The sequence below is a fragment of the Pseudomonas sp. GW821-FHT03A09 genome, from assembly GCF_059421065.1.
On sequence record NZ_JBWKUX010000017.1, the window covers coordinates 1 to 111,923 of the forward strand.

Genomic DNA, 111,923 nt, shown 5'->3' on the forward strand with positions numbered 1-111,923 from the left:
CGCGGGTTGCTCATGGCACCTCCTAATGGGCCTCAGTTTAAGGCATGGAGGTGTCTACAAAACTAGGGGCGATTCAGGATGCTTTGAATGCCGTCACCGGTGCGTACTTTTCGAGTGCATATGCAACGAACGCTTTGGCGATTTGCATGATGTCAGAATTCAGATGGAGCGCAGCCCAGTCGATTGTCATTGCGAGTCCACCGTCGTACCACGTCCATGCCGGTAGACGGGTATCGACGTACTTTGGCTGATCATTGGTGCGAGTTCGAATCGCAACCTGAGCCGGCCCCTTGAACACGTAGACTGGCAAAGAGGAGGAGGGTGACGCGTGTTCTTGATCAACTGATATGGTCACGGCGAACCTCCTTAACAGTCAAGTCGGCTCCAGGCTGCCGACGCTCGCTGGACGTTGTGGAGATTGGCCGACTCGGCTAAATAACGACTTGCATAACGACGTGGCATCGTCGAAGTCTCAGACCAACCGCAGACTCGTCGGAGTTCGTCCGTGGCGCGCTCGAGGTCATGCCCACGCTTTTCGACCAGGTAAGCCAAAAACCGATCTGCAAAGGTATGGCGAAAGTCATGCGCAGAAAGTGTAGGCAACAACCCCTGATGAGCCAGTTCAATGGTCAGAAACAGCCGATCTAGCACGTTCGACAACGCGCGGATCGACAGCGGGCGGCCTCGATCCGAGATGAACAAATAGCGGTACAGCAATTTCATAGGTTTTCCGTCACGCTTTGGGCGTCGCTCGCTCTGAATATAGCGCTCGTAGACCTCATACAACTGTGCCGAGATGCCTACGGTCCGGCCGTGTGTTTTCAGTGCAGGCTCTTCAGCGCGCGGATCTCCTGGGTCATGTTCGCGGTCATTGATGCTGAGATAAGCATGCTGTGAACCCTGATTGATATCGGTGGTGTAGAGTTTCAGAAGCTCTCCGCGACGGATACCGGTCTCCAGCAGCAATTCAATCATTAGCCAATTGCGCAACTGCAGCCGTTCCGGAAACGGATTCTCCGCGGAGCCCGGGCGAATCAATGCGCGAATGATCTGGAGTTGGGTATCTGTCAGGCTGCGGTAACGAGAGCGGTCAGGACGGGCATTGATGATATGGCTCTCAAAGCGCCGCTCAATGACGTCGGCGACATCTGCAAATACAACTTCGATGTTAGCCAGGGTGGTTGAGTTCTGACGTGCGCGCGGAATGTAACGGGTGACACACCAGGACAGGTATTGCTTCAGCAACCGCAGGTACTGGTCACGGGTGCGCGGATCAATCTGTGGAAAAGGTGCCGTTGTAGCTTTGCCGATTCGGGCGACAAGATTATCGGCTTGACGGCCGCTTTGGAGCCAGATTGCGTAACCGTCTAATAAAGACAGAATTGCCTCAAAGTGGCAGGACAAGATGGCCTCATCGATATCCAGATCTCGGCTTTTGGCATAGGCATAGAAAGCTTGGATCGCGCGCAGGTGCGACGCAGCCGTGTTGTAAGCGCGGTGCCTGAGTTTAAGTTGGACGTAGATGAACGGAATGAGTACGGGTAACGGCGCTGCGTAACCAGCTTGCACGAGCAACGGCACACGCTGACCTGAAGAGAAACGGCACTGAATCAGTTTCATCGGCAGCACCACATTGAATGACTCGCCATGAACACGAAGACATGGCCCGTTGAGAGAATGGACGTCAGAAACGGGTTTGTCGAATCAGTACCTTATGAGCCTCATGAACATTTCTAACATGGCATCTAGTTTAACATAATATACATTATGCGAACAGTCCTATAAGGACGTGAGGGGCTCACGTGATCAGATTTGAAGCCTGGCACCGCCTCACTACAATGTCATCAACCACGAGGCATTCGACCATGACCACCAAAACCAACAGCCGTATTAAAACTGAAGCCCGAGCCAAGCTTGCACGTCTGCAAAAGTCGCCCAGGTACAAGAGCTTTTTCACCGCTGCTGCAATCGATGCTTTTGCAAAGGTTGAGGAATCGGCCTTCGCCGGAAAGTCTCGCAAAGATGATGTACACGAAATTCCGGTCCCTTAGCGGCTCAGGGAAACTGCTTGTGTCATTTGATACCTGGAAAAATATGAACACACAAAGCCCTGAAATAAACGCTGGGTCGTCACCAGCGAAGACGCCGCCGATGGAACTGGCGACCTGATCATACCTTTGCCTGACGATCTTCTGGCTGCTATCGGTTTGACCACCGGTGACAAGCTATACATGCCAAAACAACCTGACGGCACAATAACCCTGACGTAAGTGCGTGCCATCCTATAGCCATCAATTCTCGTGATAACCTTGGAGCCGTTGGGTTCAACGAAGAACCCTAAACGCCCAACCCAAGGAGCTATCAATGTCGGAAAAATTTATTACCACCTGGTTCTACAGCGCCCTAAAAACTAAAAAGGTTTCCAGCGGCATTTTGGGAATGTCGACCAAAGAGGTCTATGACCCAAGAACCGTAGATGTCGAAGAAATGGCGAAACAGCTCGCAACCGTCTACAACGAATACGATGCCGAAGGTTATGACGTAGTAAACATCCTTCCGATTTCTCTGGGCACATCGGAAAGCTCTATTGCATCGAACGGCACCTACGTAGGTGATGTAGGATTCTCGATCAACCGCGGCGCTATAGTCGTAGGAAAACGAAGAGACTGAGGCTTAATTTGAAAGTGGAATTTGCCTGCTGCCCTGCCCTACGAAAGCAATAAACCATATAACTAAACTAAATGACTATTTAGTTTAGTTATAATTAATCGCTTCAGCAGACTGGATCAATGCGAAGATACATAGATCGAAGGCTGCGCTGGAGCAGGTAGCGAATAAGTTGCCTTCATCCACTCGACTTCTGCATGCGGCGTGCGGCCGAAATAGCGTTTGAACTCTCGGCTGAACTGCGAGGCGCTCTCATAGCCCACGTTAAAAGCCGCAGATGAAGCAGACATGTCGTCACGGAGCATCAATAATCTTGCCTGATGCAGTCGGGTCGATTTTAGATACTGCATAGGCGAGGCGTTGGTGACTGTGCGAAAGTGCAGATGAAAATTGGGCACGCTCATACTCGCCTCTTGAGCTAGGCACTCGACATCCAGCCGCTCCTGGTAACAGCTGTGTATCTTGCGAATGGCTCGAGTAACCTTTCCGAAATGGCCTTGCCTGCTAAGCGCAGCACGCATGCTCCCCCCCTGCTCGCCCACGATGATGCGATAGTAAATCTCGCGCACTAACGACGGGCCGAGTATCTGCGCCTCAACCGGATGGCTCATCGCTTCGAGGAAGCGTAGCGTAGACTCGCGCAACATCTCATCCATCGGCGAGGAATACATCCCTTTGGGAGGCTCATTGGTCGGACCAGATTTTTCGTCTATTTCCAGAATCAGTTCGCCAGCGAGCTTGAAATCCAATCGCATGTATACCGCCAGCATCGGCTCCTCTTCGCTGGCGTCAGTTTCCATGGTGAACGGCACGGGCACGGACACAACCAGGTAGTGCTGATTGTCGTAAATGTAAACCTCCTCCCCCAGATAGCCGCGCTTGCGACCCTGGCACAAGATGACGATGCCAGGTTCATAGAGCACTGGTGTGCGGGTCAGCGGCCGATTGGAGCGCAAGAAGCGTATGTCTTCCAGCTCGCTCAGGTTATAACCCTCCAGCGGCGCCAACTGCTCCATCAGTTGGACCATGCGCCGTGTTCGCGTTACACAATGATTCATATGCCCCTCTTACGCTTTCACGAAACTTAACCATCCGTAGAACGGGTCAGTGCTTCCCAGTGATTGATGTCGCGCAGGGACTGTTCCAGTTTTTCACGCACATAACCCAGCGCATCACTGCCAAGCAGCAGGTGGGCTGGCGGGTTGTCGCTGGCGATCAACTGCAACATGGCTTTCGCGGCTTTTTGCGGATTCCCCAGTTGTTGGCCGCTTTTCTCTTCGCGCGCCTGACGCACCGGATCAAAGCTGGCATCGTAGTCGGCGATGCTGCGCGGCGTACGCTGCATGGAGCGGCCGGCCCAATCGGTGCGAAACGAGCCAGGGGCCACGGCCGTGACAAAAATGTTGAACGGCCTGAGCTCCTTGCTCAGCGTGTCGGAGATACCCTCGAGCGCGAATTTGCTGCCACAGTAGTAGGCGATACCCGGCATCGTGATGGTGCCGCCCATGGAAGTGATGTTGATGATGTGTCCGCTACGCCGTTGGCGGAAGTACGGCACGAAGGCCTTGGTCACTGCAACAGCACCAAAGACGTTGACGTCGAACTGACGACGCATTTCTTCCAGCGGCGACTCTTCGAAAACGCCCTCATGGCCGTATCCAGCATTATTCACCAGGACATCTACCGGGCCATAGCGAGTCTCCATCGCTGCGACGACGCTGTCTATCCGCTCAAAGTCGGTGACATCCAGAATCACCCCATGGGCGCGCTCCGCTGATAACGCTTCGAACGCTTGCAGGGCAGCCTCATTGCGCACGGTGCCAATGACACGGTAGCCGGCAGCCAACGCTTGCGTCGCAAGCGCCTTGCCAAAGCCGCTGCTAATGCCGGTGATGAACAGGGTTTTGTGAGTACTCATGGAGATTCCTCTCGGTTGATGAGTACCGATGGTAGTCAAGCAAACGCTGGCGACCTATGCCGGATAATCTAGGAGGTTTGCCTATTTCTATCAGTCTTGCTCTGCTTGCCCTCAACGCGACGTCATGCCCAATGGCGGGAGGAGCGTCCAGCGTTCACCATCCTTCAGCGTGACCACGAGGTACGTCATTGGCGGTGCAACGATGGGGCTCGAAAGACCGTTATACGAGCCGAGGATCACCCGGCCATCTTCGTATGGACTAGCCAAGCGGGGAACCTGAGTCAGGCAACTTCAGTTCCAAAGTTGAGAAATGACTGATATCAACAACTGACGATACAACGCCAACGATGCACAAGAAATTCACAGGGATCGTTTTTCTGTTGCTTGGCGGCTGCTCACTGCATCCGCACACTAAGGACGATTTGCTCAACACCGGCGTGACCAGCCCCGAGTATTGCCTGGCGCAAGAACGCTCTGTGGTCGAAAAGCGCGTTCAAGGTTATTTGAATCACTGCTTTCATCCGCAAATCACCGACCCCACAACGGGCGGGACACTCGTCAACACCATCAGTTTGAAAGTTGATAGCAATGCGCAACGAAGCGATATGGTGCTGTGGGCGCCGACGATCTATGGCAACCAGTACTACATGAATGTGGTCCTCTCGCAGAAGAACCCCGCCTGCAAAACCACCATGACCGCAGTGGCCTCTGGCTGGAATTTTGAGCGTAATTTCCCGAAAATACTGGAAAGTGCCAACGGTGGCGATCCGTGGTACCCTCTATAAACGGATGAGCACCCTGCTCTTATACCTAAGCCATAGCTTAGGTATAAGGGATATGAAAGCCTTCAATAACCACTCGCCGCCGTCATTGCTCCACCGACAATCGCAATCCCCGAACTGCTGCCCAAGCGAGTGGCTCCAGCTTCAATCATCTTCACTGCCGTCGGGTAATCGCGTACACCACCGGACGCCTTGACGCCAACCCCGGTTCCCACGGTCTTGCGCATCAATGCTACGTCTTCAAGCGTGGCGCCGCTTCGGCTGAACCCAGTGGACGTCTTGACGAACGCCACACCCAGCTCCCGGCAGATTTCACACGCTTGGACCTTCTGCTCATCGGTGAGCAGGCAGGTTTCCAGGATGACTTTCAACGGCACGGCACCACAGGCCTGGTGGACCCGCGCAATATCATCGCGCACAGCTTCCAGCAGCCCTTCCTTCAACCAGCCGATGTTGAGCACCATGTCGATCTCCCCTGCCCCGGCCGCAATCGCCCGTTGCGCTTCGAATGCCTTGGTATCACTCAGGCCGGCGCCCAGGGGAAAGCCTACGACGGCACAAATCACCACGCTGTCGTCGGTCAGGCACGTAGCGGCGTAAGGCACTTGCCCCGAGTTCAGGCACACCGAGTAAAAGCCATGTTCCCGGGCCTCCTCGCACAAGGTGCGAATCTGTTCACGGGAGGCGTCTGGAGCCAGCAGGGTATGATCGATGTACTTCGCCAATGCTGCGGGTTGAAGTGTGTTCATTTAACGGGCCCTTGCCTGTATGTTGCCAATGATCGAGTGTCGCGTGTCACGGCGCTCACGTTAATTCGTTACTACAATCACATTTAGTGTTATTTATTTAACAACAACATTCAAGCCCTGGAATACCCGTGGACAGTAGAAAAGCCGAGCGACTCAAGCTTATCCAACAAGCCCTGCAGGACCAGAACGCCATTCACCTGAGGGAAATGGCCGCGCTGCTGGAAGTCTCCGAGATGACCTTGCGCCGCGATCTCAACCACTTCACCGATCACTTGCGCCTGCTGGGTGGCTATATCACCCGGATTGGCAGTGAGGCCGGTGAGTACCGAGTCGCCGACCAGGACACGCGTCATGTCGAAGAAAAGCGCCGCATTGGCAAGCTCGCCGCCCGCTTGATTCAAACGGGTGACACCGTATTTTTCGACTGCGGCACCACCACGCCTTTTGTCATTGACTTCATCCCTGATGAGCTGGAGTTCACCGCGGTGTGCAGTTCGCTGAACGTACTGCTCAAGCTGCAGAACAAGCCCAACTGCCACATCGTGTTGTGCGGCGGCACCTTCCACCGCAAGAACCAGGTATTTGAGAGCAGCGCCGAAAGCAGCATTCTCGACCACGTGCGCCTGACCTGGGCCTTCGTGACGGCTGCGGGTGTCAGCCAGCAGTTCGGTGTGACGTGCTTCAACTTCAATGAAGTCGAGGTCAAGCAAAAGGTCCTGCGCCAGGCCCAGCAACGAGTGTTGCTCGCCGACTTCAGCAAGTTCGACACGGTGCGCACCGCGCATTTCGCCACCCTGGAAGACTTCCAATACGTGATCAGCGACAAGAAAATCCCCCGTACTTATAAGGACGTCATCAAGGCTCATGGCACGCAATTGCTGGTTTAACCCAGCAACGTCTGGCGTTCCTGTGCATTCAAGTAGCCGGTGGTCACGCTGAACGAAGCGCTGGCCCCGGCGCCCAGCTGGCGCACATGGCCTTTGGCTTTTTCGGCGTGATAACCCTCGGGCTCGCAGGTTGACGGCAGCACGAATGCCGCCACTTGCTGGTCTGGTGTATGCAGTATCCAGCGAGCGGCGTGTTCAAACTGTTCGGGACGGTAACGGGTGTAAAACGCGGCGCCGCTGGGGTGATCCAGCAGAAAATGCGCCTGCCCGTTGGCATCTGTGCCCACGTCGTCGAAGAAAAACACAATTTCGGGGTCGTACAGTGCCGGCGCTGCAAGGCTGGCCAACTGTTCCGGATGGTCGGCCAATTGCGCCATGTAGGCGCTCCAGTCCGGTGTCGGTTTGACGTGGTCCGGTACGCTGGTACGCAGGCGCATTCGCTGCATGCCGAGAGGTTCGACAAACCGCGCGCCGTCCACATAGGCATAGTTCATGTGGGCCATGTACATCAGGTCCATAGGCTTGCCGGCCAGGTTCGTCACCTGCATGTCGATATCGAACAGGGCCGAGTCAACGCGCAGTGTCACGCTGGGACACGCTTGGTAGCGATCGCCAAAGCCCTTGGCATATTGATACGTGCCACCTAGGCGTACAAAACCTTCGCCTATTTCCAGCCACGCCGTGTCCATGGGCGCACAGGGCATCTCGCCGTGCAAGGCATGGGTGTCCTCCGGCGCCGGGCAGCCGTTGCGCAGCAGGCCGCTGTGAAACATAAAGCAACCATAGGTGTCGATAACGCTCAGGCTGGGGCGGGGTTGCTCGAACAGGTTGCGCATGGTCAGGTCGCAGCCGTCGAAAACGGCCGACCAGATCATCTGGCCCTGATAAGGCAGCACCACCAGCCGTCCTCGACTGTTTTCCAAACTCAGGGCCAGCACGCCGGATGAATAGGTCCAGGCACTGACGGTGAAATCCTTCGATTGCACAATGACCTTTTCCTGCCCGTCGAACAGTGCCCGGTATAACGGGATACGCGTGCTCATGAGGCCACCGCCGCCGCACCTGCCGGCAATGGATCTGACTGGCGCAGGCATTTGAGCGCATACATAACGATCACGATGAAGCACAGCAAAGGCACGCTGTAGGCCAGTTGCATGTTGCCGCCGCTGGCATCCGACAACAGGCCCTGGAAGATCGGAATCACGCCGCCACCGACAATACTCATCACCAGCAATGAACCGCCGACGCCGGTGTCTTCACCCAGGCCATCGATGGTCAGGCCGTAGATGGTTGGCCAGCAAGGTCCGAGAAAAATACTCACGCCGACCGCTGCGTACACCGCTGAAATGTTCGGCACAAGGATGGTGTAGGCCAGCAGCACAATGCACAGCACACCGTAGATCGCCAAGACCTTGGCCGGGTGCAGGCGTCGCATCAACAGGTTGGCGATCAGCTTGCCGACAAAGTAAGCGGCAAAGGTAGTCAGCAGGAACCAGGACGCGCTGCGCTCATTCATGCCGCCCATTTGCATGGCCAGGCGAATGGTAAAGCTCCACACACCCACTTGCGCGCCGACATAGAGAAACTGCGCGAATACGCCAAAGGTAAAGCGCGGGTTACGCCACAATCGACCCAGACTTTGACGTAGGCTGCCGCGCTTGCTGTCGGCGGGCTGATTGCCCTTGCAGGCGGGGAACCGGGTGATGGCGATCAGGATAAACATCAGCACCAGCACCGCGATCATCCACTTGTAGGGCAGCAGCGTGGACTGGATCATTTGCAACTGCTGCACCGCCGCTTCGGAGGCGCTCATCTGTGTCAGTTGTTCAGTGGTCGCGTCGGTGTCCTTGAACATCACGAAGCTGCCCACGTACACCCCGGCCATGGCGCCGAAGGGGTGGAAAGTCTGCGAGATGTTCAAGCGCCGCGTTCCGGTTTCCCGTGGGCCCATCAGTGTCGAATAGGTGTTGCACGCGGTTTCCAGGAACGACAGGCCGGCAGCAATCACAAACAGCGCCAGCAGGAACATGCCGTACTTGGCCGTGGACGCCGCTGGAAAAAACAGCAGGCAGCCGAACATGTACAGCAACAGCCCGATCAGTATCGTGCTCTTGTAGCTCAAGCGACGCACCACCATGGCCGCTGGAATCGCCACGAAAAAGTAGCCCAGGTAAAACGCCGACTGCACAAAGGCAGTCTGGAAATCACTGAGCAAAAACGCTTTCTTGAAGTGAGCGATCAACACATCGTTCATGCTCGCCGCCGCAGCCCACAGCGCAAAGATGCTACACAGCAGGATAAAAGCGAACCAGGGCGTGCGGTTCAGGTAAAAGCCATCGGGTGTCTGTTGCAGCGCAGGTTTGTTCATTATTGTTCTCCGGGCTGGGTTGAGGGTGTTACCGCTGCTGCTGGAAATGGGCGAACGCTTCGCTGTCGGGATAGGAGGATTGGGTGCCCAGTGCCATCACTGAGCACGCCGAATACGCCACCGCCTGCTCCATGGCCTGGCGAATATCACCGTTGCAGTTCCAGTGTTGAATGAAGCAACCGATAAAGGCGTCACCGGCACCGGTGGTGTCACGGGCAACCACCCGCTGGCCTGGCACCAGGAACTCACCCTCCTCCCCGACGTACAACGCACCGTGCTCGCCAAGGGTGACGATCACGTGGCGAATGCCGCTGGCGACCAGGGTTCGTGCTGCCGGGCGGGCAGCGTTCGGCGAGTCCACGACATGGCCGGTAATCAGGGTCAGTTCAGATTCGTTGGGGATCAGGAAATCCAGTTTCGCCAAGTGTTCGGCACTCAGGCCGGCCAACGCGGGTGCGGGGTTGAGCAACACTGCAATCCGATGCCGATGGGCGAACTCGATGGCGTGGTACACCGTGTCCAGGCTGATCTCCAGTTGCAGCACGATCAACGTGCACTCACGCAAGTCTTGCGCCGCCGCGTCGATGTCAGCCGGCGTCAAATGCGCATTGGCGCCTTTGACGATCAAGATGCTGTTGTGGGAGTCGGCCTGTACAAAAATCGGTGCAACGCCACTGGAAACCCCCGGCACCCGCTGAACGTAGCGGGTGTTGATGCCAAAGCGCTGGAAGTTGGCCAATGTGTTGTCGGCAAACATGTCATCGCCGACTTTGCTTAACATCAATACATCGGCACCCAGCTTGGCTGCCGCCACCGCCTGATTGGCCCCCTTGCCGCCGCAACCCAAGGCAAAGCCCGGGGCTTCCAGGGTTTCGCCCTGGGCTGGCATGCGGTCGATGTAGGTAATCAAATCCACCATATTGCTGCCGATGACTGCGATCTTGCTCATTGCTATTCCACCTTATTGCGGCACGGCCAGGCAGGTCGTGGCGCTCTTGTTTTGTTATTTAAATAACATTAGGTGTGAATATTCAATCTTTTTTTGTGGTGATGGATCAATGAATCCTACGAACCCTTTCCATGCCGTTGATTGCGGATTCACGCAGATCCCTTAAGCTGGGCGGCCTTGCACCGCCCGGAACTGAACATGTCCCGAAGTATTGCCCACCTCGCCTTGCTGCTGGGGTTGATCACCGCGATCGGCCCGTTCGCCATCGACAGCTATCTGCCGGCCCTGCCCACCCTAGGGGCCAGCCTGCACGCTTCACCGACGGCAGTACAAATGAGCCTCACGGTGTTCTTTATCATCATCGGGGTGTGCCAGTTGTTTTACGGGCCGATCAGCGATGTATTCGGGCGAAAACCTCCCATTTATGCAGGCTTGGTGATTTTCGCCGTGGCCAGCGTCGGTTGCGCCCTGGCCCCTACGATTGAAGTGCTCATTGGCTTCCGCGCCCTGCAAGCCTTTGGTGCGTGTGCCGGCATGGTGATCCCGCGGGCGATTGTCCGTGATCTGTATACCGGTCATGAAGCCGCACGCTTGATGGCGTTGCTGATGCTGGTCATGAGTGTTTCGCCGATCCTGGCGCCATTGGCCGGTAGCGTGGTGATCTCGATCTGGAGCTGGCGCGAGGTGTTTGTCGTGCTGGCGGTGGTGTCGACGTTGTGCCTGGTGATGACTATCGTGCAGTTGCCCGAAACCCATCCGGCCGAACGCCGCTTGGGCAAAACCCTGGGCAATGCCATCGGTAGTTATGGGGCGTTACTGCGTGACCCGGTATTCATTGGTTTGTCGCTGGTCAGTGGTTTTGGCTTGGCCACTTTCTTTGTGTTCATTGGCAGTGCGCCGTTCGTGTACATCGAGTATTTCGGCCTGACACCGACACAATTCAGCCTGTGCTTTGCCCTCAATGCCGCATCGTTTTTTACGATGAGCCAACTCACGGCGCGCCTGAGCGCGCGTTTTGGGCTGGCACCGTTGATTCGCTGGTCTGTGATCGCAGTCGCCAGCGTGCTGGGTTTACTGGCGGTAACGACAGCGTGGGGCAATCACTTGGCCTTGATGATGAGCCTGCTATTCATCGGCTTTGGTTTTCTTGGCCTGCTGTTGCCGGCCGCCGGGGTCTTGTCCCTTGAGGATCACGGCGCGGTGGCGGGCTCTGCGTCAGCCCTGCTGGGCGCGATCCAGATGATCACTGGCGCGGTGTGCATGGCCTTGGTTGGCGTGTTTGCCGATCACACCCCGACGCCCATGTTGATTGGCATCGCACTGTGTGCGGTGGCTGCCATGCTCGTCACCTTGTGGACCTTACGCCGCCTGCCGCCGCATTTGGCAAGCGCGTAGACCTGACATCGTTTTCACTGATATCCGCTATTGGCCGGAATCCGTTCAGGTCCGCCGGCCAGGCTTTATAGAATGGCAACCACAGTCAAACCACCACCGATGGGGTGCTGGAGGTCGTCATGCGTTATGTGCTTATTGCCGTGCTGAGCCTGTTCAGCACCCTCGCCGCCGCCCAGAGTGACCCAGGCCCGGGCGTCACTACGCCGGTCAATCAGGCCGACGATTACTCCGAAGACCTGGATATCGCGAAGGCTGTACGCAACACCAATGCAGCGACAACTACATGCGGACCAGTCAAGGGGCATGTGATTTACGTCGATAGCCAGGGAGTACGTCACGAACTGGACTACATCCGAGTCGGCGACGCCTGCCCACACAGTTGATTTCACCTACAGATCGAAGCGATCCACAGCGCGTCGCCGCTCATTGTCGTCACGCATGTCATAACTGGCCGTGGTCTGGATATTGGTGTGGTGCGCCAATTTTTGTGCAATCGACAGGTCATGCTCTTCAATCACCCGTGTGATGAAGGAGCGCCTGAAGTCATGGGGCATGATCTTCACCCCCACCTGCTCTCCGCGCTGACGGGCGATGTAATAAATCGCATGCTTGGTGATGCGCTCGCGGGTGATGTGACTGCCCCGACGGATCCGGTTAAACAGGAAGGTATCGTCCTCCTCCCCGTCCTTGAGCTGCTCGCGGCGAAATGCCAGCCACGCCTGCAACTTGGAGAAGGCCCATTCTGGAGCGTACTTGATCAGCTCTTTATTGCCCTTGCCGATCACACGCAAACTGCGCTCGTCGAAGTTGATCTGCGCCAGGTCCAGGTTGACCGATTCCGACTTGCGCATGCCCGAGCCATACAACATGCCGATGACCGCCGCATCCCGCAGGCCCTGTGGGCGTGGGTCGGCGGCACACACTTCCATCAATTCGCGGATCAGCGTACGGCGCAGGTTGCGCCCCTGCCCCAAGCGCGTGCCGGATGCGGCCTTGACCGAGCGCATCTTGAGCAGGTGGTCCTGGCTGATCAGGCTCATGCGCCAGGCTTCGTTCATCACCCCACGTACCGCGTTCACATACAAGGATGAGGTGTTTGGCGCATAGCCGTCTTCACGCAAGGCTGCCACCAGGGCGATGACGTGTTCAGGTTGCAGCAGGTGCCAATCGATCTCTTCGAGGTTGATGTCCTCGAAACCGAGGCGGTCGGCCGCATCTTGCAGCACGTAACGCATGGTCAGTTGGCTGGAGGGGGCCAGGCGTGTGAGGTAAAGGGTCAGCGGGTTGCGGATAGACTCAATCAAAACAGTTCAGCCTTTGAATTAAATACCTCGGACAAGCCATTGTTTAATCGAGATATTTAGTGAATTGGCGAAGGCCGAGTCTAACGCAGGATCGGCCCTGGCACAAAATCACAGGCTATTGATCGTCCTCAACCGGGTCTTGGGGCTGGGTCTGGGACTGGCTCCAATCGGCGTCCTGTTTTTGCATCAGGGCAAACCAATGCTGGCGCATGAATGCCAGGTAGCTGTCCGGTGCCTTGGCGAAATCCTTCTCATCGCTATAACAGCCCGGCAGCGGCAGTTCGGTGCCCTGTTCCTTGTACTGGCTCACCAGTGCCTGTTGTGCGGCGACGCTGCAGTCGGCAGGCAGCGGCATGCCACGCAAGGCACCGGCGTCTTCGTCCCACCAACTGGCGCCTACGCGATCCACGCCGCGCAGTCGGTATTTCTGGGATTTACCCGCGTGCATGATCAACTTGAACTCGCGAGGGCTGACATCGCTGGTGCAGGTGCGCGAATAGCCCACCGTAGCCTGGGTAATGCCATCGCCGGCAAGGTCAGTGACCTTGGTGGCTGCCATGTCAAAGCGCAGCCCGGCGTCGAACTCACAATGCTGTACATCGTCGTACAGCATCCAGACCCGCTTGGGATGGTCACCGTCGAGCAAATATTGGGCGGCATAGACAAAGGCCGACTGGGTGCCGTCATCGTCTCGTTCGCTGACCTGTTCAGCGAGCACCAGCAGATTCTTGCCTTGGCGGTCGTCCCAGGTATAGGCCGCGACCTGTTTGCCGCGCACTTCGACGCCATCCGGGACTTGGTTGACGGTGGTCAACGCCACGCCATCGTCGGCTCGCACAGTGGTGATACAGCCCACGGTCAACAACAACCCCATCAACGATCCCATCAACGCGGGCCGCAACTGGCCGCGAAAAAGCTGCACGCTATTCATCCGAGTACCCTGGCAAGAGATGGCTTACTTTACCGGCACTTGAAGGCCAATGCAGAGAAGATTGTTGAATGTGTGATGAAAATCGCCAGGCGTTCGCCCTGCAAAGGTATCCCTTGGCACGTCAGTCACTTAGCTGAACCCTGGCTGTCTATTTGTCAAAAAAACGAGTTTTTCATATGCCTTTCATATTCGTTCAACATTTTTCCGCTTAACCTTGGCCGCAGGACTTGAGAACGAACCGCGTTTTTCCCGACTAACCTGTTGATTAGGCTTTACCTTTCATATATTTCGTCTTTACTCTGCAAGCCCATGGAAGAAACCAGTGCCCGTCCTCAGGAAAGTCAAATGAATGCCGCAACCCCACGCTACGTTTAATCTGCCCGCTGTCCATCAGCCCGGATTACTGCTGTTTTCACGCTCCAATTGCTCTAGCCCCGAGGTCTTGAATCTTTGAAACCCTACCCTATTGATCTCGTGTCGATCGTTATCCCGGTCTACAACGAAGAAGACAGCTTGCCTGAATTGCTGCGTCGTACGACGGCGGCTTGCAAGCAACTGGCCTACAAATACGAAATCATCCTGGTGGATGACGGTAGCCGTGACAGTTCGGCCCAACTGCTGGAAGACGCTGCCGCTGAAGAAGGCAGCAACGTGGTCGCGGTGATCCTCAACCGTAACTACGGCCAGCATGCGGCGATCATGGCCGGCTTCGAGCAGTGCCGTGGCGATGTGGTGATTACCCTGGACGCCGACCTGCAGAACCCGCCGGAAGAAATCCCGCGCCTGGTGGAGCAAGCCGCCCTGGGCTACGACGTGGTTGCCACCGTGCGCAACAACCGTCAGGACTCGGCGTTCCGCCGCTGGCCTTCGCGCTTGATCAACCTGGCCGTACAACGCTCCACCGGCGTCGCCATGTCGGACTACGGCTGCATGCTGCGTGCTTACCGTCGCACCATCGTCGATGCGATGCTGGCCTGCCGCGAGCGCAGCACCTTCATTCCGATCCTGGCCAACGGTTTTGCCCGTCACACCACGGAAATCCTGGTGCATCACGCTGAGCGTGAACACGGCGTGTCCAAGTACAGCCCGATGCGCCTGATCAGCCTGATGTTCGACCTGCTGACCTGCATGACTACCACCCCGCTGCGCCTGCTCTCCATTGTGGGTTTCAGCCTGGCGGCACTGGGCATGCTGTTTGCGATAGCGTTGGTCTTCCTGCGGCTGGTCTTCGGTGCTGAATGGGCCGGTTCAGGCATGTTCGTGCTGTTTGCCGTGCTGTTCGTGTTCACCGGTGGTCAATTCATCGGCATGGGCCTCTTGGGTGAATACCTGGGACGCATGTACAGTGACGTGCGTGCCCGTCCACGCTTCTTTATTGAAAAAGTGCTGCGTAACCAACCCGCAGCACCTGCGCCGGTCGTCGTGGTCGACGGCCTGGCAACGTCTCACTCTTCCACTTCTCCTTCCGATCAGGTTTCGTCATGAATTCAAAAGCTGTTGTCTTCGCTTACCACGATATTGGCTGTGCAGGCATTGAAGCCCTGCTGACCGCCGGCTACGACATTGCTGCCGTGTTCACCCATGCCGACGACCCCAAGGAAAACAACTTCTACGGTTCCGTCGCCCAACTCTGCGCGCGCAATGGCATCCCGGTACATGCTCCGGAAGACGCCAACCACCCACTGTGGATCGAGCGCATTGCCAAGCTGAACCCGGACTTCATCTTTTCCTTCTACTACCGCAACCTGCTGAGCGAAGCCCTGCTGGCCACCGCCAAAAAAGGTGCGTTCAACCTGCACGGCTCCCTGCTGCCTAAGTACCGTGGCCGCGCCCCGGCGAACTGGGTGCTGGTCAACGGCGAAACCGAAACCGGCGTGACCCTGCACCGTATGGTCAAGCGTGCCGATGCAGGCGCGATCCTGGCCCAGCAGAAAGTCATTATCGACCGCACGGATACTGGCCTGACCCTGCACGCCAAGCTGCGTGAAGCCGCTACCAACCTGCTGCGTGATGCGCTGCCACAACTGGCTCAAGGCAAGCTGGCTGAAACCGCCCAGGACGAAAGCCAGGCCACCTACTTCGGCCGCCGTACCGCCGCCGATGGCAAGCTGGACTGGAAAAAACCAGCTGAAGAGCTGTTCAACCTGGTTCGCGCCGTCACTCAACCTTACCCGGGTGCTTTCTGCGCCGTGGGCGAGCACAAACTGATCGTTTGGCAAGCCGAAGTGGTCAAGGGCAACGAAGGCCTGGCACCTGGCCGCGTGATCAGCGTCAACCCGCTGCGCATCGCCTGCGGTGAAGACTCCCTGGTAGTCAAGTTCGGTCAGCGCAACGCCGACGGCCTGTTCCTGGCCGGCCCTGCCCTGGCGGATGTACTGGGCCTGGTGGACGGTTCCGTTCTGCGCGGCGCCGAGTCCGGCCGCAAGCCACGTCGTACCCGCGTACTGATCCTGGGTGTGAACGGTTTCATCGGTAACCACCTGTCCGAGCGCCTGCTGCGTGACGACCGCTACGAAATCTACGGCCTGGATATCGGCTCCGACGCCATCGAGCGCCTGCGCAGCCATCCGAACTTCCACTACGTGGAAGGCGACATCAGCATCCACACCGAGTGGATCGAGTACCACATCAAGAAGTGCGACGTGGTCCTGCCGCTGGTGGCCATCGCCACGCCAATCGAATACACCCGTAACCCGCTGCGCGTATTCGAGCTGGACTTCGAAGAGAACCTGAAACTGGTTCGCTACTGCGTCAAGTACAACAAGCGCGTGATCTTCCCGTCGACCTCCGAAGTCTATGGCATGTGCCAGGACCAGTATTTCGACGAAGACACCTCCAACCTGGTGGTTGGCCCGGTCAACAAGCAGCGTTGGATCTACTCGGTCTCCAAGCAACTGTTGGACCGTGTGATCTGGGCCTACGGCGACAAAGGCCTGAAGTTCACCCTGTTCCGTCCATTCAACTGGATGGGCCCGCGCCTGGACCGTCTGGATTCGGCGCGTATCGGCAGCTCCCGCGCGATCACCCAGTTGATCCTGAACCTGGTGGAAGGCACCCCGATCCGTCTGTTCGACGGTGGCGAGCAGAAGCGTTGCTTCACTGACATCGCTGACGGCATCGAGGCCCTGGCCCGCATCATTGATAACGAAAACGGTGTGTGCGACGGCCAGATCGTCAACATCGGCAACCCGGAAAACGAAGCCAGCATCCGTCAGTTGGGCGAAGAGCTGCTGCGTCAGTTCGAGGCTCACCCGCTGCGCAGCAACTTCCCTCCGTTCGCTGGTTTCCGCGACGTAGAAAGCAAGGCGTTCTACGGCACTGGTTACCAGGACGTGGCACACCGTAAGCCAAGCATCGAAAACGCCAAGCGCCTGCTGAACTGGGAGCCGACCGTAGAGATGAGCGAAACCATCGGCAACACCCTGGACTTCTTCCTGAAAGAAGCCATGCTCGAAATCGCGGACAAGAAGTAATGCAGGCAGGTCTTCGCATTGACGTCGACACCTACCGTGGCACCCGTGAAGGTGTGCCGCGGTTGCTCGAATCCCTGGATGAAGCCGGGGTGAAAGCGACGTTCTTCTTCAGCGTTGGGCCGGACAACATGGGGCGCCACTTGTGGCGCCTCATCCGCCCGCAATTCCTGTGGAAGATGCTGCGTTCCAATGCTGTCGGCCTGTATGGCCTGGATATTTTGCTGGCCGGCACCGCCTGGCCAGGCAAACCGATTGGCCGTGACCTGGGGCATCTGATGCGCCAGGCCAAGGCCGCCGGCCATGAAGTCGGCCTGCACGCGTGGGATCACCACGGCTGGCAGGCCAACACCGGGCGCTGGAGCGAGGCACAGTTGATCGAACAGATCCGCCGTGGCGTCGACACCTTGAGCGATATCCTGGGTGAGCGCATCGACTGTTCAGCGGCTGCCGGATGGCGCGCCGATGAACGCGTCGTGCAAGCCAAGCAAGGCTTCAACTTTCGCTATAACAGCGATTGCCGGGGCACCAGCCTGTTTCGACCAACCTTGGCCGATGGCAGCGCGGGCACTCCACAAATTCCGGTGGACCTGCCGACCTTCGACGAAGTCGTCGGGCCGGTAGTGGCTGCCAAAGATTTCAACAGTTTCATTCTTGACCGGTTTGCCGAGTCGAAACTGAATGTCTACACGATCCACGCAGAAGTAGAAGGGATTCTGATGGCTGATGATTTCCGCCAGTTGCTCGCCCAAGCCGGGCAGCGTGGCATCGACTTCAAACCCCTGGGCGACCTGTTGCCCGCGGATGTGACCACCCTGCCCCAGCAACAGTTGGTGCGCGGTGCGTTGAGCGGCCGAGAAGGCTGGCTCGGAGTGCAACAGGCATGATCCGGCGCTGGGCACTGTCCCTGCTCCTGTTGGCGTTTGGCCTGTTCTACCTGTTACCCCTGGCCACCCACGGCTTGTGGATTCCCGATGAAACCCGCTATGCACAGATCAGCCAGGAAATGTTGCTGACCGGTAAGTGGGCTTCGCCGCATTTCATGGGCATTCGCTACTTCGAAAAACCCGCGGCGGGCTACTGGATGATCGCGCTGGGCCAGGCGCTCTTCGGGCAGAACCTGTTCGGCGTGCGTTTTGCTTCGGCCTTGAGTACCGGGTTGAGCATCCTGCTGGTGTATCTGGTCTCTCGTCGGTTGTGGAACGACCCGCAAAAAAGCCTGGTCAGCACCGTGCTGTACATGAGCTTTGTCAGCGTGGCCCTGCTCGGCGGTTATGCCAACCTTGACCCGCAGTTCACCTTCTGGGTGAACCTGACGGGTGTCGCGCTCTGGTTCTGCTTCGATAGCACCACTCGCCGTGGCCGTTTGTGGTCCTGGGCCTTGCTGGGCTTTGCCTGTGGCATGGGGTTCATGACCAAGGGCTTCCTGGCGTGGTTGCTGCCGGTGCTGATCGCCCTGCCCTACGCCCTCTGGCAGAAACGCCTGGGTGAGTTGCTGGGTTACGGTGTTGTGGCCGTGGTCGTGGCGATTGCCGTCAGCGTGCCGTGGGCATTGGCCGTGCACCTGCAAGAGCCGGACTACTGGAACTTCTTTTTCTGGCATGAACATATCCAGCGTTTTGCCGGTGAAGACGCACAGCACGCTGAACCTTTCTGGTATTACCTGCCATTGATGGTTGCATTCTCGTTGCCATGGATCGCCCTGCTGCCGTCCACCGCCAAGCAAGCCTGGGACGAAAAGCGCCTGCCGAAAACCGCATTTCTGCTGCTGTGGTTGCTGATGCCCCTGGCATTTTTCAGCCTGGCCAAGGGCAAGCTGCCGTCCTACATCATGCCGTGCCTGTTGCCCTTGGCCCTGCTGATGGGGTCGACCCTGAGCGACAAGCTCTCCCAAGGCAAGGCCCGTGCATTGCGCATCAACGGTGGGTTGAACCTGGTGATCGGCGTCGTGGCCTTGCTGGCGATCAGTTGGTTCCAACTGAAAAAGCCGATCTACGAGCCTGGGCAGGAAACCCTCAGCCTGGTGCTGGTGTTTACCTTCCTGTTCGGCTGGATCGTGGTCAACCTGCTGCAAGCTGCACGGCCCTTGACGCTGTGGGCCGCGCCCGTTGTCGGCAGCTGGCTGCTGGTGGCGCTGGTCCCGGCCGCGCTGCCGCATTCGGTGGTTTACAACAAGACGCCGGACCAGTTCATCATCGATCACTTGCAAGAACTGCAACCGACCAGCGCATTGCTGAGCAATGATCTGGGCGCGGCATCGGCCCTGTCCTGGCGCCTGGCACGCCCTGAAGTCACCCTCTACAACACCGTGGGTGAAGTGAAATACGGCATTGCCTACCCGGATACTGCCTATCGCAAGGTCGACCCGACCCAGGTCCAGCAATGGATGAGCGATGCGCGCAAGCAAGGCGCCGTGGGTGTGGTGATGCGGGTCAAGGGCGAAGACGAAGTCGCCGAAGTCGAGTTGCTGCCCAAAGACGGCAAGCGCTACGAACAAGGCAATATCGTGATCATGATCTTCCCTCAGGCCGCGCAATGATCACTCTGCTTTTGTTGCTGAGCGCCTGTCTGCTTACCTGCATGGGCCAGGTCTCGCAAAAATTTGCCGTCGAAAGCTGGCGCGACCAGCCAGACGGTTGGACACTGAAACTGCGCTCGCCCTGGTTGTGGTCGGCACTGTTTTGCCTTGGCCTGGGTTTGCTGGTGTGGTTGCTGGTTCTGCAACGCCTGGAAGTCGGCATTGCCTATCCCATGCTCAGCCTGAACTTCGTACTGGTCACGTTGATGGCTCACTTTGTGTTTCATGAACATATCGATGGCCGCCACTGGCTAGGTGTCGCGCTGGTGATCGCCGGTGTTGTGTTGCTGGGGCGCCAGGTATGAGTCAAACCCGTGGTTTCGCCCTGGCCCTGGGCAGTGTCGGTCTGGTCAGCGCTGCCCAACTGGGCATGCGCTGGAGTATGACGCGCCTGCCGCTGCCCACAGAATGGCTGGCCGCCTTCAACAGCAATGCTATCGACCTTGGCGCCTTGGGCGTGGTGATCCTGGCGATCATCGCCTATGCGCTATCGATGCTCTGCTGGCTCGGGGCCCTCAAAGACCTGCCCCTGGGCCGCGCCTATTCGCTGCTCAGCATCAGCTATGCGCTGGTTTATCTGCTGGCCGCCAGCCTGCCGGTGTTCAACGAACATTTTTCGCTTTCAAAAACCCTGGGGGTGGCCTTGGTCATCCTCGGTGTACTGGTTATTAACTCTCGTCGTGCTAGCACCCTAAGTCCCAGGAATACCCCATGAAAATCAGTGTGTTTGGTAGTGGTTACGTCGGTCTGGTGCAGGCCACCGTATTGGCCGAAGTCGGTCACGATGTCATCTGCATGGACGTTGACAAGAGCAAGGTCGAATCGCTTCAGAAAGGCCACGTGACCATCTTCGAGCCAGGCCTGGCTGCCATGGTCAAAGAGAACCTGGAAAGCGGACGCCTGCACTTCACTTATGATGAAAAGCTCGCCGTTGAACACGGTGAAGTGCTGTTCATCGCGGTCGGTACGCCTTCGGACGAAGACGGCTCCGCGGACCTGAAATACGTACTGTCGGTGGGTGATGCGGTGTCCCGTCACCGCATGGAACCGGTCATCCTGGTGGAAAAATCCACCGTGCCTGTCGGCACCGGCGATACCCTGCGCGCGCACATCGAGAAGAACCTGCACGTTGCCGGCCGCCACTTGGAGTTCGATATCGTCTCCAACCCGGAATTCCTCAAGGAAGGCACGGCCGTTGCCGATTGCCGCCGCCCGGACCGCATCATCATCGGCTGTGAGCGCGAAGAAGTGCGTGAAGTGATGCGCGACCTGTACGCGCCGTTCAACCGCAACCACGACCGCATCATCTTCATGGACCTGCGCAGTGCCGAGCTGACCAAGTACGCAGCCAACTGCATGCTGGCTACCAAGATCAGCTTCATCAACCAGATCGCTGAGCTGGCCGAACACCTGGGGGCCGACATCGAAGCGGTACGCCTGGGCATTGGTGCCGACTCGCGCATTGGCTACCACTTCATCTACCCGGGCTGCGGCTACGGCGGTTCGTGCTTCCCCAAAGACATGCGCGCCCTGATTCACAGCGCCAAGGAAGCCAACTGCTCCAGCGACCTGCTCGAAGCCGTGGAAGCCATCAACCAACGCCAGAAGAGCAAGCTGTTCGAGCGTATCAACGCTTACTTCAAAGGCGAATTGAAGGGCAAGACCTTCGCGTTGTGGGGCCTGGCGTTCAAGCCCAACACTGACGACATGCGCGATGCGCCAAGCCGCGTACTGATGGAAGCCCTATGGGCCGCCGGCGCCAATGTACGTGCGTTCGACCCGGAAGCCATGCAGGAAACCCAGCGTATTTATGGCGACGAGCCACGCCTGGCCCTGTTGGGCACCCCGGAGTCGGCCTTGAGCGGCGCCGATGCGCTGATCGTCTGCACCGAGTGGCAGCAGTTCAAGGCGCCGGACTTCGATCTGATCCAGCAGCGCCTGAAAAATCCGGTGATTTTCGACGGTCGCAACCTGTACGACGGCGAGCGTCTGGCCCGTAAAGGCTTCAAGTATTTCCCAATGGGTCGCGGTGACTCCTGCGAGTTGCCCATTCCCCAGCAAAACTGGGTGCCACAGGTCAAGGAAGACTGATACGTGAACAAAGCTCAACCGCCCCTGCTGAATGCAACGATTCGTTACCAGTCACTGGGGCTTGGGCTCTTGGCACTGGTGCTGTTCATCGCCGGCAACTGGCACCAGGCGATCATCGGGTTTGACTCGCGTTTTGTGGTGTTTGCCCAGGAAATGCTGCGCCATGGGCCGAGCTTTTTCCCCACGACCTACGGCCAACCCTATGCCGATTACCTGGCGACCTCGACCCTGCTGACCTGGCTGCTGTCCTTGCCGCTGGGCCAGGTCACCAGCCTGACGGCGTGGCTGCCGACGGCTATCGCCTCGGCATTCATCGTGATCCTGGTGTACCGCCTGACCGCGCCCTACTCCCCGCGCTGGGGCGTGCTGAGCATCGCCATGTTGCTGCTCAGCAGCACGTTCATCAGTGAGACCCGTGCGGTCTCCCTGGACCAGATGCTCGCCGCTGTCGCATTGGCGGTGTTTTACCTGGGTTATGCCCACGATCATTTCGGTGCGGCCAAGCGTCTGCATTGGCTATTCCTGCTGGTGATTCTGGGATTTGCCATTCGCGGACCTATCGGCCTGGTGATCCCTACCGGCGTGCTGTGCAGCTATTACCTGATCAATCGCCAATGGCGGCAGATGTTCAGCTTTGGCTTGTTGGCGCTGGCACTGCTGGCCGCGTGTGTGGGCCTGCTGTTGCTGCTGGCCAAGCTCAGTGGCGGTGAAGTGTTCATGCAGGACGTCATCCGCATGCAGTTCCTCGGTCGCATGGATGGCACTGAAGGCTCCAGCGGTGTGCTGTATTACTTCACCAGCTCCATGGGCAACTATGCCTTGGCGTACCCGGTTGCACTCCTGGTGCTGTTGGTTGTAGTGATTGGCGGCCGACGTGCACCAGACCCGGCGTTGAAGCTGGTGCTCTATTGCGCGGCGGCTGGCTTGTTGGTGATGCTCGGTTTGTCGGTACCCCAGGCGAAAAAAGCACGCTATATCCTGCCGATGCTACCGATGGCAGCGATTATTGCAGCGTACCCCTTCCAAGTAACTCAAGGACGGCTGTTCGCCTGGTTGCGCGGCTTGATGCTGGGTATCTGGACGCTGTTGCCGGGATTGTTGGCAATCGGCCTGGTGGTTGCGCGCAAGCGTTACCCGGCACAGCTCGATAGCCTGGGCCTGATCTTCGTGCTGCTGGGCGTGCTTCAGGTCCTGGCGCTGCTGGCGTTGTTCAAGGCGCGGTTGCGTCCTTTCGGTCCGGCATTGGCGGCGGTGCTTGCGATTTGGTCCACCTATATCGTGGTCGTGGAACCGCTGGAGCGTTCGTTGTACGACACGCGTACGTTCACCCTCGCGGTCAAAACGCAGATCCTGCAGGAACCGGCGCCGGTGGTACTACACGCCTTGGGTAAGGACGCGAAAGCCATCAAGTTCATGGTCAACTTCGATTGTGACAAGGTGCCGCTGTTCACCCAACTGCCTGCCGAGCTGGCAGTGATCCAGGCACCGGCCTGGTTGGTCATGAGCCAGTCTGACTTTGAAGGGCTCACCGATCCACGCCTGCGTTCGATCACGCCGACACTCACTGGGGAGTTCGATAAGAACCCTTATGTGCTACTGCATCTGGTGAAAACCGCACTTCCTTGATTGAATTTTCTGTCGCCTCGTAAGAAAGAACGCTCACTCCTCAACGAGTGGGCGTTTTTCATTAGGCCCCCCAAGAAAACACCTACATACCTTTGCGTAACGGCCGCTGAACTTCCCCTTCCGGAGCCCGGAGCCCAAATGTAGACTCGCTTGCCAAGTGCGTTAACTATCTACCACCCCGCCTCCAGGCACGGGTTAAAGCACCCTGCATGACAACAAGGACGCTGTAGGCCAAGCACTGGCTTATTTGATTGAGAGGGCGATGCCGTGCGTGAGGATCTATTGCTTATACCGCTACCGGGGCTGGACCGGCTGATGGAGCTGCGCGACGCCCTGGTGGCGTTGAAAGGGCCGCTGGCCAACGAGCCTGCGCTACAGGAAGATCTGCAGAAACGCTGGTTCAACGAAGAAACCTATAGCCGTGTACTGGGTAAAACCAATACACCGATGACGCCCAAGGCCCCCGCTATCAGGTTCGACGAAGTGATTTGAATGCAGTATTTCTGCATTTAATCTTCATTAATATGCATTTGCGCCAATGGAGCAAGCTCGGCACACTGCGCAGGTTCCTCCCCCAAATGTTGGAACTTTCAAAAGGCTCTTCCGGGAAACCAGGCAGGCCTTTTTTTTCGCCCGCTGTTTACGGACCTCTTTTAATGCTCGCTCGCTGGTTACCCGCTGCAATCAATACCCGCCCTGCTGAATGGAGTCGTGCCGCTATTGGCATGGCCTTGGGCACGATGCTCAGTGTCTGGGTATGCGCCCAAGTATTTGGCATGGAAGTCGCCTTGCATCTGCTGGGCCCGCTGGGGGCTTCCGCGGTGCTGCTGTTTGCCGTGTCTTCCGGGGCGCTGGCACAGCCGTGGTCGATCATCGGCAGTTACTTGTGTGCCGGTGTCGTCGCGCTGCTAGTGGCCCGGGTACTGGGCCGCACCTTGGGCAGTGCTTGCCTCGCGGCAGGCATGACCGTTGTGCTGATTTGCTGGCTACGCTGCTTGCACCCGCCCGCCGGAGGGCTGGCAATGACGCTGGTATTGGCAGACCCGGCATCCATCGCCCTCGGCTGGCATGAACTGGCGCCGGTCATGCTCGGCGCAGGCGCGCTGTTGGCGTGTGCACTGGCCTACAACAATGCTACCCGCACGCGATACCCCAAGGGGCTCATCGAGTCTCCGGCGCTCATACCGAACACCCCATCACAGGCCGTAGACCCGATGATCACAGCCGAGGATCTGAAACTTGCCCTGGCCGAAATGGAGCAGTTCTATGACGTGGAACCCACCGAGCTTGAGCATCTGATTCATACGGCGCAGAGCCATGCGCGACGTCGCAGTATCGGTGAAGTCCTCGCCAATCGCGCCGCGTGACAGCCCCTGCATAAATGCAAAAACGACCTGCAGGATTCTGGGTTGTACTGGGCAAATTTGCACTGGTACGATCGCGAGATGGTTCGTCCGCGAACATCTTGATAAAGAACAATAAAAGCAGGGAGTTAGAGATGACTGCTCAGGTTTCATCCGAAGCAAGCAGCGCCGGTAGTCTTCAGGAAGAGGTATTGGCCGAGGTCCGCAACCACATCGGCCACCTCACCCTCAATCGCCCCGAAGGCTTGAACGCTATCACCCTGGACATGGTGCGGCGCCTGACCTCGCAATTACAGACCTGGGCCGATGACCCGCAGGTTCACGCCGTGGTACTACGCGGTGCCGGCGAGAAAGCCTTTTGCGCCGGGGGCGATATCCGTTCCTTGTATGACAGCTTCAAGAACGGCGACACCTTGCACCAAGACTTCTTCGTTGAGGAATACGCCCTCGACCTGGCTATCCACCACTACCGCAAACCCGTACTCGCCCTGATGGATGGCTTTGTCCTGGGCGGCGGGATGGGGCTGGTGCAAGGCGCGGATCTGCGCGTGGTCACCGAGCGCAGCCGCCTGGCAATGCCTGAGGTGGCCATCGGTTACTTCCCGGATGTAGGCGGTAGCTACTTCCTGCCACGCATTCCCGGCGAACTGGGGATTTACCTTGGCGTCACCGGGGTGCAGATTCGTGCGGCCGATGCACTGTATTGCGGCTTGGCCGACTGGTACCTCGACAGCGCCAAGCTTGCGGAGCTGGATCAGAAACTCGACCACCTGCAATGGCGCGACTCCCCACTCAAGGACCTGCAAGGCGTACTCGCCAGGCTCGCGGTGCAGCAATTGCCTGAGCCACCGCTGGCAGCCTTGCGCCCCGCCATCGACCATTTCTTCGCCTTGCCGGACGTGCCCAGCATCGTCGAGCAACTACGCGTCGTGACCGTTGCCGACAGCCATGAATGGGCGCTGACCACCGCCAACCTGATGCAAACCCGCTCGCCGCTGGCCATGGCTGTCACCCTGCAAATGCTGCGTCGTGGCCGACACCTGCCGCTGGAGCAGTGCTTTGCGCTGGAGCTGCACCTGGATCGACAATGGTTCGAACGTGGCGACCTGATCGAAGGGGTGCGCGCCCTGATCATCGACAAAGACAAGAGTCCTCGTTGGAACCCGCCGACACTCCAGGGCCTGGACGCCGGCCATGTCGATCGCTTTTTCCATCACTTCGTGCCGGTTGCGAGATAAGCCATGCAAGATCTTGAATACACAGAAGAACAAGTGATGATCCGCGACATGGCGCGCGATTTTGCCCGTGGTGAAATCGCCCCCTATGCCCAGGCTTGGGAGAAAGCCGGCTGGATCGACGACGCGCTGGTAGCGAAGATGGGCGAACTGGGCCTGCTCGGCATGGTGGTCCCGGAAGAATGGGGCGGCACCTATGTCGACTACGTCGCCTATGCCCTCGCAGTCGAGGAAATTTCCGCCGGCGATGGGGCTACAGGCGCACTGATGAGTATCCATAATTCAGTGGGTTGCGGGCCAATCCTCAACTTCGGCACACAAGAGCAGAAACAGACCTGGCTGCCTGCCCTTGCCAGCGGCCAAGCCATTGGTTGCTTCTGCCTGACCGAACCCCAAGCCGGTTCCGAAGCCCATAACCTGCGCACCCGTGCAGAACTGCGCGATGGTCAGTGGGTGATTACCGGCGCCAAGCAGTTTGTCAGCAATGGCAAGCGCGCTCGGTTGGCCATTGTGTTCGCGGTCACCGACCCGGAGTTGGGCAAGAAAGGTATTTCCGCGTTCCTGGTACCTACCGACACCCCGGGCTTCGTGGTCGACCGCACCGAACACAAGATGGGCATTCGTGCCTCGGACACCTGTGCCGTGACCCTCAACCAGTGCGCCGTGCCCGAGGCCAACCTGCTGGGTGAGCGTGGCAAGGGCCTGGCCATTGCCTTGTCCAACCTCGAAGGGGGTCGCATTGGGATTGCAGCCCAGGCCCTGGGTATCGCCCGTGCGGCGTTTGAAGCGGCGTTGGCCTATGCCCGGGATCGTGTGCAGTTCAACAAGGCGATCATCGAGCATCAGAGCGTGGCCAACCTGCTGGCAGACATGCAGACCCAACTCAATGCCGCACGCTTGCTGATACTACACGCCGCACGCCTGCGCAGTGCTGGCAAGCCGTGTCTCTCGGAAGCGTCACAAGCCAAGCTGTTTGCCTCGGAAATGGCCGAAAAGGTCTGTTCCTCGGCGATGCAGATACATGGTGGGTATGGCTATCTGGAGGATTACCCGGTGGAGCGTTACTACCGGGATGCGCGGATCACGCAGATTTACGAAGGCACCAGCGAGATTCAGCGGATGGTGATTGCGCGGGAACTGAAGAACTATCAACTCTAACTGACACCCTGATAACTAAATGTGGGAGGGGGCTTGCTCCCGATCGCAGTGTGTCAGTCTCAATATCTTTGACTGATCCACCGCTATCGGGAGCAAGCCCCCTCCCACATTTGATACTCAGTGTTCGTAAGGGCGGGTTACTTGTCCTTGAACTCCGGCGCGCGCTTGCCCACGAATGCGGCCATGCCTTCCTTCTGATCCTGCGTCGCGAACGCCGCATGGAACACCCGGCGCTCAAAGCGCACGCCTTCGGACAGGCTCACCTCAAACGCACGGTTCACACTTTCCTTGACCATCATGCTGATCGGCACCGATTTGCCGGCGATCAGCGTGGCTACTTTGAGCGCTTCTTCCAGCAGCTCATCGGCCGGTACGATACGCGCCACGATCCCGCAACGCTCTGCTTCCACAGCGTCGATAAAGCGCCCGGTCAGGCACATTTCCATGGCCTTGGCCTTGCCTACTGCACGGGTCAGGCGCTGGGTGCCGCCCATGCCCGGTAGTACGCCGAGGTTGATTTCCGGTTGGCCGAATTTGGCGCCGTCACCCGCGAGGATAAAGTCGCACATCAACGCCAGTTCGCAGCCACCGCCGAGAGCAAAGCCGTTGACCGCCGCAATGATCGGCTTGCGGCGGTTGGCCACACGGTCGCTGTCGCTGAACAGGTCGTCCAGGTAGATCTGCGGGTAGGTCAGTTCGGCCATTTCCTTGATGTCGGCGCCGGCGGCGAAGGCTTTTTTCGAGCCAGTCAACACGATGCAGCCGATTTTCGGGTCGGCTTCCAGGCCGTCCAGCGCCTGGTTCAGTTCGCTGACCAGTTGCGCATTCAAGGCATTCAGGGCTTGGGGGCGGTTGAGGGTAATCAGCCCAACGCGGTCCTGGACTTCAAGCAAGATGGTTTCGTAACTCATGTATCGGCTCCTTAAAGATTGCGTGAGATGACCATGCGCTGGATATCGCTGGTGCCTTCGTAGATTTGGCAGACCCGCACATCGCGGTAGATCCGTTCCAAGGGGAAGTCGCTCAGGTAACCGTAACCGCCCAAGGTTTGCAAGGCAGCCGAGCAGACTTTCTCGGCCATTTCCGAGGCAAACAGCTTGGCCATGGAAGCTTCCACCAGCGCCTGTTTGCCGCTGTCACGCAAGGCGGCGGCGTAGTGCACCATCTGCCGGGCCACCGCGATTTGCGTGGCCATGTCGGCCAGGCGGAACGCCACGGCCTGGTGTTCAATCAGTGCCTTGCCGAAGCTTTCGCGCTCGCGCGCATAGTCGCGGGCCGCTTCAAACGCCGCACGGGCCATGCCCACTGATTGCGAGGCGATGCCGACGCGGCCACCTTCGAGGTTGGCCAGGGCGATCTTGTAGCCCTCACCCTCCTCGCCCAAGCGATTGCCCACCGGCACCTTCACGTCTTCGAACAGGATCTGGCAGGTGTCGGAGGCATGCTGCCCGAGTTTGTCCTCGACCCGTGCCACCGTGTAGCCCGGCGAGTCGGTCGGTACGATGAATGCGCTGATCCCGCGCTTGCCGGCGGACGGGTCGGTGACCGCAAACACAATCACGATACCGGCGTTCTGCCCAGAAGTGATGAACTGTTTGCAGCCGTTCAACACATAGTGATCGCCCTTAAGGCGTGCGCGGGTTTTCAGGCTGCTGGCGTCGGAACCGGCCTGAGGCTCGGTCAATGCGAAGGCGCCCAGCATGGCGCCACTGGCGAGGGGCTTGAGGAATTGCTCTTTCTGCTGGTCGTTGCCGAACTTGAGGATTGGCACGCAACCCACCGAGTTATGCACGCTCATGATGGTCGAGCACGCACCATCACCCGCGGCAATTTCTTCCAGGGCCATGGCGTAAGCCAGGTAGCCGGTGTCGCAACCGCCCCACTGTTCCGGCACCAGCATGCCAAAAAAGCCCAGCCCGGCCATTTCGCCGATGGCTTCCTTGGGAAAGCGGTGCTCGCGGTCCCACTCAGCGGCGAAGGGTTTCAAGCGCTCCTGGGCGAATTGCCGAGCCGCGTCGCTGATTTGCTGTTGTTCTTCATTGGGCAGCATAAGACGTCCTTAATCCAGGCATTCGACGGCCATGGCTGTGGCTTCACCGCCGCCGATACAGATGGCGGCAACACCACGTTTGAGACCGTTCTGGCGCAGGGCCGAGAGCAAGGTCACTAGAATCCGTGCGCCGGATGCGCCGATCGGGTGGCCCAGGGCGCAGGCACCGCCGTGGATATTGACTTTGCCGTGGGGGATTTCCAGCTTGTTCATGGTGACCAGGCTGACCACCGCAAAGGCTTCATTGATCTCGAACAGGTCGACATCAGCCAGGTTCCAACCGGTCTTGCTCATCAGCTTGCGAATAGCCCCTACCGGCGCCACGGGAAACAGTCCCGGCTCATCGGCAAACGCCGCATGCCCGCGAATCACCGCCAGCGGCTTGAGGCCGCGCTTCTGTGCTTCGGACTGACGCATCAGCAACAACGCCGCTGCCCCGTCGGAAATCGAGCTGGAGTTGGCCGCCGTGACCGTGCCGCCGTCGCGAAAGGCCGGTTTCAGGCTGGCGATCTTGTCCAGTTTGGCTTTTGGCGGTTGCTCATCGTGCAGGATGGTTTTCTGTTCTTTGCCCACGGTGACCTGTACCGGGACGATCTCGGCGGCGAAGCGGCCACGGGTGATCGCTTCCTGGGCGCGGGTCAGGGAAGCGATGGCGAAGGCATCCTGGGCTTCCCGGGTAAACCCGTTGTGCTCGGCACAGTCTTCGGCAAAGGTGCCCATCAAGCGGCCCTTGTCGTAGGCATCTTCCAGGCCGTCGAGGAACATGTGGTCAAGTACCTTGCCGTGGCCCATGCGGTAGCCACTACGGGCGCGGTCCAGCAGGTAAGGCGCGTTGGACATGCTTTCCATGCCACCGGCAATCACTACCTCGACGCTGCCGGCCACCAGTGCGTCGTGGGCCAGGATGGTCGCTTCCATGCCCGAACCGCACATTTTGTTAAGAGTGGTGCAACGGGTGGCTTTGTCCAGGCCGGCCCCCAGTGCCGCCTGACGCGCAGGTGCCTGGCCCAAACCCGCCGGCAGTACACAACCAAACAGCACTTCATCCACGGCATCGGTGGCAATACCGGCGCGCTCGACGGCAGCGCGGATCGCGGCGGCGCCCAGTTGTGGAGCGGTCAGCCCTTTGAGGTCGCCCTGGAAGCCCCCCATGGGGGTGCGCACGGCGCTGACAATTACGATCGGATCAGTCATGGCAATACTCCTTACTTGGCAGCCATGCGCAGGGCGCCGTCGAGACGGATCACCTCGCCATTGAGCATGCTGTTTTCAATGATGTGTCGCACCAGGGCCGCATATTCGGCCGGTTTGCCCAGGCGCGGCGGGAATGGCACACCTGCGGCCAGGGAATCACGCACTTCCGGAGTCATGCCAGCCATCATCGGCGTTTCGAAAATACCCGGAGCAATGGTCATGACCCGAATGCCAAAGCGTGCCAGCTCGCGTGCGGCGGGCAAGGTCAGGCTGGCGATGGCACCTTTTGAGGCAGAATACGCGGCTTGGCCGATCTGCCCGTCAAAGGCGGCCACGGAAGCTGTGTTGATGATCACACCGCGCTCACCGTCGGCATTCGCCTCGGTTTCAGCGATGGCCGCAGCGGCCAGGCGCAACAAGTTGAAACTGCCGATCAGGTTGACGTTGATCACTTGGGCAAAACTGGCCAGCCCGTGGGGGCCGTTCTTGCCGAGGATCTTCTCGCCGCGCACCACGCCCGCGCAGTTCACCAGCCCATGCAACCCGCCAAACGCAGCGACCGTGGCTTGCACGGCAGCTTCGGCTGCGGCTTCCTGGCTGATATCCGCCACCGCGCAACGGGCGTTGGCCCCCAGCTGTTGGGCCTTGGCGGCGACGGCGTCGGCGTTCAGGTCCACCAGCATCACCTTCGCACCGGCCGCGACCAGCATTTCAGCGGTGGCCGCCCCAAGCCCCGAGGCACCGCCGCTGACCAGGAATACCTTGTTTTCAATCTGCATCATTGCTTCCTTAAAAGTGGCTCAAGCGACCTTGGAAATAGTTACTCCAGAGCTGCACAGCAGCAATGGTCAAACCCATCAACCTGACTGACTGGTTTGGCCAATGATTGATCCCGTTGATCAGCCAGTCAGCCCAAGTGATTGGACGCCTGCGTGGTCGGCTTCTAATCTGGGGGCCTGCGCCACCGAAGAAGTCTCCTTGCGATGATCGTGCGTCCCAAACCCAACCTGCTAGGTATCCTGTTTTCCCTCAAAGGCTCGATTGCGCGACGCATTGCCCTGCGCAGCCTCATGGTGACCCTGCTGGCGTCGGTGATCGTGCTGGTGGAAACCCTGCACCCCGCCTACTTCTCCAAGGTCAATGCCACGCCCTTCACATTGCTGGGCCTGTCACTGTCGATCTTCATGAGTTTTCGCAACAACGCTTGCTACGACCGTTGGTGGGAAGGCCGCAAACAGCTGGGGCAAATGATCATCGATGTACGCTCGCTGATTCGCGAAACCCAGGTGCTGGGTCACAGCCCTGAACGCGCCAGCTTGTTGCGCGGTTTGTGTGGATTTGCCTATGGGTTGATCGCGCGTTTGCGCCATGAAGATGAAGCCCGGGCGATACAGCCATGGATGGCGGTGGACGCCAACCACCCCAACCCGCCTGACAGCGTGCTGCAAACCCTCGGTGCGCGCTTTTCCGAGCTGGCAGAGCGTGGGGTGATCAGCGACTGGCGCTACACCCAACTGGAGACACGCCTGGTGGGCTTGAGCCAGGTCCAGGCCTCCTGCGAGCGGATCAAGCACACGCCACTGCCCTTCCCCTATACGTTGCTGTTGCACCGCACGATCTATCTGTTCTGCATTTTGCTGCCGTTCGCCATGGCCGAACCGTTGGGTTGGCTCACGCCGGTGTTCACCGCCATTGTCAGCTACACGTTCTTTGGTCTCGACGCTATCGGTGACGACCTCGAGGATCCGTTCGGCTTCGACGAGAACGATCTGCCGTGCAACGCGATCGTGCGCACCCTGGAGCGCGAGATCCTTGCCGCGCTGGGCGAAACCGACTTACCACCGGCCCTGGAGCCGATGGACTATGTGCTGAGCTGATGCGGGTTTGACACTCGCCGTGGTCTGACCGAAGCTGATGGCTTTGTAATAGCTGCTTAAGCTTTCGGACGCCTGCATGTCAAAGTCACGCCGTTACGCCATCGTCGGTCTGTGCGCCCTGTTATTGATTGTGTTGATCACCTGGTTGTTCTTGCGCCCTTCCCCAGCGGTAGTGCCGCCGGCCATCGCCCATGGCTATGCCAAGGCGCTGCGGCAGGCGCATAACGGCGAGCCGGGCGCGGCGCGAGTGTTGTATCAACAATTGGGCCGGCCGGACCTATCGCCCGAACGCCGTGCGGCCCTGCACGCTGAGCTGCCCAACTACCCCAGCCCCCAAGCGCTGAAACTCGCCGACAAGGACTTGGCTAGTGAGTCGCCATTGGTGCGAGAGGCGGCGATTCATAGCATCGTCGGTCTGGTGCCCACTGGGCAGCGTACGTTGCTACTGGGCCCGATACTCGAAGATCCCGAGCAAAGCGTGCGCTTTGCTGCCGCGAATGCTTTGCTCGGTCTGTCACCGGACACCCTGGGCCTTTACTTCGGCCCGCTGCAGCAAGTGCTCGACGAATTCGTGAAATATCTCAAGGCCCAGCCCGAGACGGCTGAAGGCTGGATTCAGCTAGCACGCCTGTACATCCACAGCGCGTTGTTGCCCGACGCGCAAAATGCCTTGGAACAGGCCATGCGACTGCAACCGGACAACTTGGAAGCGGTGGTGGCGCAAATCGAGCTGCTGGACAAACAAGGCAAGACCGAAGAGTCCCGCCAATTGCTGGCGCGGCAGTTGGCCGAGCATCCGGAGTCAGCGTACCTGCAACATGCCCTGGGCATGTGGCTGTTGCACCACGGTGAGCGCCCGTATGCCCTGCTCGGCTTGTCCAAGGCGGTAGAGCTGGAGCCGGACAATCAGGATTACCGCTACGACCTGGCCACCACCCTGCATGCCCAAGAGGAATTGGAAGCCGCCCAACGCCAGTTGGAAGACATCATTCAACGCCACCCGGCCAACCGTAAGGCGCGGGTGTTGCTGGTCAATTACTGGAAAGAAAGCGGCCAATTGCAAAACGTCCAGGTGTTGCTTGCACAACTTGAACAGCAGAATCCGGACGATCCTGCATTACAGCAAGGTCTCTAGACCAAGCCGTTCACCTTTGATCTGCTGACAGTGAAAGCGTGGGAGATGATCGGCAATCAAGTGCGAGATATCCCGAAACAGCTGGACGCAGAGCGATTGGAATCGTCAGCGGGCTTATGAATACAAAGGGTCAAGTATTCATAACATCCCGATGAGTAACCCTATGACGGCGATACCGCTTATCCAGCCTTCTTCTTCCCGCAGCCTGATGACTCCTCAGCTACAACCACGCACCAACGCACAACAGGCTCCTGAAGAACGGAGTGCCGGGCCCGAAATAGTCACTGGAAGCCCTCGTAGCCAAGGCGACCTGGAGCTTTCAAAACAGTACGGGCTGGCCTTGGCCAAAACACTGAACGGCTATGAAGGAAACATCAGTGTCTCACCCATCGCGGCCCATTCGGTATTCGGTGAGTGGTGGGCGCAACTCAGGCGCGCCTTCCAAGCCCCGGATATCACTCAATGGATGAATGATCACGGTGTTGACCCTGATTCGGTAGAAATCAATCCCGGCTCGGGCAAGATCATGTTCTGCCTTAAACACGCACTCGACCCGCGCAGGATAAAACGGACGGTGGGCCAGGATGATGCTCAGTGGGCCGCCGCCAGCCGTCATTTGATGGCGGCCGGGCGGATCATTGCAGCGGGCTCGTTTTTCTCGACGTTCAAGCCGGCTCAGGCAAAAACCAGGGACATTGCGCCCTTGAGGCTGATCAGCCATTTTTACAGGGTTCACAATAGTGGTCGCCAACCGACCACCCAGGAACTCACAGCAGCGTTCGCTGCGGGAAAAGGCTTCGAAACCATCAATGATCCGGCGTTCACCTCTTTACGCGAGCAGCGCAACGAAGAAGCGTTGCTTGACCAAAAGGCCATGCTGGGCGACGTGCATAGCCGCCATGCGGTTGTTGAAACGCTCAATACGCTGATCAACGGGCTGAAATCGGGCACTACCGATATCCCGACGTACCTGGCGGATTATCATGTATCGGTTCATCGTGACAGTCATTCCGAGTACGCCGGCACGACCCCCAGCCTCAAACAACTCTTCGACAGCAATGGCTGGGATATCCCCGCCGATCAGGCTGAGTTGGAGAACCTTGTAAAGGCTTTGGCAACCCCACGTCCCGCTAGCCTTGAGCACGGTAACTACGGTGGCGCGCTGGCGTGGTCCATGCCGGTTGAAAACACCACGCAAATTCAACTGATGGCCGACCTGCGCAACGGCGCTTTTGATGGCATCGACACCCGCGCGTTTTCGAATGTGCTCGAGTATCTGTTGCACAATCAGTTCATTGAACCTTCCGCGCTGAAAAATCCGCGTGAGTTGTTCAACACACTGATCAACACACCAAAGGGCCAGGCACTGGGCAAAGCGATTCAGGCTCGGTTTGATGCCAGGTCCGTAAAAGGCAGCGTGAATGATTGGCTGCTGGCGGTCATGAGTGTCGACCCGCAACACACGCAGCTGGGCCAAAAACGCCAGGTGGCGGGTTTTCTCCTCACGGATGCCAGAAATGGAGGCCAAACAGCCGCGGATATTGTTTTGAGTCTGACTGATCATCTGCTCGACACCCGCAGGTCATCCTCTTTCGAAAAAGCCCAACTCCAAGCACACCTGCTGTTGTCATCCCAGGCGCCGGAGTTGTTGGTCCAGGCCATTCCTGATGCGGTGAAGTTCGGCACCCACAGTTGGGTCAGCTTTGCCACGGCCGTCGCACGGGTCGAGGCAGATGCGCCAGGCGCTACGGCACGCATGACCTATGCCCAAGTCATGCTCGCGGCGGATATTGCACCCATCACCGCTGAACAGCGCGAGGTCGAATACCGGGCCCAGCAAGTCGCGCTCAAAGACTGGGCAGTAGTCAACGGGATGGGCTATCCACTGATCGAGGCGGCGATGCTGGATGTGCGCAACGCATTTGATCAAACCATCCAAGAGTTGCGTGCAGCTTCCGCCGCTCAATCCATGGAAATGCCAATTGTCGAGGTAAAGGGACTGCAGGAGCTGAAGAATGCCTTTCCGGACATGGACCCCGCTCTCTTTAAGAAAAAATGCATTCAGTTAAAGCACCAGCACCTGGATTTCCCCGGGCCTTACTCGATCCTTGATCTGTACATGCACAACGGCGCACGCGGGACGCCGGGTTTTTATGACGGGATCACAAGGGACACCGCCGACAGCGCAAACCAGTGGGTGTCGACTTCAACCGATGTCGACTTCGACAAAATCAAATCCAAGCTGATAGAGCTGCCACACCTGGGGGAGTATTTCCGGGTTGCTTTTCCCCTCTACACAGAAGCGTACAACAAGAGCATCGCCACCCAAGTCAAACAACTGGTTTCAACGCAGAGCCTGGAGCATCGGAAAAATTTCGAGTTTGGCAAAATCACTCTGGCCAAACAGGTTATCAATGAGTACGACGTCTACAGCAGGACCAAAACAAGCAGCACTGTCGTCTCTGAAGGTCATAGCTTGCTGGTGAAAACCGAGCTCGAAGGAAAAACCAACATCTATGAGATCGATATCAAGCAGAACAAGATCCTGCATCGCGATGACCTGAGTGACTTTAATAAGAGTGCCCTAAGAGAGCCACGCATCGAATACCGAGAGATTGTGCCCACTGGGACATATTCCGCCGGTATCAGTGGTGAAGGCAAAGACGCATCGGGTGTCCCCAAAAGTTTCAGCAGTGAACGAACAGCCTACATTGCCGACGCGATGATAAAAGAAGTCAATATCGACGGGAACAAACTGGCCGCCAAAGGACAGACCACATTCGATACCGAAGTGCCCTTTTACAAGATCGCTGTTGAATTCATGTTGAACCTGATTCCCCTGAGGTCCGCGATCAAAAACTTCAGCGAAGGCAACTATGGTGAAGGAATCGTGGACCTGACAATGGATGCCTTCGGCTTCCTGATGGGCTTGCACGTAGCAGCCAAAGGCGCCAAGGCACTCCAGGTGGGCGCGTCTATAGCAAGCAAAGTGGCCTTTGGGGGAAAGATTGTCGGACGCGCCGCGATCAGCTCGCTCAACCCTCTGGACGGAATCGGTCAGTTGCTCACGACAGTGACCAAGGCCGGCGCCAAAGGCTCGGTCAATACCTACCGCTGGCTACGTGGCAGTCTCGACAGTTATGACTTGGTAAAAGCCAGCAAGCGCTTTGATGTCAGTGCCTTGGGAACCTTCAAACTGCAGGGCACTCTGGTCGAAGGTCCGGCGGTGCTGACCCAGGGTAAATGGCATGCCTTCGATGCGGCCAGCGGGCAAGCTTATGGCAAGGCGCTGGATGACTTTGTGCCTTCTGCACGATTGGAAACCACCCAGCTCGCTAATTGGTCGACGGGGAAGGATGTCAGCAAGGTAGACAATTCGGGCATTGCCAAGAAATGGAAAGAGGCCGCAAATCAGTGGCGGAATGACGGTTTACAATCTTGGCGATGGTAAACACAAAGGCTTGCAGGATTTCATCAATGGGTTTGATGGGAAGGAAGGTTGGCAATTCGCCTATACGCCAGCGAGTACGCTCAGCACCAATGTCAAGAGTCTAAACCCTTGATCGTCTGAAATTTGCGGCGCCACAACCAACGGGCGCCGCACGTTCAGGCCAACAACCGCTGAATATGCTCTTGCAGCGTATCCAGATCAAACGGCTTCGCCAGAATCGGTGCATTGCGCGTAATCGGGCTATTGCACTCGATAATTTCCTGCGGGTAGCCGCTGATAAAGATCACCTTCAACTCAGGGCGCAACTTGATCGCCGGCTCAGCAATCTGTACCCCGGAAATCCCGCCCGGCAGGCGGTAGTCGGTGACCATCAGGTCCAGGTGCGGCTTGCTCGCCAGGATCTCGAAGGCCTGCTCCCCATCGACCGCCTTCAAGACCCGGTAACCCAGGCCGGCCAGGTACTCGCCCAGCACGAACATAATCGATTCGTCGTCTTCGACGATCAGTACAACATCTTGTGCATCTTCACTCATGGGAAACCTTTGTCCGGTCATTCGCTGCTGTTACGACCATGGGGTCACGCAGAGGTTGCGTCCAGGTGACGATTGATTTCATGACGATGCCTCAAGTGGCAGGCATACCCGGAACAAGGCGCCCTCACCTATCCGACTTTCCACCTCGATGGTGCCACCATGGGCCGCGACGATCTGTTCGGAAATAAACAGCCCCAGGCCCAGCCCTGCCGCCACATGGCTGGCCGAGACGCGCTCGAATTGCTGGAAAATACGCTTCTGGTTGTCTTCGCTGATACCGATGCCATGGTCACGCACTTCGACGCGCGCTTCGCCATGTTCGGTGTACACACGCACCTCTACCGGGCTTTTCGCGCCGTAGCGCAAGGCATTGGTCAGCAAGTTGGTGATCACTTGTTCAATGCGAAACTCATCCCAATTGCCTTCGACGGGTCCTTCAGCCACCAGTTGCATGGACGAGTCGGCGGCGGTCACCTGTGGCGCGAAGTTGGCCACAAGGTTGCTCACCAGTTGGGTCAAGTCGAACCGCGCCGGGCGTATCGACAGCTTGCCGGTACGGATTCGCGACACGTCGAGCATGTCCTCTATCAGCCGGATCAGGCTTTGGATTTGCCGCTCATCGCGGTCGACCATGGCGTGCATCTTCTCCAGGGTAAACGCCGCGGCGTTATCCCGAGCCAGGTGCATCTTGCGCAGTTGGGTTTCCAGGATCAGCCCATTGAGGGGAGTACGCACCTCGTGGGCGACGATCGACATGAAGTCATCACGCATGCGCACGGCCTGCTCCAACTGCGCCTGGGTAGCCTGCAGGCGCGTCAGCAGCAGTTCCTGTTCGCGCCGACTGCGCTCCAAGGCTTCGACTTGCAGCTTCACGGCTTTGCCCTGTCGATACAGGTCAACGAATACATTGACCTTGCTCTTGACCGCATGGATATCCAGCGGCTTGTGCAGGAAATCCACAGCGCCGCTTTCATAGCCTTTGAAGGCATAGTTGAGCTCCCGGCCGGCGGCACTGACGAACACAATCGGGATGTTCTTGGTCTTTTCCGTGCCGCGCATCAGTTCGGCCAACTCGAAACCGTTCATGCCGGGCATCTGCACGTCGAGAATCGCCATGGCGAATTCGTGTTCCAGTAACAAGGACAAGGCTTCGTCGGCGCTCAGTGCCTTGAAGACCTGGCGATCCTCACGCTTGATCAGCGCTTCGAGAGCCAGCAGGTTTTCCGGCAGATCGTCGACGATCAGCAGTTTGGCCTGGACAGTACTTAACATGGGGAATTTTCCAGGGAGGCCAACAATGAACCTATGCGGCTCAAGGTAAGAATATAGTCAGGTGTGTGCAGTGCCAGGGCCGCCAGGGGCATCACGGCAATCCGTGCTTCCTTGGGATCTTGTACCACGGTGGTGCCGCCCGATTGTTTGACGTAGGCCAGGCCTCGTGCGCCGTCCTGATTGGCACCGGTCAACAGAATCGCCAGCAGCCTGTTGCCATACGCGTCGGCGGCCGAGGAAAACAGGTAATCGATGGCGGGTCGCGAGTGAAAAACGCGATCTTCCTGGCTCAGGGACAAGCTGCGGTCTTGCTCTACCGAGAGGTGATAGCCAGGCCCTGCGAAGTACAAGGTGCCCACTTCGATCACTTCTTTATCCTGCGCCTCGCGTACCGGGATACGCAGGCGTCGCGCGAACACCTCGGCCAATTGGCTACGGCGCTCATCTGGAAGGTGCAGTACTGCAATGATCGGCAGGCCGAAGCCCTCGGGCAGTTCGCTGAAAATACTCAGCAATGCCTCGACACCGCCGGCGGAAGCGCCGACGACGATGGCTTCAATCCCGCCAGTCGGGTTGGCAGCAGCGTCGTTCATGATTTTCGGTAGATCCGCTCTTGCTTGACCAAGGGCTCGAATTGTTTGCTGTAGGCGGAAAAATCCAGGGTTTCCTTACTGCCCAGCACCAGAAAGCCGCGATGACACAGCGATTCATGAAACAATCCAAATGCTCGGTCTTGGAGTTTTTTATTGAAATAAATCAATACATTACGACATGAAATCAATTGAGTTTCTGAAAATACACTGTCGGTCGCCAGGCTGTGATCGGCAAAGGTCACGTTCTCGCGCAGCGTCTTGTCGAAGATCGCGTAATCGTATGCCGCGGTGTAGTAGTCGGCAAATGAACGTTGGCCACCGGCTTGCTGGTAATTCGCCGTATAAGCCCGCACGTTCTCCAGAGAGAAGATGCCCTGCTTGGCTTTATCCAATGAGGCCGGGTTGATGTCGGTGGCATAAATGATGGTGCGCTCCAGCAACCCTTCTTCACGCAGCAGGATCGCCATGGAGTACACCTCCTCCCCCGTGCTGCAACCAGCGATCCAGATCTTGATCGACGGGTAGGTCTTGAGCAGCGGTACCACTTCCTGGCGGATCGCCAGGAAGTGCGATGGGTCGCGAAACATCTCGCTCACGGGGATCGTCAAGAATTGCAGCAACTGCATGAACGCCGTGGGGTCGTGCAGCACCCGTTCCTGCAACGCCGAAATGGTCGCGCAGTCGAACTGGCGCAAGGCATGGGCCACGCGACGCTTGACCGATGCGCCGGAGTAATCGCGAAAGTCGTAGCTGTACTTGAGGTAAATCGCCTCGATCAGCAGGCGCAGCTCAATATCGCTGCTTTTTTCCAAAAAACTTTGCTCCACTTAAATGCGTTCCATCTTGGGTAGCCATACGCGAATCAGTGAGAACAGGCGATCCAGGTCAATCGGCTTGGCCAGGTAATCGTTGGAGCCGGCTGCAAGGCAGCGCTCCTGGTCATCCTTCATCGCCTTGGCCGTTACCGCAATGATTGGCAACTTCTTCCAACGGGGGTCCTGGCGGATCAAGGCAGTCGCCTCGTAACCGTCCATCTCCGGCATCATCACGTCCATCAGCACCAGGTCGACATCTCCGACTTCATTGAGTTTATCGATGGCTTCACGGCCGTTTCGCCCGATCACCACCACCGCACCTTTGTGCTCCAGGGCGCTGGTCAGCGCGAAGATGTTGCGCACGTCGTCGTCCACCAACAGGATCTTGCGTCCTTCGAAGACCTTGTCGCGGCTGCGGGCGGTCTTGAGCATCTTCTGGCGGTCGTGGGACAGCTGGGATTCGACTTTGTGCAGAAAGAGCGTGACTTCGTCCAGTAAACGCTCTGGCGAGCGGGCGCCCTTGATGATGATCGAGCGCGAATACTTGCGCAGTTCGGCCTCTTCATCACGGGTCAGATTGCGCCCGGTGTAGACGATTACCGGCGGGAACGAACAGATGTCCTCGGTGGCCATGCGCTTGAGCAGCTCGTTACCGAGCATGTCCGGCAGTTTCAGGTCGATGATCATGCAGTCGTAGATGTTGGTGCGCAGCAGGTCCAGGGCTGCCTGGGCATAACCGACGTCGGTGATTTCGATGTCATCGTCGCCGATCAGGCGGGCAATACTGTCGCGTTGCAGGTCATCGTCCTCCACCAGCAGCACACGTTTGACCTTCTGGGTGAGCTTGGCTTCCAGGCGTGCGAAAACATCCTTGAGTTCTTCACGAGTCGTAGGCTTGACGGCATAACCGATGGCGCCCATATGCATGGCGGCCTCGACGCGGTCTTCCACGGAAATCACATGCACCGGGATGTGGCGGGTGCTGGCGTGCTCCTTGAGGCGTTGCAGCACCGTCAGCCCGGAGTGATCCGGCAGGCGCATGTCCAGCAGGATCGCGTCCGGGACGTATTCCTCCGCCAGGCTGTAGCCTTCGTCCGCGCCATGGGCCACCAGGCAGTTGTAGCCTAGCTCGTGGGCCAGATCGAACAGGATACGGGCGAAGTTCGGTTCATCTTCGACCACCAGAATGCAGCGCGTGGTAAAGGGCGCCTTGTCGCGGTCGTCGGCGAAGCGCGGAATCTGGCTGGCATCGGCCACCGGCAGAGGGGAAATCTGGACTGGCGGCGACGCGGGAGGCGCCACCGCTTGGCGCGGCGGCTCAATGGGTGAGGCGCCTTCTGCGCGCTCTACGTACTGCTCCGGCAACACCAGCGTGAAAACGCTGCCTTTGCCCGGTTCGCTGGTCACGCTGATATAGCCGCCGAGCAAGGTGGCCAGGTCGCGGGAAATCGACAAGCCCAGGCCGGTACCGCCGTAACGACGGTTGGTGGTGCCATCGGCCTGGCGGAAGGCTTCGAAGATACTTTCCTGCTGGTCCGGGGCAATACCGATGCCGGAGTCACGCACGGTGAAGGCAATGCCCTCCCCCGGCGCGCGCGCCACCGACAGGCTGACTTCGCCCTGCTCGGTAAACTTCACCGCATTGGATAACAGGTTCTTGAGGATCTGCTCCAGGCGCTGACGGTCGGTGAACAACAGGGTCGGTGCATCATCCTGCACCTCCACCTGGAAACCCAGCTTACGATCAGCCGCCAGCGGCTCGAACAGACTGCGCAGGCCATCCACCAGGCGTACGACGCTGGAGTTCTCTGGACGCACCTCCAGTTTGCCGGCTTCAACCTTGGAAATATCCAGGATGTCGTTAATGAGATTGAGCAAGTCATTGCCCGCCGAATAGATCGATTCGGCAAACTTGACCTGTTCGGCGCTGAGGTTTTCCTGGGCATTCTCGGCCAGCAACTTGGCCAGGATCAGCGAACTGTTCAACGGCGTGCGCAGTTCATGGGACATGTTGGCGAGGAACTCGGACTTGTATCTGCTGGAGCGCAACAACTCGTCTGCGCGGTCTTCCAGTTCCAGTTGTGCCTGGTTGAGCTCGATGTTCTTGCGGTCCATGGCGTCGCGCTGGTCGGCCAGCGTCTGGGTCTGTTCGGCCAACTGCTCGTTGGTCTGCTCAAGCTCGGCCTGTTGGGTTTCCAGGTGCGCCTGGGACTCCTTGAGAATACGCGATTGTTCTTCCAGCTCTTCGTTGGCGGTCTTGAGCTCTTCCTGCTGCACTTGCAGTTCTTCATTGAGCTGCTGGGTTTCGGCCAGCACCTCCTGCAAACGCTGGCGATAGCGGGCGGCTTCGATGGAGGTGCCGATGTTGCCGGCGATCAGCTCCAGCAACTCGACGTCACGCTCTTCCAGCGGGCGCAGGAACCCCAGCTCGATCACGCCATTGACGCGGTCGTCATCGCTGGTCGGCATCACCAGCACGCTACGGGTGGGCCCTTCGCCGAGGCCGGAGCTGACCTTGAAGTAGTCCACCGGCACATCATCCAGGCGAATCAGGCGATCCAACTGGGCGGCCTGGCCCACGATGCCTTCGTCGCTGTAGATCGACTGTTCCTGCTGTTCCTGTTCACGGGAGAAGCCATAAGTGGCCACGCGCTTGAGGCCGCCGTGTTCTTCGCGCACATACAGTGCGGCGACCGCAGAGCCCATGTATTGGGCAAAGAACTGCAGGATATTACGCCCGAGCATGCTCAAGGTCAGTTGACCCAGTACTTGTTCAGCCAACCCAGTCTGGCCATTGCGCAGCCAGGCTTGTTGTTCCAGGCGGCGCGCGATTTTCTGTTGCGACGCGAGGTTTGCGTTGTAACTCTCTGATAGAGAAATAAGATTCTTGCGCCCGATATAGGCCAGGAAACCGCTCAGTCCCAGCACAAAAGCCAAGTACAAGGTGACGCTGATCACGGTTGAACGGGTGACGTCTTCATTGCGGGCGATACGGAACTGTTGCTCCATCGCCACCGCGTCATCGTATTCTCTGCGAATCTCATCGGTCAGGCGTTTGCCCCGGCCCGCCTTCACCGCGCCGCGGTAGTCACCGTTGGCACGCTGCATCTCAATCATCGACTGGGCGTATTGGTTCCATTCAATCTGCAACGCTTCCAGGCGTTTGAGGCGGTCCACTTGCTGGGGGTTATCCGCCACCAGCGCCTGGAGGTTGCGCAGGTCGGCGATGATACGTGGCTTGGCCACCTCATAAGGATCAAGAAAATGCTCGTCGCCGCTGATCAGAAAGCCGCGCATGCCGGTTTCCAGGTCAACCGTGAGTTTGGACGTTTCGTTGAGGTTGTTGATGACCCGATCGGTGTGCTCCACCCATTGAATCACCGACAATAAATAGGTGATCAGGCACACAAAGAACACCGCGCTGAGCACACCCACGCCCAAGGGCAACGCGACGTTTCGGCTCAGGAGGTTACGGAAGCTCTTTTCATCGACGGACGACGCAGGAGTCATGGGCATGCCTTGGCCAAGTGCGGAAAAACCGGAAGTTTGCCCCAAAGTTGACCAGGAACGCCATTTTTCTACCGAACGACAACAAAAAGGGTCCGTATTTGCACGGCAAACCATGAAGCACAGGGGCATACTACTCGCCTAAGGTCACAATACTGCTAAGTTTTCGGAACTTGCTGACATTGTTACGACTCATTAGGTGAGTTGCCCTCAGCCCTATCCAGCCTCTGCGCTACCACTTTCAGGAATGTTCATTATGCCGGCCCCTGCCTCCACTATCCTCGTCGTCGAAGACGACGCCATCGTGCGCATGTTGATCGTCGATGTGCTGGAAGAGTTGGAGTTCCGGGTACTGGAGGCTGCCGACGCCGCCGAGGCGTTGGCAGTGGTCAAGGACGACAAGCAGATCATCGACCTGATGATGACCGATGTCGGCCTGCCCGATATGGACGGCAAGGAACTGGCGACCCAAGTGCGTCAATTGCGCGCTGTCCTGCCGATCTTGTTTGCAAGCGGTTATGCCGAAAACATCGATGTGCCCGACGGGATGAAAGTGATCGGCAAGCCGTTCTCGATCGATCAGTTGCGTGACAAAGTCAAATCGATGCTACCCGACGTATAACCCCAAAAAACGCGATGCCCCCGCACAACACTACTCATTCATCTGGTTAGCTAGCGTCTCTGGTTTTTGCTGCTAGCTTCCAGATGCTGCGCGGCGTCCGTTCACGTCGTTTGCAGGGATTAACGTGACGTTCGACAAATAAAACTGGAAACTCGGCGTTTTAATCCCACGCCCTTTGAAAAAGCACTCAGGAAGGACGCAACAACATGATTGGAAAACCGACGCGCCTGCTGTTGGCGAGCCTCTCGATACTCATGAGTACCGGCGCATGGGCCGACTTCACGGCGACCCCGGCCGAAGCCCGAGCCATCGCCAAGGAAGCCTATCTGTACGGCTACCCGGTCGTGGAGATGTACAAGACGCTCTACACCCAGGCCGTTGATAAAGGCGGCGCCAATTTCAAGGCCCCGTTCAATCACATCGGCAACACCGCCCAGGTCTTCACCCCGAAGGACACCGCGTTCGTGACCCCGAACTCGGACACCCCCTACTCCTTCGTCTGGATGGACTTGCGCAAAGAACCCTTGGTGCTGACCCTGCCCAAGATCGAAGACAACCGCTACTACTCCGTGCAGTTGATCGACCTCTATACGCAGAACATTGCCTACCTGGGTACCCGCAGCACCGGCAACAATGGCGGCCACTACATGATCGCCGGGCCGGACTGGAAAGGTCAGCAGCCGGTTGACATTGACCGCGTGGTCTATAGCGAAAGCAACATCGCCTATGCCCTGTACCGCACGCAGTTGTTCGATGAAAAAGACCTGGGCAAGGTCAAGCAGATCCAGAGCGGCTACAAAGTGCAGCCGCTGAGCAGCTATGTGAAGCAAGCCGCTCCGGCCAAGGCGCCGAAGATCGAATGGCCCAAGCCGATGGCGACCATGACCGAAGGCCCGCAGTTGTTCCGTTACCTGAACTTCATGCTCAGCTTCGCCGCCCCCCAGGACAGTGAAAAAGACCTGCTGGCCCGCTTTGCCAAGATCGGCATCGCACCGGGCGCACCGTTCAAGGTCAATCAACTGACCGCTGAGCAGCGCAAGGCCCTGGAAGATGGGATAGCCGACGGCAAGGCCGAGTTCGCCGCGTTCAAGAAAGACAAGATCGACACCCAGCAAGTGGCCAGCGGCGACCTGTTCGGCAGCCGTGACCGCCTGAAAAACAACTACCTGTACCGCTACGCCGGGGCCAACCTGGGCATCTTCGGCAACTCCACTGACGAAGCCACCTACTTCACCTACTTTGACGACAGCGAAGGCAAGCCTGCCAACGGCGCACGCCATAGCTACACCGTGCATTTCGCCAAGGACCAGTTGCCACCGGCCGAAGCGTTCTGGTCGCTGACCATGTACGACGCCAAAACCAAGCTGCTGGTGCCCAACCACAAGAAACGCTACCTGATCAACTCGCGGATGCTGCCCAACCTCAAGCTTGACGCCGATGGCGGCCTGACCTTGGCGTTGCAGCACCACGAGCCGCCGAAAGCCGAACAAAGCAATTGGCTGCCGGCACCACCCGGTCCGTTTTATGCCGTGCTGCGAATCTACCTGCCCAAGCCTGAGGCGGTTAACGGGCAATGGAAACTCCCACCTTTGACGCCGCTCAAGTAACCCATCCTGTGCCCGGTCCTGACGGACCGGGCCAACAACTCCTGCTCGTTCTTGCCGGTGCAGGTTTATCAGTGTTTGAACTTGGCGTAGGACTGGTGCAGGTCCGAGGCCCAACCATCAATCACACTTTTCACATCATCAGCCTTCATTACCTGCGAGTCGTTGGACAGCGGTTTGCCCGTGCCTTTGCGCACCACTTGGGCGAGCACCTTGCCATTACCGCCATCGAGGAACTGCGCTTCGGTGCCCAAGGTGGTTTCCTGATCGCGGATGCCAGTGCTGGTACTCACCGCCGCCACCACCAGGGCCACTGGAACGTACTCGTAAGGCTTGAGGCTTTCAGTCTTGCTGCTGACCGCAGTGATGGCGGCACGCACCACGATCACCCCCGGGCCCGGTGCACTGGCTAGCGGCAGGGACTTGACCAGCTCACGCTTGAGCGCTTGGTTGTAGTAGGTATTGATCCCGTCTAGGGTGCTTTGCGGGATCTTGGTCGTCGCTTGGGGCTTGGGGTAAAACTGGGTCGGCTCGACGAACACGGCCGTGTAGTCACGCAGGTTCAGGCTGGGATCGACCCAGCGCATCACTTCTGCACCCGACGGTGACTTGGCTTCTTTGAGCTGACTGTAGTCCGAAAGAAAACCGGAGTACTCGTCGGGTTGGGTGATCTTGCTGGCGCAGCCTGTCATTCCGATCGAGGCGATACACAGCGTGCTGATCATTAGCCTTAGCTTCATCATTGAACTCCCTGGCGTTCATCATCGAATCATTGAGCTGTAGGTATAGCCAACTCTGGAAAAATAACCGTTATTTCCAGCTGAGGCGTGAAACTGCACCGGTCATTTCGCGGGCAACTGCGTATGACTAATCCTCGGTCGATGGGTAAGGTGAAGCGACATTCCTTGTCAGGAGCATCGCATGCGCACCATCGGCCTTATCGGCGGCATGAGCTGGGAGTCCAGCGCCGAGTATTACCGCATCATCAACCAGCGCGTGCGCGACCAGCTGGGGCCGCTGCGCTCGGCGCAAGTCTTGATGTATAGCGTGGACTTCGGCCCGGTGGAACAGGCCCAGCATGCCGGGCGCTGGGATGACACGGCGCTGATCCTGGAAGATGCTGCGCGCCGTCTGCAGGCCGGCGGTGCCGACTGCGTGGTGCTGTGTACCAACACCATGCACTTGGTGGCGCCACGTATTGAAGCGGCGGTGTCGATTCCGTTCTTGCATATCGCCGACGCCACCGCAGCCGCCGCGCTCGAAACGGGCACCCTGACGGTAGGTTTGCTGGGCACCGCCTTCACGATGGAGCAGGACTTTCTCAAGTCACGTCTTGCCGCCCAGGGCTTGACCGTGCTCGTGCCTGATGCAGACGAACGCAAGGCCGTGCACCGGATCATCTACGAAGAGTTGTGCGTGGGGGTGATCAGCGAGGCTTCCCGCCAAATCTACCAGCGCGTGATCAACAGCCTTGCCGCGCGTGGTGCCCAGGCGATCATCCTGGGGTGTACCGAAATCTGCCTGCTGATCCAGCCGGAACACAGCGACCTGCCGCTGCTGGACACCACCGCACTGCATGCGCAGGCGGCGGTGGCGTTTGCTCTGGACTAAGCCGCCTTGCGCAGGCGCGCCATGCTGACGGTGTCGACAAATTGGCCGTCACGCAGGGCGTAATCGCGCAACACGCCTTCAACCTCAAAGCCGAACTTGCGATACAGCCGCTGTGCCGCTTCGTTGTCTGCGTACACCGTGAGTTCCACCCGGCGCAGGTTCATCCAGTTGTCAGCCACGTCCAGCGCGGCCGACAACAAGCGCGAGCCAACCCCTTTACCCTGCCACGCCGTCGCCACGCCCATGCCGAACGAACCGACATGCGCCTGGCGTACTCGCAGGTACTGTTCCAGGCCAAGCTGGCCGATCACTTCACCGCCGTGCACGGCCACTAGTTGCAGGCGCCGCTCGTTGTCCATGATCAGGCGCTTGCGCCACATATCGACAGACTGGAAAGGCATTTGCAGCACCTGACGGCACACGGCCGGTTCGTTATAGAGCGCAGCGACGCCTTCAAGATGGGCCTCGGTGAAACGCTGGATCACGATATGGGGTTCAGGTGTGTGCATTGTGTTTCATCCTTTGAAAGACAAGTGGCAGGCCAGTGTAGGGGGCAAGCCCGTTCAATGGCTAGGGTGCTGGCGCGGTCGTCCACAACGATGGCCAATCGCCGTAACCGACTCCGGTGCAGCGCGGCATCCTGTGGAACTCACTGAGCTGGAAGCGCTTGCCGTCAAACACCCAACTGGCCCCGCCGCCACAATCACCGATCCCACGCTGCTTGTAGAAATAACTCAGGGTGCCCGAAGCTTCGTCATACCCAACCGAGCCTTGCAGCGCGGCATCTTCCAGGGGCAGCGGCTGCAGGTCCATCAGCGTTTCCTCATAAGGGGCCTGACGTTGACGGCTGCTGACAGCGAACTCACAGTTGTAGGCCGCACAGTCATACCGCGTCACGGTCATTGCCTGTTGCGCCGTCAAGGCACCGACGCTTGCCTCGGGCTCACCCTCTTCAGGCTTGACGGCCTGCAATGCAGCGGCCACTAACCCGGCTTGTTCCTGTGCGGTCAGCGGTGGCGCTGCAGTAAACTTGCGCAGCACCGGCGTCGGTAAACCTGGGGGCACCTCGCTGGCCACGCCCTTGCCGGGGCGGGCAAGGGCCGTCACGTTATCCACTCGCCCCTGCACCGCATCCATCAGCAACAACGAAGCACTCAGCCCGCTGAGCGACACATGGGCGCTTTCATCACCGGGCAATTGCAAGCGTTGGCCGTTGCGCAACCGTTGCAACCAAAGGCGGGCCGGTACCGCCTCGATCACGCCATAGGACTGCACCTCGGCATCGCCGCCTTGATCATCCAGTTCTACCTGCAAGGCCCGCGTCAGTTCCAGGCCGAGAGGTTGACCATCCAACAGCATCGTAGCGGGGTCCACGGGCTCACCATGATGATCAAAACGCAAGCGCAGCGAACCTTGCGGGCCAGCCTGGTGCCAGATGTGCAAGGTCAGTGAGCTGTAGTCCTCTTCGTCAACCCCGCTGGGCGCGCTGAGGGCATGGCAATTGCGCAGGTTGTCGCAACCGATGACCCAGTTCTTGATTTCCCGGAGCAAGGGCACGTTTTCGGCAGAGGGTTGGGCGCAGGCTTGGGAGGTGACGCCGGCCAGTAACAGGGCCAGGAATGCGGGGCGCAGCATGGGGGACTCTCCGTGTCGAAAAGGCGCGGATTGTCCCATGTTCAATGCATGGCGTCAGCGTGCAGAAGCGGTTCGCCACACCCGTGCAATATCTGCCGCGCGCTCGCACAGCAAACGCGGTGCTTCGCTACACGCTTGCTCAAGGCTCATCGGCCCACTCGGCAAAGCGAACGCAGCTGCCACGCCATGGGCGTACATCTGTTCATAGCCGTCGCCCAGAGTGCCCGCGATCACGATGACCGGCACTTGGTGTTGCTGGGCAATACGCGCCACACCGAATGGGGTTTTACCGCGCAGGGTCTGGGCATCGAAGCGGCCTTCGCCGGTGATTACCAGGTCAGCGCCACGTACGGCCTCATCCAGGCCCACAAGTTCGGCCACCACTTCCACACCGGCGCGAAATTGCGCGCCCAGGAAGGCTTTGGCGGCGAATCCCAGGCCGCCCGCAGCGCCGCTGCCAGGCTCGTCGCGTACATCTTTGGGCAGCACGTTGGCGCAGTGGTCGGCAAAGTGGCCGAGGGCTGCGTCCAGTTGTTGGACTTGCTCGGCGTTCGCGCCTTTTTGCGGGCCGAATATCGCCGAAGCACCGTGGGGGCCGCACAGCGGGTTGTTGACGTCGGCGGCGATTTCAAAGCGTACCTGGGCCAGGCGTGGGTCCAGGTTTTCAAGGCTGAGATGTGCCAGGCGGGCCAAGGCCAGGCCACCGGGTGGTAGCGCTTGGTGTTCGGCGTCGAACAGTTGCACGCCGAGCGCCTGCATCGCGCCCGCGCCGCCATCGTTGGTGGCACTGCCGCCAATCGCCAGGATGATGCGCTGGGCGCCGGCATCCAAGGCCGCGCGGATGAGTTCGCCGGTGCCATAGGTGGTGGTTCTGCACGCGTCGCGCTGGCCCATCGGGACCAACTGCAATCCGCTGGCTTCAGCCATTTCTATGATCGCGGTATGGCTGTCGGCCAGCCAGCCCCAACGTGCATCAACCGCTGCGCCAAGCGGGCCGCGTACGGTTTGGTGGCGCAGTTCGCCATTGCACGCCGCCAGCACCGCATCCACCGTCCCTTCACCACCATCCGCCATCGGGCACTGGATCAATTGCGCATCCGGCCAGACCAGGGCCAAGCCTTCGGCAATGGCTTGGGCGACGCCGTCAGCACTCAGGCTGTCCTTGAACGAGTCGGGGGCGATGATGATTTTCATGGGCTTTCTCCGGTTTTTATAACGCCCATGCTGCCAGTTGTCCGGGGTAATGACGCCGGTCCGATGCACAAGAGTGGCTGAGGTTTGTTGTTCATTCCGACAAAGCGTGCGGAAATAGCTGTACGCCCAGGTAAAGAGCGAGCATGCCATCCAGGGTCAGTGGGTCGACCCCACTGAGTTCAGCGATACGTTCCATGCGATAACGCAGGCTGTTGCGATGGATGCCCAGGGCATCGGCACACGCCTGGCTTTGCCCGTCGTGCTCGCACCAACTGCGCAACGTGGCGAGCAGTTGGCCGTTGGTGTCCTTGGCCAATACTTTGCGCAGCGGGTTGAGCAACTCGTCCAGAGCGTCGTCATTACGATGCCGCCAGAGCATCACCGGCAGGCGGTAACGGTTGAGCGTCAACAGCCGTGACTGAGGGAGAACATCCCGACCGTAGGCCAGCAAATCGCCAACGCGTCGATAGCAACGGCGCAGTCCGGCCAAACCATCGGCCTGCCCGCCCACGGCCACGCGAAGGATGTTCCAACCTAAGCCATCGAGCTTTTCGAGCAGGCGTGGATTGTCCACCGCCACCGTTGCCGGCCGACACCACAGCAGAGAAAACTGCGCCGAACTGACACACCAACTGTCCGGATAACGGCTGCTCAGCCAGGCACTCAACGTTTCTGCCGATTGCCCCTCGCCCAGTTCGAATAGATAGGGGGTACGCGCCATCTGCGGCTTGAGCCCCAACTGCTGGGCTTCGTCCACCAGTCGCGGGGAGTCTCCACTGTCGGCCAGCAGCAACGCCAGCAGATCATCGCAGCGCTGACGGCGCCATTGCTGTTCGGCTTGCTGATGGCGATGGCTCACCAGCATTTCTGCGGTCATGCGCACCAGCTCGGCGTAAGTGCGCAGCCCTTCGGGTTCGCCGGTAATCCCCAGTACACCGATCAGACGCTGGTCATGCAGCAGCGGCAGGTTGATGCCCGGCTGCACGCCCTTGAGGTGTTTGGCGGTCTGGCCGTCAATTTCCACCACACGCCCATTGGCCAACACCAGCTGTGCGCCTTCGTGACGGGTATTGATGCGCTCCGGCTCGCCGCTGCCAAGGATCAGGCCCTGGCTGTCCATGACGTTGACGTTATAGGGCAGGATCGCCATGGTGCGATCGACGATGTCCTGCGCCAAGTCATGATCCAACTCGAACATGCGGTTATTTTCCTGGAAAGCGGGTTGTTCACCGGCACAGCGTAAAGGGTGCTTCACTGTGCGCGAGCACAAAGACAGTACCCCGTCACGTCACCGAGACTGTTTGGGCGATCAACGTTACCCTCGCATCGCGAAAAATCATAATAAAGAGAGACTGCCATGTCACAGAGCGCCGCTGCCACACTGGCCACCGATGACGATAAAAACGCCATCTACAAGCGCGTTACCCTGCGCCTGATCCCCTTCATTTTTATCTGCTACCTGTTCAATTACCTCGACCGGGTAAACGTTGGCTTTGCCAAGTTGCAGATGCTCGATGCATTGAAGTTCAGTGAAACCGTATACGGCCTCGGTGCCGGGATCTTCTTTATCGGCTACGTGCTGTGTGGCGTGCCAAGCAACCTGGCGCTGACCAAATTCGGCCCACGGCGCTGGATTGCGCTGATGATGATCGTGTGGGGCACGCTGTCCACTTGCCTGCTGTTTGTCACCACCCCGACGCACTTCTACACCCTGCGCCTGTTTACCGGTGCCGCTGAAGCCGGTTTCTTCCCGGGTGTGGTGTTGTACCTTTCGCAGTGGTTTCCGACCTTCCGCCGCGGGCGCATCATGGCCCTGTTCATGTCGGCGATCCCGGTGTCCGGCTTGCTCGGCAGCCCGTTCTCCGGGTGGATTCTCAATCACTTCGCCGCCGGTCAAGGTGGCCTGGCCGGCTGGCAGTGGATGTTCCTGTTGCAGGGCATCCCCACCGTGATCCTGGGCGCCCTCGCCTACTTCCTGCTGGCTGACAACTTCGCCAACGCCAAGTGGCTCAAGCCCCACGAACGCGCATTGCTGGAGGCCGATCAGGCAACCGACTTGGCGAACAAGCCGAAAACCACCAGCGACTCCTTGGCCGAGGTGTTCAAGAACCCGGCAATCTGGGCGTTCGGCCTGATCTACTTCTGCATCCAGAGCGGCGTGTACGCGATCAACTTCTGGCTGCCGTCGATCATCAAGAACCTGGGTTTCAGCGATAACCTGGTGATCGGCTGGCTCAGTGCGATCCCGTATCTGCTGGCGGCGGTGTTCATGTTGCTGGTGGGCCGCTCCGCCGACTTGCGCAAGGAGCGTCGCTGGCACTTAGTGGTACCGATGCTGATGGGCGCGATCGGTTTGGTGATTGCGGTGAACTTTGCCACCACGCCCGCCATTGCGATTCTTGGGCTGACCATCGCCACCATGGGCGCCCTCACCGGCCTGCCGATGTTCTGGCCGGTGCCGACCGCCATGCTCAGTGCCGGCGCGGCGGCAGGCGGCTTGGCGTTGATCAACTCCATGGGCCAGATGGCCGGTTTCCTGAGCCCGTATATCGTCGGTTTTGTGAAGGATGCCACCGGGTCCACGGATGCGGCGTTGTACCTGCTGGCGGCGGTGATTGTGGCTGGCAGTGTGTTGGCGTTGCGCATGACCCGTACCCTGAGAACCTGATGCGGTCCATGTGTGGGAGCTGGCTTGCCCGCGATGTAGGCACCTCGGTGTGTTAGTCACATCGCGGTGATGCCATCGCAGGCAAGCCAGCTCCCACACAAGCCCACACATTTTTGTTTAGTGTTTAGAGCAGGCCGCCGCCGTCGATGTCGATCACGGCGCCAGTCATGAAGCCATTCTCCATCGCCAGCATGTAGCCTGCCGCGACCTCCTCTGCCTGTCCTACTCGGCCCACCGGTAACGCGGCTCCCGCTTTGGCAAACATTGCCAACCGCTGCTCTTCTGCCAACCCTGCATACGCCGGTGTATCAATCACCCCTGGGCTGATCACGTTGACCCGCCGTGGCGCCAGTTCCTTGGCCAGCTGTTTACCCAGCGCTTCGGTTGCGGCGTTGATGCCGGTCTTGATGAATTGGCCGGGCGCCAATTTGCGACCCAGTTGACCCGACGTCAGGCTGATGCTGCCGTGCTCATGCAAATACGGCAGCGCCTGCTGGATGGCGCGCAAGGCGCCCCAGAGTTTCACGTTGAAATTGTCTTGGGCCTCGATCAGATCGGTATCGACCAGTGGCTTGGCGTGCACCGACGGGCCGGACGTATACACCAAGTGATCAAAGCGCCCTACCGTCTCGAACAGACGCTGCAAGGATGCGACGTCGGTGACGTCGACCGGTTCGCTACGCAGGCCATTGTCGACACCGGAAGTCAGTCGGCGACCCGCCAGCACTACGTGCGCACCCTGGGCGGTGGCGGCCTTGGCCACTGCGGCACCAATACCGCTGCTGCCGCCGATCACGATGACCGTTTTGCCGTTGAGAGAAGAAGCCATGGGGAAGATTCCTGGATGAGAAAGTGAGCGTTCATCTTCCACGCTTGGCAATCGGCGAAAAATCCCGGTAAAACGACAAGATCTTTAAAAGGTTTTTACAAATGAGCTCGACACTTGACCTGGAGGTCTTTGTACGCACCGCCGATACCGGCAGCTTATCGGCTGCCGCACGTGGGCTGGGCTTGACGCCAGCCGCAGCGAGTATCGCCCTCAAGCGCCTGGAAACCCGCCTCGGCGTACGCTTGCTCGCACGCTCCACCCGCAGCATGCGCTTGACCGAGGAAGGTCGTCGGTATCTGGACAGCGTGCGGGTCGCGCTGGAAGCCCTGTCGGAAGGCGAGCATGCCATCAAGCAGCAGGGCCAAAGCCTCAGCGGCTTGCTGCAGTTGGCGGCGCCCTCGGATTTTGGGCGTAATGTGCTGCTGGGTTGGCTGGATGAGTTCAAGCTCGAGCACCCGAACATCCGCCTGCAACTGTTGCTCAACGACAGCAATGCCGACCTGTTCCGTGACACCGTCGACATCGCCCTGCGCTTCGGTGTGCCCAGGGACTCCAGTCTGGTGGCGCTGCCGGTGGTCCCCGGCCATCGGCGCATCCCCTGCGCCAGCCCCGATTACCTGGCGCGTTACGGCATACCGCAGACACCTGCGGAGTTGGCCCAGCACAGTACGTTGCGCTATATGCGTCGTGGGCAGGCCAACAACACCTGGTACTTCCGTCAGGGCACGCTGCTTCAGGAAGTCGAGGTCACGGGCGACTATCTCAGCGATGACGGTGAAATCGTCCGACGCTGGGCATTGGCCGGCCACGGCATCGCCTATAAGGCCAATCTGGATATTGCACGGGATATCAAGGCCGGGCGACTGGTAGCGCTGCTGCCTGAATGGCAAGGCGAACCGACCCCCTTCAACCTGATGTGCCCCCATCGGCTGCAAGTGTCGGAGCGGGTGAAAGTGCTGCATGGTTTTTTGCAGCAACGCTGCCAGGCGTTGCTGAGTGCATGAAGAAAGCTGTGCAGGGCTTGTTCCAGAGCGGTCCAGTCTGGTATTGCAGGGGTTGTGTTTCAACGCCACGAGGAGCCTTCCATGATTTACCGCACATTGGGCCAGTCCGGCTTGAAGGTCAGCGCGCTGACGCTCGGCACCATGATGTTTGGCGAGCAGACCAGCACCGAAGATTCACTGCGCATCATCGACAAAGCCTGGGACCAGGGCATCAATTTTATCGACACTGCAGACGTCTACACCGGCGGACGCTCCGAAGAAATCGTGGGTGAAGCCATTGTGCGTCACCGCCAGGATTGGGTGGTGGCCTCGAAAGTCGGCATTGGCCCGGCCGATGGCTTGCCCAACCGCAATGGCTTGAGCCGCAAGCGTATTTTCAATGCGTTGGAAGCCAGCCTGGTGCGCCTCGACACCGATTACCTGGATATCTATTACCTGCACCGTGAAGACCACGACACACCGCTGGAAGTGACGGTCTCGGCCATCGGCGACCTGATCCGCCAGGGCAAGATTCGCTACTGGGGCCTGTCCAACTATCGCGGTTGGCGCATCGCCGAGGTGATGCGCGTGGCCGAGCGTCTGGGCGTGGACCAGCCGATCATTAGCCAGCCGCTGTACAACATCGTCAACCGCCAGGCCGAGGTCGAGCAACTCACGGCGGCAGCCGCCTACGGCTTGGGTGTGGTGCCTTACAGCCCGCTGGCCCGTGGCGTGCTCAGCGGCAAATACGCCCCCGATGTGACACCCGAGGCCGGCAGCCGTGCGGCGCGCCAGGACAAGCGCATCCTGGAAACCGAATGGCGCGTGGAGTCATTACGTATTGCCCAGCAGATTCAGCAATACACCCAAGGGCGCGGCGTGGGGATCGTTGAGTTTGCGATTGCCTGGGTGCTGAACAACTCTGCGGTGAGTTCGGCGATTGTCGGGCCACGTACCGAGGCGCAGTGGGATGCGTACACCGGGGCGCTGGATGTGAAGATCACGGCGGAGGATGAGACGTTCATTGACTCGCTGGTGACGCCGGGGCATTCATCCACGCCTGGGTTCAACGATGTCAGCCACTTTGTGTCGGGTCGAATCGCACGTAGTTGAGCCCCTGTTGCAGCCCATTTCAGGGAGGGTCGTGGGAAAATTTTCCGCGACCGCCCCAAAACAGCGCACCTGTCTCTCGCCAAAAGCACCATAATCTCCCACCTCTTTGTATCAATCTGTTTTCGCGAGGACTGCGTGTCTAAAGGTGTTGTGTTATCGGTCTTGGCCTCGGTGCTGTTTGCCGTGATGTATTACTTCACATCACTGCTGACGCCCTTGAGTGGCCTGGAGATTTTCGGCTGGCGGATGCTGCTGACCGTGCCGTGCATGACGGTATTCATGATCGTCAGCGGCGAGTGGCGCCGTGTGTGGGAACTGTTACGGATGCTGGCGGGAAAGCCGCGCCTGGTGGGCGGAGTGCTGTTGTCGTCAGCCTTGCTGGGTGTGCAGTTGTGGTTGTTCATGTGGGCGCCACTGAATGGGCGCAGTCTGGATGTGTCGGTGGGGTATTTCCTGCTACCACTGACGATGGTGCTGACCGGGCGCCTGGTGTACGGAGAACGTTTGTCTCGCTTACAACAGATCGCAGTGGCGTTCGCCGCGCTGGGCGTCCTCAATGAGTTGTATCAGGCTGGCGGATTCTCGTGGGCAACACTGGTCGTGATTATCGGATACCCCGTGTATTTCGTGGTACGCAAATACCTGACGACGGATCATCTGGGCGGTCTGTGGCTGGACATGGCACTCATGCTGCCGGTGGCCTGGTGGTTCGTGCAGCACGGTGAACAGGGCTTTGCCGTCCTTGATGAGCACCCCAAGCTGTACGCGCTGATTCCAATGCTGGGCTTGATCAGCGCCTCGGCGTTGGTGAGCTACATCATCGCCAGCCGTTTGCTGGCGTTCAGCCTGTTCGGCCTGCTCAGTTACGTGGAGCCGGTGCTGTTGCTGGCCGTGGCACTCTTGTTGGGCGAAGGCATCAAGGGCGGCCAGTGGCTGACTTACATCCCGATCTGGCTGGCGGTGATGGTGTTGGTGTTCGAAGGGTTCAAGCACTTGGTGCGTCAGCGCAAAGCCTGATTCGCAGGCAATAAAAAGCCCGGCCGAGGGAAACTCCCAGCCGAGCTTTTTTATGCTTAGTCGGTGGTCAACACACCGCGACGCACTTGGTCACGCTCGATGGACTCGAACAGTGCCTTGAAGTTGCCTTCACCAAATCCATCATCGCCCTTGCGCTGGATGAACTCGAAGAACACTGGGCCCATCAAGGTTTCCGAGAAGATCTGCAGCAGCAGGCGCTTGTCGCCTTCGATGGACGAGCCGTCCAGCAGAATGCCACGTGCCTGCAGTTGATCCACCGGTTCGCCGTGGTTCGGCAAGCGGCCTTCGAGCATTTCGTAGTAGGTGTCCGGCGGAGCGGTCATGAAGCGCATGCCGATTTTCTTCAGCGCGTCCCAGGTCTTGACCAAGTCTTCGGTGAGGAATGCCACGTGCTGGATGCCTTCGCCGTTGAACTGCATCAGGAACTCTTCGATCTGGCCGGCGCCCTTGGACGACTCTTCGTTCAGCGGGATGCGGATCATGCCGTCCGGGGCGCTCATGGCCTTGGAGGTGAGGCCGGTGTACTCGCCCTTGATATCGAAATAGCGGGCTTCACGGAAGTTGAACAGCTTCTCGTAGAAGTTGGCCCAGTAGACCATGCGCCCGCGATAAACGTTGTGGGTCAGGTGGTCGATGACTTTCAGGCCCGCGCCCACCGGGTTGCGCTCGACGCCCTCCAGGTACACGAAGTCGATGTCATAGATCGAGCTGCCTTCGCCGAAGCGGTCGATCAGGTACAGCGGCGCCCCGCCGATCCCCTTGATGGCCGGCAGGTTCAGTTCCATCGGGCCGGTTTCGATATGGATCGGCTGGGCACCCAGTTCCAAGGCACGGTTATAGGCTTTTTGCGAGTCCTTGACGCGGAACGCCATGCCACAGACCGACGGGCCGTGTTCAGCCGCGAAGTAGGACGCAAGGCTTTCGGGCTCGTTGTTGAGGATCAGGTTGATCTCGCCCTGACGGTACAAGTGTACGTTCTTGGAGCGGTGGGTCGCGACTTTGCTGAAGCCCATGATCTCGAAGATCGGTTCCAGGGTGCCGGGTGTGGGCGACGCGAACTCGATAAATTCAAAGCCCATCAGGCCCATTGGGTTTTCGTATAGATCTGCCATGATTTGGCGCCTCATCATTCTTGTGGTTGAGCGGATTTCAATTGCCAGCAAGGATGAGGTGCAACGGCGGCGCGCAGGAGAGGCCTCGCACGCTGCGGGCGAGGAAGTCACCGAAAATGAGGGGGGAGCCGAGTAGCTTCATGGTTACATCAGTCTCTGACGGCCGAGGCTTGCGTGAGCGCAAGTCCATATTCTTGTATGCGTAAATCGATTCTACACAGCGTAACCTGATTTGTCCTATTCCTTATCAAATCCCTATGCCCGGGTGGTTGCAAGGGGTTTGTTGCACAGGTAGATACCCAGCAGAATCAACACAGCGCCTGCGTACATCGCTGGTGTCAGTCGTTCGTCAAGCAGCAGCGCGCCGCTGATCACAGCGGTCAGCGGGTTGAGCGCGATAAAGGCCCCGGAGCGCGCTGCGCCAATACGGCGAATGCCGTCGTAGTAGCCGATGTACGCCAAGGCCGAGCCCAAAACACCCAGGTAAATCAGGCTCAGCCATTGCACCGGCTGGATCGCTACCAGCCCCTGCACGGTGAACGCACCTGTCAGCAAACTGGCCACCGTCAGCATCAGGGTGCCCAACAAGATCGACCAGGTAACGGTCTGCAATGGCCCCAGGTTCTTATTGAGGCTACGCGAAAACAATGAATAGACGCCCCACCCCACCACGCAACCAAAGATCAGCACGTCTCCTTGCCACGCATGCGCCCCGCCCTGCAGCAACATCGGGTTGCGACTGACGATCACCAGCCCGGCACCGCCCAGGCACAGCAGGATACCCGGCGCATTCACGCGCTCTTTGAACAACAGCCACGCCACCAGGCCGATCACCGCCGGGTTCAACGCGACGATCAGTGAGGCGCGTGAAGCGTTGATGTAATGCAAACCGTAGAAGAAACAGAGGTTGTAGAAAAAGATCCCGAAAAACCCCAGTGCCGCCAAGTGCAGCAACTGCCTGGGACTGGGGCGCGCCAAGGGAATGCGTGCCACGGCCAAAAACCCCAGCAGCGCCAGGCTTGCGAGCAGAAAGCGCACGCTAGCGGCCAATAACGGATCGACATCGGCGGCCAGGTATCGTCCGGCAACAAAGGTGCCGCCCCAGATGACAGTGACAGCGGAGAGTTTCAGGTAAGTCAGGCGATCTTTCATACGCGTGCACGCTCATCAAATGCTCAGATAGGCGTATTCTTTGGGTAATGATCTGTCATCGTAAAATGAGTAAATACTCATGACACTTACCCAGCTTGAGATTTTTTCCTTGGTCGCTGAACTCCAGGGTTTTACCAGTGCGGCCCACCGTCTCGGTATCAGCCAGTCGGCGGTGTCACATGCTATCCGCTCCCTGGAGCAGGAGCTGGGGGTCGAGCTGTTGCACCGTCATCAGGCCCAGGTGGAGCTGAGTGATATTGGCCAACAACTGCTGGGACGGGCTCGCGCCATGCTCGGGCTGGCCAACACCCTGCACCAGGAGGCTGCCGACGCCCGTGGGATGCGTACTGGCACCCTGCGTATCGGCTCGTTCGGGCCAACCTCCTCGATGCGGTTGTTGCCGAAAATCCTGAAAGGCTACCGCGCGGCCCACCCGGGCATTGAAGTGCATATCCACGAAGGCCCTGACCGGCAAGTGATCCAGTGGCTGGACGACCGGCGTATCGACGTCGGGTTCGTGGTACTGCCATTGGAGCGCTTTGACACCTTCGCGCTAATGGAAGATCAGATGGTGGCGTTACTGCCTGCCGGACATCCGCTCGCAGAATATGAAGCCGTCAGCCTGGAGCAATTGTGCAGTGACCCCTTTGTCCTGACCGAGGCTGGCTCGTCAGAGCTGGTGTCGCGCCTGTTCAGCAGCGCAAGGCTGAGCCCGAACGTGCGCTTTCGTTGCTCGCAGTTGATCAGCACCTTGGATACCGTGGGCCGTGGCGACGGCGTGACAGTGGTCGCAGAGACTTCCCTCCCCTTGGCAACCGACGACCGTTATGTGAAGCGCCCGCTCGCACCGCGCATCCCCAGGTCGATCGGCCTGGCCGTATTGGACCAACGCCAGTCATCGCCGGCGACACTGGCGTTTATCGAATGGGCCACGAACACGGTATAGCGCTACGGGTTTTATTCAGATCCGACAAGCAGCCCCCTGAGTTGCCATCTATCATCGGCAGTGAATGCCTCATTTACTCTGTTACCGGCCATCTCCCTATGCCCCTGACCGCTAAAGGTCCACGAAGCCGAACCACTCGATACTTAATCAGCGGCCTCAGCGCACTGCTGCCCATTTTGCTGGGGGTGGTGATCCTTCATTGGCAAGCCGAACGCACTCTGCAAAAAAGTACTGAGCAGACGGCCCAGGAAGCCGTGCGCCAATTCGACCTGATGCTCGACAATACCGACCTTGCCGCCAGGGCCCTGCTACCACTGGCCGGCCAGCCTTGTGATAACGGCGCTCAACTGGCTTTGCGCGAACAAGTCACACGCCGTCCCTTTGTTCGGGCGACCACCTTGTCTTTCCAGCGCAATATCTATTGCAGCTCGCTGTTTGGTGGCAATTACCAGTCACCGGTCAACCCTGATGATTACGTCGGAGGCCGGCTTTGGCTGATGAATGGCAACCCGGTAACACCTGACACGGCCTTGTTGGTCTACCGCCTGACAGACGGCGATAAAGGTGCCTTTGCATCCATCGACGGCTACCACCTGACCAATGCCTTGCGCCTGATCAGCCGCTATGCCGGGCTGGTTCTGCAGGTTGGCCCCAACTGGCTGGCCGACGATGGCAGCGTTCACAACACTGCGCCCCCTACGTTTGCCGTAGCCCATCAGCATCTCGCTTCCCAGCGGTACCTCTATAGCGTGGAAGCCGGCATGCCGGACGGTGAGATCCTGCGCTACATGCGCGAGCGTTACCCGGCCGTGTTCAGCCTGGTGGTGTTTTTTGGCGCGCTGGCCGGCCTCCTTGCGCACTGGCTGCAAAAGCGCTCATCGGCCCCGACCCATGAACTGCAACGGGCGTTGGGCGCAAACGAGTTCATTCCGTATTTCCAGCCCGTCGTGCGCGGAGACAGCCTTGAGTGGGCCGGTTGTGAAGTGCTGATGCGCTGGCAGCACCCGAAAGAGGGACTGGTGCGGCCCGACTTGTTTATTCCTTTGGCCGAGCATTCCGGCCTGATTGTGCCGATGACCCGCGCTTTGATGCGCCAGACCGCTGCACAGCTCGCGCCCCATGCCGCCCGTTTCTCGCCAGGTTTTCACATCGGGGTGAATATCACGGCCAGCCATTGTGAGGACTTGGCACTGGTGGAAGACTGCCGTACGTTCCTCGCCGCGTTCCCTCCGGGTCAGGTAACACTCGTACTGGAGTTGACCGAACGTGAACTGATCCAACCCACCGACACCACGCGCCAGTTGTTCGATGCGCTGCATGAGCTGGGGGTGATGATTGCCATTGACGACTTCGGCACCGGTCATTCCAGTTTGGGTTATCTGCGCAACTTCAATGTCGACTACCTGAAGATTGACCAAAGCTTTGTCGCGATGATTGGTAAGGATGCACTCTCACGGCATATTCTCGACAGCATCATCGAGCTGTCCGCCAAGCTGGACTTAGGCATCGTTGCCGAAGGTGTAGAGACCCCCGAACAATGTGAGTACCTGGCCGCGCAAGGCGTGGACTTCTTGCAAGGTTACCTGTTCGGAAAACCTTTGCCCGGTGAAGAGTTCATTAAATCCATGCGCGGCCATTGATTAGCCATCTGGCTTCGAATGAAAGAATGTTACTTAGACAAAAGACATGATTTACTCGAGATGGATTAACTACTACAATTTTTCCTGCCTGTGCTGAACTCGCAGGAAGGCTTGTTTCTTGAGTCGCCTAAACGCTCTTGGCTTATAGCGTTGTCTTCAGTTGATATCAGCCAAATACATTATTGGAGTACAGATTTTGTCCAGACTCGCCGAATTTCGCGCAGCAGAAAAAGCCCTTCAAGAGCAGCTTGCCCAGCTGGAATCCCTGAAGAATGATGCTGGCCTGAAGAAAGAAATCGAATTCGAAGAAAAGCTTCAAGGACTGATGAAGACTTACGGTAAAGGCCTGCGCGATATCATCGCCATCCTTGATCCGAATTTTGGCAAAGGCGGCGCAACCGCTGCCGCAGCACCTAAACAGCGCCGCGCACGTGTGGTGAAGGTCTACCACAACCCGCACACCGGCGAACTGATCGAGACCAAAGGCGGCAACCACCGCGGCCTTAAAGCCTGGAAAGAACAGTACGGCGCGGCCACTGTCGACTCCTGGCTTCGCGGCTGATCAAAATGCTCTAACAAAAAGCCCCGCTTATTGCGGGGCTTTTTTTGCTTAACGGTTCGAAAACGAACTTAACTAACAGTTCATTTTCTTCAAAATCGAGCGCGTGGAGCACTTAAAGTTTCAGGCTGTCGCGCACCGAATTGACTTCATCCTTGCTCGCGTCGTACACCTGGGCTTGACCAGCGAATGAAAAAACATACGCCTTATCGGTATCAACAGCACCGACTAAAGTTTGCGACAGTACGTGCCGCCCATTTTCGGTAATCACACAAGTAGTTTCAAGCGCGTCCAGACGACTCAGTGTTGTGGGGTGCATCTTGCTGCACACGCTTTGATAACCACCCCGAGCGAAATCCTTCTGGATCGATTTACGCATTTCCAACAGCACACCTTGAAGATTAACTTTATGGCCGGCCTCTATCGGCGTAGCGGTCAACTCCATCACCATCAAGGTCGAGCCATTTTCATCATTCTTGATCGCCCGTTGCCGCGTAACGGCCAAGGGGTTTGCGGGCACTTCGCCGTCAGGCATGACCTCCTCGACCTGCCAACCACTGGGCCAATGAATTTCCGGATCAGCTGCCAGCACCCATGAGCTGCCCAACAGAAAACACAAAGAGCCCAACAGCGGTTTACGAAATTCGATCATTGCAAGAAGCACCCAGGATTCAAGCGTTGAAGTTTGAGCCTGACCCTGGCAGGTCGCAAGGCCCGTGCGGGCTTTTTCATTTGGCGCAGCGTGCATGGCTTGCGTATCATGGCCCGGCTGCATGGACGCTTGCCGCAAGCCAAGGAACCGCCCGGCTCCTCTGACCTCATACGGAAGTCGAGTTTGCCCCATTTTTTTCTGGAGGGCCCATGAGCCTGCACGATCTGAATACTTTCCCAGGCGTCACCGCCCAGCCTGACACCGCCACTTCGAACTTCGTGTTCAACCACACGATGCTGCGGGTCAAAGACATCACCAAGTCGCTGGATTTCTATACCCGCGTGCTGGGCTTCTCCCTGGTTGAAAAACGCGACTTCCCGGAAGCCGAGTTCAGCCTGTATTTCCTGGCCCTGGTGGACAAGGCCCAGATCCCGGCCGATGCCGCTGCGCGTACTCAGTGGATGAAGTCGATTCCCGGCATTCTGGAACTGACCCACAACCACGGCACCGAAAACGACGCTGATTTCGCTTACCACAACGGCAACACCGACCCGCGCGGCTTTGGTCATATCTGCATTTCGGTGCCGGATATCGTCGCTGCCTGCAAGCGTTTTGAAGCCTTGGGTTGTGATTTCCAGAAGCGCCTGAGCGACGGCCGCATGAAGAGCCTGGCCTTCATCAAAGACCCGGACGCGTACTGGGTTGAGATCATCCAGCCAGCGCCGCTGTAAACAAAAACCCCATGATCGCTCATGGGGTTTTTCATTTCCGGGCTCGGTATTACGCCGGAGCGGAAGTACGGATCAGATGATCGAAAGCGCTCAGCGAAGCCTTGGCCCCCTCGCCTACCGCAATCACGATCTGCTTGTACGGCACAGTGGTCACGTCGCCGGCGGCGAATACGCCTGGCAGTGAAGTCTCGCCACGCGCATCGACAATGATCTCGCCACGAGGTGTCAGTTCGACAGTGCCTTTGAGCCAATCGGTGTTGGGCAACAAACCGATCTGCACAAAGATGCCTTCCAAGTCGATGGTCTTGAACTCACCGCTGTCGCGATCCTTGTACGCCAGACCGGTGACTTTCTGGCCATCACCTTTGACTTCGCTGGTCAGCGCACTGGTGATCACATCAACATTCGGCAGGCTGTAAAGCTTGCGTTGCAATACGGCGTCGGCGCGCAGCTTGCTGTCGAACTCCAGCAGGGTGACATGGCTGACGATACCGGCCAGGTCGATAGCGGCTTCAACACCGGAGTTACCGCCGCCGATGACTGCCACACGCTTGCCTTTGAACAATGGACCATCGCAATGTGGGCAGAAGCACACGCCTTTGGCCTTGTATTCCTGCTCGCCAGGCACACCCATTTCGCGCCAGCGGGCACCGGTGGCCAGGATCACGGTTTTGGACTTGAGGGTCGCACCGCTTTCAAAGTGAACCTCGTGCAACTCACCGGCATTTTTCGCTGGGATCAAGCGGCTGGCACGCTGCAGGTTCATGATGTCTACGTCGTATTGACGCACGTGGGCTTCCAATGCGCTGGCCAGTTTCGGGCCTTCGGTTTCCTGCACCGAGATAAAGTTCTCGATGGACATAGTGTCCAACACTTGCCCGCCGAAACGCTCAGCCGCCACACCGGTGCGGATACCTTTACGTGCAGCGTAAATGGCTGCCGAAGAACCGGCTGGGCCACCGCCGACCACGAGTACATCAAACGCGTCTTTGGCGCTGATTTTCTCGGCTGCTTTTTCGATGCCGCTGGTATCGAGTTTGGCGAGAATTTCTTCCAGGCCCATGCGGCCCTGACCGAAGTTCACACCGTTGAGGTAGACACTTGGCACCGCCATGATCTGGCGCTCATCGACTTCGGCCTGGAACAGCGCGCCGTCGATGGCGACGTGGCGGATGTTCGGGTTGAGCACGGCCATCAGGTTCAGCGCCTGGACCACGTCTGGGCAGTTCTGGCACGACAGCGAGAAGTACGTCTCGAAGCTGAACTCACCTTTCAACGCACGGATCTGTTCAATCACTTCGACACTGGCCTTCGACGGGTGGCCACCGACTTGCAGCAAGGCCAGCACCAACGAAGTGAATTCATGGCCCATGGGGATGCCGGCAAAACGCAGGCTGATATCGGCACCCGGGCGATTGATGGAGAACGATGGCTTGCGCGCATCATTGCCATCGGTTTTCAGGGTAATCAGCGTGGTGAGGCTGGTTACATCCTGCAGAAGAGCAAGCATTTCCTGGGATTTCGCGCCGTCGTCGAGGGAGGCGACGATCTCGATCGGCTGGGTGACCCGTTCCAGGTATGACTTCAACTGAGCTTTAAGATTGGCGTCCAACATACGGGCGATTTCCTTTAATTCTGGGTATAAAAAAACGCCCGAGCGAATCTCGCCCGGGCGTTTTTGAGGGCGGTGCAGCTTACTGAGTAGGTGCGGTAATCCGCCCTTGATGCTTCACAGACTTAGATCTTGCCGACCAGGTCCAGGGACGGAGCCAGAGTGGCCTCGCCTTCTTTCCACTTGGCTGGGCACACTTCGCCCGGGTGGGCAGCTACGTACTGAGCGGCTTTGATTTTGCGCAGCAGCTCGGAAGCGTCACGGCCAACACCACCGTCGTTCAGTTCAACGATCTTGATCTGACCTTCTGGGTTGATCACGAAGGTACCGCGGTCCGCCAGGCCAGCTTCTTCGATCAGTACGTCGAAGTTGCGGGAGATGGTCAGGGTTGGGTCGCCGATCATGGTGTACTGGATTTTGCCAATGGCTGGCGAAGTGTTGTGCCAGGCAGCGTGGGCAAAGTGGGTGTCGGTGGACACGCTGTAGATCTCGACGCCCAGTTTCTGGAACTCGGCGTAGTTGTCAGCCAGGTCTTCCAGCTCGGTTGGGCAAACGAAGGTGAAGTCGGCTGGGTAGAAGAACACAACGGACCACTTGCCTTTCAGGTCGGCATCGGACACATCTACGAAGTTGCCGTTTTTGTATGCGGTAGCTTTGAACGGTTTTACTTGGCTGTTGATGATAGGCATCGTTGACTCTCCGTCAGGGTTTGTAGAAGGGCTTAAGAAGTTGATGAAGTGAATCCTACCCACTCTCTCGGCTGATGGCTCATTGGCAAACCTGATGCTGACGATTGGCTTTCTCTATCAGGTGACTGTATTAATAGAAGAAATCTCAAAGCAGCGGCGACGTCGCCAAGGTCATGCCGAGAAAGGGCGCCGACTCAACATAGCGCATGGCAGATTTCATGTCGCTCCAGCCGACGTAACTCATCAATGACTTCAAATCCCAGCCGCTGCGATGAGCCCAGGTGGCAAAGCCCCGACGCAACGAGTGGCTGGTGTAGGCGTCAGCCGCAATACCCGCACGCTCCAGGGCCTGGCGCAGCAACGGGATCACACTGTTAGGGTGCAACCCCTCCTCCCCCAGGTTGCCCCAGCGATCAATGCCACGAAACACCGGGCCACGCACCAAGGCTGATGCGCTGAGCCATTCGTTGTATGCCTGTACCGGACACAAGCGCAGCAGCGCCGGTGTCTGGTAGGTCTTGCCAAGGTTATCCCGGTCGCTCTTGCTGCGCGGCAAATACAGGGTGATGCCAGCCCCTGGCACTGCTCGCACGTGCTGGATTTCCAGGCGGCACAATTCATCACTGCGAAAACCCCGCCAGAACCCCAGCAGGATCAGGGCCGTGTCGCGTTTGGCGCGCAGCAAGCGGGGTATGTCCTGGGTATTGCTGGCGTCCTTCGCTTCGGCGTCGAGGGAAGCAATCACCTGCTCGAGGTGTATGAGTTGCAGCGGCTCAGCCTGCTTTTCCTGTGCGGGATGCACGGCGCGAATACCTTTGAGCACCTTGCGCACCACCGGCGCTTTCGTTGGGTCCGCAAACCCCTGGCTGGTGTGCCACTGCGCCAACGCCGAGAGGCGCAGTTTCAAGGTGTTGACCGCCAGCACGCCGGCATAGGCCACCAGGTAGCGGGCCACGCTATCGCTGGTGGCTGGCAGGAATCCACCCCAAGTGACTTCGAAGTGCTCGATGGCGGCGCGATAACTGCGTCGCGTGTTATCGCGAGTAGCGGCGCTGAGATAACGGTCCAGATCGCTCATGAGGGCCCTATTCGTACTGCTGTGGTGCGTTCCAGGGATCAAAACGGCTTTGACACGGGATAATACGCCAATATCCCATTTGTTAACTAATGAATTTCAAAGGATTTTTATTCATGTTATAGTATGTATATACATACCATGTACCACATTATTAAATCGATGGAGACCCCATGGCTCGTGGCGGCATCAACAAAGCGGTAGTTCAAACGGCACGCCTGGCCATCCTGGCCCGCGGCGAAAACCCGAGCATTGACGCAGTGCGTATCGAGATGGGTAACACCGGCTCGAAAACCACGATTCATCGATATCTGAAAGAACTGGATGAGAGCGAGAACCGCCTGACGATTACCGAGGCGCCCCTGGATGACGAGCTTGGCGAACTGGTCGCACGCCTGGCCCAGCGCCTTAAAGAGAAGGCCCAGGAGCCTATCGACCTGGCCCTGGCGCAATTCGAGCAACAGAAAGCCGCCCTGCTCGCCCAGGTACAAACGCTTGAAGAAGCGCACAGTCAACTCAAGCAACAATTCGATATCCAGGGCGCTGCCCTGGCCGAAGAAAGTGCCGACCTGCAAACCGCCAACACCAGCCTGCAGACCGAGCAAACTCGCAATGCGGGGCTCAGCCAGGCGTGCAGTGACTACGAATTGAGGATCAACGACAAGGACGAGCAGATCCGCTCACTGGAGGACAAGCACCTGCACGCCCGCGATGCGCTTGAGCACTACCGCAACGCGGTCAAGGAGCAGCGAGAGCAGGAGCAACGACGCCACGAAGGCCAACTGCAACAGCTCCAGGCGGAACTGCGTCAAACCCAGCAAAGCGCCCTGGTGCGACAGGATGAAATCACCCAACTGCATCGCGACAATGAGCGACTGCTGATCGAGCATCGCGTCACGTCGAAGGAATTGGCCGCCCAGCACGAGCAAAACCGTAAGGAACAGGCCCAACTGCTCAAACTGAGCGAACAGGTCAACCTGATTGAGAGCGAGCGCACCCTGCTCCAGGAGCGTTTGCGGGTTGCGCTGCTTGAGAGTCAGTCACGCCAACAAGCACTCGGCGAATCCCAACAGGCTAACAAAACCTTGGAGCTGGACCTGATCAAGGCCCAGGCCAGCATCGAGGCATTGCACCTGGCAGCCGTCGCTGCAACGGAGCCAGAGGCAACGCCCGACGCCTGATCACTCAGCCACAGGCGTGCGCATGGTGACGAACTCTTCCGCCGCCGTAGGGTGCACGCCGATGGTCTCGTCGAAATGCCGCTTGGTCGCGCCCGCCTTGAGCGCGATCGCCAGGCCCTGGACGATCTCGCCAGCGTCCGGGCCGACCATGTGGCAACCCAGGACTTTGTCGGTGTCGGCATCGACTACCAGCTTCATCAGGGTTTTCTCCTGGCAATCGGTCAGCGTCAACTTCATCGGGCGGAAGCGGCTTTCGAAAATCTGCACCTTGTGGCCGTTCTTCTTCGCCTCTTCTTCGGTCAGGCCGACGGTGCCGATGTTCGGCAGGCTGAACACCGCCGTCGGGATCATCGCGTAATCCACCGGGCGGTACTGCTCCGGTTTGAACAGGCGGCGCGCTACGGCCATGCCTTCGGCCAAGGCAACCGGCGTCAATTGCACGCGACCAATCACATCGCCGATCGCCAAGATTGAGGGTTCGCTGGTTTGGTACAGGTCATCCACCTCAACGAAGCCGCGCTTGTCCAACGTGACGCCAGTATTTTCCAGGCCCAGGTTGTCCAGCATCGGACGGCGACCCGTGGCGTAGAACACACAATCGGCCTCCAATACACGACCATCTTTCAGAGTGGCCTTGAGGCTTCCATCGGCTTGCTTCTCGATACGCTCGATATCGGCGTTGAATTGCAGGTCCAGGCCGCGTTTCGTCAACTCCTCCTGCAAATGCTTGCGCACCGCGCCGTCAAAACCGCGCAGGAATAGATCACCGCGATACAACAGCGAGGTTTGCGCGCCCAAGCCATGGAAAATGCCCGCGAACTCGACGGCGATATAACCACCGCCGACCACCAGCACACGCTTGGGCAGCTCTTTCAGGAAAAATGCTTCGTTGGAACCGATAGCGTGCTCACGCCCAGGAATCTCCGGAATCTGCGGCCAGCCGCCCGTGGCAATCAGGATGTGTTTGGCGGTGAAGCGTTCGCCATTGATCTCCACCTGATGCGGATCAACCAGGCGCGCATGCCCTTCATGCAGGGTCACGCCACTGTTGACCAGCAGGTTGCGGTAAATGCCATTGAGGCGATTGATCTCGCGATCCTTATTGGCGATCAAGGTCGCCCAGTCAAAGTTCGCCTCACCCAACGACCAACCGAAACCGCTGGCTTGCTCAAAGTCTTCGGCGAAATGCGCGCCATATACCAGCAGCTTCTTCGGCACACAGCCGACGTTCACACACGTGCCGCCCAGGTAGCGGCTTTCGGCTACTGCCACTTTGGCGCCAAAGCCCGCTGCAAAGCGTGCTGCGCGAACGCCACCTGAACCGGCGCCAATTACATACAGGTCAAAATCGTAGGCCATTTCACTCTCCTCGGCAGGACATCAGCATACCGACTTACATGGGGCGGAAAAACGAAAAAGCCACCCGAAGGTGGCTTTTTACAGAGCAGGGCTACTGAAATCAGTAGGCCTTGCCAGTCTTGTAGAAATGCTCGAAGCAGAAGTTGGTCGCCTCGATGTAGCCTTCAGCGCCACCGCAGTCGAAACGCTTGCCTTTGAATTTGTAGGCAATCACACAACCGTCTTTGGCTTGCTTCAACAGCGCGTCGGTAATCTGGATTTCACCCCCCTTGCCTGGTTCGGTTTCTTCGATCAGCTTGAAGATGTCCGGGGTCAGGATGTAACGACCGATAATTGCCAGGTTCGACGGCGCGTCTTCCGGTGCCGGCTTCTCCACCATGTCACGCACGCGGATCAGGCCATCACCGATTTCGTCACCCGCGATCACGCCGTACTTGTTGGTTTCCGATGGGTCCACTTCCTGGACCGCCACGATGGTGCAACGGTACTTTTTGTACAGGTCGACCATTTGCTCCAGCACGCCTTTACCTTCCAGGTTGACGCACAGGTCATCCGCCAGGACCACGGCGAACGGCTCATCACCGATCAGCGGGCGACCGGTCAGGATCGCATGGCCCAGACCTTTCATCTGAGTCTGACGGGTGTAGGAGAACGAGCACTCGTCCAGCAGGCGGCGGATACCCACCAGGTATTTTTCCTTGTCGGTGCCCTTGATCTGGTTTTCCAGCTCATAGCTGATGTCGAAGTGGTCTTCCAGCGCGCGCTTACCACGGCCGGTCACGATGGAGATTTCATTCAGGCCAGCATCCAGTGCCTCTTCGACGCCGTACTGAATCAGTGGCTTGTTCACCACCGGCAGCATCTCTTTGGGCATGGCTTTGGTCGCTGGCAAGAAGCGAGTGCCGTAACCGGCTGCTGGGAACAAGCATTTCTTGATCATATGAGTCCTTACAAAGGGCTGTGCGTACGGAATTCGGCGCAGTCTAATCAGGCCGCAGCCACCTTACAATGGGTCCTGCTGGCGTTGCGATGTCATCTAAGAGAAAAAATGTCGACGTAAGTTCCGCGGATCCCGCACACGGTGTTCCCTGCGGCACGACAATCCTCACCTTGAACCTCATGTTTAACAGGCCTTCCATGGTTTTAGCACGGTTTTTCATGCAGGGCACGGGCCTGCAACAACTTGCACGCCTCCAGCGCATTTGGCGCTATCATGACCTGCTTGAACCACACCACGAGATTGATAGATGTCAGAACCCAAAGGCGTAAACGGCTACCTGATCACGCAGCGAGCGGACGGCTGGCACTTGATCAACTTCCACGGCGATAGCGTTGCCGGGGCATTCGCAACTGAACGTGAAGCGATTGCAGTCGCTGAAGTATTTGTGGATGAAGCCGGCCACGCATCGAGCAAGCGACCAAAGGGCAAGTAAGCTCCAAGGCGTTGTGCAAAAAGCCCCGTTGATCGGGGCTTTTTTGTGGGTTCGTTTTTTCGAACCCAGGTCTTTTAGCAAAAAAGATCACGCATTAATTGAGCGAAAGCATATTAGCCACCATTGCTTTTCTAAAATCCGTAATCTTATTCTTACAGTTATCACCTGAGCCAAACACCCCCAACAAGCAATACGTAGTTAATTTCCTACAGTCAAATTTAAAGTTTTGGCAAATTGCCATAACCCTTTTACACATTCCGACATATTCAAACTACGCAATTAAGCGAATCTGGCGACTTACTTTCTCAAGCCAAAACCGAACAATTACCTGGCTTCGAAAGAGCCCCGCAATAGCAATGCAAATAGTTGGAAAAATCCAACCACTCAAGCTGGAATCGAGCGATTGCAGGGCACACATGAGCTTCGCATTAAACAATGCAATGTGTGATCGCTGTTCTAGAGCGGGACAGATCGAAGCAGTAACAACAGGCTCTGAATGGCGCGAACCATTGCTGTATGCCTGGTAAGTCCCTCTCGCAACCGAGACGGGATTTCTTAATGACTTTTACTAATAAATGGGTCTTTGCAAATGAAAACTGAAATGAAAACTGCGCTGTTGGCTATCAGTCTGCTCGTGGGGTCGATGTCCACTGCTCAAGCGGCAGATGGAACGGTTACGTTTTTGGGGTCTGTTCACTCGGGAGCCTGCTCTATCAAGCCCGAATCCGTGGATCAGTCAGTTCACTTGGGGGCGATTGCAAAGCATCAGTTGCAAAATGGTGGGAAATCCAATGCCCGGCCTGTATCGATCGAACTTGAAGGCTGTGATTTGACAGGCCTTACTGACAACACCGTGACCACTACCTTCACCGCTGCGCCATCAACTGCAGTTCCTGGTGCAATCGGTGTCGTGGGTGGCGCGGGCAACATCGGCGTCATGGTGACGCATGGCGGTACTCCAATTGAAATCGGTGTGCCGACAAAGCCACAAGCCATTGTTGCCGGTGATAACACACTGCAGTTCGGTGCCTACGTTCAAGGTGCTGCCACAGGCGCCATCGTGCCTGGTGATTTCACAGCGGTCACCAACTTCACCCTGGCTTATCAGTAAGTATTTCCCCCGCCATTCAACATGGCGGGGGAATCTGGTGGGAGATAACGGTGAATACATCCATAAACCTCGCTATTACCACTTCACTGATGATGTTCATCAGTACTTATGTGATTGCGCAGGGGCAAGGCGATGGTGTCGTCACGCTGGGCGGAGAGATCGTTGATTCCGCCTGCGGCCTGGAACTGTCCAGTGTCGATCAAACGATCGAGATGCCTCCAGAACCCATCGGCCGGCTTTTACGAAATGCGTTGGGCGCGCCACACCCTTTCCAACTGCGCCTGGTCAACTGCTCGTTGAGCCGTCCCGACCCGAACCGCCCAGGTGCAAGTCTGCCTGACTGGGAACATCTGCGAGTCACGTTTGACGGCCCTCGTGACAGGGATGGCCGCTCGTTTGCTGCCTCAGGTCTTTCACAGGGGGTTGCCTTTCATATTTGGGATGCCGCGGGTCAGGAGAGTGTCCCGGGTGAGCAAATGGCTCCACATCCGTTGAATGAAGGTGACATGACACTGAACTACACGCTCCGCCTGGTCGGCAATGGGCTGCAACTTTTACCCGGTGCTCACAACGCGGCAGTGAAGTTTACGTTGGAATATTTTTGAACATTGATGGGTTGCTGTCATGCCGAATGCGTCGAAGATCAACAAAACGCTCCGCCCGAGCCTGCTATTTGGCGGGTTGATATCCCTGGCAGGAACGGCTTTGGGGGCTGGGGATATAGAATTCAATACCGACGTTCTTGATCTCAGTGATCGTTCTAATATTGACTTGTCCCAGTTTGCGCGCAGCGGATTTATTCTGCCGGGCACTTACTCAATGGCTGTACAGATAAATAATCAGCCTGTTTCCGAGCAATCAGTGGCGTTTTACCCACCTGATGATGATCCCAAAGGAAGTGAGGCCTGCTTATCACGCAGCCTAGTAGATCAGTTGGGGCTAAAGGTGTCTGAGACCGCCAGAATTACTTGGTGGAAAACCGGGGAGTGCCTGGATGTTCAGGGCCTGCCAGGCATGGAAGTCAGTGGCGACTTGGCCACCTCCACACTGAACATCAATATCCCCCAGGCCTACCTGGAATACAGCGCCATCAATTGGGACCCGCCCTCCCGTTGGGATGAAGGCGTGCCAGGGCTGCTGGTTGACTACAACATGACTGCGCAAAGCAGTTACCAAAAGAACGACGGGACCAGTAACAACATCAGCGGTAACGGAACAATCGGTGCCAATGCTGGGGCTTGGCGCTTGAGGGCAGATTGGCAGGGTCGAGTCGACCAGGACCGCGAGGAGTCGTCCAGGCGTCAGCGATTGGAATGGAGTCGGTACTACGCGTACCGCGCAATCCCTGAGTTGAAGGCACGGTTGGTGGTGGGAGAGAACTACCTGTACTCAGATCTGTTTGACAGCTTCCGCTTTACCGGTGCCTCACTCAACTCGGATGAAAGCCAATTGCCGCCCAACTTGCGTGGTTACGCGCCGGAAGTGGTCGGGGTGGCTAAAACCAATGCGAGGGTCATCATCAGCCAACAAGGACGCGTGCTCTATGAAACGCTGGTCGCTGCAGGGCCTTTTCGTATTCAAGACCTGAATGACGCGGTGACGGGCCGGTTGGATGTAAGGGTCGAAGAGCAAGATGGCTCGGTACACACCTTCCAGTTCGACACCGCAGGCGTGCCCTACCTGACTCGTCCCGGCCACGTTCGCTACAAAGTGGCGATGGGACGACCGTCCAACCTGCATTACGGCGCCGATGATGATTTTTTCGGTACGGGGGAGTTTTCGTGGGGCGTCAGTAATGGCTGGTCGCTGTATGGCGGCGGCATGACGGATAACAACTACCGTGCACTGTCTGTCGGGGCAGGCCGTGATCTGTTGGCATTCGGCGCCCTCTCGCTGGACGTCACTCACGCTCGCGCAAATGTTTGGTATGAGACGTTCTCGGGCAAATCATACCGTCTTCAATACTCCAAGAATTTTGAAGAGTACGACAGCCAAATAACGTTCGCCGGTTATCGATTTTCCGAAAAGAACTATTTGAGCATGAGTGAATACCTGGATGCCCGTCATTACGGAATGAATGGTGAACTTGCCGGACGCGATCCATTCGGAGAGCTGCCCAAGGAGTGGAGACCGATCGGCGATAGCAAGGCACTGTATACCGCGACGATCAATAAACAGTTTCGTGATCTGGGCGCCACCGTATACGCCAGCTACAACAAACAAACTTATTGGGGGCGACCGGCCACACAGCGTTGGAACTTAGCAATGTCACGCTACTTCAATGTCGGGACCGTCAAAAACATGAACTTATCCCTGAATATGCATCGCACTCAGGAATACAACTATAAGGATAACGGTGTCTCGCTGACGGTCAGCCTGCCGTTTGGCCGCACCGGCACACTGTCGATGGACGCCAACAGAGCCAAGGGCAATAACGGCCTGACAACACGCTACAGCGACCGCCTTGATGAGCGTAATAGCTACCAGCTCAGTGCCAGCAACAAGGCAGCCAGCGGATACTTGAGTCATATCGGCGATCAGGCTGACATCGACTTGGCCGCCAGCAAGCAAGAAGGCGGTTATTCCAGCCTCAGTGTGTCCGCGCGCGGCGGTGCCACGCTCACGCCCTATGGCGCGGCACTGCATCGTACCAACAGTACTGGTGGTACCCGCCTGATGGTCGATACCGGCGGTGTACCCGATGTGCCGATACGCGGTTACGGCGCAACGACCCGCAGCAATGCCTTTGGTAAAGCGGTGATTTCTGATGTCGGTAGCTACCTGCGCACTGCGGCCAGTGTCGATCTGGAGAGTTTGCCGAGCAATGTCGAGGCCACTCAATCCGTCACACAACTGACGCTCACCGAAGGCGCGATTGGATATCGATCCCTCCCTGTGATTGCCGGTGAAAAAGCAATGGCTGTTTTGCGTCTGCCAGACGGCGGTTCACCGCCCTTCGGTGCAACGGTGAAAAACGCCAAGCAGCAGGACACCGGCATCGTGAATGACGGCGGCAGTGTCTACCTGAGCGGTATCCAGGCCGGCGAACAAATGATCGTCAGTTGGGGTGGCACCGAGCGCTGCACCCTCACTCTGCCGGTCGCATTACCCGCTGACGGCCTGACTGATGCCCTGCAACTGGGCTGCCGGATGGTAGCCATTGATCAATCCTCGCCTGAGCCAGCGTCATTGACTGGCAAGCGTACCGATACGGAGAAAACATCCTCATGACACTGAACACACGCTTCACCCTATCGGCCTGCACGCTGCTGGTCCTGGGCTTGAGCCAGAATATCAATGCCGCTGTTGGCCTGGACCGTACCCGAGTGATTTTCGATGGTGGCAAAGAGGCTACCAGCGTGAACATCACCAACAACAACACTCAGTTACCGTATTTGGCCCAAGGCTGGATTGAGGATGAAGATGGCCAGAAAATCACTTCACCCTTGATCGTACTGCCACCGGTCCAACGCCTGGAACCTGGCAAACAGAGCCAGTTGAAAGTGCAAGCATTACCGGCGGCCAAGTCGTTGCCGCAAGATCGAGAGACGGTCTATTACTTCAACCTGAGGGAGATTCCACCACGCAGCGATAAGCCCAACACCCTGCAAATTGCGCTTCAGACCCGGATCAAATTGTTCTATCGGCCGCAAGCCATCACCCCTAGCCAGCAAGACCTGTCCAACCCATGGCAGGAAAAGCTGACGCTTACACGCGAAGGCGAACGTTATCAGGTGAACAACCCGACGCCCTACTACGTGACACTGGTGGATGCGCGCAACGCCAAGGACGGTAAAACCGTACCGGGTTTCGAGCCTTTGATGATACCGCCCAAAGGGGCGTTGACCTTGGGGCCAACCGCTAAAGAACTCGGCACAACCCCGTACCTGGCCTACGTGAACGATTACGGCGGACGCCCACTGATGCCCTTCAGTTGCAGCGGCAACATCTGCAAGGTGAACCCGCAAGCATCGACGCCTAATCAGTAGCACCGGCCGGAGAATGTCATGAAGTCGCACAACATGAAGCTCTTGGGCGGACTGCTGCTGGCCTCTATGGGAAGCGCGCAAGCCAAGGATGTCGAGGGCATGAACGGGATGTTGAATATTAGTGGGGCTATGCACGAAACCCCGTGCAGCCTGGAAATGACCTCACTGCATCAAACGATTGATCTGGGTGTCGTCTCCACCAACCAATTGCAACGTCCTGGCGATCAGGCCAGCCCGGTAGCCTTTCAACTGCGCTTTTCCGATTGCCAACGCAAAGCCGGCGGCATTCGCAGTGAGCGTACGGGAAACCTGGTGTGGAGTGCCTTTCAACCCGTGGTGTCGGTGGCGTTTTACGCGCCCGCCGACGCCGATGATCCAAGGTTGGTCAAGGTACAAGGCATCACAGGAATGGGGCTGCGCCTGACTGATGCCTTGGGCCGCGATGTACAGCTGGGCTCCAGGGGCGAACCTTTGTTTTTGCCACTGGGCAGCAACACCCAAACCTGGAATGTTCAACCCACCCGCACCTCAGCGTCCTTGACCAGCGGGGCATTCAGGGCCGTGGTGGATTTCAGGCTCAATTATGAGTAAGGGCAGAACGATGGCGAAATCAACCGGCCCTCGGGCCGCTCTTATAGGGGGCAGCCTGTTGTGGGCCGCCAGCCAGGGTGCGCAGGCCGATACCAGCCTGACCATCCGCGCGGTGATCATCGCGCCTCCACCGTGTGTCATCAACAGCGGCACCACGCTCAATGTGCCTTTTGGCAACGATCTACTGACGTCGCGGGTTGACGGGGTCAATTATCGGCGAGACGTGCCCTATACCGTCACGTGCAACTCACCCTTCAGCAATGCACTGACCCTGGAACTCAAGGGTACAGGCGCTTCGTTTGACAGTGGCGTGCTCATGACTCGCAAGGCTGACCTTGGCGTAAAGCTGTTTGTGAATGGCGTCGCCTGGCCTTTGAACCGGACCGTGAATTTCACCTACCCAAACTTTCCGGTCGTGCAGGCAGTGCCCGTCAAACGGGCAGGCAGCACACTGACGGGAGGGGCATTTGATGCGGACCGCCACACTGGTGGTCGATTATCAATGAAGAGGAATGATCAATGAGATGCTGGCAGCAGCGAGCATTGCTCGCCGTGTGTTCCATCGGCCTTAGCAGCGGCGTATCGGCCAACCTGACCTTCAGCGGGACGCTAAACGAGCCTCCTCCTTGCACGATCAATGCGGGCAATACGATTGAAGTCGACTTTGGCGATGTGGGCGTAAAGCGAGTCGACGGAGTGAAGTACCGCAGAGGGCTCGGCTACACCATCAATTGCGGCCCCGCCACCCTCCCCTGGGCGCTGAAGTTGAGTGTCAACGGCACAGCGACGGCGTTTGATGGCGCAGCGGTACAGACCAGTGTGCCTGCATTAGGCATTCGCCTTTTTCAGAACAGCGTGCCGTTTCCACTCAATACGCCGTTGGACATCACCCTGTCGTCGCCGCCGGTATTGGAAGTCGTACCCGTCAAACAGCCCGGTGCAACCCTTCCCCCCGCAAGGTTTACAGCGGTAGCCACGCTACTGGCTGAATACGAGTAGGAGCAGCGTCTATGCGACATGAAATGGATTATAAAAGGTGGTCATGTGCCTGGCTCGCATTACTGCTGACCATCGGCGTGATGCCAAAAGGGAGCGCGGCGGACAACCTGAGTTTCAAGGGCAATCTGGTTGAAGAGGCGTGCACCATCCGACCCGGTGACGAGGCCATCACCCTTGAACTCTGGGACGTTACCAGCAAGCACCTTTACATCAACACACGCACACAGGGTAAGGGGTTCAAGGTGCATCTGGATAACTGCGACACCACGATCGGTAACACCGTCACCATCCAGTTCGGCGGTACGGAAAACATAAAGCTGCCGGGTTTGTTCGCGCTGGATGGTGGCAGTGGCGCCTCGGGGATTGCGGTCGGACTGGAAACGCCGAGCAACAAGCCATTGCCTGTGAATATAGTCAGCGATGAGCAGGTATTGAGCAATGGCAGCAATGTCATTGATCTCAAGGCGTATGTGCGGGGCGAGCCGGATGCCATCAGGGATCAGACCATTGGACATGGTGCGTACACGGTGACCTCTACTTTCACGCTGGACTATCCCTGACCGGCTCAGACAAACCTCGAATCTGTTCTGGTAACGCTAAAGCACGTTCCACACGTTTGCTGGAGCGACGCCCGGATAAATGAGCAACGAGATATAAAAATGAAACGACTCTATGGAGCCACAGTGCTTCTCGTATTGATGGGTTTGGCGACGACCGCGAACGCAACGGATTGCCGGGTGAATGGCGGAGGGTGGATCGTGGTCGGTGATGGCGGCACGATAAACCTGCAAGTTCCTGTCACTGTTCAACTGGGTGCGGACAGAACCCGTATCATGCTCGAAGGGGTGAGGCTTGAGTGCCGCTTTTCCTACTTTCCGGCCAGCCAACCTTGGTATACGGACTATTGGAACACGTCGGCAAGAGTCGGCCCGGCTTGGGTGCCCGGCCCGAAATTCAGCGGCCAGGGTACTGGCCTGCGAATCAATGGGTCCTACCATAACACCCCCGTCCCGAATGACATCCGTATCAATAGCATGCCGAACAATCGCCTCGGCGTTCCGGTCGATGTAACGCCCTATATTCTGGTACGCAACAATCCGACGAACCCTATCGATATTCGAATCGGGGATGTCCTCGGAAGGTTAAATCTCCTCCAGACCAACAACTACAGTGGCGGAAGTTCAACGCTCGCGCTGACATACACGGCCGCCAACAACTTCTCCATCTCCCCCTCAACCTGCACGATCAACAACAACAATCCGATCGAGGTAAACTTCGGCACTGTTGCCCAGAGAGCCATAGGCACCGATCCGCTGACAACACCTATTACCCAAAACCGTCGACTCACTTATTCGTGCCCGGACGGCGGGATTACCTCGCCAATCACCATTACCTATAAAGGCACCCCCTCGTCGTTCAATACACGCCTTCTGAGGATGACCAATCCGGACGTCGGCACGGCCATGGTGCGCGGGGGGAATGCGGTTCAAGTCAACGGTTCATTCCTGACCCAGATAACCAACAGCGTGGGAGGAGACGATGTGACGTTCTCTCTCGTTCGACGAGCGAGCTCCCTACCTGCCGCAGGGTCGATAACCGGGAGCGGTGTACTCGTGATGGGGGTGCCATAACATACGCCAAAGGCTACTCACGTCATAGGCAGTGCAGTCTCAACGCTTATTTGTGAGACTGCACAGGTGGCCGTTAGCTATAATTGCGCGCAACCGCCCCACACCCGTGTCAGCGCCCTCCCACACCTCGATGACCTCACTATGAACAAGACTCTGGCACTGACTGCAGCACTGGCACTGATGACCGGCTGCACCACCACCTCCGACACCTACCTGAAAAACGGTGAGCAGGGGCTGACCATCGACTGCTCGGGTGAGGCCAATTCGTGGGCCAGTTGCTACGAAAAAGCCGACGCATCCTGTGCAGGCACCGGTTACCGCATCGTCGGCACCGAAGGTACGCCGTCACTGAAAGAGGCCGATAAGACCCTGGGCAAAGACGTCGGCAACTTCAAAAGCCGTAGCGTCGTCGTGGTGTGTAAATAAGCGCTATGCCTAAAGGTGGACTTCGGCAAACTTGATGCCCAGACCACGCAGCGTTTCAATCAAGTCATCCAGTCGTGGGAATGACTCGACTTCATCCTGATCATCCACCAGAAAGTAACTGCGACCGCCGCTTTTTTTGAAAAATACAATCCACTCGCCCAGGTCGGCAGGGTTTTGAATGACATGGGTGGCCGAGATCTGGCCTTCGGCATGGCGGGTTTTGACGTGTTCACGCTTCATAACGGGCTTTCCAAAAAAGACAAATGCCGCGCAAACCCAAGGGGTTGAGCGGCATCTTTGCATTGAATACCCGCTAGTTTAACGGATGCCCTGCCCGATCAGCACGCCGTCTACTGTTTGCCCGTAAAGATTGACGCCATCATTGGCGTGAAACTTCAGCCGGGTCTTCTCTATCGAGCCCTCCACCAGCCGCGGATCTTGCGGACGCTCGTGACTGTTCACATACGCCGCTACATCCCAAGCCTGTTGGTCACTCAGGCTGCCCCCCTTGCCCAGCGGCATGTTGTGTTTGATGAAAGACGCTGCCGTGTTGATCCGATGCATTCCGGCACCCCAATTGTAGGAGTCTTTACCCCATAGCGGCGGCATGGCGAAGCTGTCAGCGACCTTCTGCCCCTGCCCTTCGGCACCGTGGCATACCGCGCACTGCCCTTTGTAAACCTCCGCGCCCTGGGCCAGGTTGTAACCTTTGGCCGGTTGTGCCACATCCGGATAGCCGCGCCCTGGCAGCTCGACTCCCAGAGGGGCTTTGCTGGCCAACCAATAGGCATACACAGAGAGTGCCGTAATCTCGGGACTGTCCGCTGCCGGCGGAGTGCCGCCGTTCATGCTGAACTGAAAACAGCCTTGCAGGCGCTCCGCGAAGGTATTGACCTTGTCGTTCTTCTTTCGATAGGCCGGGTACATCGGGTAAGCCGCCCACAGCGGTGCCGAATTTGCGAGGCGTCCCTGATCCAAATGGCAATTGCTGCAGTTGAGTCCGTTACCGACAAACTGCGGTGCCAGGCGTTTGGTGTCGACAAATAGCGCGTATCCCTGCCTGACCAATTTGCCATAGGCATTGTCGGGCAGCTCACTCTCTTGAGGCGGTTGAAACTGAGCGACGGTCGTGTGCGCCGCAGATGGCTGTAATTGAGACTGGTCTTCCATGGCGATCGGTGCGGCGTGAACCGGCAGACCCATCAGCAGACCTGCAAACATATAAAGCTTCATGGCTTGGCCTCCGTGCTCAACGCCGCGAAATACTGGGCGACACCCTGCACTTCCTCGGGGGTAAGGGCCTTGGCGACATGCCCCATCAAATCATTGGGGTCATTACGACGGCTGCCGTTCTGCCATGCCATCAACTGTGCTGCGAGGTAGGCAGCCGGTTGTCCGGCCAAAGGAGGGAAAGCATCCCCCACACCGACACCCGCCGGGCCATGACAACTGACACAGGCCGGAATCTGCCGCTCCCAGGCACCTTGCAGGGCAAGTTTCTGTGCCGCATTGCTGGGCATTTCGCTGCGATGTACCGTCGCGGGTGCGGTGAAAGGCATTTCCGCGACGGCTTGGCTCACGGCTGCGATTTGCGCGTCATCCAGGGCTTTCGCCAGCGGTTGCATCACAGGATTACTGCGAGCGCCACTGCTGAAATCAGCCAACTGTTTACGCACATACTCTGCCGGCAAACCCGCCAATCGGGGGAAGCCTGCGGCGGCAAGACCCAGCCCGTCGGCACCATGGCAAGCCACACAGGGCATCGCACCTGGCTGTGAACCGCCCTCGTTGAAAATCTTCTTCCCATCCAGTGCATGGGCATTACCCAGCAGCAGTAACAGCGCACTGCCTATCAATACTCGTTCCAGAGACATCATCACGGCTCCATTTTTATAGTTATATGCTTAGTTCTTAAGTGCATAAACCTACAAATGGTAGGGTAATGATCCTATTGCTACAACACCCAAACGCTACGCAAAAAAAAGCCTGGCGTTGCACTCGCAACACCAGGCTTTTTTATCGGGTTCAAGCGTGTCGCAGGCCAAGCCTCAACCGGAAATGCAGTCCTCCCCGGCTTTCTTGATATCGCCCGGACGAATCGGCACATTGGACATGCTTTCATAGAGTTTGATACTGCTGCCGCTGGAACGCTCTTCAATCTCGAAGATCGCCGAAGGGTCAGCCGAGAATTTCTGCGGCACAATCACCTGCACACCATCCTTATGCGGTTCGATTTGTGGCGGCCGGCGAGTCGCAGCCAACTTGCGCACTACACAGGCTGCATATTCCGGTGGCTTTTTCCCTGAGATGACCACCAAGGTGGGCGGGGTCTGCTTGATATCTGCAACCGAAGCACACCCACCTAACGCCAAGGCCAGAACCAACACACTCCACTTCATACTTAAACCTCCGATAAAGACCCTACGACAGCGGAGATAGGAATTTTCTCCCGCCAATGTAGGATTTATCCCTGAAAACTCGGTAAATAACTGTTTTAAATTGTCGAAGTCGTCGACGACGGCCCGATAATAAACGCGCTGGGGCTGATAAACTCTATCTTAACCTACGTATCATTCTGATTTTTCAGAAAAAGCCCTTCTGGAGACACCCCATGAAATTCATTCACCAGCGCGAGCACCTCAACGAGGGAGACATTGTCGTCATCGAATGCTCGCAGACCTGCAACATCCGCCTCATGAGCGACGCCAATTTCCGCAGCTTCAAAAATGGCGGCCGCCACACCTACCATGGCGGCGCTTTCGATAAATTCCCGGCGAAAATCACCGCGCCCAGCACCGGTTTCTGGAACATTACCCTGGATGTCGTCACGCGTCGCGCCATCAGCGTTACCCGCAAACCTGCGCTGTCCCACAAGATTCGCATCGTTCGTCGCACCAGCTCCAAACTGAGCTGATCCGAGCACTCGACAGGAAAAGAACCGTGACCACCACGACCAAATACGTCATCAAGTACAAGCTCAACGGTGAACGCCGCTTCGAGTTCGCACAATTGCAAAGCAACAGCGTGGAAGAAGCCAAGCAAGCCTTGGCGAAAATCCATGATGCCAGCGACGAAATCACTGACATCAACGTGAGCAAGGCGCTGTAAGCCATGCCTGGCCCTACTGCCGATTTGTTCGCCGATGATGCCCTGCAACAACCTGAAGGGCGTGAACAGATTGGCGCAGAGGCTTATGTGCTCAGGGGTTATGCCCTACCTTGGATGGATCGCCTGCTACCTGAGTTGCGCCGGGTGCTGGCGCAATCACCGTTTCGAAAGATGGTAACGCCAGGCGGTTTTACCATGTCGGTGGCGCTGAGCAGTTGTGGCGAGCTGGGCTGGACCACCGACAGCGCCGGCTACCGCTACAGCCCGGTCGACCCGCGCAGCCAAGCCCCCTGGCCAGTGATGCCCGATACCTTGCGCCAGCTGGCCACCCTGGCAGCAACCGAGGCCGGCTTCCACGACTTCGCGCCGGATGCCTGCCTGATCAATCGCTATGTGCCAGGCGCCAAGATGTCCCTGCATCAGGACAAAAACGAACGCCACTATGTCGCCCCCGTGGTTTCGGTATCCCTTGGGCTGCCGGCCATTTTTTTATTCGGCGGCCATGAACGCAGCGACAAGACACAAAAAATCTCGCTCTTCCACGGCGACGTAGTGGTATGGGGTGGCGTCGATCGCTTGCGCTTTCATGGAGTGATGCCGATAAAGCAAGGTGTGCACCCCGTGATGGGCCCGCAGCGCATCAACCTGACCTTTCGCATCGCCGGCTAATTTGACCGCAAGCTTGCGAGTGCCGAGCGTGAACTGTGCCTCTAATCTGCCCGTGAACCGTCAAGAGTGCAGGCCATGAACAACGAACAAGACCCCCGCTGGGCCGCCATTGTTGCCCGCGATGCCAAGGCTGACACGCTGTTTGTGTATGGCGTAAAAACCACCGGCGTGTATTGCCGCCCCAGCAGTGCTTCGCGCTTGCCACGCCCGGAGAATATCGAGTTCTTCGACAGCCCCGCCCTCGCCGAAGCCGCCGGTTATCGCCCCAGTAAGCGCGCATCCGCTGACCAGACCCAAGTGGCGGCCCACCATGCACAACTGGTCTCCGCGGCCTGTCGGCAGATCGAACAGGCCGAAACGCCACCCAGCCTCGAAGCGCTCGCCAGTCAAGCCGGGTTGAGTTCATTTCATTTTCATCGCGTGTTCAAAGCCATCACCGGCCTGACGCCCAAGGGGTATGCCAGCGCGTTGCGCTCACATAAGGTCCGCAACGGCCTGAAAGGGCAGCACTCAGTGACCGATGCGTTGTACGACGCAGGCTTCAACTCCAACAGCCGATTCTATGAGTCAGCCGACCAGTTGCTAGGCATGAAGCCCAGCGATTTCAAAGCCGGCGGCACCAATAGCACCATTCGTTTTGCCGTGGGCCAGTGCTCGCTGGGCGCAATTCTTGTGGCACAGAGTCAGCGCGGTGTGTGCGCGATTTTGTTGGGAGACGACCCGGACAAGCTGGTGCGTGACCTACAAGACCAGTTCCCCAAAGCAGAACTGGTGGGCGCGGATCGGGAGTTCGAACAACTGATCGCCCACGTCGTGGGCTTCATCGAGGCACCTGCCCTGGGCTTGGACCTGCCTTTGGACTTGCGCGGCACGGCCTTCCAGGAACGAGTATGGCAAGCGCTGCGCGAAATTCCGGTGGGCACCACCGCCACTTATGCGCAAATTGCCCAGCGAATCGGCGCGCCCAAGTCCTTTCGTGCCGTGGCCCAGGCCTGTGGTGCCAACAGCCTCGCGGTGGCCATTCCTTGCCACCGCGTGGTGCGCAGTAACGGTGAGCTGTCAGGCTACCGCTGGGGCGTGGAGCGCAAGCGGCAGCTGTTGGAACGGGAAACCACCCCTTAACGGATGCCGATGTAAATCAGCGCCTGTTCGTCCGCCTGATAGACCTCGAAGTCAGTCACAAACGCGCGAGACTCGACGCCCGGCTGCTCGAAGTAGGTCCAGACTCGCTGCCAGGCCTGGATGATTGCATCCGGCATCGGCCCATGGGCCTCAAACACCAAGTAGCGCCCCGGCTCGATTACCAGGCTTTCGAAACCTTGGGCCGCTGCATGGGTCGCAACCCCTGCGGTGACATCGAACAGCCCCCTCGCATCGGACTCATAGCCGCTGTACACCCCGTACACGGGCGACTCTGGCTGCTTGCCCGGAATGGCCTGGTAAAGCCCCTCGCCAAAAAACCGTTGCCACATCGGCCCAATTTTCGCGCTGGAGGGCTGCATTTCATCGGCATTGCGTGTCCGCACGCTCAACCCGGACACCCTGATTGCCCCCACCCGTTGTTCCTTGATCGCTTGCACAGCCCTCTCCTTTTTAAGCTTCAGGTCCGCTCATAAAACCACAGGATGTAGGCCGGATGCTCGCCCTTCACGAAATGTCACTCACGTCCAGTGAATAAAACAGACTGGCCGCCCGCCAAGTGCCCTGCTAAAACAGCGAAAAGTCTTACTGAAGCTGGAGATACATCCATGAGCACCTGGCCAGACACCCGTATTCTCGATCTGCTGGGCATCGAAGTGCCCATCATCCAGGCCCCGATGGCCGGTGCCACCACTACCGCCATGGTCATCGCTGCGAACCGTGCGGGCGCGCTGGGCTCAATGCCCGCCGCCGCACTGAGCATCGAGCAATTACGCGAAGCCTTGGCCACAATCCGCCAAGCCAGCGCACGGCCGATCAACGTGAATTTCTTCTGCCATCAACCACCAGCAGTTGATGACGCACGTGACCGCCATTGGAAGGATTTGCTGGAGCCTTATTACCGAGAACTGGGCGCCGATTTTGATGCGCCAACCCCAGAGTCCAGTCGTGCGCCCTTCAACGATGCCGCGTGTAAGGTGGTCGAAGAGTTTCGCCCGGAAGTGGTCAGTTTCCACTTCGGCTTGCCAGAAAAGTCCTTGCTTGATCGGGTAAAAGCCACCGGTGCCAAGGTGCTTTCTTCGGCCACTACCGTCGAGGAAGCCATCTGGCTGGAACAGCACGGCTGCGATGCGATCATTGCCATGGGCATCGAAGCCGGTGGGCACCGTGGTCTGTTTTTGAGCGATGACCTCAATACCCAGATCGGCCTGATGGCCCTGGTGCCGCAAATCGTCGACGCCGTCAGCGTGCCGGTGATTGCCGCCGGAGGCATTGGTGATGCACGGGGCATTGTCGCGGCGTTCGCCTTGGGCGCTTCAGCCGTGCAGATTGGCACCGCGTACCTGTTCACGCCCGAAGCCAACGTCACCCCTTCCCACCACCATGCGTTGCGCCATGCCCAGTCCAGCGAAACAGCACTGACCAACCTGTTCACCGGGCGCCCGGCGCGGGGCATCGTCAACCGCGTGATGCGTGAGCTTGGCCCGATCAACCCGGCGGCTCCGGCGTTCCCTCGGTCCGGCGGTGCCTTGATGCCGCTCAAAGCCAAGGATGAAGCGGGCTTCAGTAACTTGTGGTCCGGTCAGGCACTGGGACTGGGCAAAGACATGTCCACCTACGAGCTGACGCGCGAGTTGGCCGAGCAGACGCTGGTCAAACTCCAAAAGAACTGACACCTGGGGCAACTTTGCACTGTACCGGCAATGGCCAACCGCTATATATTCCCATACATAGCGGTAAAGCCTTCTACCTATAACAAGCCGTACACCCCCAAGGAGCTGCTTCATGATGATCCGCGCCTCTCGCCTGGCCCCCACGGCCCTGGCCACCCTTATCGCCGCCTTTGCTTTCAGCCCCGCCTACGCCGACGAAGTGCAAGTGGCTGTCGCGGCCAACTTCACCGCGCCGATCCAGGCCATCGCCGCCGACTTCGAGAAAGACACTGGGCACAAACTGGTCGCGGCCTACGGCGCCACCGGCCAGTTCTACACACAGATCAAGAATGGCGCCCCGTTCGAAGTGTTCCTGAGTGCCGACGACACCACCCCGCAAAAACTTGAAACCGAAGGCGACACGGTCAAAGGCTCGCGCTTCACCTACGCGGTCGGCACGCTGGCCCTGTGGTCGGCCAAAGATGGCTACGTGGATGCCAAAGGTGATGTGCTGAAGAAGAATGAGTTCAAGCACCTGTCCATCGCCAACCCGAAAGCCGCCCCTTACGGCCTGGCCGCTACCCAAGTGCTGGCCAAGGAAGGTTTGACCGATAAGGTCAAGGATAAGATCGTCGAAGGCCAGAACATCACCCAGGCCTACCAGTTCGTGTCCACCGGCAATGCCGAGCTGGGTTTCGTCGCGCTGTCGCAGATCTACAAGGACGGCAAAGTGACCAGCGGTTCGGCGTGGATCGTCCCGGCGTCCATGCATGACCCGATCAAGCAAGACGCCGTGATCCTCAACAAAGGCAAGGACAGCGCCGCAGCCAAGGCCCTGGTCGAGTACCTCAAAGGCCCGAAAGCCGCCGCGGTGATCAAGTCCTACGGTTACGAGCTGGCTCACTAAATGCCGCTGACGAGTGCCGATTTTTCCGCGATCTGGTTGACCATCAAACTGGCGTCATTGACCACCGTGATCCTGCTGGTCATCGGCACTCCAATTGCCCTGTGGCTGTCGCGCACCCAATCCTGGTGGCGCGGCCCCATTGGGGCGGTTGTCGCCTTGCCGTTGGTGTTGCCGCCGACGGTCATCGGCTTTTACCTGCTGTTGACCATGGGGCCCAACGGCTATTTCGGCCAGTTCACCCAATGGCTGGGATTAGGCACCCTGACTTTCAGCTTCGCCGGGCTGGTAATCGGCTCGGTGATCTACTCCATGCCGTTCGTGGTGCAGCCGTTGCAAAACGCCTTTTCTGCCATTGGCACTCGCCCACTGGAAGTGGCCGCCACCTTGCGGGCCAATCCATGGGACACCTTCTTTAGCGTGATTTTGCCCCTGGCACGCCCGGGGTTTATCACCGCGTCGATTCTCGGCTTTGCCCACACCGTTGGTGAGTTTGGTGTGGTGCTGATGATCGGCGGCAATATCCCTGACAAAACCCGCGTGGTCTCGGTGCAGATCTACGACCACGTCGAAGCCATGGAATACGCCCAGGCCCATTGGTTGGCCGGCGCCATGGTGGTATTCGCGTTCCTTGTCTTGCTGGCGCTGTACTCCAGCCGTAAAACCAAGATGGGCTGGAGCTGATCGCAATGATGGATGTACGCCTGCAACTGAAGTATTCGGGTTTTGCCCTGGATGTGGACCTGCACCTGCCGGGCCGTGGCGTGACGGCGTTGTACGGGCATTCCGGCTCTGGCAAGACCACATGCCTGCGCTGTATCGCCGGTCTGGAACGGGCGGAAAACGGGTTTATCCAGATCAACGATGAAGTCTGGCAAGACACCCGGAGCGGACTGTTCGTGCCGCCCCATAAACGCGCCCTGGGCTATGTATTTCAGGAGGCGAGCCTGTTTCCTCATTTGTCGGTGCGCGCCAACCTGGAGTTCGGTCTCAAACGCATCCCCCGTTCGCAGCGCCGGGTGGATATGGCTCACGCCACCGAACTGCTGGGCATCGGCCACCTGCTCGACCGCCATCCGCAGCACTTGTCAGGCGGCGAGCGCCAACGCATCGGCATCGCACGCGCGCTGCTCACCAGTCCTCAATTGTTGTTGATGGATGAACCCCTGGCGGCCCTGGACAGTCAGCGCAAAAGTGAAATCCTGCCGTACCTGGAACGCCTGCATGACGAACTGGACATTCCGGTGCTGTACGTCAGCCATGCCCAGGATGAAGTGGCGCGGCTAGCCGATCACATCGTGCTGCTCAGTGACGGCAAAGCTCTGGCCAGCGGTCCCATAGGCGAAACCCTGGCACGCCTGGACTTGCCCATGGCCTTGGGCGATGACGCTGGCGTGGTAATCAATGGTGTGGTCAGCGCGTATGACCAGCACTACCAGTTGCTCACACTGCAACTGCCCGACAGCCTGCTGTCCATGCGTGTGGCTCATGCACCGCTAGCGCTGGGCAAACAGCTGCGTATCAAGGTGCAGGCGCGAGACGTGAGCCTCAGCCTGCAGGCTGGGGAGCACAGCAGCATCCTCAACCGCTTGCCGGTCACGGTCACCCAGGAGATTTCGGCGGACAACAGCGCCCACATACTGGTACGCCTGGACGCCGGTGGCACGCCGTTGCTGGCGCGTATCACACGTTTCTCCCGCGACCAGTTGCAACTGCACCCCGGCCAGACACTGTGGGCACACATCAAGGCCGTGGCGGTGCTGGCGTAAACAACTATTAGGCACGGCCGCGCAGGGCCGCGGACTTGCCCAAGAGCGCCAAGGCAGGTTAGCCTTTGCGTCCCTTCTGACTTACGGGATGACCGCCGACGTGAACAACTAAGCCTTCCAAAATGTATCTGCAACGAGCCGCCTGGCGAGCTTGTTGGCCTGTTCGACATTTTTTTGGAGGTGCTGATGACTGACGTCAACCGGCTGCCCGTACTCGTTTCCCTGCAACACCTGTCTTTCCAGTTCGCCGATGGCGACACCTTGCTGGAAGACCTGAACCTGTCCATCGATCACACGCCCACCGGGATTGTCGGGCGTAACGGGCGTGGCAAAAGTATCCTGGCCAAGCTGATCGCCGGGGTGTTCAAGCCCTCCTCCGGCACACGCGACGGCAACGCCCGTGTAGCCTACGTCGCGCAGAGCCTGAGTATTCAACCGGGCGAAAGCATTGCCCATGTCACCCACACCGCCGAACCCCTCGCCGCGCTTGAGCGCATGGCATCGGGCGAGGCCCGTGCGGATGATTTCGAGCTGATTGACGACCGCTGGGACTTGGCCGAGCGCTTGCGCTCAGCGTTGGATACTGCGGGCTTGCAGGCGATTGGCTTCGATACGCCGGCCGATCAACTAAGTGGCGGGCAACTGGCCAGGGTCGCGGTGATTGGCGCCATGTTGGCCGCTCCGGATTTGTTGGTGTTGGATGAACCCACCAACCACCTCGACAGCGCCGGCCGCGAATGGCTGCTGCACACGCTGAATGAGTGGCGTGGCGGGCTGGTGGTGGTCAGCCACGATCGACAACTGCTCAACACCCTGGCGCGCATCATCGAGCTCTCACCCCTGGGCATGCAGGTATATGGCGGCAATTACGATGCCTACCGCCTGCAACGCGACACCGAACAGAGCGCGGCGGTTGCAGCCCTGGAACACGCCAGGCTTGAACGCAGCCGCGAACGCAAGCGCCTGCAAAAAGATCACGACAGCCTGCAACGCAACGCCGCCCGCTCACGCAAGCATGCGGAAACTGCCAACGTTGACCGGTTCACCAAGGCCAGATGGAAAGGCGCCGCCACGGAAATCGTCAGCACTGTGCGCAGCGCTCATTACGCCCATAAAAACCACCTCGACCAGCAAGTGCGCCAAGCCTACGAGCGCGTGGTGGATGACACACCCACCCTGCTCGCCCTCCCTGGCTCGACGCTGCCCAATGGCCGACACGTCATCACAATGGCGCAGGCCCAATTGCCGTGGCTCGATGCACGGCAGCCTTCTGCCTACCTCACGCTAAACCTCATGGGGCCTGTACGTGTGGCGATACGCGGACCGAACGGTTGCGGCAAATCCACGTTGCTCAAACTGCTTGCTGGGCACTGGCACGCGATCAGCGGTAAATGTGCGGTGCACGTACCCAGCGCGTATATCGATCAACACCTGGCGCTGCTGGACGACCAACGTTCCATCGTCGAACAGCTCAACCTGCTCGACACGCCCCTGGCCGAAGCCGAACTGCGCACGCGCCTGGCCTTGCTGCAACTGGATGCGCAGCGCGTTACCCAGCCCACCGGTCAGTTGAGCGGCGGTGAGCGGTTGAAGGCCGCGATGGCGATTGCCTTGTGGCGCAAAATCCCGGCGCAACTGTTTCTGCTGGACGAGCCGACCAACCATCTGGACCTGGAATCCGTGCTGGCCTTTGAACGAGCACTGCAAGGTTTACCGGGGCCATGCTGGTGGTTTCCCATGACGAGGCGTTTGTACAGGCAATCAGGCCGACGCATCAGTTGGAATGGCAACCTACCGGCTGGCGATTGGAATGTGTCTGAGATCATTGCACCCACGCACAAAGCCTCCTACGGTAGTGGCCGAATAATCTCACCGAGGAGCCCGGCCCATGCTGCCTTCGTCCCACAGACCTTATGCCAACGCCGTACTCGCCCATCGCCAACGCTGGCGTGGCCGGATCGGCTTGCTGCTGGTGGCCAGTCTTTCGGTGTTGGCCGGTATGACCGATGCCATCGGGTTCATGGCCAGTGGGGATTTTGTCTCGTTCATGAGCGGTAACACGACACGCCTGGCCGTGGCCATTGGCGCCGGCGATCTTGGCCTCACCGGGCGCCTGCTGTTACTGGTCGCAACGTTCGTCGTCGGTAATGCCTTGGGTGTGGTGGTCAGCCGCCTCGGCCGCCGGCATGCCATGCCGTTGTTGTTGTGCATTGCTGCGCTATTGAGCTGCGCCGGCTTGTGGCCTTTCGCGGATACATTGCCGGCGCTGCTTGCGGCGATCATTGCCATGGGCATGCTCAATGCCGCCGTGGAAGAGGTCAACGGCCTGCCTGTCGGCCTGACGTATGTGACAGGGGCGTTGTCACGCTTTGGTCGGGGGCTGGGGCGCTGGATGCTGGGCGAGCGACGCCATGGTTGGCGGATGCAATTGATCCCCTGGGCAGGGATGTTCGTCGGCGCGGTGATCGGTGCCGTGCTGGAGCATCAATGGGGGCTCAGGGCGCTGCTGGCCAGTGGCGCATTGGCAGCCGTGTTGGGACTGGTGTCGCTGTGGATTCCCCGGCGCTGGCATTTGGGCTACATGCCGCGATAAGGAGGAAGGAGGCTCGCTCGACGTTTCGGCCTCGACATCCGTGTACCGGTAAAGAGCCATCACGTCGAGCGAGCGAATGAATCATAGGCCAATGCTCGGCAGCTGTCCCGCCAGGCATTTCCGAATAACACTAAGGCAACGTATTACAGGCAAGTTGCGAGTGCCGCTTGGCGACGTTTGGCAGGCATATTGTCCTCGACCGCGTAGTACTTGACGGTAGAGCCAGCACCCACCGCACGCACGTCTACAAAATAGGCGCCGTCAGTGGTGTACACCGTGAAACCACCGGACTCCAACGGCTCCTTGAAGCCACCGGCGTCAACGCCGAACACCGCCTCGTCCTGCCAGCCGAACTGCACGCATTGGGCAACCACCAGTGGGGCCTTGTCCGAAGCCAGGGTTTTGTAGGGCTGCCCTGCACGTGCCTCTTTCATCTTCGTGCCTGCGCACCCGGACAGTGCTGCCACCACCATGACGCCCATTACTACCTTACGCATGCCATCGCCTCCTTGGAAAAACCGCGACTGTACCATCGCCGCAGGCTTAACTGACGCGTGCATGAACTTTGTTTCACGGTAAAAGCCAAAGGCGACGCCTATAGTTGCCGGGCTCATTTTTAAGAAGTCTCCCTTGCGCCCGCCCTCCCGCGGGCTTTTTTTCGCCTGTGCCTCAGAACCACCAGCGGAACAGATAGAACAGCGCCATGCTCAGCAGCACCGTAATCAACACGTTGCGTGTCCAATACATCAGCGCCACCGCGCAGATACCGGCCAGCAAATACGGGTTGGTCGGGCTCAAGTTGAGCCGATGATCGGCCAGAAAAATGATCGGCCCGCAAATCGCCGTGAGCATGCCCGGCACCGCAAACCCCAGGAACTCCCGGGCGCCACGGTTAAGGCGCACCGGCAGGCGCGGTTCGATAAACAGGTAACGGTTGAGAAACACCACCAGGCCCATGGTCACTATCATGATGTAGATCATGCTTGCCCTACCCCCAACCGCTTGCACGCATAGCCTGCACTCATCCCCAGCAAGCCGGACACTACCACCGCCGACTCCCAATGCAAAAAGCTCAGCCATACCGAACACAACAGAGAGACCGCCACACACACCACCGTCGGTACATCGCGCACCACCGGGGTGATCAAGGCGATGAAGGTGGCGGCAATCGAAAATTCCAGCCCCAGTTGATCCAGCCCGGGGATACTTTTGCCGAGCACGATGCCAGCCAGGGTAAAGAGGTTCCAGGCGATGTAAAACGTCAGGCCCACGCCCAGGGCGTACCAGCGGTTGAACGTCTGGCGGTCATAGTGATTGACCAGGGCGAAGAATTCATCGGTGAGCAGAAAGCCCAGGCTGATGCGCCAGCGGGCGTTGAGCGACGACAAGGTCGGGCGCATATGCATGCCATACAGCAAGTGCTGGGATGTCAGCAGCAACGTGGTCAGCACGATGGAAATCAGGCTCGCACCACTTTTGACCATGCCAATCGCCACCAACTGCGCGGCACCGGCAAAGACAATGGCGGACAAACCCTGGGCTTGCAGTGGCGTGAACTGCGCATCGATCGCCATGGAGCCAGCAAGCAGCCCCCACGGCGCACAGGCCAGGGATAACGGAATGACAGCGATTGCGCCGCGAGCGAAGGCGTAATGAGGTAAGGCGGTAGGCATGGAAACGGCTCATCGACAGACAGTCGACAAGCATGCCTGCGTCACACGGGGGTTGTCTTGAACGATCGTGCTCAGGCGAGTTTTACCGAGACCAGCTCCACCGAGTCACGCGCTTCGCGCAGCTCGTAGGCATCCTGGTTGAGCCGGTGAATGGTGTTGAGCAGGCGCTGGCGCAGCACTTCATCGCCGAGTTTTTCGACGGCGCGCATCAGGTCAAACGCGGCGGTTTCGTTGTTGTCCGCGACGGCGTCGAGGGTCTTGCGCAGGTTGCGAGTGGCACGGGTCACGCGGAGTCTTCCTTCATCAGCAATGGGCAGGCACTTTAGGACACTTGTGTTTCATTTTAATTTCAAACACTTGTGGTCGATTGGCGTGGGGTTGATCCATGTCAATCGGATTCAGGATTTGACCTACATATATGGTTATTCGTATATTCGAATAAACATATGTTTAAAGGCCCTGATCATGTCAGACCTCATCTCTCCTCCCAGCCTGTTCAAATGCCTGGCAGACGCCACCCGGGCACGGTTGACGTTATTGATCCTGCGCGAAGGCGAACTTTGCGTATGTGAACTGATCCATGCCTTGGACGACAGCCAGCCCAAAATTTCCCGTCACCTGGCGCAACTGCGCAGCGGCGGGTTGCTGCTGGATCGTCGCCAGGGGCAATGGATCTACTACCGAATCAATCCGGCACTGCCCCAGTGGGTCACCGATGTGCTGGACACCACCCTGCAAGCCAACCAGCCATGGTTGCACACCGACGCGCAGCGTCTGGATGCAATGGGCGACAGACCACAACGGGCCGGCACCTGCTGCTGAGCCATCGGAGCGTTTATTCATGCTTGTCGCTGTTGCGATTTTTATCTTCACCATCGTCTTGGTCATCTGGCAGCCCAAAGGCCTCGGCGTCGGCTGGAGCGCCACCCTGGGCGCAATCCTGGCCCTGGCCTGTGGCGTGATCAGCCTGGCCGATATCCCGGTGGTGTGGCACATCATCTGGAACGCCACCGGCACCTTTGTGGCGCTGATCATCATCAGCCTGTTGCTCGACGAGGCCGGCTTCTTTGCCTGGACGGCGCTGCACGTAGCGCGCTGGGGCCGTGGGCGCGGGCGGCGGTTGTTTGCCTATATGGTGCTGCTCGGTGCCCTGGTGTCGGCGCTGTTTGCCAATGACGGCGCGGCGCTGATCCTCACGCCCATCGTGATGTCGATGCTATTGGCCTTGCGCTTTTCCCCGGCCGCCACCCTCGCCTTTGTCATGGGCGCCGGCTTTATCGCCGACACGGCCAGCCTGCCGCTGGTGGTGTCCAACCTGGTGAACATCGTCTCGGCGGATTATTTCAAGATCGGCTTCAACGAGTACGCCGCCGTCATGGTGCCGGTGAACCTCGTCAGCGTGGCAGCGACCCTGGCGGTGCTGCTGTGGTTTTTCCGCCGCGATATCCCGCAGGTCTATAACCCGGACGACCTGGAAGACCCGGCCAGCGCCATCCATGACCGCGCGACCTTTCGCGCCGGTTGGTGGGTACTGGGTATCTTGCTGATCGGCTGTTTCGCCCTGGAGCCGCTGGGCATTCCCATCAGTGCAATTTCCGCCGTGTGCGCCCTGCTCCTGCTGGTCATCGCCGCCAAAGGCCACAAGATTTCAACACGCAAGGTACTCAAGGAAGCGCCCTGGCAGATTGTGATCTTTTCCTTGGGCATGTACCTGGTGGTCTACGGGCTGCGCAATGCCGGCCTCACCACCTACCTGGCCACCTGGCTCGACACCTTCGCGACCTATGGTGTGTGGGGCGCAGCCCTGGGCACCGGCGTGCTCACGGCGTTGTTGTCATCCGCCATGAACAACCTGCCGACGGTGTTGATTGGTGCACTGTCCATCGAGTCCAGCCATGCCGTGGGCGTGATCAAGGACGCGATGATCTACGCCAACGTGATCGGCAGCGACCTTGGCCCGAAAATCACGCCTATCGGCAGCCTGGCCACGTTGCTGTGGCTGCATATCCTGGCGCGCAAAGGCATCACCATTACCTGGGGTTATTACTTCAAGGTCGGGATCGTACTGACCTTGCCCGTGCTGTTGATCACCCTGGCCGCCCTCGCCCTGCGCCTGAGTTTCTGAAGGAGATGCTGCAATGAAAGTGTTGTTCATGTGTACCGCCAACAGCTGCCGCAGCATTTTGTCCGAGGCGATGTTCAACCATCTTGCACCCGAGGGTTTTGAGGCGATCAGCTCCGGGAGTTTCCCCAAGGGCCAGGTCTTGCCCCGCAGCCTGAGCACGCTGCAGGCGGCCGGCATCAGCACCGAAGGGCTTTACAGCAAGGGCAATGACGCCTTTGAAGACAGCCCGCCGGATGTGGTGATTACCGTGTGCGACAAGGCAGCCGGTGAAGCGTGCCCGATGTATTTCGGCCCGGCAGTGAAGGCGCACTGGGGGTTGGAAGATCCTTCCGATGTGCAAGGTGACGAGGCGCATATCGACGCGGCGTTCAACGCCACACTGGAAGCTATCGAAACTCGATGCCGGGCATTTTTCGCCTTGCCATTTGCCCATCTCGAGCCCACTGAACTCAAGGTCGAACTCGACCGTATCGCCGCGTTGTAGCGGGAGGATACCATGACTACGCTGCCCCATCTCGACACCACTCTATCAAACGCGTTGCATAGCGGCCCGACTCCTCCACCACGTATCCTGCTGCTCTATGGCTCAACGCGGTCGCGCTCATTCAGCCGCTTGTTGGTAGAAGAGGCCGAACGCCTGCTACGGCACTTTGGCGCCGAGACACGAGTCTTCAACCCATCGGGCTTGCCCTTACCTGACGATGCCCCCAGCGACCACCCCAAGGTCCAGGAACTGCTGGGCCTGATGCAATGGTCCGAAGGCCAGGTCTGGTGTTCGCCTGAACGCCACGGCTCGATGTCGGCCGTGTTCAAGGCGCAACTCGACTGGGTGCCGCTGGCTCTCGGCGCGGTGCGCCCAACACAAGGCAAGACACTGGCGGTGATGCAAGTGTCCGGAGGCTCCCAATCCTTCAACACCGTCAACCAGTTGCGCGTGCTGGGACGTTGGATGCGCATGTTCACCATCCCTAACCAGTCCTCGGTGCCCAAGGCCTTCATGGAGTTCGATGAACACGACCGTATGAAACCCTCGGCCCTCTACGACCGCGTGGTGGATGTCATGGAAGAACTGGTGAGATTCACCGTGTTGCTACGTGATCGCCCGGACCTGGTCGACCGTTATTCGGAACGCAAGGAAAGCGCCGCCGAGCTGTCGCAACGGGTCAATCAACGGTCGATCTGAGCCCCCTTGCCAGCGTATGCTTTCGCACTTTCCTGAAAGGACGCGGGCATGCTGACGATCTTTTTCTACGCGCTGGTATTCGGTTTCGTGTTTTGCCTCTCACCCGGTGCGGTGCTGGCCGAGACGTTGCGCCGAGGCTTGCTCCACGGTTTCACTCCGGCCCTGCTGGTTCAGTTCGGCTCCCTGGTGGGTGATGCCGTATGGGCGGTGATCGGCCTCACCGGCATTGCCTTACTGGTCCAGCATGACGCCGTGCGCGTGCCGCTGACGGTGGTGTGCGCGGTGTACCTGGCCTGGCTGGGCGTACGCGGTCTCATCGACGCCTGGCACTTGCCGCAAGCACACGCCGCGCCCGCCCGATCCGGGCAGAATGCACTGGCGGTGGGCGCCGCCATTTCCCTGGCCAACCCGAAGAACATTGTGTATTGGGGCGCCCTCGGCAGCGCGTTGTCCGGGATTGTCGGTGCAACACCCAGCCATGGGCAGACCCTGATGTTTTTTGCCGGTTTCATGCTGGCTTCGGTGTTGTCGTGCTTCGTGGTGGCCACCTTGGTCAATCTGTTGCGCAAGAACGCATCGCCGCTGTGGCAACGAATCAGTTATGGCACCTGTGGATTGGTATTGTTGTATCTCGCGTACCTCGCCACACTTGGCCTGTGAAGTTATATATATCGCAACTTACCGATGCCTCTTGTCTGAATGAACTCTGAACGCAGGGTAATTTAATTAATCATGCGTTGACATTTTGTAACTAGCTGAGTAGATTGCCCCTGCCCGCAACTGGGGCCTTTTTTAAACCTCACAAAAGAAGCCAATGGACACAGTATCTAGTCGCTGTCCGAGCACCGCCTTGGCGGGCATCGGGCGCCAAACCCAGAATATGACAGGACTCGCCTCCCCGGTCCGGTAAGCTGCGCTAGAGCTTGATGCTCCACCGTAACTGCCTCGCCGGTCGCCCGTCCGGTCCCGAGGTGTGTTATGACCCTTCAACTGTTTGTTTTGCCTGATATTCGCTCGCTGGCCTCGGCCCTGCGCGCCAAGCTGTGCCGTGAGCCCGTAGGCTTCTCGCCTACCCGCTCAGCCTTTGCACCCTCCCCCGACGTTCGCCCAGCGCCAATGCTGGCGCACTGGCGTATCTGCCCAACCACTGGCCAACTGGTTCAGCACTGGGATCACGCCGACCCTCAAGACCCTCAGAGACGGATCGTTTCCGGCCTCGTTCAAGCGAGCCTGATGCTTAGCCTCTACGTGAGCGCTCGCACAGCCTGAGCCTGCTGGAAACCACAACTTTCCCGATTAATCGCCTGGAGTTCTTTATGAACAAATCCAGTAGTAGCCCGCTGCGCGCTAGTTAATTAACGCGCACTAAGCGGGCCCTGTAAAAGTTATTAAGCACTTTATTTAAACCGATCGCGAAGTCCGCGGCTCGGCATGCTTTCGCTCGCCTGCAATCAGGTAAGTACCGGGTATGTTTTGTCGAGAATTGGCGACAGGAGTACAGACAATGAGCGCCGTAAAAAACACGCCTCTGCACAAGAAAAATGGCACCGCGACCGACACCAAACTGTCGATGCGTGCCGCCCGCGAAGCCCAGAACGGCCTGTCGGCCACCCTCGCCAATGTGCGGGCAACCCAGGATGGCCTGACCGAACTGGACGCCTCGGCACGCCTGCAACGTGAAGGCTACAACGAAGTGGCCCACGACAAGCCGCCTCACGCCATCGTCCAGTTCCTGCAGGCACTGAACAACCCGTTCATCTACGTATTGCTGACTCTGGGCGGCATCAGCTTTGTCACCGACTGCTGGTTGCCGATGCAGGACGGTGAAGAAGCCGACCCGACCAAGGTCATTATCATCATGACCATGGTGCTGCTCAGCAGCCTGCTGCGCTTTTGGCAGGAGCACCGCTCGGCCAAGTCCGCCGAAGCCCTCAAGGCGATGGTACGCACTACCGCCACCGTGTTGCGCCGCGAGCAAGTGGGCGCCCAGCCGGTCCTGCGTGAAGTGCCGATGCGCGAGCTGGTGGCCGGCGATATTGTGCAGTTGTCGGCCGGCGACATGATCCCGGCGGATATCCGTCTGATCGAATCCCGCGACCTGTTCATCAGCCAGGCCGTGCTGACCGGCGAAGCCTTGCCGGTGGAGAAGTACGACACGTTGGGTGACGTGACGCAGAAGTCGGCGTCATCGCTGGCGGCCGGCCAAGACAACCTGCTGGACCTGCCGAACATCTGCTTCATGGGCACCAACGTGGTCAGCGGGCGTGCCAAAGCCGTGGTCGTCGCCACCGGGCCGCGCACCTACTTCGGTTCCCTGGCCAAGGCGATTGTCGGCTCCCGCGTGCAAACCGCCTTCGACCGTGGCGTGAACAGTGTCAGCTGGCTGCTGATACGCTTCATGCTGGTGATGGTACCGATCGTGTTCCTGCTCAATGGCTTCTCCAAAGGCGATTGGGGCGATGCGTTCCTGTTTGCCCTGGCGGTAGCGGTCGGTCTCACCCCGGAAATGCTGCCGATGATCGTCAGCGCCAACCTGGCCAAGGGCGCTACCGCCATGGCCAAGCGCAAAGTGGTGGTCAAGCGCCTGAATGCGATCCAGAACTTCGGTTCGATGGACGTGCTGTGCACCGACAAGACGGGCACCCTGACCCAGGACAAGATCATCCTCGAACACCACGTCAACGCCTTTGGCCAACGTGATGACGCGGTGCTGTCCCTGGCCTGGCTCAACAGCTTTCACCAGAGCGGCATGAAGAACCTGATGGATCAGGCCGTGGTGCAGTTCTCGGAGCAGAACCCCAAGTTCCAAGTACCGTTTGCCTACAGCAAAGTGGACGAATTGCCATTCGACTTTGTACGCCGTCGCCTGTCGATCGTGGTCAAGGACACTGCCGGCGACCAATTGCTGGTGTGCAAAGGCGCCGTGGAAGAGATGCTGGGCATTTCCACCCATGTGATGGAAGGTGGCGATGCCGTGCCGCTGGATGATCGCCGCCGCGAAGAGTTGCTGGCCCTGGCCAACGACTACAACGAGGATGGCTTCCGCGTACTGGTGGTCGCGACCCGCAATATCCCCAAATCCCTGGCACGCCAGCAGTACACCACCGCCGATGAACGCAACCTGGTGATCCAGGGCTTCCTGACCTTCCTCGATCCACCGAAGGAAACCGCAGGCCCGGCGATTGCCGCACTGCAACAGATCGGCGTGGCGGTCAAAGTATTGACCGGCGACAACGCCGTGGTCACCGCCAAGATCTGCCGGCAGGTCGGTCTTGAACCCGGCGAGCCACTGCTGGGCGTTGAAATCGAAGCGATGGACGACGCTACCCTGCTGCGCCGCGTGGAAGAGCGCACGGTGTTTGCCAAGCTGACACCGCTGCAGAAGTCGCGGGTGCTCAAGGCCCTGCAAGCCAACGGCCACACCGTGGGCTTCCTGGGTGATGGCATCAACGATGCGCCGGCGCTGCGCGATGCCGACGTGGGTATCTCGGTCGACACCGCTACCGATATCGCCAAGGAATCGGCCGACATCATCCTGCTGGAAAAGAGCCTGATGGTGCTGGAAGAAGGCGTGCTCAAAGGCCGCGAAACCTTCGGCAATATCATGAAGTACCTGAACATGACCGCCAGTTCCAACTTCGGCAACGTGTTCTCGGTGCTGGTAGCCAGCGCGTTCATTCCATTCATGCCGATGCTGGCGATTCACCTGCTGCTGCAAAACCTGATGTACGACATCTCCCAACTGGCCTTGCCGTGGGACAAGATGGACAAGGAATACCTGGCCAAGCCACGCAAGTGGGATGCGAAAAACATTGGTCGCTTCATGATCTGGATCGGGCCGACCTCGTCGATCTTCGACATCACCACCTTTGCGCTGATGTGGTACGTGTTCTCCGCCAACAGCGTGGAAATGCAGACCCTGTTCCAGTCCGGCTGGTTCATCGAGGGGCTGCTCTCGCAAACCCTGGTGGTGCACATGCTGCGCACTCGCAAGATCCCGTTCTTCCAGAGCACGGCGGCGTGGCCGGTACTGATGATGACCTGTGTGGTGATCGCCCTGGGGATCTACGTGCCGTTCTCGCCGCTGGGCACCCTGGTGGGCCTGGAGCCGCTGCCGCTGGCGTACTTCCCATGGCTGGTCGGCACTCTGCTCGCCTACTGCTGCGTAGCCCAACTGATGAAAACGATCTACATCCGTCGCTTCAAGCAGTGGTACTGATCGCTCCCGCCGTTTAAACGGTGGCGGCCGCCCGGTCGCCACCGTGCATCACAAGGATTCAAATCATGCGCGTCTTGATCTGTGCAGGTCGTCATTACGCCGACACCAAGAAGTCCCGCCAAGTGCTGGACGCTTACCACCGCCTGCGCCCGGTGCAGGTATTGATTCACGGCGGCAACCAGTTCCTCGGCAGTGACATCGAGGAATGGGCGCGGGAAATCGGCATCGACGTGGTGCGTTACCCGCCCAATTGGCAACGCCATGGCAAGCAGGCGGAACGTCAACGCAACCATTTCATGCTGACCGACAGCCGCCCCGACGTGATCATCGCCCTACCGGGCGGTGATGACACCTCGGAGCTGGTCTGCCAGGCCAAAGCCAGTGGCATTTCGGTGCTGACCGTAGAAAGCTGAATTCAAGCGAGGTGCATCATGCACAAAAAACACACCCCTCATCGCCCTGATGGGTTTGCCAAATATCGCGCACGTCACTATCGGGGGGCTCGTCACACGTTGTTGCTGCTACCGCCGGCCAAGCGGCGCGCACTGCAACGCAACCTGATTTTCATCGGCACAGTCTTGGGCTTTATTTTACTCATCGCGTTGTTCTCCAAGGCCCACGCAGCCGGTGGCGCTTATGTGGTCGATGACGGAGCCGTCAACGATCCGGGAGAATGCAATGTCGACGCCTGGTACACCGCCAATCGGCACCAAGGCAATATCCATAACGAAACCCTGAACCCAGCCTGCACCTTCAGCGCCTTGCCTTCGGTGCAATGGAGTGCGGCGCTGTCTCGCGCCAGTAATGCGGGGGATGCCGAGACGCAAGTCAGCCCGCAAGTGAAGGCGCAAGTGTGGTCACGGCAAGACCTGGGATTGCAGTTGGCGGTGTCCGCCACCAGCCACTTTGCACTGGATCGCCAACATGCCTTTGACGGCGCCGACCTCAACGTGCCACTGACCTGGCAACCCGTTGAAGCCCTGCGCTTGAACCTCAATGGCGGCTGGACCCACGCCTACAATGGCGGCGAGCAAAATCACCGCCTGACGTGGGGCACCGGTTTCGAATACCAGGTGGCAGAAGCACTCACGCTGATCGGTGAGCGCTACGGCCAGGAAGGTGGCGACCAGGCCTGGCAGGCCGGGCCGCGCTTTCACTTGGGCAAGCTGGTCGACGTAGACTTGGTGGTGGGGCAAAGCCTCACCGGTGATCACAATCAGTGGCTGACGACCGGCGCCACCGTGCGCTTTTAAGCTTTAGCCTGTTGCTCCAAGTGCAGTTGCAACTGCGGGTCTATTTGCAACTGCCCTGCCAGCTCATCCAGGTAATTGCGTTCCGCGTCCTGTTGATCATTGACCAGCATCACGCTGGCCAGGTAGATCTCCGAAGCCAATGCCGGGTCATGGGCATACTCGGCAAAATCCTCAGCATTCAGTGGTTTGGCGACTTCGGCGTCGAGCCACTGCTGCAACTGAGGGTCATCGGTATGACGGCCTATCTCGGCAGAGATCATCTGCTGTTCTTGTTCATCGATCTTGCCATCGGCCTTGGCTGCCGCGATCAATGCGCGCAACACGGCATGGCTATGGGCTTCGGCATCTGCCCCGTCGAGTTGGTCAACCGTTTGGATGGCCTGCTGTGGCGCAGTCGACTGCTGGCTCTGCCAAGTCTGATACGCCTGAAATGCCATCATCCCCAACGAAGCCAGCGCCGCGTAGTTCATCCCACCGGAACGCTGCGGAGCTGCATTACCTGAAGGCGCACCGCCCAGCAACCCGCCAAGCCCTCCGAGCAAACCACCCAGCCCGCCACCGGCCGGAGCACTGTTATTGCCCGTACTGTTGAGTAACCCGCCAAGCAGCCCGCCTAGCCCGCCCAACCCACCGCCGCCCGAAGCGCTGCCGTTTTGCTGCCCTGCACGTAGCAATTGTTCCAGTAGATCGCTGGTGTTCATGGTTCACCCTCCCAGGGCGCAATATTGGCGTTCAACAACCATAGTCTGCCAGTGCCGGAACACCATGACCACCGGGCGGGCACACCTTATGATGGCATCACCGTGCCGTTGGAGGGAGAAAGCAGGTGAACCGTATCGAGCACATTGCATTGATGGCGAACTACAACCAGTGGATGAACCAGAAGGTCTATGCCGCAGCCGGCCAATTGTCGGACGCTGCGTTGAGCGCGGACCGACAGGCGTTTTTCGGTTCGATCCTCGGAACTCTGAATCACCTGGCACTGGGCGATACCGTGTGGCTCAAGCGTTTTGCCCAGCACCCGGCTGGCTTTACTGCCTTGGCGCCCTTGAGCTCGATCGCCACTCCCACCGACCTGAAGCACTTGGCGTTCGCGGATATCCGTGAGCTTTCGACCCGACGTGCCTGGCTGGATCAACTGATCATCGATTGGGCCCACACCTTGCGCGAGCCCGACCTGGAGCATCGCCTGCAGTACCACAACATGCGCGGCATCGCCGCCAACAAGCCGTTCTTCAGCGTGCTGGTGCACTTTTTCAATCACCAGACCCATCACCGGGGCCAGGCCAGCACGCTGCTGACCCAAGCGGGTGTGGACGTCGGCGTTACCGACCTATTGGCATTGATTGACTGAGGTGAACTCGGCGTAAGCCTGCAACAAGCGGGGAAAATCCTGGGGTTCAGGCAATTGTGCAAAACTCTCGACGGCTGGAGTGGAAGCCCAGGGCAGTTTTTCGCAGGTCCAGGTTTCCATGAAAGGCACGTAGCGGTGGGCATTATCCAGCAGGGTGGCGCGCACATTGACGAACTCGTCGATGCCATGGGGTCGGGTAAACAGCCAGCTCATGCAATGAGGGCAGCAATAGTGACGGTCCACACCATGCAGCCCACCGATGACCGGGCAACCCTGGGTGACGGTGAAGCCACTGGCAGGAATCAAGGCACTGAGGGAAAACGCGCTGGCGGTCATTTTCTGGCAACCGCTGCAATGGCAGACCATGGTGATCACCGCAGGCAAGCTGACACTGAAGCGCACTCGGTTACAGCGGCAACTGCCTTCAAGTGGCTGGTTTTCGACGCTCATCACTCACTCCTTTTTATGATTGTGGACGCCACAGGGTAACGTGAAGCGACCTCTGATAAAACCGAATGCCGTGCACCGCTTGGAGTCGTAACGGTGAGGCGTCCACCTTGGCAGGCGTCGTAGAAAATCATCAACAAGCACCCTCATCCCTTGTAGATCACTGATCTCACAAGCTTTTTTAGCACGGCTTTTAGGCAAGAACCTTGCACCAACGAGCCAGGCTCTATATATTCCCAACCCTGCTACACCGCGCTACCGCCCGAATGGCGAAACTGGTAGACGCATGGGACTTAAAATCCCCCGCTCGTAAGGGCGTCCCGGTTCGATTCCGGGTTCGGGCACCATAGATATCAAGGGCTTGCATGATGAACTTCATGCAAGCCCTTATCTTTTCTGCTCCGTAACTTCATACCTTGCCCTGCAACTCCCCTCCCCCGGCATCCGACCGACCGAACACCAGTGTCCGACTGTTCGTGCAGGACCTCCAACGGACGGAGCCACCCATTCTCATACCCGAGCGCCACCGCATTGGGAGCAAAATTTTGCCCCTGCGGCCATAGATGCATTGCACTGCCCACAACTGGCCGGCACTAATGAATCACCACACTGCCGACAAAACCGCGCACCACCAACATTGATAGTCCGGCAACCGGGGCAAGGGGTACCCGAAACCTGCTGGCCATCGCCCCGTTCGTTATAACTTCCACCGTGCGAACCGCCATGCCCACGGTTATGGTGCCCGCCGAGCATCCGCTTTAAAAAGCTCATGTAAGTGCCTCCAAGTGAGTGTGTTTCAGGATTAAAAACCCTGAAGTAGCATCAGAGTCAAGGCGACCTTCACAACTCATTCGACAGTCCTTGCCAGCTTTCCGCTATTCGGTCGCGCAGTAGGGTCGGCCACGGCCAAGGAGTGATGAATCAGGCAAGACTTTTCTTCCGATATATCAGAATTCTCCTACTTCTTTTACGCCAAATTCATGCAATTAATCCCATGTATACAAGGAGCCAATCAGAAGGGATATCCATTGCTAGTCGTCACCAGAACACCCAATAAAAGCCTATACATCGGCGATGAAATCCAAATCAAAGTAACCAAGGTTGATCGTAACTATGTGTCTATAGGTGTTACGGCCCCCAAACATATATCGATCGTTCGATCTGAGCAGGATGTGCGGAATCCAGGCGACGAAGGCGCGAAAACCTCACATGCGCTCGACTCCGCGGGGCATGAGGAATAAAAAACCGCTTAGTAGCGGACATATGGCTCCATGCAGGTTGCGCTCGGTATCCACCGAGCCCCTCCCTTCACCGACAGTCGAGAAGCGCAGAACACGGGAGTCCGTTTACCTACGGATTCGAAAAGCCTCTCGCTGCTGTAGTCCCCCGCTGCCATCCACCACCGACGCGCCACTGGGAATGATCACCTCGATACAACGGTTGATCTAACCGGATTGCGGCGTCGTATCTTTGGCGACCGGATACTCCTCGACATTAGTACCGGCTAGCGCCTGGGAAATTTCCTACACATCCTGCGGAATCCGCACCTCTAAACCCCCTTCAAAAACTGAGAAAATTCCTACAACTCTTCTACCAGAGCAAGGAGAGTTCGGACTCCGACTGATAACACATACAACCCGTCAGCCTGAGTACAAAGCTTAAAAAGTAATGGTTAAGTGTCTGCTTTTTTTAGAGATAACCAAACTATGTACGAGAACCTACTTAATCTGAAAGGAACACCGTTATGAAGAAGAGTTTAATCGCTGCGGCGCTGTTGACTGGTTCGGCATTTACTAGCATGGCCAACGCCGCTGATGGCACCATCAACTTCACTGGCACTATTACCGACGTTGCGTGCACCGTCACTGCCGGCACGGCTACCCAGACCGTCGCTATGGGGACCGTCGCCTCCTCGGCCCTGAGTGCTGTGGGTGCTACCTCGGCACCAACTCGCTTCAACATTGTGCTGACCGCTTGCCCTGCAGCCGTCACCAGCGCCACCATCAAATTCGACGGCCCGGCCAACCCTACAAACAGCAGTCTGCTGGCTTTGACCAACGGTGCTGGCGTGGCGACCGGTGTTGGTATCGGCTTGTATCAGCAGGACGCTGTTACCCAAATCCCGGTGGGTAGCGCATCGCCAAGTCAGGCACTGTCGACCCTTACTGACACCACCTTCAACTTCATTGCCAAGTACGTTGCTACTAGCGCTGCTGTCGTGGCTGGTTCGGCAAACGCCGTCAGCGACTTCACTGTTATTTACAACTAAGTCGCACAGTCCGGGCATTAATTCATTTAATGCCCGGCATGACTGCATGATTAAACTGCCCTCTCCTTTCTGGAAAAACAGAGAATGAGTGAGCAATTCAAGGAGCACTTATCAATGCATTGGCTCAAATCCGTATGTATCGCCGGCTGTCTCTTGAGTATTGCCCAGACCTCATGGGCCGGCGTAGTGGTAGGCGGAACTCGCGTGGTCTATGACGGCTCGAAAAAAGAAGCCTCCATCTCCGTCATGAACCCGGATAAAAACGCGCCCTACCTGATTCAGTCCTGGATCGAGGATCCGTCAGTTGGCGACACGAAAAAGGCGCCCTTTATCATGACGCCGCCACTGTTTCGCCTCGATGCCGGGCAGGAAAACGTGCTGCGCATCATCCGTACCGGTGGCACCTTTCCAGAAAACAAGGAATCCGTATTCTGGGTAAATATCAAGTCGATTCCATCTTCGGAAAAGTCCGACGAAAACCAACTGCAGATAGCGGTTAAAACCCGTATCAAACTGTTCTACCGCCCAGCAGGTTTGCCAGGTTCTGCGAATGATGCTTATAAGGCCCTGAAGTTTAGCCGCTCCGGCAACCAACTACTGGTCAATAACCCAACGCCTTATCACGTTTCCTTTTATCGGGTGAGCGTGGGTAAGGAAGAGATCAAGAGCGCCGGTATGGTAGCGCCACAAAGTTCACTGACCTGGACAGTTCCGGACGGTGCAACCGGTGCCGTAAGTTGGCAGGCGATCAACGATTTCGGTGGTATTTCTGCGGATGCCAGCTCACCGCTCTGATTAAGTTCAGCGGCCCGCATCACTCCTCCTTATTTAATTAAATATCCGTCCACTGGATCAACTATCCGCGGTCAGTGGGAGTGGCTTGCTCGTCATAAAGTTGAGTGGAGTTTGTTGACATGGAAAAACATCATTTGAACCCAGGGTCACAGCTCAAAGCCGGTAGCCGTTCATATACGTTCACTTCCACTCACCTAGCAACATTGATAGCGGCCCAGTTCGTGTTGGGAATGACTTTGCAACCCGCCTCGGTATTGGCGGCGGACTACTTCAACCCTCATGCATTGGAAGTAGACACTCCCGGCCAGCAGTCTATTGACCTCGAGCACTTTTCCAGTCAGGGCGGGCAGCTTCCCGGTGCCTACCGGGTTGATATTTTCCTGAACGGCACTCGAGTCGACAATCGCGATGTCAACTTTGTAAATGTCGAGGGCACGTTGCAGCCCGAGTTGACGCCAGATCAACTGAAAGATATTGGCGTCAAACTCGAAGCCTTCCCGACACTGCAGCAGTTGCCAGCCACGCAAACCATCACCAAGCTTCAGGACTACATTCCGGACGCCAGCAGTCGGCTTAACTTCGGTGAACAGCGCCTGGACCTCAGTATTCCGCAAGCGGCGCTCACCAGCGAAGCCCGTGGTTACGTAGACCCCAGTACCTGGGACCAAGGACTGACGGCTGGCCTGCTGAACTACAACTTCAGCGGCGCCAGTACTTCACGCGACAACCGCTCGGGAACCGATGACAGCTATTACCTGAACCTGCGCAGTGGGTTGAACCTGGGGGCATGGCGGCTGCGCAACTACTCCACCTACAACAACCAAAGTAACGGTAAAAGCAGTTGGGACAACGTCAACAGCTATGCCCAGCGAGACATTCACGCGCTAAAGGGTCAGTTGACCCTGGGTGACAGTTCGACCCCCAGCGATGTGTTCACCAGTGTCCAGTACCGAGGGGCGCAGCTGGCTTCGGACGACAACATGTTTCCCGATAGCCTGAAAGGCTTTGCACCCGTGGTACGCGGTATTGCCCAGAGCAACGCCCAGGTCACCGTGCGCCAGAATGGCTACATCATCTATCAGACCTATGTGCCAGCCGGTGCCTTCACCATTTCCGACCTGTACCCCACTTCGTCCAGTGGTGACATGGAAGTCACCATTACCGAAGCCGACGGCACTGAGCGACGCTCCCTTCAGCCGTTCTCCGCCGTGCCCGTCATGCTGCGTGAAGGGCGTCTGAAGTATTCGGTGACCGCGGGTCAGTACCGCTCAACCGCCAGTGAGAGCAGTAAGCCGACCTTCGCACAAGGCACTCTGATCTACGGTATGCCTCACGACTCGACGCTGTACGGTGGCTTGCTGGCGTCCGGAAAATATTCTGCCGCCAGCCTGGGTATTGGCCATGGATTTGGTGACTGGGGCTCACTGTCCACCGATGTGACCCAGGCCAAGACCGAATTGCGCGACGGCTCCCGTCATAACGGACAGTCGTATCGCATTCAATACGCCAAGGACATCGCGGCCTCCGGCACCACCTTCACTCTGGCCGGTTACCGTTACTCCACCAGCGGCTACTACGACTTTCAGGAGGCCAATGAAATCGACCCCGGCAACTTCAACGACTGGCGCCGCACCTATAACAAACGCAGCAAGGCGCAGATCAATATCAACCAGTCGCTGGGCGACTACGGCAACTTCTATATCAACGGTTATCAGCAGGACTTCTGGCGACAAAAGGGTTACGAGCGCAGCGTAAGCGCCGGTTACAACCTGAGTCATAACGGTGTCAGCTACGGCGTGGACTACACCTACACCCAGGCGCCAGTCAATGGGGGTCGCAACAGCAAGGATCAACAACTGTCCTTCAACGTACAGGTACCGCTGGAGAAAGTGCTGCCGAACAGCTGGGCTCGCTACAACCTCAACACCAGCAAAAAGGGCAATACCACCCAGGATGTGGGCCTGAGCGGTACCGCCCTGGCGGACAACAACCTGAACTACAACGTACAGCAGGGCTATGCCAACCAGGGTATCGGCGCCAGCGGCAGTGCCAACGCCAGCTACAAGGGCGCTTATGGCGAAGCACGGGCCGGCTACAATTACGACAAGAGTTCGCAGCAGGTGAACTATGGGGCACAGGGCGGGATCGTGGCCCACCCCTACGGCGTGACCTTCTCCCAGGAGCAAGGCGAGACCATCGCCCTGGTCCGCGCACCCGGTGCGGCAGATGTGAAGGTGCAAAACAACACTGGGGTACGCACGGACTCGCGCGGTTACGCGGTGGTGCCCTACGTCAGTACCTATCGCAAGAACCGTGTCGCACTGGACAGCGAGACGCTGCCGGAGGATGTGGACATCGATACCAACACCCTGACGGTTATTCCTACCAACGGCGCAGTGGTGCTGGCCAACTTCAAGACCCGTATGGGCAGCCGCGTGCTGATGACGCTGACACACTTGGGCAAACCGGTGCCGTTTGGCGCAACTGCCTCACTGGTGCAAGGGGACGATGCCATGGACAACAGCGGCATCGTCGGCTCGGATGGCCAGGTGTACCTGAGTGGTGTGCCGGAAAAAGGCCAGTTGAATGTCAAGTGGGGCGATGCGGCTAATCAACAGTGCTCGGTGAAATTCAACTTGCCAGCCGCTGACACAACATCATCGGTGCAGACATTTAATACTCTCTGCCAATAGCTCATTGGGCTAAATAAATATCAGGTATGCACGATATGAACATATTCAAGAAAACACTTCTGGCAGTGCTCGCACTTGGAGGGGCTTCCGTCACCATTTCAGCGTATGCCGATTGCACCTTTGCTTCCGGTTACTCTGCCAACACGCAAGAGGCGATTAACTTCGGTACCGTGACGGTTCCACCTTCCACCCCCGTTGGCACGGTGGTAGCTTCGAAAACGTCAACACTAATTGGCAGCCGTGGTTATTTTATTACAGGGTGCACAACGTTCAACCAACATGATTGGCGCTCGCCAGGATTACCAGCGGTTTCCTACGGTGGTCAGACTCTTTATCAATCAGGTGTGCCCGGCTATGCCATTCGAATCGTCACTCCGGGAGCTGGTTCAACAGCTGGTCGGTTTGGTAGCGGGCCATTTGATCGAATATTAACTAATAGCGCATGCAGAGGGACTGCGGACTATTGCGGTGGGTCATGGGGGAATGTGACATTTGAGCTAGTTAAAATAGCCTCCGACGCCGGTTCTGGGCAACTATCGGCGGGGACACTTGTCAGAGCCAGTATCCGTGGCTGGCAGTTTCTTTATACGGCCAATCTGACGGCATCTAGGATTGTTGACTCCGGATGCACCGTTACCAATAAAAACATCAATATCCCCATGGGGAATGTAAAACGCAGCACTTTCACAGGTGTAGGCACCAGAGGGTTACCGACTCAAGTCTTAATTACACTTGACTGCAATATTGGTACGCAGATCAATTTCAGGATGGATGCGACCGCTGACAGTTCTGGAATACCAGGAGTAATGGCCATCGACACACCCACCACTGGCACTGCTGCCAGCGGGGTGGGAATAATATTGACATATAATGGGGCAGTCGTAGAGTTAGGTACGAATATTTCAAGGGGAACAGCTGGCAATGATGGAGTATCTTGGATTATTCTTTTTGCACAATATTATCAAACGGCTCCGAGGGTCACTGCTGGCACGGCTAATGCCACGGCGACCTTCACCATGACCTACAACTGACTTGACGCCCTTATTTATGACCTTCATTGTTACGTGTGCGCCAACAAGTTTGGCGTACATTTTTTTCTGACATATGCTTTTCATAGAGGTTTATAGCCCCCACACAACTTGACCTCATGGTTCACACTACTACCCCTAGCTTTCTAGCCCCCTTAACGCCTAACGCAGTGCTGCGCCCCCCCAGCTACAGCACCATGATGGATGCCTGTATACACACCAGAGCCTTTGACCTGAGCGATCCCCTGTGCTTAATTGACCATCGTCGCGTCAAAAAATCAATCCAAGCAATCACGTGAAGGAACACACATGAAAAAAATTGCCCTTGTCATTCTTCTGGTCGTCATGTCGCCAATTTGCTTTTCAAAAACCAATGACGAGGCAGGTGAGCATAAATCAATACAACACTCAAACTCAAACTCCAACTCCGAACATTTTGATTTGGCGAAACTTACATTCAAAGAAAATATAAAATCCATTTACGTGGAAGCTGGCGCCAATGCAGTTTCGTCGGATGAGAAGACATTATGGGGATATGAGAGAACAGAAAGCGTCTCACCCCAATTTCTGATCTATAGTGATCTAGCCCTCTCTGGCGAATCTGACAACATGAAAAACAAGGTGATTTTTCATTACTCTGAAGAAGGAGAAATTCTGACGATGTATGAATTGAGAATCTACTCGCCGTCACAGAACAACCATTTGCTTGAGGCCATCCAGAAAAAAATGGGGCCGCCGCTCATTACAAAACTGAGCACTGATTTTGAAAGCGGCATAAAGTTTAAACAAGCTGTATGGGCACAAGGACCTATTATCTATCTTCTTCTACAGGAGCTGGACAAGGCTGGCGTCAAAACATCAAACCTGGCTGTGTTTGATAACAGCAATAAGGATTTCTATAAGCTGTTGGGTCAAAAGGGTTATGCCATTGATCCCTCAGCACTTATTGAAGAGGCATTGAAGCA

113 protein-coding genes, 1 tRNA gene and 2 pseudogenes (1 of these 116 running past the window's edge) are annotated in these 111,923 nt (G+C 58.1%); 71 read left to right on the forward strand and 45 right to left on the reverse strand.

The window, feature by feature from the left end; genetic code table 11:
* Positions 1–73: 73 nt before the first annotated feature.
* Complete coding sequence (locus AC07V4_RS24280; protein WP_492638505.1) at positions 74–355, reverse strand: hypothetical protein; 282 nt, start codon at positions 353–355, stop codon at positions 74–76.
* 11 nt (positions 356–366) lie between these two features.
* Positions 367–1,620 (reverse strand): tyrosine-type recombinase/integrase, encoded by a 1,254-nt coding sequence (locus tag AC07V4_RS24285; RefSeq protein WP_492638504.1) that lies wholly within the window; start codon positions 1,618–1,620, stop codon positions 367–369.
* Positions 1,621–1,865: 245 nt separating this feature from the next.
* Here AC07V4_RS24285 and AC07V4_RS24290 point away from each other — a divergent pair, with 245 nt between their 5' ends.
* A complete protein-coding gene (locus tag AC07V4_RS24290) occupies positions 1,866–2,051 on the forward strand; it encodes a hypothetical protein (protein WP_492638503.1) in 186 nt (61 codons plus the stop codon).
* A gap of 313 nt (positions 2,052–2,364) precedes the next feature.
* A complete protein-coding gene (locus AC07V4_RS24295; protein ID WP_492638502.1) occupies positions 2,365–2,670 on the forward strand; it encodes a hypothetical protein in 306 nt (101 codons plus the stop codon).
* A gap of 116 nt (positions 2,671–2,786) precedes the next feature.
* Here the strand turns inward: AC07V4_RS24295 and AC07V4_RS24300 are convergent, their stop codons facing one another.
* Both AC07V4_RS24300 and AC07V4_RS24305 read right to left on the reverse strand, forming a co-directional pair.
* Entirely contained in the window at positions 2,787–3,725 is a 939-nt protein-coding gene (locus AC07V4_RS24300; RefSeq protein ID WP_492638501.1) for an AraC family transcriptional regulator, read from the reverse strand.
* 26 nt (positions 3,726–3,751) lie between these two features.
* On the reverse strand, positions 3,752–4,585 hold the full coding sequence (locus AC07V4_RS24305; RefSeq protein WP_492638500.1) for an oxidoreductase: 834 nt from the start codon (positions 4,583–4,585) through the stop codon (positions 3,752–3,754).
* A gap of 347 nt (positions 4,586–4,932) precedes the next feature.
* Between AC07V4_RS24305 and AC07V4_RS24310 the strand changes: the two genes are divergently transcribed.
* Positions 4,933–5,370, forward strand: coding sequence for a hypothetical protein (locus tag AC07V4_RS24310; RefSeq protein WP_492638499.1), 438 nt, complete (start codon positions 4,933–4,935; stop codon positions 5,368–5,370).
* A 62-nt stretch (positions 5,371–5,432) separates the two neighbouring features.
* On the opposite strand, the gene deoC is transcribed toward AC07V4_RS24310, so the two are convergent.
* A complete protein-coding gene (gene deoC / locus AC07V4_RS24315) occupies positions 5,433–6,116 on the reverse strand; it encodes a deoxyribose-phosphate aldolase (protein ID WP_492638498.1) in 684 nt (227 codons plus the stop codon).
* A 128-nt stretch (positions 6,117–6,244) separates the two neighbouring features.
* Between deoC and deoR the strand changes: the two genes are divergently transcribed.
* Complete coding sequence (gene deoR, locus AC07V4_RS24320; protein ID WP_492638497.1) at positions 6,245–7,003, forward strand: DNA-binding transcriptional repressor DeoR; 759 nt, start codon at positions 6,245–6,247, stop codon at positions 7,001–7,003.
* Here deoR and AC07V4_RS24325 read toward each other — a convergent pair.
* From AC07V4_RS24325 to rbsK, 3 genes are read right to left on the reverse strand one after another with little or no spacing between them, the layout of a single operon-like run.
* On the reverse strand, positions 7,000–8,046 hold the full coding sequence (locus AC07V4_RS24325) for an aldose 1-epimerase family protein (RefSeq protein ID WP_492638496.1): 1,047 nt from the start codon (positions 8,044–8,046) through the stop codon (positions 7,000–7,002). The two genes, deoR and AC07V4_RS24325, sit on opposite strands and share 4 nt — an antisense overlap.
* On the reverse strand, positions 8,043–9,371 hold the full coding sequence (fucP, locus tag AC07V4_RS24330) for an L-fucose:H+ symporter permease (protein WP_492638495.1): 1,329 nt from the start codon (positions 9,369–9,371) through the stop codon (positions 8,043–8,045). Before fucP ends, AC07V4_RS24325 begins: the two co-directional genes overlap by 4 nt.
* Positions 9,372–9,399: 28 nt before the next feature.
* Positions 9,400–10,320, reverse strand: a complete 921-nt coding sequence (rbsK, locus tag AC07V4_RS24335; protein WP_492638494.1) for a ribokinase — start codon at positions 10,318–10,320, stop codon at positions 9,400–9,402.
* 198 nt (positions 10,321–10,518) lie between these two features.
* On the opposite strand from rbsK, the gene AC07V4_RS24340 reads away from it, so the two are divergent.
* Both AC07V4_RS24340 and AC07V4_RS24345 read left to right on the forward strand, forming a co-directional pair.
* Positions 10,519–11,715 carry a multidrug effflux MFS transporter gene (locus AC07V4_RS24340; RefSeq protein WP_492638493.1) on the forward strand — a complete coding sequence of 399 codons (1,197 nt, stop codon included), beginning with the start codon at positions 10,519–10,521 and terminating at the stop codon, positions 11,713–11,715.
* A gap of 119 nt (positions 11,716–11,834) precedes the next feature.
* The gene (locus tag AC07V4_RS24345; protein WP_492638492.1) at positions 11,835–12,098 is read left to right on the forward strand and encodes a DUF2790 domain-containing protein; all 264 of its coding nucleotides are present in this window, start codon (positions 11,835–11,837) and stop codon (positions 12,096–12,098) included.
* A gap of 6 nt (positions 12,099–12,104) precedes the next feature.
* Here the strand turns inward: AC07V4_RS24345 and AC07V4_RS24350 are convergent, their stop codons facing one another.
* Together AC07V4_RS24350 and AC07V4_RS24355 are read right to left on the reverse strand one after the other, a co-directional pair.
* Positions 12,105–13,019, reverse strand: a complete 915-nt coding sequence (locus AC07V4_RS24350) for a site-specific integrase (protein WP_492638491.1) — start codon at positions 13,017–13,019, stop codon at positions 12,105–12,107.
* Positions 13,020–13,134: 115 nt separating this feature from the next.
* On the reverse strand, positions 13,135–13,950 hold the full coding sequence (locus tag AC07V4_RS24355) for a M949_RS01915 family surface polysaccharide biosynthesis protein (RefSeq protein WP_492638490.1): 816 nt from the start codon (positions 13,948–13,950) through the stop codon (positions 13,135–13,137).
* Positions 13,951–14,400: 450 nt separating this feature from the next.
* On the opposite strand from AC07V4_RS24355, the gene arnC reads away from it, so the two are divergent.
* The 12 genes from arnC to AC07V4_RS24415 all read left to right on the forward strand — a co-directional run bounded on the left by arnC (position 14,401) and on the right by AC07V4_RS24415 (position 27,472).
* Positions 14,401–15,435, forward strand: coding sequence for an undecaprenyl-phosphate 4-deoxy-4-formamido-L-arabinose transferase (arnC, locus tag AC07V4_RS24360; protein ID WP_431749827.1), 1,035 nt, complete (start codon positions 14,401–14,403; stop codon positions 15,433–15,435).
* The gene (gene arnA, locus AC07V4_RS24365) at positions 15,432–17,423 is read left to right on the forward strand and encodes a bifunctional UDP-4-amino-4-deoxy-L-arabinose formyltransferase/UDP-glucuronic acid oxidase ArnA (protein WP_492638489.1); all 1,992 of its coding nucleotides are present in this window, start codon (positions 15,432–15,434) and stop codon (positions 17,421–17,423) included. The genes arnC and arnA overlap by 4 nt, the downstream gene beginning before the upstream one ends.
* Positions 17,423–18,307, forward strand: coding sequence for a 4-deoxy-4-formamido-L-arabinose-phosphoundecaprenol deformylase (gene arnD, locus AC07V4_RS24370; RefSeq protein WP_492638488.1), 885 nt, complete (start codon positions 17,423–17,425; stop codon positions 18,305–18,307). Before arnA ends, arnD begins: the two co-directional genes overlap by 1 nt.
* The gene (gene arnT, locus AC07V4_RS24375) at positions 18,304–19,959 is read left to right on the forward strand and encodes a lipid IV(A) 4-amino-4-deoxy-L-arabinosyltransferase (RefSeq protein ID WP_492638487.1); all 1,656 of its coding nucleotides are present in this window, start codon (positions 18,304–18,306) and stop codon (positions 19,957–19,959) included. The genes arnD and arnT overlap by 4 nt, the downstream gene beginning before the upstream one ends.
* Entirely contained in the window at positions 19,956–20,303 is a 348-nt protein-coding gene (gene arnE / locus AC07V4_RS24380; RefSeq protein WP_492638486.1) for a 4-amino-4-deoxy-L-arabinose-phosphoundecaprenol flippase subunit ArnE, read from the forward strand. Before arnT ends, arnE begins: the two co-directional genes overlap by 4 nt.
* On the forward strand, positions 20,300–20,713 hold the full coding sequence (arnF, locus tag AC07V4_RS24385; RefSeq protein ID WP_492638485.1) for a 4-amino-4-deoxy-L-arabinose-phosphoundecaprenol flippase subunit ArnF: 414 nt from the start codon (positions 20,300–20,302) through the stop codon (positions 20,711–20,713). The genes arnE and arnF overlap by 4 nt, the downstream gene beginning before the upstream one ends.
* Positions 20,710–22,089: a UDP-glucose dehydrogenase family protein gene (locus AC07V4_RS24390; RefSeq protein ID WP_492638484.1), complete on the forward strand. Its 1,380-nt coding sequence runs from the start codon at positions 20,710–20,712 to the stop codon at positions 22,087–22,089. The genes arnF and AC07V4_RS24390 overlap by 4 nt, the downstream gene beginning before the upstream one ends.
* 3 nt (positions 22,090–22,092) lie before the next feature.
* Positions 22,093–23,715 carry an ArnT family glycosyltransferase gene (locus AC07V4_RS24395; RefSeq protein WP_492638483.1) on the forward strand — a complete coding sequence of 541 codons (1,623 nt, stop codon included), beginning with the start codon at positions 22,093–22,095 and terminating at the stop codon, positions 23,713–23,715.
* Between the two features lie 267 nt (positions 23,716–23,982).
* A complete protein-coding gene (locus AC07V4_RS24400; RefSeq protein WP_492638482.1) occupies positions 23,983–24,207 on the forward strand; it encodes a type VI secretion system contractile sheath small subunit in 225 nt (74 codons plus the stop codon).
* A gap of 164 nt (positions 24,208–24,371) precedes the next feature.
* Positions 24,372–25,082 carry an HPP family protein gene (locus AC07V4_RS24405; protein WP_492638481.1) on the forward strand — a complete coding sequence of 237 codons (711 nt, stop codon included), beginning with the start codon at positions 24,372–24,374 and terminating at the stop codon, positions 25,080–25,082.
* Between the two features lie 131 nt (positions 25,083–25,213).
* The gene (locus tag AC07V4_RS24410) at positions 25,214–26,317 is read left to right on the forward strand and encodes an enoyl-CoA hydratase/isomerase family protein (protein WP_492638480.1); all 1,104 of its coding nucleotides are present in this window, start codon (positions 25,214–25,216) and stop codon (positions 26,315–26,317) included.
* A gap of 3 nt (positions 26,318–26,320) precedes the next feature.
* Entirely contained in the window at positions 26,321–27,472 is a 1,152-nt protein-coding gene (locus AC07V4_RS24415) for an acyl-CoA dehydrogenase family protein (protein WP_492638479.1), read from the forward strand.
* A 137-nt stretch (positions 27,473–27,609) separates the two neighbouring features.
* Here the strand turns inward: AC07V4_RS24415 and AC07V4_RS24420 are convergent, their stop codons facing one another.
* From AC07V4_RS24420 to AC07V4_RS24435, 4 genes are read right to left on the reverse strand one after another with little or no spacing between them, the layout of a single operon-like run.
* Positions 27,610–28,383 carry an enoyl-CoA hydratase gene (locus AC07V4_RS24420; RefSeq protein ID WP_492638478.1) on the reverse strand — a complete coding sequence of 258 codons (774 nt, stop codon included), beginning with the start codon at positions 28,381–28,383 and terminating at the stop codon, positions 27,610–27,612.
* Positions 28,384–28,394: 11 nt separating this feature from the next.
* Positions 28,395–29,522, reverse strand: coding sequence for an acyl-CoA dehydrogenase (locus AC07V4_RS24425; RefSeq protein ID WP_492638477.1), 1,128 nt, complete (start codon positions 29,520–29,522; stop codon positions 28,395–28,397).
* 9 nt (positions 29,523–29,531) lie between these two features.
* Positions 29,532–30,716, reverse strand: coding sequence for an acetyl-CoA C-acyltransferase (locus AC07V4_RS24430; protein ID WP_492638476.1), 1,185 nt, complete (start codon positions 30,714–30,716; stop codon positions 29,532–29,534).
* 11 nt (positions 30,717–30,727) lie between these two features.
* Positions 30,728–31,495, reverse strand: a complete 768-nt coding sequence (locus tag AC07V4_RS24435) for an SDR family NAD(P)-dependent oxidoreductase (protein ID WP_492638475.1) — start codon at positions 31,493–31,495, stop codon at positions 30,728–30,730.
* 204 nt (positions 31,496–31,699) lie between these two features.
* On the opposite strand from AC07V4_RS24435, the gene AC07V4_RS24440 reads away from it, so the two are divergent.
* From AC07V4_RS24440 to AC07V4_RS24450, 3 genes are all read left to right on the forward strand, one after another.
* Positions 31,700–32,593 carry a bestrophin family protein gene (locus AC07V4_RS24440; protein WP_492638474.1) on the forward strand — a complete coding sequence of 298 codons (894 nt, stop codon included), beginning with the start codon at positions 31,700–31,702 and terminating at the stop codon, positions 32,591–32,593.
* A gap of 76 nt (positions 32,594–32,669) precedes the next feature.
* Positions 32,670–33,728, forward strand: coding sequence for a tetratricopeptide repeat protein (locus AC07V4_RS24445; RefSeq protein ID WP_431753298.1), 1,059 nt, complete (start codon positions 32,670–32,672; stop codon positions 33,726–33,728).
* Positions 33,729–33,891: 163 nt separating this feature from the next.
* Positions 33,892–37,179 (forward strand): hypothetical protein, encoded by a 3,288-nt coding sequence (locus AC07V4_RS24450; protein WP_492638473.1) that lies wholly within the window; start codon positions 33,892–33,894, stop codon positions 37,177–37,179.
* A 155-nt stretch (positions 37,180–37,334) separates the two neighbouring features.
* Here AC07V4_RS24450 and AC07V4_RS24455 read toward each other — a convergent pair whose 3' ends face one another.
* From AC07V4_RS24455 to AC07V4_RS24475, 5 genes are all read right to left on the reverse strand, one after another.
* Entirely contained in the window at positions 37,335–37,712 is a 378-nt protein-coding gene (locus tag AC07V4_RS24455) for a response regulator (protein WP_492638472.1), read from the reverse strand.
* 78 nt (positions 37,713–37,790) lie between these two features.
* Positions 37,791–38,984: a hybrid sensor histidine kinase/response regulator gene (locus AC07V4_RS24460; protein WP_492638471.1), complete on the reverse strand. Its 1,194-nt coding sequence runs from the start codon at positions 38,982–38,984 to the stop codon at positions 37,791–37,793.
* Positions 38,978–39,577 carry a chemotaxis protein CheB gene (locus AC07V4_RS24465; protein WP_492638470.1) on the reverse strand — a complete coding sequence of 200 codons (600 nt, stop codon included), beginning with the start codon at positions 39,575–39,577 and terminating at the stop codon, positions 38,978–38,980. The genes AC07V4_RS24460 and AC07V4_RS24465 overlap by 7 nt, the downstream gene beginning before the upstream one ends.
* Entirely contained in the window at positions 39,574–40,404 is an 831-nt protein-coding gene (locus AC07V4_RS24470) for a CheR family methyltransferase (protein WP_492638469.1), read from the reverse strand. Before AC07V4_RS24470 ends, AC07V4_RS24465 begins: the two co-directional genes overlap by 4 nt.
* The gene (locus AC07V4_RS24475; protein ID WP_492638468.1) at positions 40,405–43,902 is read right to left on the reverse strand and encodes a response regulator; all 3,498 of its coding nucleotides are present in this window, start codon (positions 43,900–43,902) and stop codon (positions 40,405–40,407) included. It abuts the gene before it with no gap.
* 253 nt (positions 43,903–44,155) lie between these two features.
* Between AC07V4_RS24475 and AC07V4_RS24480 the strand changes: the two genes are divergently transcribed.
* Positions 44,156–44,521, forward strand: a complete 366-nt coding sequence (locus AC07V4_RS24480) for a response regulator (protein ID WP_492638467.1) — start codon at positions 44,156–44,158, stop codon at positions 44,519–44,521.
* A 206-nt stretch (positions 44,522–44,727) separates the two neighbouring features.
* Entirely contained in the window at positions 44,728–46,128 is a 1,401-nt protein-coding gene (locus tag AC07V4_RS24485; protein ID WP_431751658.1) for a DUF1254 domain-containing protein, read from the forward strand.
* Between the two features lie 68 nt (positions 46,129–46,196).
* Here the strand turns inward: AC07V4_RS24485 and AC07V4_RS24490 are convergent, their stop codons facing one another.
* Entirely contained in the window at positions 46,197–46,865 is a 669-nt protein-coding gene (locus AC07V4_RS24490; RefSeq protein WP_492638466.1) for a DUF3313 domain-containing protein, read from the reverse strand.
* 181 nt (positions 46,866–47,046) lie between these two features.
* Here AC07V4_RS24490 and AC07V4_RS24495 point away from each other — a divergent pair, with 181 nt between their 5' ends.
* Entirely contained in the window at positions 47,047–47,736 is a 690-nt protein-coding gene (locus AC07V4_RS24495) for an aspartate/glutamate racemase family protein (protein ID WP_492638465.1), read from the forward strand.
* Here the strand turns inward: AC07V4_RS24495 and AC07V4_RS24500 are convergent.
* The 4 genes from AC07V4_RS24500 to AC07V4_RS24515 all read right to left on the reverse strand — a co-directional run bounded on the left by AC07V4_RS24500 (position 47,733) and on the right by AC07V4_RS24515 (position 51,763).
* On the reverse strand, positions 47,733–48,245 hold the full coding sequence (locus AC07V4_RS24500) for a GNAT family N-acetyltransferase (protein ID WP_492638464.1): 513 nt from the start codon (positions 48,243–48,245) through the stop codon (positions 47,733–47,735). The genes AC07V4_RS24495 and AC07V4_RS24500 overlap by 4 nt on opposite strands.
* A 61-nt stretch (positions 48,246–48,306) precedes the next feature.
* Complete coding sequence (locus tag AC07V4_RS24505; RefSeq protein WP_492638463.1) at positions 48,307–49,371, reverse strand: DUF1176 domain-containing protein; 1,065 nt, start codon at positions 49,369–49,371, stop codon at positions 48,307–48,309.
* Between the two features lie 54 nt (positions 49,372–49,425).
* Positions 49,426–50,565: a glycerate kinase gene (locus AC07V4_RS24510; protein WP_492638462.1), complete on the reverse strand. Its 1,140-nt coding sequence runs from the start codon at positions 50,563–50,565 to the stop codon at positions 49,426–49,428.
* A gap of 91 nt (positions 50,566–50,656) precedes the next feature.
* Complete coding sequence (locus AC07V4_RS24515) at positions 50,657–51,763, reverse strand: sugar diacid recognition domain-containing protein (RefSeq protein ID WP_492638461.1); 1,107 nt, start codon at positions 51,761–51,763, stop codon at positions 50,657–50,659.
* A 159-nt stretch (positions 51,764–51,922) separates the two neighbouring features.
* Here AC07V4_RS24515 and AC07V4_RS24520 point away from each other — a divergent pair, with 159 nt between their 5' ends.
* A complete protein-coding gene (locus AC07V4_RS24520; protein WP_492638460.1) occupies positions 51,923–53,233 on the forward strand; it encodes an MFS transporter in 1,311 nt (436 codons plus the stop codon).
* 124 nt (positions 53,234–53,357) lie between these two features.
* Here AC07V4_RS24520 and AC07V4_RS24525 read toward each other — a convergent pair whose 3' ends face one another.
* Positions 53,358–54,062: an SDR family oxidoreductase gene (locus AC07V4_RS24525; RefSeq protein ID WP_492638459.1), complete on the reverse strand. Its 705-nt coding sequence runs from the start codon at positions 54,060–54,062 to the stop codon at positions 53,358–53,360.
* A gap of 101 nt (positions 54,063–54,163) precedes the next feature.
* Between AC07V4_RS24525 and AC07V4_RS24530 the strand changes: the two genes are divergently transcribed.
* From AC07V4_RS24530 to rarD, 3 genes are all read left to right on the forward strand, one after another.
* Positions 54,164–55,066, forward strand: coding sequence for a LysR family transcriptional regulator (locus AC07V4_RS24530; RefSeq protein WP_492638458.1), 903 nt, complete (start codon positions 54,164–54,166; stop codon positions 55,064–55,066).
* 81 nt (positions 55,067–55,147) lie between these two features.
* Complete coding sequence (locus AC07V4_RS24535) at positions 55,148–56,158, forward strand: aldo/keto reductase (RefSeq protein WP_492638457.1); 1,011 nt, start codon at positions 55,148–55,150, stop codon at positions 56,156–56,158.
* A 135-nt stretch (positions 56,159–56,293) separates the two neighbouring features.
* Entirely contained in the window at positions 56,294–57,175 is an 882-nt protein-coding gene (rarD, locus tag AC07V4_RS24540; RefSeq protein ID WP_492638456.1) for an EamA family transporter RarD, read from the forward strand.
* 56 nt (positions 57,176–57,231) lie between these two features.
* On the opposite strand, the gene hppD is transcribed toward rarD, so the two are convergent.
* Together hppD and AC07V4_RS24550 are read right to left on the reverse strand one after the other, a co-directional pair.
* Positions 57,232–58,308, reverse strand: coding sequence for a 4-hydroxyphenylpyruvate dioxygenase (gene hppD / locus AC07V4_RS24545; RefSeq protein ID WP_492638455.1), 1,077 nt, complete (start codon positions 58,306–58,308; stop codon positions 57,232–57,234).
* A gap of 255 nt (positions 58,309–58,563) precedes the next feature.
* The gene (locus tag AC07V4_RS24550; RefSeq protein WP_492638454.1) at positions 58,564–59,460 is read right to left on the reverse strand and encodes a DMT family transporter; all 897 of its coding nucleotides are present in this window, start codon (positions 59,458–59,460) and stop codon (positions 58,564–58,566) included.
* A gap of 79 nt (positions 59,461–59,539) precedes the next feature.
* On the opposite strand from AC07V4_RS24550, the gene AC07V4_RS24555 reads away from it, so the two are divergent.
* The 3 genes from AC07V4_RS24555 to AC07V4_RS24565 all read left to right on the forward strand — a co-directional run bounded on the left by AC07V4_RS24555 (position 59,540) and on the right by AC07V4_RS24565 (position 62,608).
* Positions 59,540–60,406: a LysR family transcriptional regulator gene (locus AC07V4_RS24555; RefSeq protein ID WP_492638453.1), complete on the forward strand. Its 867-nt coding sequence runs from the start codon at positions 59,540–59,542 to the stop codon at positions 60,404–60,406.
* A 98-nt stretch (positions 60,407–60,504) separates the two neighbouring features.
* On the forward strand, positions 60,505–62,046 hold the full coding sequence (locus AC07V4_RS24560) for an EAL domain-containing protein (protein ID WP_492638452.1): 1,542 nt from the start codon (positions 60,505–60,507) through the stop codon (positions 62,044–62,046).
* A 196-nt stretch (positions 62,047–62,242) separates the two neighbouring features.
* Positions 62,243–62,608 carry a histone-like nucleoid-structuring protein, MvaT/MvaU family gene (locus AC07V4_RS24565; protein ID WP_431752918.1) on the forward strand — a complete coding sequence of 122 codons (366 nt, stop codon included), beginning with the start codon at positions 62,243–62,245 and terminating at the stop codon, positions 62,606–62,608.
* A 112-nt stretch (positions 62,609–62,720) separates the two neighbouring features.
* Here the strand turns inward: AC07V4_RS24565 and AC07V4_RS24570 are convergent, their stop codons facing one another.
* Complete coding sequence (locus AC07V4_RS24570; RefSeq protein ID WP_492638508.1) at positions 62,721–63,257, reverse strand: DUF4946 domain-containing protein; 537 nt, start codon at positions 63,255–63,257, stop codon at positions 62,721–62,723.
* Positions 63,258–63,466: 209 nt separating this feature from the next.
* Between AC07V4_RS24570 and gloA the strand changes: the two genes are divergently transcribed.
* The gene (gloA, locus tag AC07V4_RS24575; protein WP_492638451.1) at positions 63,467–63,988 is read left to right on the forward strand and encodes a lactoylglutathione lyase; all 522 of its coding nucleotides are present in this window, start codon (positions 63,467–63,469) and stop codon (positions 63,986–63,988) included.
* 49 nt (positions 63,989–64,037) lie between these two features.
* On the opposite strand, the gene ahpF is transcribed toward gloA, so the two are convergent.
* The 3 genes from ahpF to AC07V4_RS24590 form a co-directional block, all read right to left on the reverse strand.
* Positions 64,038–65,603 (reverse strand): alkyl hydroperoxide reductase subunit F, encoded by a 1,566-nt coding sequence (gene ahpF, locus AC07V4_RS24580; protein WP_492638450.1) that lies wholly within the window; start codon positions 65,601–65,603, stop codon positions 64,038–64,040.
* A 122-nt stretch (positions 65,604–65,725) separates the two neighbouring features.
* Positions 65,726–66,289 carry an alkyl hydroperoxide reductase subunit C gene (gene ahpC, locus AC07V4_RS24585; protein ID WP_010210361.1) on the reverse strand — a complete coding sequence of 188 codons (564 nt, stop codon included), beginning with the start codon at positions 66,287–66,289 and terminating at the stop codon, positions 65,726–65,728.
* A 145-nt stretch (positions 66,290–66,434) separates the two neighbouring features.
* On the reverse strand, positions 66,435–67,367 hold the full coding sequence (locus tag AC07V4_RS24590; protein WP_492638449.1) for a site-specific integrase: 933 nt from the start codon (positions 67,365–67,367) through the stop codon (positions 66,435–66,437).
* A gap of 170 nt (positions 67,368–67,537) precedes the next feature.
* Between AC07V4_RS24590 and AC07V4_RS24595 the strand changes: the two genes are divergently transcribed.
* A complete protein-coding gene (locus tag AC07V4_RS24595; RefSeq protein WP_492638448.1) occupies positions 67,538–68,545 on the forward strand; it encodes a DNA-binding protein in 1,008 nt (335 codons plus the stop codon).
* Here AC07V4_RS24595 and gorA read toward each other — a convergent pair whose 3' ends face one another.
* A complete protein-coding gene (gene gorA, locus AC07V4_RS24600) occupies positions 68,546–69,904 on the reverse strand; it encodes a glutathione-disulfide reductase (RefSeq protein WP_492638447.1) in 1,359 nt (452 codons plus the stop codon). It lies immediately after the preceding gene.
* Between the two features lie 100 nt (positions 69,905–70,004).
* Complete coding sequence (galU, locus tag AC07V4_RS24605) at positions 70,005–70,844, reverse strand: UTP--glucose-1-phosphate uridylyltransferase GalU (RefSeq protein WP_431749060.1); 840 nt, start codon at positions 70,842–70,844, stop codon at positions 70,005–70,007.
* Between the two features lie 307 nt (positions 70,845–71,151).
* On the opposite strand from galU, the gene AC07V4_RS24610 reads away from it, so the two are divergent.
* From AC07V4_RS24610 to AC07V4_RS24660, 11 genes and pseudogenes are all read left to right on the forward strand, one after another.
* Positions 71,152–71,337: a hypothetical protein gene (locus tag AC07V4_RS24610; RefSeq protein ID WP_071484118.1), complete on the forward strand. Its 186-nt coding sequence runs from the start codon at positions 71,152–71,154 to the stop codon at positions 71,335–71,337.
* A 601-nt stretch (positions 71,338–71,938) separates the two neighbouring features.
* A complete protein-coding gene (locus AC07V4_RS24615; RefSeq protein ID WP_492638507.1) occupies positions 71,939–72,448 on the forward strand; it encodes a fimbrial protein in 510 nt (169 codons plus the stop codon).
* 50 nt (positions 72,449–72,498) lie between these two features.
* Complete coding sequence (locus AC07V4_RS24620) at positions 72,499–73,053, forward strand: fimbrial protein (protein WP_492638446.1); 555 nt, start codon at positions 72,499–72,501, stop codon at positions 73,051–73,053.
* A gap of 19 nt (positions 73,054–73,072) precedes the next feature.
* A complete protein-coding gene (locus tag AC07V4_RS24625; protein ID WP_492638445.1) occupies positions 73,073–75,679 on the forward strand; it encodes an outer membrane usher protein in 2,607 nt (868 codons plus the stop codon).
* Entirely contained in the window at positions 75,676–76,437 is a 762-nt protein-coding gene (locus tag AC07V4_RS24630; protein ID WP_492638444.1) for a fimbria/pilus periplasmic chaperone, read from the forward strand. The genes AC07V4_RS24625 and AC07V4_RS24630 overlap by 4 nt, the downstream gene beginning before the upstream one ends.
* Before the next feature lie 18 nt (positions 76,438–76,455).
* Positions 76,456–77,028, forward strand: a complete 573-nt coding sequence (locus tag AC07V4_RS24635; RefSeq protein WP_492638443.1) for a fimbrial protein — start codon at positions 76,456–76,458, stop codon at positions 77,026–77,028.
* A 10-nt stretch (positions 77,029–77,038) separates the two neighbouring features.
* A pseudogene (locus AC07V4_RS24640) lies at positions 77,039–77,534 on the forward strand (fimbrial protein).
* A gap of 13 nt (positions 77,535–77,547) precedes the next feature.
* Entirely contained in the window at positions 77,548–78,027 is a 480-nt protein-coding gene (locus AC07V4_RS24645; protein WP_492638442.1) for a fimbrial protein, read from the forward strand.
* An 11-nt stretch (positions 78,028–78,038) separates the two neighbouring features.
* On the forward strand, positions 78,039–78,587 hold the full coding sequence (locus AC07V4_RS24650; protein ID WP_492638441.1) for a fimbrial protein: 549 nt from the start codon (positions 78,039–78,041) through the stop codon (positions 78,585–78,587).
* 99 nt (positions 78,588–78,686) lie between these two features.
* Positions 78,687–79,658 (forward strand): fimbrial protein, encoded by a 972-nt coding sequence (locus AC07V4_RS24655; RefSeq protein ID WP_492638440.1) that lies wholly within the window; start codon positions 78,687–78,689, stop codon positions 79,656–79,658.
* A gap of 141 nt (positions 79,659–79,799) precedes the next feature.
* Positions 79,800–80,084 carry a hypothetical protein gene (locus tag AC07V4_RS24660; RefSeq protein WP_492638439.1) on the forward strand — a complete coding sequence of 95 codons (285 nt, stop codon included), beginning with the start codon at positions 79,800–79,802 and terminating at the stop codon, positions 80,082–80,084.
* A gap of 9 nt (positions 80,085–80,093) precedes the next feature.
* Here the strand turns inward: AC07V4_RS24660 and AC07V4_RS24665 are convergent, their stop codons facing one another.
* The 4 genes from AC07V4_RS24665 to AC07V4_RS24680 all read right to left on the reverse strand — a co-directional run bounded on the left by AC07V4_RS24665 (position 80,094) and on the right by AC07V4_RS24680 (position 82,483).
* Positions 80,094–80,324 carry a hypothetical protein gene (locus AC07V4_RS24665; protein ID WP_492638438.1) on the reverse strand — a complete coding sequence of 77 codons (231 nt, stop codon included), beginning with the start codon at positions 80,322–80,324 and terminating at the stop codon, positions 80,094–80,096.
* A 78-nt stretch (positions 80,325–80,402) separates the two neighbouring features.
* Positions 80,403–81,317, reverse strand: coding sequence for a c-type cytochrome (locus AC07V4_RS24670; RefSeq protein WP_492638437.1), 915 nt, complete (start codon positions 81,315–81,317; stop codon positions 80,403–80,405).
* Entirely contained in the window at positions 81,314–81,961 is a 648-nt protein-coding gene (locus tag AC07V4_RS24675; RefSeq protein WP_492638436.1) for a c-type cytochrome, read from the reverse strand. The genes AC07V4_RS24670 and AC07V4_RS24675 overlap by 4 nt, the downstream gene beginning before the upstream one ends.
* A 171-nt stretch (positions 81,962–82,132) precedes the next feature.
* The gene (locus AC07V4_RS24680) at positions 82,133–82,483 is read right to left on the reverse strand and encodes a hypothetical protein (protein WP_431752681.1); all 351 of its coding nucleotides are present in this window, start codon (positions 82,481–82,483) and stop codon (positions 82,133–82,135) included.
* A 212-nt stretch (positions 82,484–82,695) separates the two neighbouring features.
* On the opposite strand from AC07V4_RS24680, the gene AC07V4_RS24685 reads away from it, so the two are divergent.
* The 4 genes from AC07V4_RS24685 (at position 82,696) to ada (ending at position 84,983) form a co-directional block, all read left to right on the forward strand.
* Positions 82,696–82,998, forward strand: coding sequence for a DUF1883 domain-containing protein (locus tag AC07V4_RS24685; protein ID WP_003191319.1), 303 nt, complete (start codon positions 82,696–82,698; stop codon positions 82,996–82,998).
* Between the two features lie 26 nt (positions 82,999–83,024).
* On the forward strand, positions 83,025–83,192 hold the full coding sequence (locus AC07V4_RS24690) for a hypothetical protein (RefSeq protein ID WP_167496692.1): 168 nt from the start codon (positions 83,025–83,027) through the stop codon (positions 83,190–83,192).
* A gap of 3 nt (positions 83,193–83,195) precedes the next feature.
* Positions 83,196–83,861 carry a DNA oxidative demethylase AlkB gene (gene alkB, locus AC07V4_RS24695; protein WP_492638435.1) on the forward strand — a complete coding sequence of 222 codons (666 nt, stop codon included), beginning with the start codon at positions 83,196–83,198 and terminating at the stop codon, positions 83,859–83,861.
* A 75-nt stretch (positions 83,862–83,936) separates the two neighbouring features.
* Positions 83,937–84,983 (forward strand): bifunctional DNA-binding transcriptional regulator/O6-methylguanine-DNA methyltransferase Ada, encoded by a 1,047-nt coding sequence (ada, locus tag AC07V4_RS24700; RefSeq protein WP_492638434.1) that lies wholly within the window; start codon positions 83,937–83,939, stop codon positions 84,981–84,983.
* On the opposite strand, the gene AC07V4_RS24705 is transcribed toward ada, so the two are convergent.
* The gene (locus AC07V4_RS24705) at positions 84,980–85,441 is read right to left on the reverse strand and encodes a GyrI-like domain-containing protein (RefSeq protein WP_492638433.1); all 462 of its coding nucleotides are present in this window, start codon (positions 85,439–85,441) and stop codon (positions 84,980–84,982) included. The two genes, ada and AC07V4_RS24705, sit on opposite strands and share 4 nt — an antisense overlap.
* A gap of 168 nt (positions 85,442–85,609) precedes the next feature.
* Between AC07V4_RS24705 and AC07V4_RS24710 the strand changes: the two genes are divergently transcribed.
* From AC07V4_RS24710 to AC07V4_RS24735, 6 genes and pseudogenes are all read left to right on the forward strand, one after another.
* Positions 85,610–86,674, forward strand: a complete 1,065-nt coding sequence (locus tag AC07V4_RS24710) for an NAD(P)H-dependent flavin oxidoreductase (RefSeq protein WP_492638432.1) — start codon at positions 85,610–85,612, stop codon at positions 86,672–86,674.
* A 112-nt stretch (positions 86,675–86,786) separates the two neighbouring features.
* On the forward strand, positions 86,787–87,560 hold the full coding sequence (gene modA / locus AC07V4_RS24715; protein ID WP_492638431.1) for a molybdate ABC transporter substrate-binding protein: 774 nt from the start codon (positions 86,787–86,789) through the stop codon (positions 87,558–87,560).
* A complete protein-coding gene (modB, locus tag AC07V4_RS24720) occupies positions 87,561–88,241 on the forward strand; it encodes a molybdate ABC transporter permease subunit (RefSeq protein WP_431752460.1) in 681 nt (226 codons plus the stop codon). It abuts the gene before it with no gap.
* A gap of 5 nt (positions 88,242–88,246) precedes the next feature.
* Positions 88,247–89,326: a molybdenum ABC transporter ATP-binding protein gene (modC, locus tag AC07V4_RS24725; RefSeq protein ID WP_492638430.1), complete on the forward strand. Its 1,080-nt coding sequence runs from the start codon at positions 88,247–88,249 to the stop codon at positions 89,324–89,326.
* Positions 89,327–89,512: 186 nt separating this feature from the next.
* Positions 89,513–91,146 (forward strand): annotated as a pseudogene (locus AC07V4_RS24730) (ABC-F family ATP-binding cassette domain-containing protein).
* A 68-nt stretch (positions 91,147–91,214) separates the two neighbouring features.
* A complete protein-coding gene (locus AC07V4_RS24735) occupies positions 91,215–91,919 on the forward strand; it encodes a YoaK family protein (protein ID WP_492638429.1) in 705 nt (234 codons plus the stop codon).
* 143 nt (positions 91,920–92,062) lie between these two features.
* Here the strand turns inward: AC07V4_RS24735 and AC07V4_RS24740 are convergent, their stop codons facing one another.
* The 4 genes from AC07V4_RS24740 to AC07V4_RS24755 form a co-directional block, all read right to left on the reverse strand.
* Complete coding sequence (locus AC07V4_RS24740) at positions 92,063–92,416, reverse strand: hypothetical protein (protein WP_492638428.1); 354 nt, start codon at positions 92,414–92,416, stop codon at positions 92,063–92,065.
* Between the two features lie 172 nt (positions 92,417–92,588).
* A complete protein-coding gene (locus AC07V4_RS24745; protein ID WP_492638427.1) occupies positions 92,589–92,900 on the reverse strand; it encodes an AzlD domain-containing protein in 312 nt (103 codons plus the stop codon).
* Positions 92,897–93,592, reverse strand: a complete 696-nt coding sequence (locus AC07V4_RS24750) for an AzlC family ABC transporter permease (protein WP_431752466.1) — start codon at positions 93,590–93,592, stop codon at positions 92,897–92,899. The genes AC07V4_RS24745 and AC07V4_RS24750 overlap by 4 nt, the downstream gene beginning before the upstream one ends.
* A gap of 71 nt (positions 93,593–93,663) precedes the next feature.
* Positions 93,664–93,879 carry a hypothetical protein gene (locus AC07V4_RS24755; protein WP_431752467.1) on the reverse strand — a complete coding sequence of 72 codons (216 nt, stop codon included), beginning with the start codon at positions 93,877–93,879 and terminating at the stop codon, positions 93,664–93,666.
* Between the two features lie 178 nt (positions 93,880–94,057).
* Between AC07V4_RS24755 and AC07V4_RS24760 the strand changes: the two genes are divergently transcribed.
* The 9 genes from AC07V4_RS24760 (at position 94,058) to AC07V4_RS24800 (ending at position 102,372) form a co-directional block, all read left to right on the forward strand.
* Positions 94,058–94,414 carry a metalloregulator ArsR/SmtB family transcription factor gene (locus tag AC07V4_RS24760; protein ID WP_492638426.1) on the forward strand — a complete coding sequence of 119 codons (357 nt, stop codon included), beginning with the start codon at positions 94,058–94,060 and terminating at the stop codon, positions 94,412–94,414.
* 19 nt (positions 94,415–94,433) lie between these two features.
* Positions 94,434–95,717: an arsenic transporter gene (locus AC07V4_RS24765; RefSeq protein WP_492638425.1), complete on the forward strand. Its 1,284-nt coding sequence runs from the start codon at positions 94,434–94,436 to the stop codon at positions 95,715–95,717.
* 13 nt (positions 95,718–95,730) lie between these two features.
* The gene (locus AC07V4_RS24770) at positions 95,731–96,201 is read left to right on the forward strand and encodes an arsenate reductase ArsC (RefSeq protein WP_492638424.1); all 471 of its coding nucleotides are present in this window, start codon (positions 95,731–95,733) and stop codon (positions 96,199–96,201) included.
* A 12-nt stretch (positions 96,202–96,213) separates the two neighbouring features.
* Positions 96,214–96,900: an arsenical resistance protein ArsH gene (gene arsH / locus AC07V4_RS24775; protein WP_492638423.1), complete on the forward strand. Its 687-nt coding sequence runs from the start codon at positions 96,214–96,216 to the stop codon at positions 96,898–96,900.
* A 48-nt stretch (positions 96,901–96,948) separates the two neighbouring features.
* Positions 96,949–97,560, forward strand: coding sequence for a LysE family transporter (locus AC07V4_RS24780; RefSeq protein ID WP_492638422.1), 612 nt, complete (start codon positions 96,949–96,951; stop codon positions 97,558–97,560).
* Between the two features lie 318 nt (positions 97,561–97,878).
* The gene (locus tag AC07V4_RS24785) at positions 97,879–98,169 is read left to right on the forward strand and encodes a hypothetical protein (protein WP_492638421.1); all 291 of its coding nucleotides are present in this window, start codon (positions 97,879–97,881) and stop codon (positions 98,167–98,169) included.
* A gap of 235 nt (positions 98,170–98,404) precedes the next feature.
* Complete coding sequence (mgtA, locus tag AC07V4_RS24790) at positions 98,405–101,119, forward strand: magnesium-translocating P-type ATPase (RefSeq protein ID WP_492638420.1); 2,715 nt, start codon at positions 98,405–98,407, stop codon at positions 101,117–101,119.
* A 65-nt stretch (positions 101,120–101,184) separates the two neighbouring features.
* Complete coding sequence (locus AC07V4_RS24795; RefSeq protein ID WP_176996002.1) at positions 101,185–101,532, forward strand: DUF2493 domain-containing protein; 348 nt, start codon at positions 101,185–101,187, stop codon at positions 101,530–101,532.
* An 18-nt stretch (positions 101,533–101,550) separates the two neighbouring features.
* Entirely contained in the window at positions 101,551–102,372 is an 822-nt protein-coding gene (locus AC07V4_RS24800; protein WP_492638419.1) for a PA4824 family protein, read from the forward strand.
* Here AC07V4_RS24800 and AC07V4_RS24805 read toward each other — a convergent pair.
* A complete protein-coding gene (locus tag AC07V4_RS24805; protein ID WP_492638418.1) occupies positions 102,369–103,073 on the reverse strand; it encodes a tellurite resistance TerB family protein in 705 nt (234 codons plus the stop codon). The two genes, AC07V4_RS24800 and AC07V4_RS24805, sit on opposite strands and share 4 nt — an antisense overlap.
* 125 nt (positions 103,074–103,198) lie before the next feature.
* Here AC07V4_RS24805 and AC07V4_RS24810 point away from each other — a divergent pair, with 125 nt between their 5' ends.
* Positions 103,199–103,726 (forward strand): DinB family protein, encoded by a 528-nt coding sequence (locus tag AC07V4_RS24810; protein ID WP_492638417.1) that lies wholly within the window; start codon positions 103,199–103,201, stop codon positions 103,724–103,726.
* On the opposite strand, the gene AC07V4_RS24815 is transcribed toward AC07V4_RS24810, so the two are convergent.
* Positions 103,706–104,176: a GFA family protein gene (locus tag AC07V4_RS24815; protein WP_492638416.1), complete on the reverse strand. Its 471-nt coding sequence runs from the start codon at positions 104,174–104,176 to the stop codon at positions 103,706–103,708. The two genes, AC07V4_RS24810 and AC07V4_RS24815, sit on opposite strands and share 21 nt — an antisense overlap.
* A 257-nt stretch (positions 104,177–104,433) precedes the next feature.
* Between AC07V4_RS24815 and AC07V4_RS24820 the strand changes: the two genes are divergently transcribed.
* Positions 104,434–104,520 (forward strand) — tRNA-Leu (locus AC07V4_RS24820).
* A gap of 163 nt (positions 104,521–104,683) precedes the next feature.
* Here AC07V4_RS24820 and AC07V4_RS24825 read toward each other — a convergent pair.
* A complete protein-coding gene (locus AC07V4_RS24825) occupies positions 104,684–104,944 on the reverse strand; it encodes a double zinc ribbon domain-containing protein (protein ID WP_493075119.1) in 261 nt (86 codons plus the stop codon).
* A gap of 209 nt (positions 104,945–105,153) precedes the next feature.
* Here AC07V4_RS24825 and AC07V4_RS24830 point away from each other — a divergent pair, with 209 nt between their 5' ends.
* The 6 genes from AC07V4_RS24830 to AC07V4_RS24855 form a co-directional block, all read left to right on the forward strand.
* The gene (locus tag AC07V4_RS24830) at positions 105,154–105,414 is read left to right on the forward strand and encodes a carbon storage regulator (protein WP_492638415.1); all 261 of its coding nucleotides are present in this window, start codon (positions 105,154–105,156) and stop codon (positions 105,412–105,414) included.
* 503 nt (positions 105,415–105,917) lie between these two features.
* Positions 105,918–106,442: a fimbrial protein gene (locus AC07V4_RS24835; protein WP_492638414.1), complete on the forward strand. Its 525-nt coding sequence runs from the start codon at positions 105,918–105,920 to the stop codon at positions 106,440–106,442.
* Positions 106,443–106,526: 84 nt separating this feature from the next.
* Entirely contained in the window at positions 106,527–107,237 is a 711-nt protein-coding gene (locus AC07V4_RS24840) for a fimbrial biogenesis chaperone (RefSeq protein WP_492638413.1), read from the forward strand.
* Positions 107,238–107,467: 230 nt separating this feature from the next.
* Positions 107,468–109,930 carry a fimbria/pilus outer membrane usher protein gene (locus AC07V4_RS24845; RefSeq protein ID WP_492638412.1) on the forward strand — a complete coding sequence of 821 codons (2,463 nt, stop codon included), beginning with the start codon at positions 107,468–107,470 and terminating at the stop codon, positions 109,928–109,930.
* 35 nt (positions 109,931–109,965) lie between these two features.
* On the forward strand, positions 109,966–110,961 hold the full coding sequence (locus tag AC07V4_RS24850) for a fimbrial protein (RefSeq protein WP_492638411.1): 996 nt from the start codon (positions 109,966–109,968) through the stop codon (positions 110,959–110,961).
* Between the two features lie 306 nt (positions 110,962–111,267).
* Positions 111,268–111,923 carry the 5' portion of a hypothetical protein gene (locus AC07V4_RS24855; protein WP_492638410.1) on the forward strand. The gene runs 7 nt beyond the window's last position, so the window shows 656 of its 663 coding nt (coding positions 1–656); it begins with the start codon at positions 111,268–111,270; its stop codon lies off the right edge, out of view.

What these genes read in the sequence shown, in the direction of transcription:
- AC07V4_RS24475 (WP_492638468.1), bottom strand. Translation starts at nt 43,902, where the DNA reads ATGACTCCTGCGTCGTCCGTCGATGAAAAGAGCTTCCGTAACCTCCTG.
- AC07V4_RS24660 (WP_492638439.1), top strand. Translation starts at nt 79,800, where the DNA reads ATGAACAAGACTCTGGCACTGACTGCAGCACTGGCACTGATGACCGGC.
- AC07V4_RS24675 (WP_492638436.1), bottom strand. Translation starts at nt 81,961, where the DNA reads ATGATGTCTCTGGAACGAGTATTGATAGGCAGTGCGCTGTTACTGCTG.
- alkB (WP_492638435.1), top strand. Translation starts at nt 83,196, where the DNA reads ATGCCTGGCCCTACTGCCGATTTGTTCGCCGATGATGCCCTGCAACAA.
- AC07V4_RS24740 (WP_492638428.1), bottom strand. Translation starts at nt 92,416, where the DNA reads ATGCGTAAGGTAGTAATGGGCGTCATGGTGGTGGCAGCACTGTCCGGG.
- AC07V4_RS24665 (WP_492638438.1), bottom strand. Translation starts at nt 80,324, where the DNA reads ATGAAGCGTGAACACGTCAAAACCCGCCATGCCGAAGGCCAGATCTCG.
- AC07V4_RS24570 (WP_492638508.1), bottom strand. Translation starts at nt 63,257, where the DNA reads ATGATCGAATTTCGTAAACCGCTGTTGGGCTCTTTGTGTTTTCTGTTG.
- AC07V4_RS24510 (WP_492638462.1), bottom strand. Translation starts at nt 50,565, where the DNA reads ATGAAAATCATCATCGCCCCCGACTCGTTCAAGGACAGCCTGAGTGCT.
- AC07V4_RS24745 (WP_492638427.1), bottom strand. Translation starts at nt 92,900, where the DNA reads ATGATCTACATCATGATAGTGACCATGGGCCTGGTGGTGTTTCTCAAC.
- arsH (WP_492638423.1), top strand. Translation starts at nt 96,214, where the DNA reads ATGACTACGCTGCCCCATCTCGACACCACTCTATCAAACGCGTTGCAT.
- AC07V4_RS24615 (WP_492638507.1), top strand. Translation starts at nt 71,939, where the DNA reads ATGAAAACTGCGCTGTTGGCTATCAGTCTGCTCGTGGGGTCGATGTCC.
- AC07V4_RS24845 (WP_492638412.1), top strand. Translation starts at nt 107,468, where the DNA reads ATGACTTTGCAACCCGCCTCGGTATTGGCGGCGGACTACTTCAACCCT.
- AC07V4_RS24760 (WP_492638426.1), top strand. Translation starts at nt 94,058, where the DNA reads ATGTCAGACCTCATCTCTCCTCCCAGCCTGTTCAAATGCCTGGCAGAC.
- AC07V4_RS24495 (WP_492638465.1), top strand. Translation starts at nt 47,047, where the DNA reads ATGCGCACCATCGGCCTTATCGGCGGCATGAGCTGGGAGTCCAGCGCC.
- AC07V4_RS24300 (WP_492638501.1), bottom strand. Translation starts at nt 3,725, where the DNA reads ATGAATCATTGTGTAACGCGAACACGGCGCATGGTCCAACTGATGGAG.
- rbsK (WP_492638494.1), bottom strand. Translation starts at nt 10,320, where the DNA reads ATGAGCAAGATCGCAGTCATCGGCAGCAATATGGTGGATTTGATTACC.
- AC07V4_RS24595 (WP_492638448.1), top strand. Translation starts at nt 67,538, where the DNA reads ATGGCTCGTGGCGGCATCAACAAAGCGGTAGTTCAAACGGCACGCCTG.
- gloA (WP_492638451.1), top strand. Translation starts at nt 63,467, where the DNA reads ATGAGCCTGCACGATCTGAATACTTTCCCAGGCGTCACCGCCCAGCCT.
- arnE (WP_492638486.1), top strand. Translation starts at nt 19,956, where the DNA reads ATGATCACTCTGCTTTTGTTGCTGAGCGCCTGTCTGCTTACCTGCATG.
- AC07V4_RS24610 (WP_071484118.1), top strand. Translation starts at nt 71,152, where the DNA reads ATGTCAGAACCCAAAGGCGTAAACGGCTACCTGATCACGCAGCGAGCG.
- AC07V4_RS24825 (WP_493075119.1), bottom strand. Translation starts at nt 104,944, where the DNA reads ATGAGCTTTTTAAAGCGGATGCTCGGCGGGCACCATAACCGTGGGCAT.
- AC07V4_RS24295 (WP_492638502.1), top strand. Translation starts at nt 2,365, where the DNA reads ATGTCGGAAAAATTTATTACCACCTGGTTCTACAGCGCCCTAAAAACT.
- AC07V4_RS24850 (WP_492638411.1), top strand. Translation starts at nt 109,966, where the DNA reads ATGAACATATTCAAGAAAACACTTCTGGCAGTGCTCGCACTTGGAGGG.
- AC07V4_RS24290 (WP_492638503.1), top strand. Translation starts at nt 1,866, where the DNA reads ATGACCACCAAAACCAACAGCCGTATTAAAACTGAAGCCCGAGCCAAG.
- AC07V4_RS24560 (WP_492638452.1), top strand. Translation starts at nt 60,505, where the DNA reads ATGCCCCTGACCGCTAAAGGTCCACGAAGCCGAACCACTCGATACTTA.
- AC07V4_RS24390 (WP_492638484.1), top strand. Translation starts at nt 20,710, where the DNA reads ATGAAAATCAGTGTGTTTGGTAGTGGTTACGTCGGTCTGGTGCAGGCC.
- AC07V4_RS24765 (WP_492638425.1), top strand. Translation starts at nt 94,434, where the DNA reads ATGCTTGTCGCTGTTGCGATTTTTATCTTCACCATCGTCTTGGTCATC.
- AC07V4_RS24440 (WP_492638474.1), top strand. Translation starts at nt 31,700, where the DNA reads ATGATCGTGCGTCCCAAACCCAACCTGCTAGGTATCCTGTTTTCCCTC.
- AC07V4_RS24340 (WP_492638493.1), top strand. Translation starts at nt 10,519, where the DNA reads ATGTCCCGAAGTATTGCCCACCTCGCCTTGCTGCTGGGGTTGATCACC.
- AC07V4_RS24480 (WP_492638467.1), top strand. Translation starts at nt 44,156, where the DNA reads ATGCCGGCCCCTGCCTCCACTATCCTCGTCGTCGAAGACGACGCCATC.
- AC07V4_RS24685 (WP_003191319.1), top strand. Translation starts at nt 82,696, where the DNA reads ATGAAATTCATTCACCAGCGCGAGCACCTCAACGAGGGAGACATTGTC.
- gorA (WP_492638447.1), bottom strand. Translation starts at nt 69,904, where the DNA reads ATGGCCTACGATTTTGACCTGTATGTAATTGGCGCCGGTTCAGGTGGC.
- AC07V4_RS24835 (WP_492638414.1), top strand. Translation starts at nt 105,918, where the DNA reads ATGAAGAAGAGTTTAATCGCTGCGGCGCTGTTGACTGGTTCGGCATTT.
- AC07V4_RS24625 (WP_492638445.1), top strand. Translation starts at nt 73,073, where the DNA reads ATGCCGAATGCGTCGAAGATCAACAAAACGCTCCGCCCGAGCCTGCTA.
- AC07V4_RS24285 (WP_492638504.1), bottom strand. Translation starts at nt 1,620, where the DNA reads ATGAAACTGATTCAGTGCCGTTTCTCTTCAGGTCAGCGTGTGCCGTTG.
- AC07V4_RS24780 (WP_492638422.1), top strand. Translation starts at nt 96,949, where the DNA reads ATGCTGACGATCTTTTTCTACGCGCTGGTATTCGGTTTCGTGTTTTGC.
- deoC (WP_492638498.1), bottom strand. Translation starts at nt 6,116, where the DNA reads ATGAACACACTTCAACCCGCAGCATTGGCGAAGTACATCGATCATACC.
- AC07V4_RS24645 (WP_492638442.1), top strand. Translation starts at nt 77,548, where the DNA reads ATGAGATGCTGGCAGCAGCGAGCATTGCTCGCCGTGTGTTCCATCGGC.
- AC07V4_RS24405 (WP_492638481.1), top strand. Translation starts at nt 24,372, where the DNA reads ATGCTCGCTCGCTGGTTACCCGCTGCAATCAATACCCGCCCTGCTGAA.
- AC07V4_RS24450 (WP_492638473.1), top strand. Translation starts at nt 33,892, where the DNA reads ATGACGGCGATACCGCTTATCCAGCCTTCTTCTTCCCGCAGCCTGATG.
- AC07V4_RS24550 (WP_492638454.1), bottom strand. Translation starts at nt 59,460, where the DNA reads ATGAAAGATCGCCTGACTTACCTGAAACTCTCCGCTGTCACTGTCATC.
- AC07V4_RS24555 (WP_492638453.1), top strand. Translation starts at nt 59,540, where the DNA reads ATGACACTTACCCAGCTTGAGATTTTTTCCTTGGTCGCTGAACTCCAG.
- AC07V4_RS24415 (WP_492638479.1), top strand. Translation starts at nt 26,321, where the DNA reads ATGCAAGATCTTGAATACACAGAAGAACAAGTGATGATCCGCGACATG.
- AC07V4_RS24800 (WP_492638419.1), top strand. Translation starts at nt 101,551, where the DNA reads ATGCACAAAAAACACACCCCTCATCGCCCTGATGGGTTTGCCAAATAT.
- AC07V4_RS24420 (WP_492638478.1), bottom strand. Translation starts at nt 28,383, where the DNA reads ATGAGTTACGAAACCATCTTGCTTGAAGTCCAGGACCGCGTTGGGCTG.
- AC07V4_RS24430 (WP_492638476.1), bottom strand. Translation starts at nt 30,716, where the DNA reads ATGACTGATCCGATCGTAATTGTCAGCGCCGTGCGCACCCCCATGGGG.
- AC07V4_RS24680 (WP_431752681.1), bottom strand. Translation starts at nt 82,483, where the DNA reads ATGAAGTGGAGTGTGTTGGTTCTGGCCTTGGCGTTAGGTGGGTGTGCT.
- AC07V4_RS24830 (WP_492638415.1), top strand. Translation starts at nt 105,154, where the DNA reads ATGCAATTAATCCCATGTATACAAGGAGCCAATCAGAAGGGATATCCA.
- AC07V4_RS24465 (WP_492638470.1), bottom strand. Translation starts at nt 39,577, where the DNA reads ATGAACGACGCTGCTGCCAACCCGACTGGCGGGATTGAAGCCATCGTC.
- AC07V4_RS24710 (WP_492638432.1), top strand. Translation starts at nt 85,610, where the DNA reads ATGAGCACCTGGCCAGACACCCGTATTCTCGATCTGCTGGGCATCGAA.
- AC07V4_RS24805 (WP_492638418.1), bottom strand. Translation starts at nt 103,073, where the DNA reads ATGAACACCAGCGATCTACTGGAACAATTGCTACGTGCAGGGCAGCAA.
- AC07V4_RS24310 (WP_492638499.1), top strand. Translation starts at nt 4,933, where the DNA reads ATGCACAAGAAATTCACAGGGATCGTTTTTCTGTTGCTTGGCGGCTGC.
- AC07V4_RS24815 (WP_492638416.1), bottom strand. Translation starts at nt 104,176, where the DNA reads ATGAGCGTCGAAAACCAGCCACTTGAAGGCAGTTGCCGCTGTAACCGA.
- AC07V4_RS24590 (WP_492638449.1), bottom strand. Translation starts at nt 67,367, where the DNA reads ATGAGCGATCTGGACCGTTATCTCAGCGCCGCTACTCGCGATAACACG.
- arnA (WP_492638489.1), top strand. Translation starts at nt 15,432, where the DNA reads ATGAATTCAAAAGCTGTTGTCTTCGCTTACCACGATATTGGCTGTGCA.
- AC07V4_RS24795 (WP_176996002.1), top strand. Translation starts at nt 101,185, where the DNA reads ATGCGCGTCTTGATCTGTGCAGGTCGTCATTACGCCGACACCAAGAAG.
- arnT (WP_492638487.1), top strand. Translation starts at nt 18,304, where the DNA reads ATGATCCGGCGCTGGGCACTGTCCCTGCTCCTGTTGGCGTTTGGCCTG.
- AC07V4_RS24525 (WP_492638459.1), bottom strand. Translation starts at nt 54,062, where the DNA reads ATGGCTTCTTCTCTCAACGGCAAAACGGTCATCGTGATCGGCGGCAGC.
- hppD (WP_492638455.1), bottom strand. Translation starts at nt 58,308, where the DNA reads ATGGCAGATCTATACGAAAACCCAATGGGCCTGATGGGCTTTGAATTT.
- AC07V4_RS24515 (WP_492638461.1), bottom strand. Translation starts at nt 51,763, where the DNA reads ATGTTCGAGTTGGATCATGACTTGGCGCAGGACATCGTCGATCGCACC.
- AC07V4_RS24635 (WP_492638443.1), top strand. Translation starts at nt 76,456, where the DNA reads ATGAAGTCGCACAACATGAAGCTCTTGGGCGGACTGCTGCTGGCCTCT.
- AC07V4_RS24445 (WP_431753298.1), top strand. Translation starts at nt 32,670, where the DNA reads ATGTCAAAGTCACGCCGTTACGCCATCGTCGGTCTGTGCGCCCTGTTA.
- AC07V4_RS24505 (WP_492638463.1), bottom strand. Translation starts at nt 49,371, where the DNA reads ATGCTGCGCCCCGCATTCCTGGCCCTGTTACTGGCCGGCGTCACCTCC.
- AC07V4_RS24530 (WP_492638458.1), top strand. Translation starts at nt 54,164, where the DNA reads ATGAGCTCGACACTTGACCTGGAGGTCTTTGTACGCACCGCCGATACC.
- ada (WP_492638434.1), top strand. Translation starts at nt 83,937, where the DNA reads ATGAACAACGAACAAGACCCCCGCTGGGCCGCCATTGTTGCCCGCGAT.
- AC07V4_RS24410 (WP_492638480.1), top strand. Translation starts at nt 25,214, where the DNA reads ATGACTGCTCAGGTTTCATCCGAAGCAAGCAGCGCCGGTAGTCTTCAG.
- AC07V4_RS24490 (WP_492638466.1), bottom strand. Translation starts at nt 46,865, where the DNA reads ATGAAGCTAAGGCTAATGATCAGCACGCTGTGTATCGCCTCGATCGGA.
- AC07V4_RS24735 (WP_492638429.1), top strand. Translation starts at nt 91,215, where the DNA reads ATGCTGCCTTCGTCCCACAGACCTTATGCCAACGCCGTACTCGCCCAT.
- AC07V4_RS24655 (WP_492638440.1), top strand. Translation starts at nt 78,687, where the DNA reads ATGAAACGACTCTATGGAGCCACAGTGCTTCTCGTATTGATGGGTTTG.
- AC07V4_RS24785 (WP_492638421.1), top strand. Translation starts at nt 97,879, where the DNA reads ATGACCCTTCAACTGTTTGTTTTGCCTGATATTCGCTCGCTGGCCTCG.
- AC07V4_RS24670 (WP_492638437.1), bottom strand. Translation starts at nt 81,317, where the DNA reads ATGAAGCTTTATATGTTTGCAGGTCTGCTGATGGGTCTGCCGGTTCAC.
- modA (WP_492638431.1), top strand. Translation starts at nt 86,787, where the DNA reads ATGATGATCCGCGCCTCTCGCCTGGCCCCCACGGCCCTGGCCACCCTT.
- mgtA (WP_492638420.1), top strand. Translation starts at nt 98,405, where the DNA reads ATGAGCGCCGTAAAAAACACGCCTCTGCACAAGAAAAATGGCACCGCG.
- AC07V4_RS24325 (WP_492638496.1), bottom strand. Translation starts at nt 8,046, where the DNA reads ATGAGCACGCGTATCCCGTTATACCGGGCACTGTTCGACGGGCAGGAA.
- AC07V4_RS24460 (WP_492638471.1), bottom strand. Translation starts at nt 38,984, where the DNA reads ATGTTAAGTACTGTCCAGGCCAAACTGCTGATCGTCGACGATCTGCCG.
- AC07V4_RS24630 (WP_492638444.1), top strand. Translation starts at nt 75,676, where the DNA reads ATGACACTGAACACACGCTTCACCCTATCGGCCTGCACGCTGCTGGTC.
- modC (WP_492638430.1), top strand. Translation starts at nt 88,247, where the DNA reads ATGATGGATGTACGCCTGCAACTGAAGTATTCGGGTTTTGCCCTGGAT.
- AC07V4_RS24750 (WP_431752466.1), bottom strand. Translation starts at nt 93,592, where the DNA reads ATGCCTACCGCCTTACCTCATTACGCCTTCGCTCGCGGCGCAATCGCT.
- galU (WP_431749060.1), bottom strand. Translation starts at nt 70,844, where the DNA reads ATGATCAAGAAATGCTTGTTCCCAGCAGCCGGTTACGGCACTCGCTTC.
- AC07V4_RS24840 (WP_492638413.1), top strand. Translation starts at nt 106,527, where the DNA reads ATGAGTGAGCAATTCAAGGAGCACTTATCAATGCATTGGCTCAAATCC.
- AC07V4_RS24520 (WP_492638460.1), top strand. Translation starts at nt 51,923, where the DNA reads ATGTCACAGAGCGCCGCTGCCACACTGGCCACCGATGACGATAAAAAC.
- AC07V4_RS24500 (WP_492638464.1), bottom strand. Translation starts at nt 48,245, where the DNA reads ATGCACACACCTGAACCCCATATCGTGATCCAGCGTTTCACCGAGGCC.
- modB (WP_431752460.1), top strand. Translation starts at nt 87,561, where the DNA reads ATGCCGCTGACGAGTGCCGATTTTTCCGCGATCTGGTTGACCATCAAA.
- AC07V4_RS24485 (WP_431751658.1), top strand. Translation starts at nt 44,728, where the DNA reads ATGATTGGAAAACCGACGCGCCTGCTGTTGGCGAGCCTCTCGATACTC.
- AC07V4_RS24535 (WP_492638457.1), top strand. Translation starts at nt 55,148, where the DNA reads ATGATTTACCGCACATTGGGCCAGTCCGGCTTGAAGGTCAGCGCGCTG.
- AC07V4_RS24345 (WP_492638492.1), top strand. Translation starts at nt 11,835, where the DNA reads ATGCGTTATGTGCTTATTGCCGTGCTGAGCCTGTTCAGCACCCTCGCC.
- arnF (WP_492638485.1), top strand. Translation starts at nt 20,300, where the DNA reads ATGAGTCAAACCCGTGGTTTCGCCCTGGCCCTGGGCAGTGTCGGTCTG.
- AC07V4_RS24650 (WP_492638441.1), top strand. Translation starts at nt 78,039, where the DNA reads ATGCGACATGAAATGGATTATAAAAGGTGGTCATGTGCCTGGCTCGCA.
- ahpF (WP_492638450.1), bottom strand. Translation starts at nt 65,603, where the DNA reads ATGTTGGACGCCAATCTTAAAGCTCAGTTGAAGTCATACCTGGAACGG.
- fucP (WP_492638495.1), bottom strand. Translation starts at nt 9,371, where the DNA reads ATGAACAAACCTGCGCTGCAACAGACACCCGATGGCTTTTACCTGAAC.
- arnD (WP_492638488.1), top strand. Translation starts at nt 17,423, where the DNA reads ATGCAGGCAGGTCTTCGCATTGACGTCGACACCTACCGTGGCACCCGT.
- AC07V4_RS24455 (WP_492638472.1), bottom strand. Translation starts at nt 37,712, where the DNA reads ATGAGTGAAGATGCACAAGATGTTGTACTGATCGTCGAAGACGACGAA.
- AC07V4_RS24435 (WP_492638475.1), bottom strand. Translation starts at nt 31,495, where the DNA reads ATGCAGATTGAAAACAAGGTATTCCTGGTCAGCGGCGGTGCCTCGGGG.
- ahpC (WP_010210361.1), bottom strand. Translation starts at nt 66,289, where the DNA reads ATGCCTATCATCAACAGCCAAGTAAAACCGTTCAAAGCTACCGCATAC.
- AC07V4_RS24425 (WP_492638477.1), bottom strand. Translation starts at nt 29,522, where the DNA reads ATGCTGCCCAATGAAGAACAACAGCAAATCAGCGACGCGGCTCGGCAA.
- AC07V4_RS24355 (WP_492638490.1), bottom strand. Translation starts at nt 13,950, where the DNA reads ATGAATAGCGTGCAGCTTTTTCGCGGCCAGTTGCGGCCCGCGTTGATG.
- AC07V4_RS24305 (WP_492638500.1), bottom strand. Translation starts at nt 4,585, where the DNA reads ATGAGTACTCACAAAACCCTGTTCATCACCGGCATTAGCAGCGGCTTT.
- AC07V4_RS24770 (WP_492638424.1), top strand. Translation starts at nt 95,731, where the DNA reads ATGAAAGTGTTGTTCATGTGTACCGCCAACAGCTGCCGCAGCATTTTG.